Below are 113,034 nucleotides of genomic sequence, written 5' to 3' on the forward strand. Positions count from 1 at the left end.
CGGTCCATTGCAAGGTCGCCGTCGAAACGGTACTGCCGTCACCAAACTGAGCCGGATGAGCAATGAAGCTGGTCAGCTACAATATCCAATACGGGTTCGGCAGCGACGGCCTCTACGATCCGGCGCGCGCCGCGCGCATTGTTGCCGGCGCCGATGTCATCGCCTTGCAGGAGGTCGAGCGGCACTGGCAGCGCAGCAATTTCGACGACCAGCCAGAGCTGCTTTCGCGGCTGCTGCCGGACTATCACTGGGTCTACGGCCCGGCCTTCGACATGGACGCCAGCGAACAGCGCGACGGCCGCATCGTCAACCGGCGCCGGCAGTTCGGCACCATGGTGCTGTCGAAGCTGCCGATCGTCTGGTCGCGGCTGCATGCGCTGCCGATGCGCCGCACACTGCGGCCGCTCAACACCCGCAACGCGGCGCTCGAATGCATGATCCGCACGCCGGCGGGTCCGGTGCGGGTGCTTTCATTGCATCTCGCCCATGTCGCGGCTGAAGAACGGCTCGAGCAGATCGACTATCTGCTTGCCGAGCATCGCCGGGCGCCCTCCGATGGGGGGCCGTGGAGCGGCGCCGACGACGAGCCGGCGCGCAATTGGAGCAATGGCGAGCCAGAGCCGGAGAACCCGCTGGCGGCGATCTGGATGGGCGATTTCAACATGGAGCCGGGCAGCGCCGAATACCGCCGCATCGTCGGCGGCACGCCCTATCATCGCGGTGCCGCCTATCTGGATGGGTTCGTCGATGCCGCTGCCGTGGCGATTGAACCGGCGGATGACTTCCACACGCATGAGAAGATCATCGACGGCAGGCTGGCAAAGCGCCGGCTCGATCATTGCTTCGTCGGCGGCCTGTTTGCCGGTCGTGTGCGCTCGGTCAGCTCGGACATTGGCGAAGTGGCTTCCGATCATTTTCCGGTCAGGATCGACATCGATCTCGAAACGCCCGCCGGCCCCGGAGGCGGATGAGGCCCAAATGACGCTTTTCGTCTTCTTCGCGGTGCTTGCGGCGGCCGCCATGCACGCGATCTGGAATGCGCTGGTCAAGGTCCATCTCGACCGCTTCCTGTCGATCACCCTGATGACGCTTGGCATGGGATTTGCCGCGCTTTTCGCACTTCCCTTCGTCGAGGTGCCGAGGGCGGAAGTCTGGCTCTATATCATTGCCTCCGTCGTCTTCCACATGGGCTACCGGACCTTCCTGATCGGCGCTTACCAGGCCGGCGACTTCGCCCAGACCTATCCTCTGGCGCGCGGCACCGCGCCCTTGCTGGCGGCGCTTGGCGGTATGTTCGTGGTCGCCGAAGTGCCGGCGCCGCTCGCCATTCTGGGTATTCTTTTGCTGTCGGCCGGCACGCTGGTGATGTCGTTTCGCGGCGGCGCGCATCTGGAACGATTGAACCTGCGCGCGGTCGGCTTTGCGCTGGGGACCTCGATCTTCATCGCCAGCTACACACTGTCCGACGGCAGCGGGGCGCGGCTGGCGGCCACGGCGCAGAGCTATGCCGCCTGGCTGTTCGTGTGCGATGCGCTTGGAGCGCTGGTGCTGTGCCTGATCTTCCGTGGACCGCGGGCCTTGCCGGTGCTGGCGCGGGACTGGAAAGCGGGGCTGTTCACCGGCGTGCTGAGCGGCGCTGCCTACTGGATCGTCATGTGGGCGATGACCAAGGCGCCGATCGCCTCGGTGGCATCGCTGCGCGAGACCTCCATCCTGTTCGCCATGGTGATCTCGGTGTTCGCGCTCGGCGAGAAGATGACAGGCTGGCGCGGCGCCGCCGCGCTCAGCATCGTCGCCGGCGTCGTGGCGCTCAGACTCGGCTGACGTCGTGGTCCAGCACGGTCATCACCTGGCCGCGCCGTTCCGGACTGAAGCGGATGACGATGATGATGCAGACGGCGACCACGCCGGCGAATAGCGCCAACGCGTAGCCATAGCTGCCTCCGGGAGCCTCGGCTATGCCCGCCTGATAGGGACCGCCATAGGAGGCTGCGAGATTGCCGGCCTGGTAGATGAAGCCGGGCAGGGTCGCGCGCACCGCGCCGGGCGAGAGCTCGTTGAGGTGCACCGGAATGACGCCCCAGGCGCCCTGGACCGCGACCTGCATGACGAAGGCGCCGATGGCCAGCATGAAGGGCGTCGAGCTGTAGGCCCATAGCGGGATGGACGGCAAGGCAATCAGGCAGGCGAGCGTGATCGCATTGACGCGGCCGATCTTCTCGGACAGCGCGCCGAACGCCAGACCGCCGACGATGGCGCCAATGTTGGCGACGATGGTGATCCAGCTCACCGTGTGCGGGTCGAAACCATGCTGCTTCTTCAGGAATGTCGGGTAGAGATCCTGCGTGCCGTGGCTGAAGAAGTTGAAGAACATCATCAGCACGACCGCATAGAGGGCGACGCCCCAGTGCTTTTGCAGTGTCTCCAGCATGCCGGGCCTTGCGGTCTTCCGCGCCTCGACGAAGGCCGGCGATTCCGGAACATGTGAGCGGATGAAAAGGACGATCAGGGCCGGGATGAAACTGAGCAGGAACATGGCGCGCCAGCCGATCGTGTAGCCGCCGATCGTCTGGTGATAGAGCAGGCCATAGACGACCGCCGCTAGGAGGTAGCCGGCCGGATAGCCGCATTGCAGGATGCCCGAGACCATGCCGCGGGCGCTGGGCGGGATGGATTCCATGGCAAGCGAGGAGCCAAGTCCCCATTCGCCGCCCATGGCGATGCCGAACAGTGCGCGCAGCGCCAGGAATATGCCGAGATTGGGCGAGAAGGCGGCCAAAGCGCCGATCACGGAATAACTGACGATGTTGAGCATCAGGATGGGCTTGCGCCCGAATTTGTCTGCCAACGTGCCGAAGAAGAACGCGCCAATGAAGCGCGTCGCAAGGGTCAGGAAAAGCGCCTTTGACACCGCCGGGACGTCGGTCTGGAATTCAGACGCAATGTCGGTGAGCAGGAATGTCAGAAGGAAGAAATCGAAAGCGTCGAGCGTCCAGCCCAGGAATGAGGCAAGGACGGTTTTCTTCTGCTGCGAATTGAGCTTCAAGGCGTTCCTCCTGATGTCGAGGAACGTTATCGCGTCGAGGCGGACAATCGTCAGTCACTTTTCAGAGAACTTGGTCACGTTTGCGTAGGGGGTCACCGAGTCCACAGCCGCATTCATTGGACACCCGCCGGCCGAAGCCGACGGGCTATCAGCCCAGCAGGTGGTTCCAACTGACGCGAGGCACCTGGAGGCCAAGGTTGCGAGTCGAGACATCAGTGGCAATGCGGTCAGCAACCTTCCGTCGTCGTTTCCATCTGGCCAGGGCCGCGGACTTGGCGCTGGTATCCTGCTGACCGGGAGCTGACTCCTTGGCGCTGCCTGTCTGTTGGCCCGGTGCGCAATCCTTAGCGGAGTTGGTCGACTTGGTCGTGGTCGAGTCCGTGTTCTGATCCGTCGGCATCGTTGTCGTCGTGGAGGAGGAGCCGCTCGACGTCGTATTGGTCGATTGCGCCAGGGCAAGGCCGCCGGAAAGAATCATTACGGCGGAAGCGAGAAGAAGTCGTTTCATCATTCACTCCTGGTGAGTATCCCTTCGGCCGCATAACAAGGGAGTCGGCGAACGCTTCCGTGGAGTATCTGGCGCCGTCGCCGTGGCATCAGCGTGCCGGTTGTGGTGCGTCGATGACGACATACGGCCCGGCCCGGAACAAAGAAAAGCGCCGTTAGTTTCACCCGCAGGGCACTCAAACAGAAGGACGAGCATGATGAAAATGGCTTTGGTAATCGCGCTTGCGGTGTCGTTTTCTGCGGGCTCTGCAATCGCGGCATGTCCGGACAAGTCGGCTGCCAACACGGGCGCCGACACCCAACAGACTGCCGGTATTTCGAAAGATGGTACCCACGCGCCCTTGGAAACTCCGAAGGCCAAGGATAGTGCCGGCAAACCGGCCGCCAAGGATGGCAGCACAATGCCGTTGGCGGGGGCGGAAGGCGGCGGTGACAAGAATCTCGCAACATCGCAGCAGGATATCGAGGCGCAGCAGCATGGCGGCAAGACCGCGGCGGCAAAGGCCGACGACAGCTGCAATGACTGACGACGGAACAGGGCCGGAGCGGTTGTTGGCTCCGGCCTTTTCATCAAGTCTACAGAAGAGCCGGCCGGACGGAGCCAGCGGGGCCTCGACGGACCGCGAGTGTTTGCCTTCGGCAGGTAGAGCTATGCCTTGGACGAGGCGGCCTCAGAGTTCCGCGTCGTTCGATGGCCGAAGGGGAAGAGGGAGCCAAACGAAGAGCACTCCTCCGCGGCCAGGGCTATGATCATTTCATCGATTCTCTCAACCGTTTCTCTGCTCACGTGATCATCGCCATGAAGGCACTGACGCGCGCGCTTCAGGTGTCGTCGTGCGGCCTCGAAATCGCTGCCCATCCGTTCCTCCCGCTTAGAGAGACTCCAGATTTGAACAGTTCACTCCTTTAAGAAAGTCACCCGAAAGAGCGATTCGGTCGGCAATTGGAGGTAGATGCCCAAAACGCAGAAACCCCGCCCCGCGAGCGCAAACGGGGCTATTGAGCCGACGGAGGGCGGAGGGAAGCGTGCCGGCTAACTTCTCACGGCGCTGGTTGTTCCGTTCGGCTTTTTTCTTGACCCCGCCATATCGGGCGTAACACACAAGCTGTCACGGATCGGCCGCATCGGAATACTCAAGGGCACCATTCAGGAGCTCAGTGGGCGTTTTGTGCCGTTCTGTGCCAATCGGCACAAGAGACTAAGTCTTTGAAAGGATGGTGGGCGTGACAGGGATTGAACCTGTGACCCCTGCAATGTCAATGCAGTGCTCTCCCGCTGAGCTACACGCCCATCCGAAGCCGCGCATACACCATTTTTGATCCGGCGCGTCAATAGCAGGAAAGGGGAAAGAAGGCTCCGTTTTGCCGCACCGGCCGATAGTCGCCGATGCCTTGGGCAAAAACGGCTCAGGCCGCCTGCAGCATCTTCTCGACCTCGTTGACGAGGTCGCGCAGATGGAACGGCTTCGACAGCACCTTGGCGTCTTTCGGCGCCTTGGAATCCGGGTTCAGCGCAACGGCGGCGAAACCGGTGATGAACATGACCTTGAGGTCGGGATCGATCTCGGTGGCGCGGCGGGCCAGCTCGATGCCGTCCATCTCCGGCATGACGATATCGGTCAAAAGCAGCGAGAACGGTTCCTCGCGCAGCCGCTCATAGGCACTGGCGCCGTTGTCGAAGTCGCTGACCTGGTAACCGGCGCGCTCCAGCGCCTTGACGAGGAAGCGACGCATATCGTCGTCGTCTTCCGCCAGAAGAATGCGTGCCATGATATCCCGTCCGAATCACCCGCCCGAACTCTGCCGAAAAGCAGGGCCGTTAACCATCCTGTATATGAGGAGGCGAGGGTAAACATCAAGTGAACGAGGCGCAGCATAATCCGCATTCGGAAAGGCGGTGCCGGCGCTGAAATGCTGGACATGCGGCCCTCAAGGTGGCACTTTCATCCTATGATGCATTGGTGTTTTCGGGTTCGTTCAAATTGAAGACGGCAGCCGAGGATTTTTCGGTCGTTCCCCCCTTCGAAATCCGGTCGGGCGCCGAGCAGCGCGTCCCCTTCCTCTTCAACTCACCCCACAGCGGGCGACATTATCCGGAGCGCTTCCTCGCCATGGCGAGGCTGGACCGCAACGCCATTCGCCGGTCCGAGGACTGCTATGTCGACGAGCTGTTCGGCGGCGCGGTGGCGCTTGGCGCGCCGATGCTCGCGGCAAATTTCCCGCGTGCCTATCTCGACGTCAACCGCGAGCCGTGGGAACTCGATCCGCGCATGTTCGCCGAGCCGGTGCCGTCCTTCTGCAACATCCGTTCCGCGCGCGTGGCCGGCGGGCTCGGCACCGTTCCGAAGCTGGTCGGTGAAGGCCTCGACATCTACTCCGGCCGCCTTCCGCTGGCCGAAGCGGTCGCCCGCATCGAGGCGGTCTACAAACCCTATCATGAGACGCTGAAACGGCTGTTGACGCGAACCCACGCGCGTTTCGGCTTTGCCGTGCTGATCGACTGTCACTCGATGCCGGCGAGCATCCGCGTCGGCGACAACGGCCTGCGGCCCGATTTCATCATCGGTGACCGCTTCGGCATCTCGGCCACCGCGGCATTGACCGAGACCGCAATCGGCCTGCTCAACGCCATGGGCTATACCGTCGCCCACAACAAGCCCTATGCCGGCGGCTTCATCACCGAACACTACGGTCGCCCGGCGCGCCATCTCCATGCGCTGCAGATCGAGGTCAATCGCGGGCTCTATATGAATGAGCGGACATTCGAGAAAGCGGCGGGCTTCGATGCGCTGGCCGACGACCTGGCGCGATTTTCGGCCGACCTGATGGCCATGCCCGACCACCATTTCATGGATCTGCCGCTGGCCGCGGAGTGAACAGAGCCCGGTTTCATTGATGGCGCCATCCACAACCGCCGCATAGTTCTGGGCGACATGGATCGGGATTGGCGGGGATTGGAACTGGCGGCGAAAAAAAGACCGCATCGTTCGCACGATACGGTCGAAGTCTAGGGAGGAAACGCCCAAGGAGGGCATGGACAGGAAACCCTGTCCGAGATCAAGGGTATGGTGCGCTGCACAAATGTCAAGCGACCTACCGGCTTTTTTAATTCAGAGTGATGTGGAAATTGCGCTTCGGTGGCGCCGGCGTGTTATTCTGGCAACAGTCGGCGCGGCGAAAAATCCTGGAACACCCTTGTCTTGGCGCGGAACTGGCGGCACACGTGGGCTCGGCCATGCTGCAATGCGGGAGAATCAGTTGGACATCAGCATCGATTTCATGCGCCGCATCGCGCAAGCGGCGGCGGCGGAAACCTTGCCGCGCTTCCGCAGCCAGGGCGCGGTCGCCAACAAGGAAAAGGGCAGCTTCGATCCGGTCACCGAAGCCGATCGCGAAGCCGAGCGCGCCATCCGGGCGCTGATATCGGCGCAATATCCGGACCATGGCATTCTCGGCGAGGAACACGGAAGCGAGAATATTTCCAGCAGGCATGTCTGGGTAATCGATCCGATCGACGGCACGCGCGCTTTCATCTCCGGCCTGCCGGTGTGGGGGACGCTGGTCGGATTGACGGTGGAGGGCGATGCCGTTGCCGGATTGATGTCGCAGCCCTTCACCGGCGAGCTCTTCTACGCCAACGCCTCCGGCTCCCATTATGAGGGGCCGGGCGGGCCGCGCAAACTGGTCACACGCAAGACGACGAGCCTTGCTGAAGCAACGCTGTTCACCACGACGCCGGCGCTGTTCCAGGGCGAGGCACGCCTGCGCTACGACCAGTTCGAGAAGCAGGTACAACTCGCTCGCTATGGCACCGACTGCTACGCCTTCGCCATGGTCGCCGCGGGAAGCGTCGACATCGTCGCCGATCCCGGACTGAAGCCCTATGACATCGTGGCGCTGATCCCCATCATCGAGAAGGCGGGCGGCGTGGTCACTACCTTCGACGGCGGGCCGGCCGAGAATGGCGGCGACATATTGGCGGCGGCGACGCCCGAACTCCATGCGGCGGCGATGGCGGCCCTGCGCGGCTGAGCATCCGTTTCGCCGCGATGCGCTTTAGGCGTCCGAGAGACGCAGGCCCCATAGAATGAGCGCGAAAGCGATGAGGCCGGTCGGCGCGGACGAATAGGCGATGGCTTTGATCGCGTACTCCTGAAAGGCGCTTCCATGCGCGGCTCCTGCCGCCAGCGGCATCGTCTCGTTGCCGGCTCCCCAGAGGCTGGCCATCACATAGGCTGCCAGGATGGCCAAGGCTGAATAGATCAGGAACCAGAACGCAATCCGCGACATCGCGACGCCGAGATTGAGCCTGGACCAGACGAGACCCAAAACCAGCAGCAGGACGCCTTGCAAGGCACCGAGCGTGTGAACCGACAATCCGAGCCGCGGTGCGGCGAGGTATGGGATGGCGAACCCTTCGACTGACGAAAACAGCAGGAGGGCGATGCCGAGCTGCAGCAGGCGATGCCCCTGGCGTGGCAGCGTGTCCGATGCGTTCATGGCCGCTCCTCCCGATCCGTCGACTGACCTCTGCGGACGGTAACTAGCGCTCGGGCCCCGAACGGGAACTGGCGTCAAGTTGCCTCCGGTTGAGCAGGAGGCAGGCGTAGCCGTTAGAATTGCCGAGGCGTCGGCGCGATCATCGTCCGACATTGATCGCGCAAGACGCGGGCGCTGGGAACGGGCGTTGTCAGCGGATAGCGAGCGACCTGGGGACCAACCGGATCATGGAGTTTTCGCCAAGCATGAGCCGGAACCGGCGCCGGCTCGGCAATACGCGCCCTCAGGCCGTCGGGTCGTCGCTGCCGGGAATGAAAGCGTCGAAGGCGGCGAGGAATTGCTCGCGGTAGATGTCGGCCTCCTGCAGGATCTCGTGACGCGCGCCGTCGATCATGAGCAGCGAGCCGAGGCGCAGACGCCTGGCATAGGCTTCCACGGCCTTGGTCGAGACGACCTGGTCGGCACCGGCGGCGATGACCAGCAGGGGGACCCGGATGCGGGCCATGAATTCGGGATCGCTTACCACTTCCGCGGCTTCGGCAGCCGCTCTCAGCCAGCGGATCGTCGGGCCGCCAAGCGCCAGTTGCGGGTGATCCTCGTAGATCCTGGTGTTGCGCCGGTAACGTTCCGGATCCGTCGTTACCTTGTTGGTGTCGAAGGGAGCGGTAACCTTCGGCCGTGGGCCCCAGGCGGCGTAAAGCCGGCCAAGGCCCAGGGCACAAAACAGCGAACAGACGCGGCGGACCGTCCGGATCGAGACGGGCAGGTCGGGCAAGGTGAAGAACGGCGCGATCAGCACCATGCGCCGCACGCGGTTGACCATGGAGGGCGAAGCAAGCAGCGTGATCACGGCGCCGGCCGAATGGGCAAGGATGTAGTACGGCCCGCGGCAGTCCGGCAGCACGATCTCCTCGAAGAACTGTTCAAGGTCGGCCGTGTGGTCGCGGAAGGACCTGATATAGCCGCGCTGGCGATCACGGATCAGCCGGTCGGAGCCGCCTTGGCCGCGCCAGTCCAGCGTGGCGACGCCAAAACCGCGCGCCGCAAGGTCGCGGATGGTTTCGAAATATTTCTCGATGCACTCGTTGCGGCCGGACAGCAGCACCACGGTGCCCTTCATCGGGCGGGCGACCGCGGCGAACAGGCCATAGCGTATCTTCTTGCCGTCGCGTGCCGTAAAAAAGCCGCCGGTGGCGTTTTCCGGTCGCGGGTTGCCCTCAGTTTCATGAAAAAGGGGAGTTTCGTGAAAAGGGAGATCCGTCATTCGGCGCTTCGTGCTCGGCGTCTCGCATGCCTGCCTGTCGTGGCCGGCCTCGCCAAGGTTGATAGCCGTCCATGGGCCAAAAGCAAAGGAATTCCGGGAGCGTCGGATCGGCAACAGGGAAGGCCGGAAGCCGCTATGAGCGCGCTTCCGGCCCCTGTCGATCCGGGAGGAAGGGACGTTGCACCCGGTTCGGCCTCGTCGCGGCGCCCGGTCCATCCAAATCCGGCGCCGCTTGTCCTTGATGTCGAAAGCAGTCTAGCGGCGGCTGTCTGAACGCGCGCAAAAGCGCCGGTTCATCTGCCGTTCATCCTCGATTTTTGCCGGGAGGCAAAATCTTGAAATGGCTTTGCCCGCTCCCCAAATGTGGGTTGCGGCCGCCAATGTCGGGGCCGCTGGTCAAACCGGAACGCCGCTCACGGGTTTCGCACCGGCCAAACGCAAGCCTTGTTGCTCAACAGGAGAACACACCATGCGTCACGTTGATTTTTCCCCGCTCTATCGCTCGACCGTCGGCTTCGACCGTCTCTTCACCATGCTTGATTCCCTTGCGCAGCCCGATGGCGCGCAGACCTATCCGCCCTACAACATCGAGCGCACCGGTGAGGATGCCTACCGCATCTCGATGGCTGTCGCCGGCTTCTCGGACGAGGAGATCTCGATCGAGGCCCACCGCAATGTGCTGACCGTGAAAGGCGAGCGCAAGGATGAGGGCACCGGCGAGGGTTCCGAACTGCTCTATCGCGGCATTGCCTCCAGGGCCTTCGAGCGCCGCTTCCAGCTTGCCGACCACGTCGAGGTCGTGGGCGCCACGCTGAAGAACGGCCTGCTCTTTGTCGACCTGAAGCGCAACATCCCCGAGGAACTGAAGCCGCGCAAGATCGCGATCACTTCGGCTCCGGCCAAGGCCAAGCAGATCGAGGCCAAGACCGCTGCGTAATCCCTAAGTCTCCTCCCGAGACGGAAGCGGCGCCGAAAGGCGCCGCTTCTTTTTTATTTGCCGGGAACAGCAATTACCCGGCGATCAACTGGCCAAAGCGGTCGACTTCCTCTGACGTCGTCGCAAAACTGGTGACGAAGCGATAGAGCAATTCGTCCTCGCCGATATGGCCTTCGAAGCCATGCGGCTTGTGCCAGTCGTAGAAAACAGCACCCGCCGCCTGCAGCCTGTCCGCTTCAGCCTTTTTCATCACCGCGAAAACCTCGTTCGCTTGCGGCAGCCAAGCCAGTTTCGCCGTCTGGGAATCCTCGATCGCCGCGGCAAGGCGGGCAGCCATGGCATTGGCGTGCCTGGCGGTGTCGAGCCACAGGCCGTCGCGGAAATAAGCCTCGAACTGTGCCGCGATAAAGCGCGATTTGGAAAACAGCTGGGCGGCGCGCTTGCGCAGGAAGGCCAATTCCCGGGCACGCTCGAGATCGAACAGCACGATCGCCTCGGCGCACCAGCAGCCGTTCTTGGTGCCGCCGAAAGACAGTATGTCGACGCCACTTTTCCAGGTCATTTCGGCGGGCGTCGTGTCGAGCGCGACCAGTGCATTGGCAAAGCGGGCGCCGTCCATATGCAATGGCACGGAATGTTGCCGCGCGATGGCCGAGATCGCGGCGATGTCATGCAGGCCGTAGACCGTGCCGACCTCCGTCGACTGGGTGATCGAGACCGCCATCGGCCGGCCCCAATGGACCACCTCGCCGGCGAAACGGCCGATCGCCGTTTCCAGATTGTGCGGATCGATCCGGCCCAGCGCGCCATCGACGGCATGCAGCCGCGAGCCGCCGGAGAAATATTCCGGTGCGCCGCACTCATCTTCGATGACATGCGATTCGCGATGAGCGAAGGAAATGCCGCCGGGCTTGTTGTAGGCGGTCAGCGCCAGCGAATTGGCGGCGGTGCCGGTGGCCACGAAGAACACCGCAACCTCGCGTTCGAAGATTTCGCTGAAGCGCTGGCAGACGGCCTGGTCGAGCGCGCCATCGCCATAGGCAGTGGAAAAGCCGCCGGCGTGGGCCGAGAGGCCGGAGGCGATGTTGGGGTGGGCGCCTGCCCAATTGTCGGAAGCGAAGAACATGCATCTGCCTGTGCTGGGAAAATCGCTGCAACCTTGACCGGTTTCATGGCTGGCTCGCAAGGGCCAGACGCCAGAAAACGGGTAAAGCCAGCGAGCTGCCGAAAACCGGCAGGGACGGAAGCTTGCGTTTAGCGGGTATTTCACGAAGCTTTGTGTCGCGGAACGCCGAAGTTTTTTGTGAATCGGTCTTGTATGCGCCCGGCTTTTCTGCCATAAAAATTTAGGACAGTAGTGCTGTCTTATTTTGTCGCGCAAAACAGGCTGGATTGGCGTATTCTAAGCCTCTCCGGCTTTTGCCGCGAGCGACAGGTGGACGGCCGTGCTCTGGCCTGTACGATACCGGATGCGAACCGCGCGGCGAGCCGCATGGTTCGGCAAGGATTTCGCAAGACGTGCCGTAAGGATGAAGGGGAAGCAATGCGCTTCCCGAGGCAAACCAGCGCCCGCAAGGACGCGGAATGGAGGACAGGACGATGACGGAATTGACGCACGCTGCGACGAACGGCAAGGCCGCGCAGACGAAAGCGGCAGCCGTCAAAACCCTGGCCAATACCCGCCGCACCGGTTTGACCGCCCAGGGCCTTTACGATCCGCGCAACGAGCACGATGCCTGCGGTGTCGGCTTCATCGTCAACATGAAGGGCGCGAAGTCGCACACGATCGTCGAGGACGGGCTTTCCATGCTCGAAAACCTGACGCATCGCGGCGCCGTCGGCGCCGATCCGCTGATGGGCGACGGCGCGGGCGTGCTGGTGCAGATTCCCGACGGCTTCTTCCGCGAGGAGATGGCCGCGCAGGGCGTCGAGCTGCCGCCGGCGGGGCAGTATGGCGTCGGCCATTGGTTCATGCCGCAGGATGCCGCGCTGCGCGCCCATGTCGAGGACATCATTGCCGAATCGGCGCAGTCCGAGGGGCTGCCGCTGCTCGGCTTCCGTGACGTGCCGGTCGACAATTCGTCGCTCTCCAAGGCCCCGGATATCGTGGCATCCGAGCCGTTCCACCGGCAGGTCTTCATCGGACGCACGGCCGACATTCCCGACGACGAGGAGTACGAGGCCAGGCTCTATCTGCTGCGCAAGGTCATATCGGGCCGCATCTACGCCGAGAACGACAACAAGGACATCGGCGCCTACTGCGTGTCGCTGTCGGCGCGCACCATCGTCTACAAGGGCATGTTCCTGGCCTATCAGGTCGGAGCCTATTACAAGGACCTGTCCGATCCGCGCTTCGAAACGGCGCTGATCCTGGTCCACCAGCGCTTCTCCACCAACACCTTCCCCTCGTGGAAGCTGGCGCATCCCTATCGCATGGTCGCGCACAATGGCGAGATCAACACCGTGCGCGGCAACAACAACTGGATGGCGGCGCGCCAGGCGTCGGTGGATTCGGAGCTGTTCGGCAACAACATCTCCAAGCTCTGGCCGATCTCCTATGAGGGCCAGTCCGACACCGCATGTTTCGACAATGCGCTCGAGTTCCTGTTCCAGGGCGGATACAGCCTCAGCCACGCCATGATGATGCTGATCCCGGAAGCCTGGGCCGGCAACAAGCTCATGGACGCCGACCGCAAGGCCTTCTACGAATACCACGCGGCGCTGATGGAGCCGTGGGACGGGCCCGCCGCGGTCGCCTTCACCGACGGGCGCCAGATCGGCGCCACGCTCGACCGCAACGGCTTGCGGCCAGCGCGCTACATCGTCACCGACGACGACCGGGTCATCATGGCGTCGGAGGCCGGCGCGCTGCCTGTGCCGGAGGAAAAGATCGTCCAGAAGTGGCGGCTGCAGCCCGGCCGCATGCTCTTGATCGATCTTGCCAAGGGCCGCATCGTTTCCGACGAGGAGATCAAGTCGGAGATCGCCACCAGGCATCCCTACAAGACCTGGCTCGCCAATACGCAGCTCATCCTGGAGGACCTGAAGCCGGTCGAGCCGCGCGCGCTGCGCAAGGATGTCAGCCTGCTCGACCGCCAGCAGGCGTTCGGCTACACCCAGGAAGACACCAAGCTCTTGATGTCGCCGATGGCCACCACAGGCCAGGAAGCCGTCGGTTCGATGGGCACCGACACGCCGATCTCGGCAATGTCGGACAGATCGAAGCTGCTCTACACCTATTTTAAGCAGAACTTCGCCCAGGTCACCAATCCGCCGATCGATCCGATCCGCGAGGAACTGGTGATGAGCCTGGTGTCCTTCATCGGCCCGCGGCCCAACATTTTCGACCTGGTCGGCAGTTCGCGCCGCAAGCGGCTGGAAGTGCGCCAGCCGATCCTGACCAATGGCGATCTCGAAAAGATCCGCTCCATCGGCCACACCGAGGATCGGTTCGACACCAAGACGATCGACATCACCTATGCCTCGATCGAGGGCGCGGCCGGCATGCAGGGCGCCATCGATCGGCTGTGCGAGCGGGCGGAAGCGGCGGTCGCCGGCGGCTACAACATCATCATCCTGTCCGACCGCCAGCTCGGGCCGGACCGCATCGCCATTCCCGCGCTTCTGGCCACGGCCGCGGTGCATCATCATCTGATCCGCAAGGGGCTGCGTACTTCGGTCGGGCTCGTCGTGGAATCCGGCGAGCCGCGCGAAGTGCATCATTTCTGCTGCCTCGCCGGTTACGGCGCCGAAGCGATCAATCCCTATCTCGCCTTCGACACGCTGCTCGACATGCACAAGCGCGGCGAATTGCCGGAAGAGGTCGACGCCTACGAAGTCGTGTCGCGCTACATCAAGTCGATCGGCAAGGGCATCCTCAAGGTGATGTCGAAGATGGGCATCTCGACCTACCAGTCCTATTGCGGCGCGCAGATCTTCGACGCGATCGGGCTGAAGACCGATTTCGTGGAGAAGTATTTCACCGGCACCGCCACGCTGATCGAAGGCGTCGGGCTGGACGAGATCGCTGAGGAGACGTTCAGGCGTCATACGGATGGTTTCGGCAACGATCCGGTGCTGCGCAACAGCCTGGATGTCGGCGGCGAATACCTGTTCCGCATGCGCGGCGAGGCGCATATGTGGTCGCCCGACGCGGTCGCCACCTTGCAGCATGCCGTGCGTCAGGGGTCTTGGGAGACCTTCAAGGAGTATTCCGCGCAGATCGACAGCGAGACGGCGCGCGCGCAGACCATTCGTGGCCTGTTCAAGATCAGGCTGGCGGAAGATACCGGCCGCAAGAAGGTCCGTCTCGACGACGTCATGCCGGCGGCCGAGATCGTCAAGCGTTTCTCGACCGGCGCGATGTCGTTCGGCTCGATCTCCAGGGAAGCGCATACGACGCTGGCGCGCGCCATGAACGCCATCGGCGGCAAGTCGAACACTGGCGAGGGCGGCGAAGAGGCAGACCGCTATCTGCCGCTGCCCGGCGGCGGCAAGAACCCCGAACGTTCGGCGATCAAGCAGATCGCTTCCGGACGGTTCGGCGTGACGGCCGAATATCTCGTCAACTCCGACGTCATGCAGATCAAGGTGGCGCAAGGCGCCAAGCCCGGCGAGGGCGGCCAGTTGCCCGGCCACAAGGTCGACGCCACCATCGCCAAGGTCCGGCACTCGACGCCCGGCGTCGGCCTGATCTCGCCGCCGCCGCATCACGACATCTATTCGATCGAGGATCTGGCGCAGCTGATCTACGATCTGAAGAACGTCAACCCGGCGGCCGACATTTCGGTCAAGCTGGTGTCGGAGGTCGGGGTCGGCACGGTCGCGGCGGGCGTCGCCAAGGCGCGCGCCGACCACATCACCATCTCGGGCTACGATGGCGGCACGGGTGCCTCGCCGCTGACGTCGCTCAAGCATGCCGGCAGCCCGTGGGAGATGGGCCTTGCCGAGACGCACCAGACCCTGGTGCTCAACGGTCTCAGGTCGCGCGTGGCGCTGCAGGTCGATGGCGGATTGCGCACAGGCCGCGACGTCATCATTGGCGCGCTGCTCGGCGCCGACGAGTTCGGCTTCTCGACCGCGCCGCTGATCGCGGCCGGCTGCATCATGATGCGCAAATGCCATCTCAACACCTGCCCGGTCGGCGTGGCGACGCAGGATCCGGTGCTGCGCAAGCGCTTCAAGGGCACGCCCGAGCACGTCATCAACTTCTTCTTCTATGTCGCTGAAGAGGTGCGCGGGCTGCTTGCCGAAATGGGCTTCACCCATATCGACCAGATCATCGGCGACGCCGATCTCCTGGAAAAGCGCGACGTGATCCAGCATTGGAAGGCGCGCGGGCTCGACTTCTCGAAGATGTTCTACAAGCCCGATGCGCCACATGAGGCGGTGCACTGGACCGAGCGGCAGAAGCACCCGATCGACGACGTGCTCGACCGCAAGCTGATCGAGCTGGCCAAGCCGGCGCTGGAGGCCAAGCAGCCGGTCAAGATCGAGGTCGACATCCGCAATGTCGATCGTTCGGCGGGCGCCATGCTGTCGGGCGAGGTGGCCAAGCGCTTCAAGCACAAGGGCCTGCGCGAGGATACGATCCAGGTGAAGCTGACCGGGACCGCCGGCCAGTCCTTCGGCGCCTTCCTGGCGCGCGGCATCTCCTTCGAGCTGGTCGGCGCCGGCAACGACTATGTCGGCAAGGGCCTGTCGGGCGGCCGCATCATCATCCGGCCGCCGGATGAAGCCAAGATCGTCGCGGCCGAGTCCATCATCGTCGGCAACACGGTGCTCTATGGCGCTACCGAAGGCGAGGCCTATTTTGCCGGTGTCGCCGGCGAGCGCTTCGCGGTGCGCAACTCGGGCGTCGTCACCGTCGTCGAGGGCGTCGGCGACCATGGCTGCGAATACATGACCGGCGGCATCGTCGTCGTCATCGGCAAGACCGGCCGCAACTTCGCCGCCGGCATGTCGGGCGGCGTTGCCTATGTGCTGGACGAGGCGGGCGATTTCGCCGAGCGCTGCAACATGGCCATGGTCGAGCTGGAGCCGGTGCCGGAAGAAGACGACCTGATGGAAAAGCTGCTGCATCATGGCGGCGACCTCGACCACAAGGGCCGCGTCGACGTCTCGGGTGACATGACCAGCCATGACGAGGAGCGGCTCTATCAGCTGATCTCGAACCACGTGCACTATACGGGTTCGGTGCGCGGCCGCGAGATCCTCGACAATTGGGCGGCGTTCCGGCCGAAATTCCGCAAGATCATGCCGGTCGAATACCGCCGCGCGCTGATCGAGATGGAACGCATGCGCATGAGCGTGGCGGCCGAATAGATCTTCGCAAAGGCCGGGAAGCCCAGGCTTCCCGGCTCCATGTCACTGATAATTTGACCTCTCGCGGAAGGTTGCCACGGCTGCCTGAAGAGGTTAACGGGTGCGGCGAAAACCGCACCATCTGGACAGCAGGAACTGGACTATGGGCAAGGTAACAGGCTTTCTCGAGATCGACCGGCAGGTGCACAAGTACCAGCCGGCCTCCGACCGCATCCGGCATTTCCGCGAGTTTACGCTGCCGATGTCGGACAAGGAGGTCGAGAAACAGGCCGCGCGCTGCATGGACTGCGGCATCCCGTTCTGTCACGGGCCGACCGGCTGCCCGATCCACAACCAGATCCCGGACTGGAACGACCTCGTCTATAACAGGGACTGGGACAATGCGATCCGCAACCTGCATTCGACCAACAATTTCCCCGAATTCACCGGCCGCATCTGCCCCGCGCCTTGCGAGGAAGCCTGCACGCTGAACCTCGAGGACATTCCGGTGGCCATCAAGACGGTCGAGCAGGCGATCGCCGACAAGGCCTACGAGAACGGCCATATCAGGCCCTATCCGCCGGAGAGGAAGACGGGCAAGCGCGTCGCCGTCATCGGCTCCGGCCCGGCCGGCATGGCCGCCGCCCAGCAGCTCGGCCGCGCCGGCCATGATGTCCATGTCTACGAGCGCGAAAGCCGGCCAGGCGGGCTGATGCGCTACGGCATTCCGGACTTCAAGATCGAGAAGCACTATATCGATCGTCGCATCGAGCAGATGCAGGGCGAAGGCGTGACCTTCCATTGCGGCGTCAATGTCGGCATCGACAAGCCCGTGGCCGAACTGCTCGCCGAGCATGACGCGGTGCTCTATTGCGGCGGATCCGAGACCCCGCGCGCGGCCAATATCCCCGGCGACGATCTCGGCGGCGTCTATGACGCGATGCCCTATCTCGTGCAGCAGAACCGGCGTGTCGGCGGCGAGCCGATCCAGTCGGTGGCGTGGCCGTCGCACCCGATCATCGCCAGCGGCCAGCATGTCGTCGTCGTCGGCGGCGGCGATACCGCTTCCGACTGCATCGGCACCGCCTTCCGCCAAGGCGCCGTGCGCGTCACGCAGCTCGACATCCGTCCGCAGCCGCCGGAGAAGGAAGACAAGCTCGCCGTCTGGCCCTACTGGGCGACCAAGATGCGCACCTCCTCCTCGCAGGCCGAGGGCGCCGAGCGCGAATTCCAGGTGGCGACACTCGAATTCATCGGCGAGGAAGGCCAGCTGACCGGTGTCAAATGCTGCGAGGTCGACGACAAGCGCCGACCGATCGTCGGCACCGAGTTCGTCATCCGCGCCGATCTCGCCTTCATCGCCATCGGCTTTGCCGGGCCGGCCATGGCCGGCGTGGTGTCTGAACTGGAAGGTGAGATGAAGATCGTCACCGACAGCCGGCGCTCCCGCAATGTCGAGGCCAATGACCGCGACTACCGGACCAGCGTCGACAGGCTCTATGCCGCGGGTGACGTGCGTCGGGGCCAGTCGCTGGTGGTCTGGGCGATCCGCGAGGGTCGGCAGGCGGCGCGTTCGATCGACGAGGCATTGATGGGTTCGAGCGTCCTGCCCCGCTGAGCCCGTTTGGAAACTCTACTGCTGCGGCCATAAGGCGTTTTCTGCGCTTCCGGTGCTCCCGTACCCAAAAAGTACGCTCGCTCCGGTTCTTGAAAACGCCATCCTATGGCTCGCAGCAGCGGGTTCCGAAAACCGGTTTCGGCCCTCCGCGCTGCTAAGGAGTGATGGCCGTCGTCGTGCCAGCCGCGGCGGCCGCGGCTGCCGGATTTGTCTTCGGCGGCCAGGCGAAATCGTCGGCGCGGCCGGGCGAAGCCACCGGCGCCTTGCCCTCGACCACCAGTTTTTCGCCGGGCAGGCCCGGGTTGGCCTTCGCGGGCGGTCCGGCGCCGAGCAGTTCCGTGCCGCCGTCGAGCGCCGGATCGCTGAGCAGCATCGGCGCGGTGCGGTCAATGACGATGGGAGCGGCGGCCGGCGCCGGCGCCTCGACCGGCGCGCCGGCAGGAGCAGCGGTCGGGGCGACGCTTCCCGGCGCGGCCAGGCCCAGGACCTTCATCAACGGCTTTTCGGTATAGAAGGCGAGCTTGCGCTTGCCGGCCTTCGACATGTTGATGCCGTCATCGGAGCGCAGCCGCACGGGCTGGCCGTTGATGTCGGGGCCACTGGTGACGAAGGCGCCGTTCTCGTCGACGAATCCATCCCAGATATCGACGAATTCGCCGCCATGGCTTTCGGCCGCCTGACGGTAGATGTCGTTGAAGGCGAGCATGTCGGATGTCATCTTCGAAACCCTGAACGCCGGCATGCCGACCCACAGGAAAGGCACCTTAGCCGTGGCGATGGCCTTGCCGAACGCTTCGGTGCGACGTTCGTATTCCTTGGTCCAGGTCTCGGAACGGGGCTGCTCGCGCACATCCCCCACCTTCATCGGCTGGCGGTCGTTGGAACCCAGCATCACGACCACGGCGGCGGGCTTTTCGGTCTCTATCAACGATTTGATCTGTTCCGGCCAATTGTAGAAATCATCGCGCACGAAGCCCGACGAGCCATTGGAGCGAACGACGATCCTGACGCCGGTATTCTCGGCAAAGGCGGTATCTAGACCTTCGGCGAGCCCGGCCGCCATGAAATCGCCGACCACCAGGACGACCCGGGCGTCCGGCGCCTTCTCGGCGATCGGGATTTCCGGTTCCGCGGGCGGACGCGGCGCGCGCGGCTTTTTTGCCTTGGGCCTGGGCCTTGGTTTCTGGATGTCCAGCGGCGGCTCGATCCGCTCGCTGCGGCGCGGGAACAGAAGGTCACGCAATGACCAGCCGCGGCCTTGCTGCTCCTGCGCCATGGCGGGCGCATGGAAGGCGCCTGCCATGGCGACGGCGAGCACGGCGACGGCCAGGAACAGCACCAGCATGCGGGGAATGAAGGTCCCGATGCGCGCAGCCCAAGCCAATCGCTCCTCCTCAGTTCATGACAGGCCCTATTTTTGCCTGAGCCATTTTAGCACTTCCATGCTCGGATAGCCGTCCTGGGTCAAGCCGACCTTTGCCTGATAGGCCATGATGGCCGACTTCGACCCGTCGCCGATCTTGCCGTCGAATTTGCCGTCATAAAGGCCGTGCTGGGAGAGCCGCTTCTGCAATTCCTGCCTTTCCTCGAACGTCAGCTTGGTGAAAGGCCGTTTCCAGTCCTGTACGAGGCCGCTGGAACCGGCGATCTCGTCCGCAAGAAGGCCAACGGCGAGCGCGTATTTGTCGGCATTGTTGTAGGCCTTGATGACCGAGAAATTCCTGATCATCAGGAAAGCGGGGCCGCCGCGGCCATCCGGTACTTTCAACGTCGCCTTGTCGCTGAGGTTCCTGAACGGCTTGCCGCTCGCCCTGACCACGCCGAGCGCCTGCCATTGCGCCAGCGTCCTGGAGCCTGCGGGCAGCTTGCCGGCCGGCAAGGCCACCTCGTAGCCCCAGGTCTTGCCGGCCTGCCAGCCATTCTTCTTGAGCAGATTGGCTGATGTCGCCAGCGCATCGGGAATGGAATTCCAGATGTCGCGCTTGCCGTTGCCGTCCATGTCCACGGCATAGTGCTGGTAGCTGGTCGGGATGAACTGGGTCTGGCCCATGGCGCCCGCCCAGGAACCCATGAGGTGGCTCTCGTCGATGTCGCCGGTCTGGAGGATCTTAAGTGCGGCGACCAGTTGCGTGCGGGCATATTTCGACCGCTTCTGATCGCCATAGGCCAGGGTCGCCAGCGAGCGGACGACATTGCGCATGATGTCGTCGCGCTTGAGGATCTCGCCATAGTTGGATTCCATCGACCAGATGGCCAGCAGGACGTTGCGGTCAACGCCGAACCTCGCCTCGATCCTGTCCAGCCACGGCTTCCATTTCCTGGCCATCTGCTGGCCGACCGCGACCGACTGGTCGTGGACGCGGTTGTCGAAATAATCCCAGGCGGGCGCGGTGAATTCCGGCTGGGTTCGGGCTTTTTCCAGCACCACCGGATCGGGTTCGTCGATGCCCCTGAAGGCGCGGTCATAGACGGCGCCGGAAACGCCCCCCTGCACCGCGGTGGCGCGGAAGCCGGCGACCCATTGCCGGAAGCCGGCATCGGCGAAGGCCGGCCCGGCAGGCATCAGCATGGCGAGCGAGAGGCTGGCGGCCGTCATGACGCTGGTGAAACGCTTTGCGGCATTGTGAACGGACATCTTTTCCTCCTTCTCCGTCTTGGGAAAGACCATTCATCGCCGAACCAGGTTAGGAATTGGTTTACCATAGGCCGCCCCTGGAACGAAAAGGCGCCTCGATGCTTCTACCGGTGCAAGTTTCCCTTCATCCGCCCGATAATCCTCAATTCCGGCGTGAAAATGTCGCGGGGCGGGATTGCGGAGCCGGCCTGCAAACGGATAATTGAAGGCATGAAGAGAGTTCGCAAGGCAGTTTTCCCGGTCGCAGGTCTCGGCACGCGGTTTCTCCCGGCCACCAAGGCCGTCCCCAAGGAAATGCTTACCGTCGTCGACCGGCCCGTCATCCAATACGTGGTGGACGAGGCGCGCGAGGCAGGCATCGAGCATTTCATCTTCGTCACCGGGCGCAACAAGGCGGTCATCGAGGATCATTTCGATATCCAGTTCGAGCTCTATGACACGCTCGCCCAGCGTGGCAAGGACGACCAGCTCGCCAGGCTGCAGCGGCTGCAGCCCGGGCCGGGACAGACCAGCTTCACTCGCCAGCAGGTGCCGCTCGGACTTGGCCATGCCGTCTGGTGCGCGCGCGAACTGGTCGGCGACGAGCCGTTCGCGCTGTTGTTGCCCGACATGATCATGCAGTCGGAAAAGAGCTGTATGAGGGACATGGTCGACCTCTATGCCGAGACCGGCAACAACATCATCGCGGTTCAGGAATGCGATCCCGCCGAAACCCATAAATACGGCATCGTCGGCCGGGGCGAAGCCACCCATCATGGCTTCCGCATCACCGAGATGGTGGAAAAGCCGAAGACCGGCACCGCGCCCTCCAATCTCTACATCAATGGCCGCTACATATTGCAGCCCGAGATTTTCAAAATCCTCGAAGGCCAGGAGAAGGGCGCCGGAAACGAGATCCAGCTCACGGACGCAATGCTGAAGCTGGAGAAGCAGCAGCCCTTCTACGGCTACCACTTTCAGGGCCGCACCTTCGATTGCGGATCGCCGGAAGGGTTCGTCGAGGCCAATGTGGCCTTCGCGCTCTGGCGCAACGACATGAACCAGAGCATGGCCGGCGTTATCCGCAGGCTTCTCGACGAGATGGCGCCTTCGGAGGACGTTGTGGCGGCGCTTTAAGGGAGGCGCTGTCTGGCCGATGTCTCGGATGCGGCACGCAGCTTAGCGGCCCGCGCTTACCGCTGCACCTTCAAGCCGAGATAGATGCTGTTGGCGGTGTAGTCGCGGCCAGGCAGGTTGCTGGTGAGCTTCTCGGTCCTGGCGCGGGTGGTGAGGCCGGCATAGCGGTTCAGCCACCATGTCAGCCCGGCTTCGGCGCTCAGCACCCTGTCATGGCCGTCTATGCCGATATAATCGCGCCAGTCCAGGCCCAGCGCGGCATTGCCGGTCAGGTTGGCGCGGATCTGGCGTTCGGCCGTGAGGCGGCCGGAATAGAGGATGTCGCCGCTTTCACCTGCGGTGGTCGTGGGCTCGACCGTGGTCCGCCCGGTCAGGCCGATCGTGGTGCCGCGTTCGGGCGACCATTTCAGGTCGGCGTCCACGGTGGCACCCGCGATCGCCCCCAGGCGGTCGTCGTCGATCGCTTCCCGCAGCCAGCCGGCCGAGAACTCGCCGGCGAGCTTCTCGCCCATGTCGAGCTCGAGGCCGGCGCGGGCACCAAGCCGCGTTGATGAACGCTCGAAACCTTCATTGTCGAAGCGTTGATCATAGGCCCTGCGCCCGAGCTCGATTTCGGTGAAAGGCGTAAGGGCAGGGGAGATTTCGTAGCCGGTGCGCAAGGTCGCCGTATAAAGCGTGGAGTTACGATCCTTCTGCGACAGCGAGGTGTCGTCAGAAAGCTTGGCATCGCCATAGAAGTCGTGCGAGACCGCGCCGGTCAAAGTGTATTGCGCCTTGCCGACGTCCTTTTCGATGCCGAGGCTGCCGTCGATGGTCTGGCGCAGCGGTTGCTTGCTGACGCCTGCAATGGCGTCGGGCGACGAGGCCGATTCCGGCACGGCCTCGTAACCGAGCTTGGCGACGGCGCGTTGCTCGTTGTCGAGGTCGACATTGAGCTGGCCTTCGATGCGGCCTTGCTCATTGTGAACCGGGTAGCCCGAGACGGTCTCGCGGAAGAGGCCATAACCATCAATGGTCGCGGAGTTCTCGCGCCAGTCGGAGGCGGCGGAAAAGCGCAGTGCCGTCTCGGACAGCAGCGCCGCTTTGCCGGCACTGCTGGAATCGCCGTTCGAGGTGGCGGTCAGGCCCTGCTCCAGCGTCGGCCTTATGACGAAGGAGCCCCATTTGATGCCTGGAGCGGCGAACGGATCGTCCTCGATTTTCTTCTTCTGCCCTTCGATGGAAGCGGTGCGTTCGGCGCCCGGATCGAGCTGCTGCCGGTCGACGCTGTCGATCGTGACGGCGCGGCGGTTGGCGGTCTCCTGGTCGGTGCCGGTGCCGGTGCCGGTGACGGTGGCGTCGGCATCGTCGGCCGTGCTGGCGGTCGTGGTCGCGTCGGTCGTCGCGGTGGTGTTCTTTTTCTTTGTCTTCGCCCTGTCGGCGGCCTTGTCCGCATTGGCCTGCCCGGTGGCCGATGGCCGGCGTGGTTTGGGCGGAGGCGGATTGTCGGCGGTCACGTCGTCACCGGCCGCCGGCGGGTCGAAGATGCTGCCAGTGGGCGAGGCGGCACCGCTATCGTCAGGAGCAGCGCCGGCGCTGGCGGGCAGATAGGTGCGCGACGGCGTGTCGTCCTGACCGGCGGCATTCGCTGGCTGCTGTTGACCCTGACCGGCTATGGCGGCCAGTCTCGCTTTGCGCTGCTGGTCGGACAGGATCGCCGATTCCGAGACCTCGCCGCGCAGCTCCGTTTCCTGGGCGAAGGACAGCGTCGGTCGCGGCAGGCCGAAGATGCTGGTCGCCAGCAGCAAGGCGCAGGCAGCCTTGCTCTTTCGCCTTCTCGTCTTTTCTGACTGGGCCCCGGACATCGCCACCACTGCTTGCGCGGCGCGAGCGCGCGCCATACTTACCGAACCGTAAATGGGGATGGTTAACGGAGGGTTGAGGCGGGGGGCGATTGCTTTTCCAAGCGCTCATTGTTCCAGGCCTCGACATTCGTGACCTTGCGCTTCGTTCATTCGAACCGCTCTCCTAGACGGTCGGGGGAGGCATTTCCGTTGGACAGGCGCGGCACAAAGCGCTAATCGCATCGGCCATGGATGCGCGATCCCTCGACAAGAAGCCGTTGGACAGACAGGCCTCGATCGCTTCGGCGCTAAGAACGGTGGCGACCGAACAGGCGGGAGTGGCAGCGCTGGCCGAGGCGCTCGAAAACGGGCTGGCGAAGCCCTTTGCCGAAGCGGTCGACATGATCTCGAGGATCGAAGGCCGGGTCATCGTCACCGGCGTCGGCAAAAGCGGCCATATCGGCTCGAAGATCGCCGCGACCCTGGCCTCGACCGGAACGCCGGCCTTTTTCGTCCACCCCGCTGAAGCCAATCACGGCGATCTCGGCATGATCGCCAGGGACGATGCCATCATCGCCATGTCATGGTCGGGCGAAAGCAAGGAGATGATGGGCATCGTCGCCTATTCCAGGCGCTTCTCCATCCCGCTCATTGCAATCACGTCCGGTGAGACATCGGCGCTGGCGCGCGCCGCCGATGTCGTGCTTTTGCTGCCGCGTGCGCCGGAAGCCTGCCCGCATGGCCTGGCGCCGACGACATCGGCACTGCTGCAACTGGTGATGGGCGACGCACTGGCGATCGCCCTGCTCGAGGCGCGGGGTTTCACGCCCGATCATTTCCGCACCTTCCATCCCGGCGGCCAGCTCGGCGCCAACCTGATGCAGATCCGCGAGATCATGCATGTCGGCGAGAGATTGCCGCTGGTCGTTTCGGGCACCGGCATGCAGGACGCGATCCTGGAGTTGTCGCGCAAGGGCTTCGGCTGCGTGGCGGTCACCGCCGCCGACGGCGCGCTGATCGGCATCGTCACCGATGGCGACATCAGGCGTCACATAGGCAGCAACCTGACAGCGATGACCGTCGATCAGGTGATGACGAGATCTCCCAAGACCGCGGCGCCGGACACGCTGGTGGCGACCGCACTGCAGACGATCAACAATTCAGCCATCACCAGCCTGATGGTGGTGGAGGGCAACAAGCCCGTCGGGCTCGTCCACCTGCACGATCTTTTGCGCATCGGCGCTGCGTAGGGCAGTTCACCGTTTCACGGAAACGGCGAACTGCTCTATCTCTTTGTTTCTGCACAATTCCGGACGGAAAACCGTACACACTTTTCCTGGAATTGCGCTAGCGCGGAGCCGGTTTCACACTCGCTCGACGGTCAGTTCGAGATCGGTGTCGGCGGCTCCGGTGACGCGCACCTGGGTGCCGGCCGGCAGGTCAGGGCCAGAGACGCGCCACAGCGTGTCGCCGAGCTTGATGCGGCCGCGGCCGTCGCGGATCGGCTCGGCCAGCGTCGCCATCCTGCCGATCATCTGCGCCCCACGGCGGTTGAGCAGCGGCTGGTCGGTCGGCTCGTCGCGTCCGCCGATGAGTTTCTTGCCGACCAATGCCGAGACCAGCGACAGCGCGAGGAAGACGAGCACTTGGACCTGCCAGGTCCAGCTGGCCGCATCCCAGACCAGCAGCGATACCGCGCCCACGATCAGCGCGGCGATGCCGGTCCACAACATGAAGATGCCCGGTGCGATGATTTCCATCGCCAAAAGCACGAAGCCCAGAACCATCCAGTTCCACGGGCCGAGTTCGGAAACGATGCGGTCGATCATGGTTTTGATCCACTCACAAAGGCATTAGTTGTCGCTCGGCCTGACGACCGGAGGTCGTGAGACCTGCCGCTGCGTGCCGGACGGCCCGTCGCCCTTGAACACTTCCCTGGCGATCTCGCCGATGCCGCCCAGCGAGCCGATCAGCGACGACGCTTCGAAAGGCATCAGCACGATCTTGCTGTTGGTGGCCGAACCGATCTTGCCCAGCGCTTCGGTGTATTTCTGGGCGACGAAGTAGTTGAGCGCCTGCACATCTCCCTTGGAGATCGCTTCCGACACCACTTGCGTGGCGCGGGCTTCCGCTTCGGCGGAGCGTTCGCGTGCCTCGGCATCGCGGAAGGCGGCTTCCTTGCGGCCTTCGGCCTCGAGGATCTGCGACTGCTTGAGGCCCTCGGCGGCAAGGATCTGCGCGCGTTTGTTGCGTTCGGCCGTCATCTGCCGGCCCATCGATTCGATCAGGTTGGCGGGCGGATTGATGTCCTTGATCTCGACGCGGGTGATCTTGATGCCCCAGGGATGGGCCGCTTCGTCGACCACGCGCAGCAGGCGCTCGTTGATCGCGTCGCGGTTCGACAGCAGCTCGTCGAGGTCCATCGAGCCCATCACGGTGCGGATGTTGGTCATGGTCAGGTTGAGGATGGCGTTCTGCAGGCCGGAAACCTGGTAGGCCGCCTGCGCCGCGTTGAGGATCTGGAAAAAGGCGATGCCGTCGACGCCGACGATGGCGTTGTCGCGGGTGATGATCTCCTGGCTCGGGACATCGAGCACCTGCTCCATCATGTTCAACTTGGCGCCGATGCGATCGATGAACGGCACGATGAGGTTGAGGCCTGGCGACAGCGTTTTCGTGTAACGGCCAAAGCGTTCGACCGTATAATTGTAGCCTTGCGGGATTGTCTTTATGCCTTTGAACAGCACCAGCACGACAAGAGCGACCAGAACAATAATCGCGATATCGAAACCACTGAAATCCATTTGGCTCTCCCTCAAGAGGCAAGCCATGGGAGCCATTCTCCCGCAGCCGGCTTCAGCAAACACTTAAGTGTGTTTCAACAACGTTACAATCAGGTGATGAGGGATTGTTTGTGTCGCTGCTGCCGGTGGCTGAAGGCGAACAGGCTTGCGTCCGTATCTTCCGATCCGGCGATGGCGGCAGAAACGATTTCGGATGCGATTTGCGAGAAGGCGATGCCGTTGCCGCCATAGCCCATCACGGCCTGGATGCGCGGATGCCCAGGGATGGCGCCGATATAGGGCAGGCCGGTGGTTGTGGTGCCGAAGGAGCCGGTCCAGGCAAAATCGGGCCTGGTGTCCAGATCCGGGAACAGGCGGCCGAGCTTCCTGGCCAGTCTCAGGCTCTTGCCGGCGATCAACGCGTCACGCCGTTCCTTGTCGATAAAATCCTCGTCTTCGCCGCCGCAGATCACCCTGCCGTCGGCTGTCGCCCTTGCATAAAGATAGGGGTCCGACGCTTCCCAGATGAGGGCCGCGTCCGGCCAGATCTTTCGCGGCTGCGAGCGTGTGGCGATGGCCCATGTCGAGATGACGCGGTGGGCGGCTGCCGGCACGATGTCGGTCAACTCGTAGCCGGTCGCGAGCAGGACGTGCTGCGCGGTGATTGTGGGGCCGCCCCTGGTGGCGACGACGACCTCCTTGGCGCTGTCTTCGATCGTGGTCGCCTCGACCGGGGCGTAGAGGCGCGCCTTGCGCTCCAGCGCTTTCAGCAGCAATCCGGCGGTCAGTTTGCGCGGATCGAGCGCGATGTTGCCATGGCTGAGGATGGCGCCGTCGCGCTCGATGCCGAATCGCGCAGCCAGCGGCGCAGGGGCGAGATAGGTCGCGGCGATGCCCGCCTGTCGCCGCGCCTCGGTCTCGTCACGCAACTGCGATGGGCCGAGCACGGTACCGGCCAGATAGAGGGAGGGGGCGCGGCTCAGGCGGCAGTTGATGGAGAGCTCGGCTATGCGGCCGGCAAGGTTGGAAACGGCCAGACGCGAGCGCCGCCAGGCCTGTTCCGCCGAGGCCTTGCCGATCATCCTGCCGAGTGCCGTCAGCGGCTGGTCGATCTCGAACTGCACCAGGGCGGTGGTCGCCGACGTCGACCCTCTCAGCGGGCCGCGCCGGTCGATGCAGACCACCGAATGGCCGTCCGCCGTCAGCGCTTCTGCGATCATGGCGCCGCTGATGCCCATGCCTATCACCAGCACATCGGCCTTGGCGTCACGGGTCAGAGCGCTTGTCGGGACAGCGGGTGCCCGATAGGCGGACCAGACTGGCCGGCCGCTTCTGAGGTCGAGCTTGCGGGGCATCGATGGTCTCCGGAGGGCGCGCCTCAACGCCCCGGAACGTCCATTGTTCCCGGTTTCAGATCCAGCCGGACAGTTCGCGCCGCACCATCGCCTCGATCACCGCCATGCCTTCGGGACTGTCGTTGAGGCAGGGGATGTGCGCGAATCTTCCGCCGCCGGCATGATGGAAGGTTTCCGCCGCCTCGCGGCCGATCTCGTCCAACGTTTCGATGCAGTCGACGGAAAAGCCGGGGTTGACGATGGCAATCGATTTCACGCCGTCCTTGGCCAGTTTCTCCACCGTCTTGTCGGTGTAGGGCTGCAGCCATTCCTGTGCGCCGAAACGCGACTGGAAGGTGGTGATCAGCTTCTTCTCGTCCCAGCCGAGCCTCTCGCGCAGCAGCCGTGTCGTCTCGAGGCAATGCTCGCGGTAAGGATCGCCTCTGTCGGAATAGGGTTTCGGGATGCCGTGATAGGAGGTGATGACCACCTCCGGTTCGAAATCGAGGCTGGCCAGATGCCGTTCGATCGAATGGGCGAGCGCCTCGATATAGACCGGTTCGGCATAGTAGGGCGGCACGCTGCGGACGGCAGGCGCCGCACGCATCTTCATCAGCGCCCGGAACAACTGGTCATTGGCAGTCGCCGTGGTGGTGGCCGAATATTGCGGATAGAGCGGAAAGGTCAGGATGCGGTCGCAGCCCTGCGCGACCAGGCTTTCGGCGACGCTCGCGGTCGAGGGATTGCCGTAGCGCATCGCCCAGCCGACGACCACGTCGGGCAGGTCGCGCAATGCCACGGTCAGCTTCTCGGCCTGGGCGCGGGTATAGGTGCGCAGCGGCGACTCGTTGTTCTCGCGATTCCAGATCCTGGCATAGTTGGCGCCCGACTTCTTCGGTCGCGTGGTCAGCACGAGGCCATAGAGGATCGGATACCAGATCGCCTTGTTGAGTTCGATGACGCGCGGGTCGGACAGGAATTCGCGGAGATAGCGCCACATCGGCCTGAAATCGGTGCCGTCCGGCGTGCCGAGATTGACCAGCATGACGCCGACCTTGCCCGCCTTGGCCGGCGAATGTCCGGCCGGTCTCGGTCCCACGGTCCTCGCGGGCTTGGCGTCGACAGGGATGGAAGGCGGCATTGCGGGTCTCCGAACACGGCGCGAAAGTAGCGACGCCGCGCTGCTTTTCAATGCAGCGTCTGGCCGCACCTTACCAAAAACAGGACGCCCGCCCTGTTTCGGCGGGTGTCCCTGCGCGCAAAGGCGAAGGCGGTTACCTCGGCGGTATGGTCAAGGTGGCGCCGACCGGAAGCCGGCGCGGCTCGTAGCCCTTGTTGGCTTCGGAAATGACTTTCCACCTGGTGCCGTCGCCATAGGCCTTCTTTGCCAGGTCCCAATAGGTATCGCCGGCGACGATGACATGGCTGGTTTCGGCCGGTGCGGCCTCGGCGGGCTTTGCCGGCTCAGCCGGCGCGGGTGTTGCCGGGGCAGGGGCGGCTTCGGCAGGCTTTGCCGGTTCCGCAGGTGCTGGCGTTGCCGGAGCGGCAGGCGTTGCCGGTGCGGGCGCAGGCGCGGCCTCGGTCGACACGGCCGGCGGCGTGTTGGCGATATCGCCGGAGTTGGCAGGCAGATCGGGCATTGCTTCGGCTGGCTTGGCGGGCTCCGCCGCAGGCGCGGCCGCTGTCGTCGCGGCGATCTCGGTGATGCGGCCGTCGAGCTTGGGCGTGTAGGGCCGGTGCGCGCCGAGATAGTCGGCGACCACCTGTTCGAGGCCGGGGCCGTAATCATAGGCGTTCTTGGCCTTTTCGGCGAAAACCTTGTAGCCGTCGCCGCCCTGGCGGACATAGTTGTTGGTGGCGACCAGATAGTCCTTGTCGGGATTGAGCGGCGTCCAGGCGCCGTTCTCCATCACCTCGACAGACTTGACGCGGCCGGCATTGGCCGGGGCGGATTTGTCGAAGGCGTATTTCAGGCCGGCCACCTGCGGGAAGCGGCCGGCGCCGTCCTCGACCTGGCTGAGACCGCTTTCGAGCCCGGCAACGAGGTCCTTGCCCGAGATCTGGAAGGTCGCCAGCGTGTTCTGGAAGGGCAGCACGGTCAGCACCTCGCCCATGGTGACGGTGCCCTTGTCGATCGAGGCGCGCAGGCCGCCGCCATTGGAGATGACGATCTCGACGCCCTGTTCCTTGACGCGGTCGAGGATGGCGTCGGAGACGAGATTGCCCATCGCGCATTCGCGGGCGCGGCAGCTCTCGCGGCTGCCGTCGATGACGTCAGTCGTCTCGGCCACTTCCTTGTTCTTCAGCGCTTCGATCGGCGCGCCGAGCTCCTTTATGCGGGCGAGCACGGCGGGATCGGGCGTGATCGACTTGTCGAGGAGGATCGGGTCGCCGCTCGCCGACTTGACGACGCCATTGTCGTCGAACACGACCTTGAACTCGCCGAGATATTTCGAATAGGACGCCGCCTGCACGACCGGCACCTTGTAGCCGTCCGGATTGTCGACCATGGTCGGATAGGGGCCTGCCGCCTTCGGATCGGTGTTGGACAAAAGCGTATGGCTGTGGCCGCCGACGACCACGTCGACGCCCGGGATCTTCGCTATGACATCGCGCTCCCTGTTGTAGCCGATATGGGTCACGGCAATGATCTTGTTGACGCCCTCTCCCTTCAGCTTCTCGACCTCGGCCGTGATCGACTTGACGTCGTCCTCGATGGCGATGTTGGGGCCGGGAGTGGCGAGTTCGGGCGTATCGTTGGTGACGGCGCCGATGATGCCGATCTTCTGGCCGCCGACCTCGACGACGATGGACGGCTTGACGCGGTCACCGAGCTTGGACTGCGCGTTGGCTTTCACATTGGCGCCGAGCACGGGGAACTTGATCATGTCGAGGAACGGCGCCAATGCCGTTTCGCCGTCGTCGAATTCATGATTGCCGAGCGCCATGGCATCGAACTTCATGTCGTTGAGGAACTCGCCTTCGGCCTTGCCCTTGTAAGTCGTGTAGAACAGCGAACCCTGAAAATTGTCGCCGGCGCTGAGCAACAGCACGTTCTGGCCTTCCAGCTTCTTGCGCTCCTGCGCGATCGCCGTGACCAGCCGGCCGGCTCCGCCGACGCATTCGCCCTTTGTCTCCTCGTCCGCCGAGCAGGTGGATTCGTATTTGTTGTTGCTTTCGATGCGGCTGTGCCAATCATTGATGTGCAGGATATTCAGCGTGTAGTCGGCAAAAGATGCGCCGGCCGACAGGCCCAGCGTCGACGCGGAAAGGGCGGCAATGGCGGCAAGCTTTTTCATCTTCGTCTCCCGGATAGGCTGATCAGAGCCGTTTAGCGCTCTTGCTTGACCGGTCTCTAACAGCCGGCTTTTTCAGCCATGTTCCCATCGCGTTCCGGAGCATGCAAGGGGAAATCGGGGCAAAATCCCGTTGATCCCTGCTGGGCACAAAAAAGGACGGCGGCCATTGGCCGCCGTCCTTTGCAGGTCTGAATGCCTGGTGGTTCAGGCGCGCCGGGTCAGCACGAAATTCTGGCCGGAGCCGCTGGTGCAGTTGAGCTGGCTGGTGGACACCAGCAGGCAATTGAAGCTCACCGGCGTCTGCCGGATCAGCGAGGTACCGTGGATCTCGACCGAAGTGGCGCCGGTCATCGTATAGGTGCCGTCGGACAGCTTCTGGCCGGTATCGGTCGCTACCGTGGTGAAGGTTCCGCCGGCAAAGGTCGAAAGACCGGTGCCCTTGGCGTCGATCCAGGAGCCTTCGACGCCCTTCGGCGCGGCCCCTATCGACGGCTCGTCGGGACCGCTGGTTGCACAAGCGGCCAGCCCCACCATCGTGGCCGCCGCAACACTCATCGAAAGAATCTTGCGCGCAATGGTCATGTAAAAATCCTCTCCTCGCCCGTCGGCCCGAAATCGGAAAACGACTTTCGGAAAGCACGGTGCATGCATCCAAGTTTCAAGAGCGCAGTTCATGCGTCCAGATGGACGCGGCTTGCTCCCGTCCGCATCCTTCAATCGCCCGATTTCCGGGCGATTGCAAGGCAGTGAGGCATGCTTGGCGCGACGCTATCGCACCAGGATGTTGCGGAATTGCCACGGGTCGTTCCGGTCGAGGTCCTCCGGAAACAGGCCGGGCCGATTATCGAGCGGCGTCCAGTCGGTATAATAGCCCTTCACCGGTCCGAGATATTGCGACTGCACGTCCAGACAGCGCTTGTAGTTCATCTCGTCGGCCTCGACGATGCCGGCTTCGGGGTTCTCCAGCGCCCAGACCATGCCGGCCAGAACCGCCGAGGTGACCTGCATGCCGGTGGCGTTCTGGTAAGGCGCCAGCTTGCGCGCTTCGGCGAGCGACAGTTGCGAGCCGTACCAGTAGGCGTTCTTGTCATGGCCGTAGAGCAGCACGCCGAGCTCGTCTACGCCGTCGACCAGTTCGTTTTCGTCCAGCACATGGTGTACCGGTTGCGCCTTGCCGGCAGCGCCGAACATTTCATGCAGCGACAGCACCGCGTCGTTGCAGGGATGATAGGCGTAGTGGCAGGTCGGGCGGTACTGAACCTTGCCCTTTTTGGACCGCACGGTGAAGAAGTCGGCGATCGAGATCGCCTCGTTGTGGGTCACCAGGAAGCCGTATTGGGCACCTGGCGTCGGGCACCACGAGCGCACGCGCGTGTTGGCGCCGGGCTGCTCCAGATAGATTGCGGCCTTGGAACCATGTTTGTGTTTCTTGCCGTTCTTGGGCATCCATTTCTCATGCGTGCCCCAGCCGAGTTCGGCGGGCTGCAGGCCCTCGGAGATGAAGCCCTCGACCGACCAGGTGTTCCAGAACACCTCCATCGGCTTCGGCTTCTTGGTGCGCTGGGTGTCGCGCTCAGCGATGTGGATGCCCTTGACGCCGGCCTTCCTCATGAGCTTCGCCCAGCCCTCGCGGTCTTCCTGCGCGGGTTCCGAAAACTCGAGGCCGAGATCGGTGGCCAGGTTGACCAATGCCTGCTTGACGAACCACGAGACCATGCCCGGATTGGCGCCGCAGGTGGAGACCGCGGTCGCGCCGCCGGGCTTGTCGTGCTTTTCCTTGAGCAGCGACTCGCGCAACGCATAGTTGGTGCGGCTGGCATTGTCGGCCTCGGCATCGAAATAGAAACCGAGCCATGGCTCGACGACCGTGTCGATGTAGAGCACGCCGAGCTTGCGGCAGAGCCGCATCAGATCCACCGAGCCGGTGTCGACCGACAGGTTGACGCAAAAACCCTGGCCGCCCCCATTGGTCAGAAGCGGGGTCAGGAGCTTCTTGTAATTCTTCTCGGTCACCGCATCCTGCATGAAGGTGATGCCGCGCTCGTCGAGCAGCGCGCGGTCGGTGCCGAGCGGGTCGATGACCGTCATGCGCGATTTGTCGAACTTGAAATGGCGCTCGATCAGCGGCAGCGTGCCCCGTCCGATCGAGCCGAAGCCGATCATCACCACAGGGCCGGTGATCTCACCGTAAACGGGCCAGTTTTCATTCGCCATTTTATCGAGCACTCCTTCAGACAGGTGCAAACCCGGGCATTCTCGCCCAACGGGCATGCGCTACATCACAGATCATTGTCATAAACCAGTGAAAAGCGCCAACCGCCGGTCAGGCGGCGTTCGCCATTTGGTTAAGGACGCCGACCAGCCGGTCGCGGTCTGATGTCAAGCCCTTGTAATCGAGCTGGGCGATGTCGAGCGCTTCGAGCTGGGCAGCGAAAGCCGGAGCCAGCGTTGCCCGGTCGGGGTGATGCGCCAACGCCGCCAGCGGGTCGAGATGAATGCGGATGGTGAACAGGATGTCGCCCGAGACGGGCAATTTTCGAAGCGTCTGCCGCTCGACGCGGATGAAGGCGTGGGCATTGGCGTCGCCATCGGCAAATCGCGACGGGCGGCTGGCGGCGCGCTCGATTCGCTCGACATTGGATAGCGGATGGTAGAGCGCATCGCCCGATTGAATCGACCAGTTGTAGCGCTCCACGGCCTGGCCCTGGAGGCCGTCGAACATGCGGTTGATCAGCTCGGCCGGCCGCGTGCCAGGGCCAAAACCCGGCACGGGCGCATGTATCTGCTGCAACGGCTTGCCGAATTTTTCGAGCAGCGACCAGGACGAGGGAAAGCAGAGCGAGCCGGCGGCGAGCCGCCAGCCGTCTTCGCCGCGGCGCATCAGGATCAGGTCTTCCTGGACGAGCAGCGAGGCCGCGACAAGCGGCGCCTTGGCGAAGTCGCCCTCGGGATTGCCGGCGGCGCCGATCACCTCGACCCCGCCACTGGCACGCCGATGGGTCTCGGGAAATGCCCGCGGCAAGTGCGCTTCGAGCAGGTCGAGCACTTCGCGCTGGGCATCGCGCGTGCCGTCTTCCTCGACGAACACCCGGCCGGGCATTTCGGCATAGAGGCGGCGCTTCTCGGCGAGGAACGGCAGGAGATGTTCGTCGACTTCGATCCAGTCGGCCAGGGCAAGCGGCTTCAGCCCGATGGTGAACAGCTTGGACGAGCCATCATAGGGCGTGTGGGTGGGCAGGGATGTCATGCTTCAGATCAGCTTTGCCGGGATCAAGCCGCGCAGTGAATTGCCGACATAGAGCGCCCTGGCGGATTTCAAGTCGTCAAAGCTGTAGATCGCTTCGCGGGCGCGGCCTTCATCCAGAAGCGCGCCGCGCAATACGCCAGGCAGCAGCCCGCAATCGAGGCGGGGCGTCAAAAGCATGCCGTCGCCGAAATCGGCGAAGACATTGGTGATGGTGCCTTCGCACATCTCACCAAGTTCGTTGGCCAACAGCACTTCGTCAGCCTGGGTGATGAGATATTCAGCGCGGGCATGCGTGTAGACCTGCCGGCGGCTGGTCTTGTGGCGCAGCAGCATGTCGTTCGAATCGAGCCTCGTGCGCGCCAGCCGCAGCGTCCAGACCTTATCGGCGGCGAGCGGCTCATAGGGCTGGACCGAGGCGGCCGCGTCGCCACTGCGCGCCAAAGCCAGGCGCGTGCGCAAGGCGTTGCGCGCGCCGTCGACAGCCTTGCCCAACACGTCGCCGATCCTTTGCGGGTCGCAGGCAAAACCGAGTTCGGCCGCCGAACCATAGAGGCGCGCCAGATGCCGCTCCAAGCGCAGGAAGCCCATGGGCGGCTCCCAGCGCATGGTCTCGATCAATTCGAAACCGGCGGCGTTCCCGTCGCGAAGCGGGCTTTCAAGAGACACTCCTGATACTCCTCCTGCGCGGTTGAATCGAAGACGATGCCGCCGCCGACATTGTAGACGGCCTCGCCGCCGGGAAAGAGCGAGATGGTGCGGATCGCCACGGAAAAGCGCATCGTGCCGCCGGGCGCGATCCAGCCGATGGCGCCGCAATAGACATCGCGGGGCGTGCCTTCAAGGTCATGCAGGATCTCCATGGCGCGGATTTTCGGCGCGCCGGTGATGGAGCCGCAGGGAAACAGCGCTGCAAAAATCTGGCGGATCGTGAGGCCTGGCAGCAGCTTCGCCCTGACGTCGCTCACCATCTGGTGGACGGTCGGATAGGTCTCGATGCGGAACAGCTCTGGCACTTCCAGCGTGCCGACTTCGCTGATCAGCGAGATGTCGTTGCGGAGCAGGTCGACGATCATCCGGTTCTCGGCCTGGTTCTTCTCGTCATTGCGCAGGAAGGTTTTCTGGCGCTCGTCGTCGGCTTCCGTCGCACCACGCGGCGCCGTGCCCTTCATCGGATGCGTCTCGACCATGCCCTGGGCGTCGATCTCGAAGAACAGTTCGGGTGAGCGCGACAGCACGACCGGATCGCCAAGCGAAACCAGGGCACCATATTTCACCGGCTGGCGTTCGGTCAGCGCGTCGAAGGCGGCGAGCGGATCGCCCGACCATTGCGCATGCACCGGGAAGGTCAGGTTGCCCTGGTAGCAGTCGCCTTGCCTGATGTGCCGGTGCAGCCGCGAGAACCGCTTCTCGTAATCCTCGAACGACCATGTCGCCCTTGCATCGAAGATCGGGCCGTTGGTCGCCGCCGCCTTGCGGGGCGGCACCGGCTCTTGCACCGGCGCGTCAAAGACGCCCAGGCAGACCAGCGGGGCACGGCGCCCGGCCGGCAGCAACGGAACCAGCTTCGGCTCCAGCAGGTAGCCCGCCTCGTATGAGAAATAGCCGGCAAGCCATTTGCCGGCGTCATGCGCGGCCTGGGCCGCCTGCAGCGTGGCCGAGAAATCCCGGGCCTCGTGCGCCGTGATGATGTCGTCCGGTCGGTCGAAAACGAGCTGGCGCGCGCTTTCGTCATTGCGGAAAATTGCGGCGGGCAGGGGCATGGAACTCGGCGCGTGGATCGATGAAGCCAATGATGGCTCTATATGGGGGGCCAGCCGCGCGCAATCGAGGGAGCGGCACCTTGCCACTTAAAGCCGACCTCTGGCCCAACCTCTGGCCCGATCCGTGCGCAGACCTTGCGGCCAAAAGCAAACCGGCGGCGCTTCGTTCGCGCCGCCGGCCGCAATCGTCGGATCTGCCCTGTCGCTCAGGTGTTGCTGGCGGTTCCAGCCGACGGAAACTGCCTGGCGAATTCCGCCTCGTTGCCGGCGGCGAGCAGCTTGGCCTGCTCGATCCAGCGCTCGCGCGCGATACGGCCGTCGAAATTCATGACGTCCTCGATCCGCTTGATATCAGCGGCTGTCCAGGCGGCGATCTGGGCAAAGCTGGTGACGCCTTGTGCCCTGAGCAGCTTCTCGTTGACCGGGCCGATACCGATCAGCCGGCGCAGATTGTCGGGTTTGCCGGAAGCCACCTTGGCCGGCGCGGCCTTCGCCGGTGCCGCCTTCCTGGGCGCCGCGCTGGCCTTGGGAGAGGCTTTGGCGGCAGCGGCCTTCGGCGCGCCGGTCTTCGCGGCGCTGGAAGCGGCCTTGGCCGCAGCCGGCTTCCTGGGCGCCGGCTTGGCCGCCGGAGCGGATTTGGCAGGGGTGGGCGTCGACATCAAGGCGGCCGGCGCCGGCGCCGCCGCCTTTGCCGGGCCGGAGCCGGTCGAGGCCTCGCGCAGCCGGCGCTCGAGGTCGGCGCGGGTGCGCCCACAGGCATCCAACTCGCCGGTCAGGCGATCGCTGTCGGCCCGCAGCCGGTCGCGCTCGCTGCGTGTGCGGTCGAGATCGCCGCGCAAGCTGTCGAGTTCACCGCGCAAGCGTCCCCAGATGAACCAGCCAACCAGCACACCCACAAGGAACGCCAGGAGCATGTAGAAAAAAGTGCCCATTGTCTCTCTCCAGTCAGATCCGTCTGCCGCGGCATTGGACTTAATGACCTTCGGCGAAGGACTACTCGATGATGGTTCCGCCGCCTGCGGAACAGCCGGCCTCAGTCGAGCCGTCGGCATCGGCTTTGCAAGCCATGGCCAATGGCCGTCGTCGCGTGCACCGGAACGCCGCGGTCGGCTGAGACTTCCCCGCCCGACCCGCATGCTCCGGCTGAGCTTGGCGGCGAGGCTATCATAGAGCTTACGGAAAGCTATGGGAAAACTACGAAAGAGAGTTATTCAAGAACAGATATTTAGACCAAGAATAGTGTGGGCCCAATATGCATTCCGGCTAAACTGTTCTGAGCAGGTGGGGACGACGCACAGAAGACGCCTCAGTTGTCGAGCGCTTCCAGCTCGTCGATCAGGCCGCTGATCACGCCAAGCCCGATCTGCCAGAAGGCGGGATCGGTGGCATCGAGGCCGAAAGGCGCCAGAAGCTGCGAATGATGCTTGGTGCCGCCGGCGCGCAGCATCTCGAAATATTTGTCCTGGAAGCCGCGCTCTGCGTTCTGGTAGACCGCGTAGAGCGAGTTCACCAGACAGTCGCCGAACGCATAGGCGTAGACGTAGAAGGGCGAATGGATGAAGTGCGGGATGTAGGTCCAGAACACTTCGTAGCCGTCGCGCAACTTTATCGCCGGGCCCAGACTTTCCGCCTGCACCTCCAGCCAGAATTGACCGAGCCTGTCGGATGTCAGTTCGCCGTTGCGGCGCTCCGCATGCACCTTGCGCTCGAACTCGTAGAAGGCGATCTGGCGCACGACCGTGTTGATCATGTCCTCGACCTTCTGGGCGAGCATGGCCTTGCGCTCGCGCCTGTCGGTGGTCTGCTCGAGCAACGAGCGGAAGGTCAGCATCTCGCCGAAAACGGACGCCGTCTCGGCCAGCGTTAGCGGCGTCGAGGCCATCAGCGCGCCCTGGCCGCCGGCCAGCACCTGGTGCACGCCATGGCCAAGCTCATGCGCCAGCGTCATCACATCGCGCGGCTTGCCCATGTAGTTGAGCAGCACGTAGGGGTGCGCCGAAGGCACGGTCGGATGGGCGAAGGCGCCGGGGGATTTGCCTGGGCGCACCGGCGCGTCGATCCAGTTGCGGTCGAAGAAAGTCCGCGCGATCTCGGCCATCTCGGGCGAGAAGCGCTGATAGGCGGACAGCACCGTGTTCCTGGCCTCGTCCCAGCCAATCACCGCCTGCGGTGTCTCCGGCAACGGCGCGTTGCGGTCCCAGTGGTTCATCACCTCCATGCCCAGCCAGCGCGCCTTCATCCGGTAATAGCGGTGTGACAGGCGCGGATAGGCCTCGCGCACCGCCGAAGCCAGCGCATCGACCACACCGCGCTCGACGCGGTTGGCGAGATGGCGTGAATCGGCGATGTCCTCGAAACCGCGCCAGCGGTCCGAGATTTCCTTGTCCTTGGCCAGCGTGTTGGTGACCAGCGTGAAGGTGCGCAAATTCCTCCGGAAGGTCTGGGCGAGCGCCTCGGAGGCGCGGCGTCGCACCTCGCCGTCGGCATCCTGCAATCGGTTCAGGGCCGGTTCCAGCGTCAGCTCCTCGCCGTCGACGTCGAAGCGCAGGTCCGTCATCGTCTCGTCGAACAGCCGGTTCCAGGCGCCGCGCCCGGTGATCGACTTCTCGTGGAACAGCTGCTCGACGCGATCCTCGAGCTGATAGGGCTTGTCCAGGCGCAGATCGAGCACCCAGGGCCGGTAATGACCGAAGGCGGGGTCGGCGGCGAGCGCGCCCTCGATGGCCGCGTCGTCGATCAGGTTCAGTTCGAGCGCGAAGAACAGAAGATGCGCGCTGGCGTCGGTCATCTTCTCCTGGATGTCGCCATAGAGCTTGGCGCGCTGCGGATCGGCGGTGTTGCCGGCGTAGATGAGGCCGGCATAGGAGACGATGCGGCCGATCAGCTCTTCCAGAGCCTCATAGGCGACAAGCGCCTCGCCCAGCCTGCCTGCGCTGCCGCGCTCGGCCTCGGCGGACAGCGTGCCCTTCCAGCGGCTCTCGAAGGCGACCGTATCGGCGGCGGCTTTCGCGATGTCGCGCTTCAGCTCCGGCGCCTCCATGCCCGCATAGAGGTCGGCAAGATTCCATTCCGGCAGATCGCCAAGCTCGGCGGCGCCCTGACCGGAAGCTGGCGCCGCAAGCCGCCGATCAAACATCACGCGCATCGACAATACCTTCTTTGAATCGAGTGGCCGGGCCCAGGGCCAGAATCAGGAGAACGGAGAAGCCGGTCAAATCCTAAGGAATTCGTTCACCGGGTTTTTTGAAACCTTATTTAGAACCCTGTGCCAAGATGGTCCATGGGGATATCAGGCGGGCGGCTCAAGACAGTCATGACAGGTTCCATACTCATAGTCGATGACGATCCCGTGCAGCGCCGGCTGCTCGAGGCGGCGGTGACGCGGTTCGGCCACACCGCAATCGTCGTCGACGGGGGCGCTGCCGGCCTCGACGCCCTCGACGGACCCGGCGCCCGCGACGTGTCGGTGGTCATCCTCGATCTGGTCATGCCTGATCTCGATGGCATCGGCGTGCTCAAGGCGATGCGCGAGCGCGGCATCACCATCCCGGTCATCGTGCAGACCGCCCAGGGCGGCATCGAGACCGTGGTTTCGGCGATGCGCCACGGCGCCTTCGACTTCGTCGTCAAGCCGGCCTCTCCCGACAGGCTGCAGGCCTCGATCGCCAACGCGCTCAAGGTTGAGGCTGTCGAAGGCGAGGTCAAGCGCACGTCGCGCCGGCGCGGCGGGCTGCTGACCTTCAGGGACATGATCACGCACAGTCCCGCCATGGACAAGGTGATCCGCCTCGGCCAGAAAGCGGCGGCATCCAACATCCCGATCCTGATCGAGGGCGAATCCGGCGTCGGCAAGGAACTGGTGGCGCGCGCCATACAAGGCAGCGGCGACCGCCGCTCGAAACCTTTCGTCACCGTCAATTGCGGCGCCATTCCCGACAATCTGGTCGAATCGATCCTGTTCGGCCATGAGAAGGGCTCGTTCACCGGAGCCACGGAGAAGCACACCGGCAAATTCGTCGAAGCGCATTCGGGCACGCTGTTTCTGGACGAGATAGGCGACCTGCCGCTCGACGTGCAGGTCAAGCTGCTGCGCGCCGTCCAGGATGGCGAGGTCGATCCGGTCGGCGGCCGCGCCACGGTCCGGGTCGACATCAGGCTGATTTCGGCGACGCACCGCAATCTCCTGCAGCAGGTCAAGGACGGCAAGTTCCGCGAGGACCTGTTCTACCGGCTCAACGTCTATCCGATCTATGTGCCGCCCTTGCGCGACCGCCGCGACGACATTCCCGATCTGGTCGCACATTTCATGGAGAAGGTGGCTCCGGCAGACCCGCGCCATCGCCTGCGGGGCATTTCGGCGGCGGCGCTCGCCGTGCTCCAGGCCTATGACTGGCCCGGCAATATCCGGCAGCTGGAAAATGCCGTCTTCCGCGCCTCGGTGCTGTGCGAAGGCGATGTGCTCGGCGTCGAGGATTTCCCGCAAATCCGCGCCCAGGTGGAGGGCACGGTCCGCCTCGATGTGGACATCGCGCCGGCCGGCCCGGCTTTGGCCGTAGAACCGCGCGATGAGCCGGCGCTGGCCGGCGAGGGCGTTTCGGCTGCCGAACCCGAATCGCCGACGCGGCTTCAGCCACGCTTCGGCACGCTGCGCGCGCTCGACGAGCGCGGCAATGTGCGCGCGCTGGCGGATGTCGAACTGGAGATGATCAAGCTCGCCATCGATCACTACAACGGCCAGATGAGCGAAGTCGCCCGCCGCCTCGGCATCGGCCGCTCGACGCTTTACCGCAAGCTCAAGGAATACGGCATCGATCCGGAAACCGGCAGGCTCGACCGGCTCGCTTCCTGAGGGCGCTATCGCGCACAGCCGCCCGATGTCCGGCCTGAGAGCGGTCGGCCCGAGTGCGGTCACGCAAGGCCGGGACCAGCTTGCGCTGCCATCATGTCGCCGGTGCATTGACTGGACCGGAGTGTGGCGCGCCGATGGCGACGTCCCCGACGGTCCCGTTCACGCATTAAGGCTAACGGTAACAGATCGTGTTTCGGCCAAACGAGGAATCATGATCTAAACCAGCGGTTTACCAAGAAACCTTGTGGACAATTTTTGGCGGGATATCGCCACGGTCTTACCGCATTTCGGCTTCAATAAGCGATGATTAACCATTAGGATCGATATTCGGATGTGACAACGACACGTCCGTTTGGGCAAATCCGGGGACAAACGGCAGCCTGCAAGGCCTTTTGATTTGAACAGAATCGAACGACACACAAACGGGCGGCACTATCATTTGAGCGTCTGGCCGAAGTGGCTGGCGGCCATGATTGTCGCATTTGGTTTTCTTGCCGCTGCCGCAACCGGCGCCAGGGCCGAAGTGCGTTCGCTGAAGCTCTACCACCTCCACACGCACGAGAAGGCGGAGATCGTCTACAAGCGCAACGGCCGTTACGATCAGGCCGGGCTGAGGAAGATCAACATCATCCTGCGCGACTGGCGCCGCAACGAGCCGACCAAGATGGACCCGCGCCTGCTGGACCTGGTCTGGGAAGCCTATCGGGAAAGCGGCGCCACCGACTATATCCAGGTGGTTTGCGGCTATCGCTCGCCGTCGACGAACTCGATGCTGCGCAGTCGCAGCAAGGGTGTCGCCGAGAAGAGCCAGCACATGCTCGGCAAGGCGATGGACTTCTACATTCCGGGCGTGCCGCTGAAGAAGCTGCGCAATATCGGGCTCAAGATGCAGGGCGGCGGCGTCGGCTACTATCCGAGATCCGGTTCGCCGTTCGTCCACATGGATGTCGGCAATGTGCGCCATTGGCCCGGCATCAGCCGACAGGAACTGGTGAGCCTGTTCCCGAACGGCAAGACGCTGCACGTGCCGAGCGACGGCCGGCCGCTGCCTGGCTTTGAGCAGGCGCTTGCCTCATACAAGGCACGCAAGGGCTCCGGCGGCGCCGCCATCGAGCTGGCCAGCGCCGGCGGTGGTTCCAAAAGGTCCGGCGGACTCCTGGCTGCCTTCTTCGGCGGCGGCGACGACGAGGCCGACGACAGCGCCGATGTCGCATCGGCAGAGCCGGCGCCGAAGCCGAGAAGCGTGAAGCCGGTACCGGCGAGCACCGCCAAGAGCGGCACCCTGCCGGGGATCGCGATCGTGGCGCCCGAGAACGCCAAGCGCGCCGAGATCCCGCAGGTCGCCGAGGAGCAGGCCCCGGAGCCGGAAAAGGATACGCCCGAGACGATCATCGCGGCGTTGCCGGCACGCAGCATCCCGCTGCCCGATTTCGCGCCGCGGCCGAAAGTCGATGTCGGCGCGCAGCCGCCTGAAAATGTTCCCTTCGGCATGGCGGATGCGACGGCCAGCACCGAACAGACCGTGGCAACCGTGCAGACGCCGGCGAATATGCCTTTCGGCAAGGCTGATCCCTCGGCGGTCGCCGCCGATGCAGCGCAGGTTGCCGCCAACAACATACCTTTGCCGACATGGCGCCCCGAACACACGTTGCCGGCGGTGCTGGCGCCTGCGCCCAGCAAGGATGTGCTGATGGCGCTGGCCGAGACGGCCGAGCGTGGCAAGACCGCGACCGATGCCTTCTCGGTGCTGCCGAGCGCGCGGCCGGATATGACCAATATCGATGCGGCCAAGCCCGATGCGGTCAAGCCCGATGCGGTCAAGGCCGATGCGGTCAAGGCCGTGCTCGACGAGGCCGAGGCGCTTCCCGTGCAGGCTGACTATTATCGGGTTGCGTCGTTGTCCGAGCCTCGTTCGGCTTTCAACGACCCGTCCGGCGTCGATGCCGCATCGCCGCGCGAGGCCGTCGTCGCCCGCGCTGCCGGTTCCGATCCGGTCGCCGCGATCGGCGCCGGCGTGAAGACGACCCGCAAGGAGGCCAGAGCCACCGCCCGCGACCTGAAACCCGGTCCCAAGGCCATCGTGGTTGCCGCCGCACCGCAGGCCGCCCGCTGGGCGCTGACCAGCGGCGAGAATGTCGCGACGGTTTCGAGCGCCACGACGGCGCCGGGCTACGCCTACAACGTGGTCCACACGCCGCCGAGCGAGGTCTACACGGCCGGCTTCCAGCAGGGCGACCAGATGGCGGATGCCAACCGTTTCACCGGCAATGCCGTAAAATTCCTGTCCGTCGCGCGCTTCCAGACGAAGTAAAGACCGGGCATTCCGAAAGCCGCGCCGGGCAACCGGCGCGGCTTTTCGTTGTCAGCCGGCTGTGTGCGGGCACAACCGGCATGCATGAAGCCGGCCCCGGCCCCGCGGGATCACGGGTGCCTGAACTTCTCGTGAAAAGGTAAAAGCTGCCTGTTTCCCGGCTAGAATGGCTGCGTTCCAACCCCGGGGATATTCATGAAGAAGATCCTGTTGGCATCCGTCCTGGCGCTGGTGGCGGCATCGGCGGCTTTTGCTCCCTCGCAAGCCGAAACCGTGATCATCAAAAATGGCAAGCATCACTGCCGGACCAAGATGGTCACGCATTGGAAGCATCGCCACAAGGCGGTCGAGAAGGTCAGGGTCTGCAACTGACCGCCAAGACACCACTGACTATCATGGCACCAGACTAGCCCGATCGGCGCAAGCCGGCCGGGCTTTTTCGTGCCGCCCGGGATGGTTCAGTCGATGTCCAGCGCGGCCGCTTCGCCCCGCGCCAGAAGCCGCGCGGCATCGCGTGCAGGCGGCAACCCGAACTGACGCGCATACTCCCGGCTGAACTGCGAAGCGCTTTCATAGCCCACGGTAAAGGCAACCCGCGCGGCGTTTCCCGGCTGGGCCAGCAGCAGGTGGCGGGCCTCCAGCAGGCGGACCTGCTTCTGGTACTGGATCGGGCTCATCGCCGTCGCCGCCTTGAAGTGGCGATGAAACGCAGCGCTGCTCATATTGGCGAGCTCGGCCAACCGCCGCACCTCGATAGGCTCGTCATAGTGAGCCCGGATCCAGGCGGTCGCCCGGCGGATCTGTGACAAGCGGCTGTCGGCGCCGGCGAGCTGGCGCAACTTCGCGCCTTGCGGGCCTTGCAACAGGCGAAACAATATCTCGCGCTCGAGCAGGGGAGCGAGCACGGGAATCTCGGCGGGCCTGTCGAGCAGCCGCAGCATCCGGCGCCACGCGTCGAGCAGGTCGTCATTGGCCAGGTAGGTCATGAAATCGTCGCCACCGACGGCCGGCTCGTGCTCGATGAGCAGGGCTGCGATCGCCTTGACATCGAGGGCGAAGCCGATGGCCACATAGGGATGCGCGGTGCTCGCCTCGATCAGCTGGCTGGTGGCGGGTGTCTCGACTGCGTAGACGAAATAGCTGCCGGCTTGATAACGAAGCGTACGCTCGCCGATCAGCACCGATTTCGTGCCTTGCAGCACGAACAGCGCCGTCGGCTGACAAAGCTCGGGCATAGGCGGCGTCGGGACCTCGCTGCGGCCGATCGTAACGCGAGGGATCGCCGTCCTTGTCCGCCGTCCATGCGCATGGCGGGCGGCGATGGCGATCAATTCCAGCAGCGCCTCTCTCATCGTTCCAGCATTGCCGATCCGCGTGGGCCGCGCAACCAGGTGAGAGGATCGGGCAAGAGCAAGAGAGTTTTCGGCGCGCGAGGCGGGCGGCAATCCGCCATCTCTAAGGCGCGTCGCGTTTGGCGGCGTGTTTTGGGCCTTTGTTTTATGCAATGTCGTTTTCCCGGACCGGGCCACTTCCAGGCGACAGGCATCAGGCCTCCACAAAGGAGATTTGGATATGACGACATCGAAGCGCGCACTGGTGACCGGCGCCAACAAGGGCATCGGCCTGGAGACCGCACGGCGCCTGGCGGCGACAGGATTCAAGGTCTGGCTCGGCGCCCGCGACGCCGAACGCGGCGCCGCGGCGGCGCAGGCGCTGCGCAACGAAGGGCTCGACGTCGAGTGGCTCGAACTCGACGTCGTCGATGACGAAAGCGCGGCGGTCGCCGCCAGGACCGTCGCGGCGCGGGTAGCCAGCCTCGACGTGCTGGTCAACAATGCCGGCATTGCTCCTGGATATGTCGACGCGCTCGGCCCCGACGAGCGCTATGAGCTGCCGCCGAGCCGGGAGAACATCGCCGACATCAAGGCCACCTATGATGTCAACGTCTTCGGCCCGATCCGGGTCACCCAGGCATTCCTGCCGCTCTTGCTGGCATCGCCCGCCGGCCGCATCGTCATGGTGAGCAGCTATATCGGCTCGATCGCACGCGCGCAGGACGCAACAGGCGAAAACCAGTCGCCCAACATCATGGGCTATGGCAGCTCCAAGACGGCGCTCAACGCGATTACGGTGGCGTTCGCCAGGGAGCTCGCGCCGCGCGGCATCAAGGTGAATGCCGCTGCTCCCGGCTACACCGCGACCGATCTCAACGGGCACAGGGGCGGTCGCACGGTGCAGCAGGCAGCCGAGATCATCGTGCGCCTGGCGACGCTCGATGCCGATGGTCCGACTGCCGGCTATTTCGACGAGAATGGCCCGCTGCGCTGGTGAACGCGAAAGCGCTTATCCGGCGAGCTTGCTCGCGGCGCGTGCGAGAGCTTCGATTTCGTCCCACCTGCCGGCCTTGACCATGTCGTCGGGGGCGACCCAGGAGCCGCCGACGCAGATGACATTGGGCAGGCTGAGATAGTCGGCCGCGTTCTTGCCGGTGATACCGCCGGTCGGGCAGAATTTCACGTCGGCGAGCGGCGAGGCGAATGCCTTCAGCGAGGCGATGCCGCCGGACTGCTCGGCCGGGAAGAACTTCAGGAAGCGCAGCCCGGCTTCGCGCGCGGCCATGATCTCGCCGGGGGTGATGGCGCCGGGCAGCAGCGGAACCTCGCTGTCGGCGGCGCCTGCCAGAAGCTCGCGGGTTATGCCCGGGCTGACGATGAATTGCGAGCCGGCGGCGGCCGCCTCATCGAACTGGCGGGCATCCAGAATGGTGCCGGCACCGACGATGGCTTCCTCGACCTCGCCGGCCACGCGTCGGATCGCTTCCAGCGCATCCGCGGTCCTGAGCGTGATCTCGATCGCCGGCAGGCCGCCGCGTGCCAAAGCGCGGGCCAAGGGCACGGCATTGGCAACTTCAGCGATCTTCAGCACCGGGATGACCGGCTGGCCATTGAGCAGCGACAGGAGTTTTTCGGTCTTGCTAGGCATCTTCTTCTCCATATCGTTGTCAATTCAACCGATTAGCAGACTGATATTTTCCTGTCCACGCAACCGGGCGTGTCGTGATGTCACGCACGCCGGGTAGCTTACGGGCTCTTCCGGAACAGGACCATGACAGGCCGTCAAACCCGTTTCACCTTGAAACGGCTTTTACGAGCGTCTAGTTGCTCTGGCAATGACACCGTCCGCGCCATCCCAGCCTGTCCGCGTCGCCGCGCTCTACAAATTTGCCCGGCTCGACGCCTTCCAGGCGCTGCGGGCGCCACTGGCTGCCTTCTGCTGTGGGCGCGGCATCAGGGGTACGCTGCTTCTGGCGCATGAAGGCATCAACGGCACGGTCGCCGGCAGCGATGCGGCGATTGCCGAACTGATCGAACATCTCGAAACCATCGACGGGCTGTCCGGCCTCGAGGTGAAATACAGCAGCGCCGCGCAAATGCCCTTCCACCGCATGAAGGTGCGGCTGAAACGCGAGATCGTCACCATGGGTGTCGAAGACATTGACCCGGCGAAGAGTGCCGGCACCTATGTCGCGCCGGCCGACTGGAACGCGCTGATTTCCCAACCCGACACGATCGTCATCGACACGCGCAACGCCTACGAAGTGTCGATCGGCACCTTCAAGGGCGCCATCGATCCGGCGACCGCGAGCTTTCGCGAATTCCCGGCCTGGGTGGAAGAGCACCGCGCGGAACTGGAAGGCCGCAAGGTCGCCATGTTCTGCACTGGCGGCATACGCTGCGAGAAGGCGACGGCCTATGTCAGGTCGCTTGGTCTCGAGGAGGTGTTCCATCTCAAGGGCGGCATCCTGAAATACCTCGAAGAGGTGCCGGCCGAAGACAGCCTGTGGCAAGGCGAATGCTTCGTCTTCGACGAACGGGTTTCGGTGTCGCACGGCCTCGCCGAGGGCGACGCCGAGCTGTGCCGCGCCTGCCGGCATCCACTGACCTTGGACGAGCTGACATCGCCGAAATTTGCCGCCGGCGTCTCCTGCCCGCATTGTTTCGACGCTCGGTCGGACGACGACCGCCAGCGCTATGCCGAGCGCCAGCGGCAGGTCGAGCTGGCGCAGGCGCGGGGCAGGGGACCGCATATCGGGTCCTGATCAAGGCGCCTGGGCCGGGGCAAAGCGGCCGCCCGTCATTGCAATGTCAGGTTTCGGGACCTACGTCTTCGGCGTTCGAAACCTGCCCGTTCGGCCGGGCAATCCTGGAGGCATTGATGTTCGATCCCAAGAAGCTTCTCGACGATCTGCTCGGCTCGCAAATTCCCGGCACCGGCGGCACGGTCCGCGACAAGGCCGGACAGGCGGTGCAGATGGCCAAGGACAATCCTCTTGCGGCGGGCGCGCTGGCCGCGGTGCTGCTTGGAACCGGCGCCGGGCGCCAGGTCACCGGTGCCGCCGTCAAGCTCGGCGGGTTGGCAGCGATCGGTGGCCTCGCCTACAAGGCCTACCAGAACTACAAGGCCGGCAATGCACCCGAGCAGGCGCCGGCGGCCGGCGAACCGGAATTGCTGCCGCCGCCGAAGGACACTGCGTTCCACCCGTCGCAAGCGCCGCAGGGCGAGGACGAATTCACGCTGACCCTGGTGCGGGCGATGATCTCGGCGGCCAAGGCCGACGGCCATGTCGACGATGAGGAGCGCAAGAAGATCGCCGGCAAGCTGAGCCTCGCGGGGATCGGTTCCGATGCGGAAAAATTCCTGATGGCGGAGCTGGAGAACCCGCTCGACCTCGACACGCTGGTGGCCGGCGCCAAGACCGACGCGCAGAAGCTTGAGCTCTACACCGCGTCGCGCCTTACAATCGATCCCGACACACGCGCCGAGCGCGGCTATCTCGATCTGCTCGCGGGCCGGCTCGGCCTGCCGGATGCGCTGATCGACCATGTCGAGGCAACGGTTTCGGCGGTCAAAGTGCCGGCTGCCAAGGCCGGGACCTCACCCAATCCACGCTGGTAGGCCAAAACGGAACAGGCGGGCCTTCGTGGCGTTAACCTCTCGTTAACCCAGGAAGCGCATGATTCTAGACAGTCGGATCGGCTTTCCTCCTCCCAAGTCCGGTCCAGATCAGGGCGGTCGCCAATGACCGCCCTTTTTGTCGGCCCTCCGTGCTTCTCCCAAAAACGAATTGCGCTTTTCGGTACCCGGCCAGGCTCCGAACCCTTGATAGGAATTTTTTCCTTGACGGGGTGACGGCAACTATGGTAGATATTTGGTTATGGTGCTGAGTTGCGCCAGGGACTCGCCGCAGGCGGGTTTTCCGTTCAATGCTCCCTCGACAGCGCGCGGTCGAAGGCCGGACGAAACCTGTCAGCTTGGATTCGTTGCCCTGGACACCAGCGTCCCGCTTGCCATCGCCGCCGTCATTTGCGATGCCTTTTGCCCCTGGACCACCTGAAAATCAGTCGAGCCAAATGCGGCGCAGCCGGAGGATATCTGCCATGACCGAAAAAACCGCCATCGTCACCGGCGCCGGCACGGGCATCGGCAAGAGCGTCGCCACCGCGCTGCTCAAAGCCGGCTGGAACACCGTGTTCTGCGGACGCCGGAAGGCGCTGCTGGACGAGGCGATCGCCGCGGCCGAGCAGACGGATGCCAAGGCACTGGCTGTCGCCTGCGACATCAGCAAGCCCGGCGAGGTCGATGATTTGTTCGAGACGGTGGCGGAGGCGTTCGGCCGCGTCGACCTGCTCTTCAACAATGCCGGCATGGGCTACAAGTCGGCGCCGATCGACGAGATCCCGGTCGAGGTGTGGAACGATATTGTGGGCGTAAACCTCACCGGTTCGTTCCTGTGCGCCCGCGCGGCCTTCCGCGCCATGCGCAAGCAGAAACCGATGGGCGGCCGCATCATCAACAACGGCTCCATCTCGGCCTACGCGCCGCGCCCGGGATCGGTGCCCTATACCGCGACCAAGCATGCCATCACTGGGCTGACCAAGACGCTGGCGCTCGACGGCCGCCCCTACGACATTGCCTGCGGCCAGATCGACATCGGCAATGCGCTGACCGACATGGCGCAACCGATGACGGTCGGCGTGCCACAGGCCAACGGCTCCATTGCCGCCGAAGCGGTGATGGACGTCCAGCACGTGGCCGACGCCGTCGTCCACATGGCCAGCCTGCCGCTCGAGGCCAATGTGCTGTTCATGACCGTGATGGCGACCAAGATGCCGTTCGTGGGCAGAGGCTGACGAAGCCTTTATTTTTGCGCAATTCCCAAGGGAAAGCGCTACGCGCTTTTCCCGGGAAAACCTCTACGCACTTTTTCTGGAGTTGCCTTAGGCCCCCGCCAGCGCCACGCCCGGCAGATAGAGCGCGATCGGGCGGATCTCGTAGACGGCGGTCGGGTTGACGCGGCGCAGATCGCGCGCGATGGCGATCGCGTCATCGCGCTTGGCGCAATCGACGACATAGAGGCCGAGAAGCTGTTCCTTGGTCTCGGCGAAGGGGCCGTCGATGACGATCCCGTCGCCGGGTCCGCGCAAGGTGCAGGCCGACTGGGTCGCTCCAAGCCGCGCCGAGGGGCCGAGGCTGCCGTTCGCATAGAGCCCGTCGTGGATCTTGAGCAGGTCGGTCATCAGTGCCGCATCTTCCTGCGGCGTCAGTGCCTTGATCGCGTCTTCCACGTGATAGGCAAGAATTGCATAAAACATCGAGGCACCCCATTTCGATCCTGATCCAACGATCGTAGCGGCTCCCCGCACGCAGGCACAGTCTTTGGCCTTGCGCCTCCCGACGCATCATGACATTGCCATGCCGCCAGCGGCAATCGATGCGGACTCGCGGCGAACGCCGGAGGCCTCACTTGGCCAGGAACGCTCCGATCCTGTCCAGCGCGCGCAAAATGTTCTCCTCGGAATTGGCGTAGGAGAGCCTGACATAGCCCTCGCCGAGAATGCCGAAATCGGGGCCGCCGATCAGTGCCACGCCGGCGTCGTCGAGCAGGGCGGAGGCCAGTTGCTTCGCCTTCCAGCCGGTCTTCGACACGTTGGGGAAGGCATAGAAGGCGCCCTTGGGCGTGATGCAGGATATGTTTGGCAGGGCGTTCAGTCCCTCGACCACGATCTTCCTGCGGCGATCGAAGGCGCGCATCATCTTTTCGACGTCGTCCTGCGGGCCGTCTATGGCGGCGATGCCGGCGAATTGGCTGGGCGCGTTAACGCAGGACCAGCAATTGACCGCCAGCTTGCGCACCTTGTCGTAGAGATGGGCGCCCTTGTCGCCGTTCGGCCAGATCGACCAGCCCATGCGCCAGCCGGTCATCGCCCAGGTCTTCGACCAGCCGTTGAGCACGATCAGCCGGTCGCGGATTTCGGGAAACTCGAGCAGCGAGCAGTGTTTTTCGCCATCATAGGTCATCACGTCATAGATTTCGTCGGAGAGGATGGCCACTTGCGGATGTGCCTCCAGTCCCTTGACCAGCTTCTCGATCTCGGCCCGCGGCGTGACGCCGCCGGTCGGGTTGGCCGGCGAATTGAGGATCAGGAGCCGCGTCTTCGAGGTGATCAGCGCCAGCGTCTCATCGGCCGAGAAGGCAAAGCCGTTCTCCTCGCGCATCGGCACGGGGATGGGTGCCGCACCGGTGAACTCGATCATCGAGCGGTAGATGGGAAAACCGGGATCGGGATAGAGGATCTCGGCGCCAGGTTCGCCGAACATCAGGATGGCGGCGAACATGGTCGGCTTGCCGCCGGGCAGGATCATCACCGCCTCGGGCGATACCTCGACCCCGGTCGTGGTCAGCGTGCGGCGCACCACCGCCTCGCGCGTCGCCAACAGGCCGTTCGCCGGCGTGTAGCCGTGGTGGCCGTCGCGCAGCGCCTTGATCGCCGCCTCGACAATGTGCTGCGGCGTCTTGAAGTCGGGCTGGCCGATGCCGAGATTGACGATGTCGCGGCCTTGTTGGGCGAGTGCCGTGGCCCTCGCGAGCACGGCGAAGGCGTTTTCCTCGCCGAGACGATCGAAGGCCGAAATCGTGTGGAGCATTTTTCCCGTCCGTGTGGTTCTTGCTATGCGGTTGCGTTTTTGTGAGCTTCGGCCCGCAAAAGTCAAACGGATTGGAGCTTTCGGTGTCGGAAAATCTCAAGGACTGGCAACCGCGTCCGCGCCCGGAGCGCAAGGTGCTGGAGGGCCGCTATGTCAGGCTTGAGCCGCTGAGCGCCGCGAAGCATGGCGATGGCCTCTATGAAGCGTCTTCCGTGGCCGACGTCGATGGCCGCTTCGCCTGGCTGCCCGACTATCCGCCGGAAACCCGCGCCGCCTTCCAGCCTTGGCTGGACAAGGTGGAGGCGAGCGAGGATCCGCTGTTCTTCGCCGTCATCGACAAACCGAGCGGCAAGGTCGCCGGGCGCCAGACGTTGATGCGCATCGATCCGGCCTATGGCGTCATCGAGATCGGCAACATCTATTGGGGGCCGCTCATCGCGCGCAAGCCGGCGGCGACCGAGGCGCAATTCCTGTTCATGAAATACATTTTCGACGAGCTCGGCTATCGCCGCTACGAATGGAAATGCAACAACCGCAACGAGCCGTCGAAGCGCGCAGCGGAACGGTTCGGCTTCAAGTTCGAGGGCATTTTCCGCCAGCACCTGATCGTCAAGGGTGAAAACCGCGACACCGCATGGTATTCGATCATCGACAAGGAATGGCCGGCCTTGCGCAAAGCCTACGAGGCGTGGCTCGATCCGGCCAATTTCGACGGTGCCGGCCAGCAGAAACGACGGCTCGAGGATTTTCGCGCGGAATTCGGCGCTTGAGCTGAATCCGGGCATGGGAGTTTGCCATTGGCGCACAGTGACGACGACAGCCGGCACGACGGCAGCCGGCACGACCACAGCGGGCACGGCTACAGCGGGCACGGCCACAGCGCGCATAGTCATGGCTCGACCGACAAGAAGCGCGTTTTGATCGCGGCCTGCCTGACGGCGGGCTTCATGGTGGCGGAGGCGCTTGGCGGTCTTTTCACCGGCTCGCTGGCGCTGCTGGCCGATGCCGGCCACATGCTTGCCGACGCCATTGCGCTCGGCCTTGCCTGGTACGCGTTTCATCTTGCGGACCGGCCGGCGACCGTCCGCCTGACCTATGGCTTCGGCCGGGTCAAGACGCTGGTGGCCTACACCAACGGCATCGCCATCTTCGTCATCGCGCTGTGGATCGTCTACGAGGCGTGGGAGCGCCTGCAGACGCCGGCGCCGGTGCTGGGCGGGCCGATGCTGGTGGTGGCGATCCTCGGCCTGCTGGTCAACATCGGCTCCTTCCTGGTGCTGCATGGCGGCGACCGTGAGAGCCTCAACATGCGCGGCGCCATACTGCATGTGCTCGGCGACCTGCTCGGCTCGGCCGCGGCAATCGTGGCGGCGATCGTCATTCTGGCGACCGGCTGGACCCCGATCGATCCGATCCTGTCGGTGCTGGTCTCGCTGCTGATCCTGTCCACGGCATGGTCGCTGATGCGCGCGGCCGCCCACGTCCTGCTCGAAGGGGTGCCGCCGAGCCTCGACCGGGACCTGATCGCCAGCGACATCGCGACGACGGTCCAGGGGGTGCGCGAGGTGCACCACATGCATATCTGGTCGATCGACGGCACCAGCAGCATGGCGACGCTGCATGCCTGCCTCAACGAGGGCGTGGACGCGCACAAGGCGGTCAGCGCGATCAAGAAGCGGCTTGCGTCGGAGCATGGCATCAGCCATGCCACGGTGGAACCTGAATTCGGCCAGTGCGCCGACGACGGCGACGAGCACGACCATGGTCATGACCATGATCACCACCAGGGGCATGACGCGGCTTTGCATCATGGCCACCATCACTGACGCAGGGAACCCAAGCGCCTTGAATCCGAGCTCGACGACCCCTGGCCACGCCGGGACAGCATAATGGATCGCGATACCAAGAACGCCGCCATCGCCGCGCTGTCGATCATGCTGCTGTTCGGCATTGCCGTTTATTTCCTGCCAAACATCATGCTGGCCCTCGGCGGCCTTTCGACCGTGCTCGCCGGCATCTTCGGCACCGCGTTCGTGCTGGCGTTTTTCTTGGTGTTCTGGCTGCGCGCGCGCAGCCAACGCAAAAATCAGAGCAAATAAGGGAAGTTCGACATGCGCATTCTGATCACGGGCGCCGCCGGCATGGTCGGCCGCAAGCTCATTGCACGGCTGGCAAAGGACGGCAGGCTGCGCGGCCAGAAGATCTCCGCGCTCGACCTGCACGACATCGTACCGCCACAGGCGCCGGCCATCGATGGCGTCAGCATCCACAGCCATACCGGCGATCTCGCCGAGGCGGGCGCCGCCGAGAGGCTGGTCGCGTCGCGGCCCGACGTCGTGTTCCATCTCGCCGGCATCGTATCGGGCGAGGCGGAAGCCAATTTCGATCTCGGCTACCGCGTCAATCTCGACGGCACGCGCGCCTTGTTCGATGCCGTCCGCCTGGCTGGGTTTGCGCCGCGCGTCGTGTTCACCTCGTCGATCGCGGTGTTCGGCGCGCCGTTCCCGGACGTCATTCCCGATGAATTCCACACTACGCCGCTGACCTCCTACGGCACGCAGAAGCAGATGAGCGAGGCGCTGCTGGCCGACTATTCCAGGCGCGGCTTCTTCGACGGCATCGGCATCCGGCTGCCGACCATCTGCGTGCGGCCGGGCAAGCCGAACAAGGCGGCCTCCGGCTTCTTCTCCGGCATCATCCGCGAGCCGCTGAACGGTCAGGAGGCGATCCTGCCGGTGCCGCGCACCGTCGTCCATACCCACGCCAGCCCACGCTCGGCGGTGAATTTCCTGATCCATGCGGCCGGGATCGACGGCGCCGCCGTCGGGCCGCGCCGCAACCTGACGATGCCAGGCGTCGCCGTCACTGTCGGCGAGCAGATCGAGGCGCTGGAACGCATCGCCGGGCCGAAGGCGGTGAGCCTGATCCGCGAGGAGCCGGACGAGACGATCTGGGCGATCGTCAAGGGCTGGCCGACGCGGTTCGAGGCGCGGCGGTCAAGGGAATTAGGTTTCAGCGCCGAGAAGAGTTTTGACGAGATTATCCGCGCTCATATCGAGGATGAACTGGGCGGCAAGGTGTATTGATATTCAGGTGATGCCGGCCTGCGAACGGCTGATACCTGCGCTTCCGGTGCTCACGTACTTTAAGTACGCTCCGCTCCGGTTCTCGATATCAACCGTTCTCGGCGCGGCCTGACCTGAATCTCAACACACCTTCGGGCGCTACTTCCGGGTCAAACGCCGCCCGTCAGGCTCGCCGACAGCAGCAGCAGTCCGAACAGGAACACGAAGGCGGCGCCGCCGATCTCGACGATCGAATGGATGCGGTTGCCCATGCGGCCGTCGCCGGCGAAATACACCGCCCAGTTCTTTGCGGTCACCGCGATCGTGGCCAGCGCCGAGACGGTTATGGCGGTGCCGATCGACATCGCCAGCACCGACAGCAGGCCGCCGAGCCACAGGCCATTGAGCAGGGCGAAGCTGAGCACGATCAGCGCGCCGGAGCAGGGGCGGATACCGACCGCGGCCACCGCCGTCCAGGCGGTGCGCCAGTCGAAGCGGTCGCCCGACAGCAGCGCCGGATCTGGCGCATGCGAGTGGCCGCAGGTCTCGCAGACCTCGCCCGCCGCGTGCGCGTGATCGTGCGCGCCATGATCGTGGTGATGGTCATGCGCGCCGTGGTCATGATGATCGTGCGAATGGTCATGCCCGTGGTCATCATGATCATGCTGATGCAGCGCGTGCGCCGAATGGCTGTGAGCGGCATGCGAATGGCTCGCGTGAGAATGCCCGGCGTGAGCCGCCGACAGGCTGTAAGCGGGACCTCTGCCGAACAGGCGCAGGATGGAAGGGCCGAGCTTGCGCCACAGCAGCCAGGCGCCGAACAGGGTGACGAAGACGAAGCTCATGATCTCCATGAACCAGGCCGCATCGGTCATCGAGACGGCGGTACCGCGCAGGACGAAATAGGCGACTGCCATGACCGCGACCGCGGTCAGGCCCTGCAGCAGGGCCGAGACAAACGACAACAGGATGCCACGCCGCAGCGCCACTTCGTTGGCGACCATGTAGGACGAGATCACCGCCTTGCCGTGGCCGGGGCCGGCGGCGTGGAAAATGCCGTAGGCGAAGGACAGGCCGATGAGCACCCAGAGCTTGCTGTTGTCCTGGCGCATCGCCTTCATCGCCGTGGCGAGCGCGCGATAGAACTCCTGCTGCCGCAGATTGATCCACATCAGGATGTGGGCGAACGGGCCGGTGGTCGGCGCCATGCCATCGTTGACGCCGATGCCGAGCGAGCTCTGGGCATGAGCCGAGCCGGCGAAATGCACCATCGCGAAGCTGATGGCCAACAGGCCGAATGCCAAACGCAGGGACGGTCTCATCACCGGGTTCATCCTTCTGGCTGACAGGTCAGTTCGAGCTTGGTGGCAAAGATCTTGCTCATGTCGGTGCCTGTCGGGTCGTTGAAGAAGGCGTCCGTCAGGGTCTTCTGGTTTTCCTTGATGGCCTCATCCGGGTCGGGGCGGACCACCTTGTCGGTGCAGTTCGGGGGCAGGCCCTCGACCGTGATGTTGGCGTCCTCGGTGAAATCGATCGCCGTGTAGAAGGTCGGATCGTAGACGCCGATATCGATCTTGCCGGCGAGCTTGATCGGCGCCTTCGGTTCGGACTCGAACAGGATGATCAGCTGGTCGTTGTCGAAATTGGCCATCAGATGCGGCGGCGGCGTCATCGGCACGTCTTTGCCGTCCTGGGTGACGAGTTGGAAGTAGTTGAATTCGGCCAGCGAGGCGTGGACCGTGTCGGCGACCTCCTTCAACTCCTTGTCGTCAAGCTTCAGGTCGGAATTCTTGTCGAACTCCATCATGACAGTACTGGAAAACAGATCGTCGAAGCGCCAGAGATGGCGCAGCGCTTTCACGCTTTGGTGATCCGGGGAGAGGATCACGTCGAGGCGGGCCTCGGCGAAAACGTGCGGATGCACCTCGGCCGGTCCAACGGCGGCCAATGTCGCCGCCAGGGCCGAAGCCAGCATGATTGCGTGCCGTCTCAGATGCATTCGCGGTCGCGATTCCCTTGGCTTCGGAGAGAAGTGGACAGTTACCAGAAAGGGGGCGAAAATGGGACCGCGCCGCAATTGAAGGCGGTCATGCGGTTTCGCGCGTCCTGAACCACTGGACCAGGAAATCGACGAAGACACGCACCTTGGCGGGCAAATAGCGCCGGTGCGGATAGACGGCGAAAATGCCGGCACCCGACAGGGTGCGGTCATCCAGCACCGTCACCAGCCGGCCGCTCGCAATATCCGGCACGGCGATGAAATCCGGCAGGATGGCAAATCCCAACCCCGACAGGGCAGCAGCCCGCGCCGCCATCGGGCTGTTGACTTCGATCGGCCCGGAGACCGAGACGCTCACCGTATCCTCGCCGTCTCCCTTGAATTGCCAGTTGTTCAAGCCGCGGCCATTGGTGTCGACGATGCAGGGCATGCGGCCGAGATCCTGCGCCCGTACCGGCATGCCATGTTTTGCGATGAGTTCGGGAGATGCGCACAGCCGTGTGGAAAACGGCGCCAGACGCCTGGCGATCAGCGACGAGTTCTCCAGGCGCGAGATGCGCACCGCGAGATCGAAGCCTTCCTCGACGAGGTCGACGAAGCGGTCGTCCAGCTGGATGTCGAGCACGATGTCGGGATATTGCTTGGCGAAGTCGATCAGCGACTGGCCGATCGGCGCGTCGGCGAAGGTGCGCGGCGCAGACAGCTTGATCCTGCCGCGCACGTCGCCGGAGGATTCGCGCACGGCATCGGCAAGACTGTCGACCTCGCGCACGATCTCGGAGGCGCGGCGATAATAGGTGTGGCCGGCCTCGGTCATCGAGAACTGGCGGGTGGTGCGGTTGAGCAGCAGCGCGCCGAGCTCGTCCTCCAGCTCGCGCACATATTTCGACAGCAGCGCCTTGGAGCGGCCGATCTTGCGCGCCGCCGCCGAAAAGCCCTCGGCCTCGACCACGTCGATGAAGGCGCGCATGCGGGTCAGTGTGTCCATGAATCAGGCCTTTCGTGCGGCGTCGAGATTTCGGCCGAGCCGTATCAGGGCAATGTCGCCGCCGGAAGGGCCAGCGACAGGCCGGCCCACCGGTATCTTGCGAGGGTGCAGAAGGGGGTCGAGAGGGTCGTGCGTGCCTGTCATCGTTCGATATCCGGATACGGTGAAACCAACATTGTTCGATGCCGGAATTTTTACAACCTGCGATACGATTTTTATTGATTGTGAATCTCTCTGCCCCTATATCGCGCTTGCCCAAAGTCGCACGTGCCTGTGGGTGTCCGCCGATCCTCTGAATGGTGAGGGAAATCGGTAAGGTAACTGGAGCCAACCCCTCCAGTCGGTTTAGCGGCCAACCGCCAGACCGAGGACACCTTGAAGCAACGACGGTGCGGGCCTTTCTGGTTCTCTGCCGGTTGTCCAAAGACCGGGGTTACTGAAGAGGCACACCATCATTGCCGGCAGTGCGGAACGGGGTTCTCCCAGTCCAAGCCAAGGCAGACAAAGCGAACCGAAGCCGGGCAAGGCCAAGGTTCATCGCCGCGAGACGGCGTTTCATGGTTCCGGGGTCTCCACCGGCTGGTTCCATGGATTTCCGTCCCGCCTTTGTCCACCGCGTGTTCGCGAGGCCGACAGCCCGCGTCCGCACCCTTGTGCGCGCCGAAAGGCGTGATGGAGAAACCCGATGGCCACGCAGCGCATCCTCGACTTCCTCGCCACCCGACGTCCGACCGGTCCTTGCCTCGTCGTCGACCTTGATGTCGTGCGCGACAATTTCCGCGCCTTCGAGAAGGCGCTGCCCGATTCCAGGATCTACTATGCGGTGAAAGCAAACCCGGCGCCGGAAATCCTGCGCCTCCTTGCTGCGATGGGCTCGTCCTTCGACACCGCTTCCGTTGCCGAAGTCGAGATGGCGATGGACGCCGGTGCGCCGGCGGACCGCATCTCCTTCGGCAACACCATCAAGAAGGAGCGCGACATCGCGCGCGCCTACCAGCTCGGTATCAAGCTGTTCGCCGTCGATTGCGTCGAGGAGGTCGAGAAGATCGCCCGCGCCGCTCCAGGCGCCCGCGTGTTCTGCCGCGTGCTGACCGATGGCGAGGGCGCCGAATGGCCGCTGTCGCGCAAGTTCGGCTGCGTGCCTGCGATGGCTGTCGACGTGCTGCGCCATGCCAAGGCGCTCGGGCTCGACGCCTATGGCGTGTCGTTCCATGTCGGCTCGCAGCAGACCGACCTGACGGCCTGGGATCGCGCGCTGGCCGACGCCAAGACCGTGTTTTCGACGCTCGCCGAGGAAGGCATCGTCTTGAAGATGGTCAATATGGGCGGCGGCTTCCCGACGCGCTACCTGCGCGACGTGCCGGCGGCCCAGGCTTACGGCCAGGCCATCTTCTCGGCGCTGCGCAAGCATTTCGGCAACGCCATTCCCGAGACCATCATCGAGCCGGGCCGCGGCATGGTCGGCAATGCCGGCGTCATCAAGTCGGAAGTCGTGCTGATCTCGAAGAAGGCGGACAACGACAATGTGCGCTGGGTGTTCCTCGATATCGGCAAATTCGGCGGCCTGGCCGAGACGATGGACGAGGCGATCCGCTATCCCCTAGTGACCGCGCATGACGGCACGGAAACCGCGCCTTGCGTGCTCGCCGGCCCGACCTGCGATTCGGCGGACGTGATGTATGAGAAGACGCCCTATCCGCTGCCTCTGTCGCTGACCATCGGCGACGAGGTGCTGATCGAAGGCACCGGGGCCTACACGACCACCTATTCGGCGGTCGCCTTCAACGGCTTCGAGCCTCTCCGATCCTACGTGATCTGACGGTTCGAAAGAACCGTCGGGTCATCCCAGGTGGGCGTCTGTCGCCCATCCGGGCTCGCCTGTGGAACAGTCTCCGCTCGTGAAGGATCGCGGAAATGGACATTGCAAATTTCGTTGTCGAAGGCGCTGCGCGCGACATCTCCCCCTCAGAGGTGGAGATGGTCACGAACTGGCCGGAGGGGTTTGTCTCAGCCGCCTCGACGTCTCTTGGACCGCATGGGGCTAGCGCTTCACGCGCGGCGAACCCCTCTGTCGCCTTCGGCGACATCTCCCCCTCGAGGGGGGAGAGTGCCCGTGCTTTCGCCATCGTTGCCGAAACGCCTGATGACATCGCGGCGCGCGAGGCGTTGCTCGATGCCGCCATGGGGCCGAAGCGCAAGACGAAGTCGTCGGAGAAGCTGCGGCGGGGCCGGCGGCCCTCGGAAGGCCTGGCTTTCGTCGCGCGCGACGCATCGGGCGCCGTGATGGGCACGGTGCGGCTCTGGGACGTCACGCTGGGCGAGGGCGGTCCGGCAGCACTGTTGCTTGGGCCCCTGGCGGTCGCTCCTTCGCTCAAGAGTGCCGGCATCGGCTCGGCGCTGATGCGCCATGCGGTCGCCGAAGCCGCGCGTCTCGGCCACGCGGCGATCCTGCTGGTCGGCGACGCGCCCTATTACGGCCGCTTCGGCTTCTCAGCCGCAAAGACCGGTTCGCTGGCCATGCCGGGCCCGTATGAGCGGCATCGGCTGCTCGCGGTGGAACTGGTGGAGGGCGCGCTCGACGGCGTCCATGGCACGCTGAAGGCCGCGGGGCGCAAGCTGAAGGCGCCGACGCTGGCGGCCTGAGGCGCTGAGCCCCAAACGAACGAAAAACGCCGCCCGAAACGGCGGCGTTTTCGTCCCGAGAACAGTCTCGGCGGTCTTCTGTCTCAGCCGATCAACTGGCTGAGCGCCATGGCGACAGACATGTCGCCTTCGACCTTTATCTTGCCGGTCATGAACGCCATGGTCGGGTTGAGATCGCCCGATATCAGCGAGTCCAGATCGTCGAGCGAGAGCTTGATGGTGCAGTCGGCGGGGCCATCGGTGGTCGAGACATCGGCGCCGTCGATGACGATGACGCCATCGCTGCCGGTGTCGAATTTCACGGAACGATCGAACCCGCTGCTGGCCACGCGCGACCTGATCTTGTCGGCAATCTCCTGAACGCTCACGCTGTTCTCCTGTCTGGTTGCATCTGCCTGTTCGGTTGCATCTGTCGCGCCCCGGCATGATCCGCCCGAGGGCCATGCATCTTCGCGGCCACGGTCGCTGCCGCATATAGCTTTGGATTGACGTTTACGTCAACGCGGATTGCAGGGCCTGGTTCCTATCGCCGCAGCCGGGCGAGGAGCCGATCACCGTCCCTGGCCAGTGGTATCCCGATGGCTCAATGCGACTTGAAGGCCTTGGTCATCTCGGACGCAGTGGCGCCGGCTTCCTGCCGGCGGCGCAACCAGTTGTCGCGTATCTCATCCTTGCTCAGGAAATTGACCTGATCGACCAGAACCTCATGCACCAGTGTGGCGCCGACGCGTGTGTTGACGGTATCGCGGATCGCGGCGCGGAAGGCGTCGAGGTCGATCGTCTCCTTCTTGGTGAAGTCGATCTGCGGATTGGAATACAGGTAGGAATAGACCTGGTCGGTGATCAGTGCCTCGGCCGGGATCGACAGTTTCTTGATCTGCTCGGGTTCGACCGTGTAGACCAACTTGGTCAGGAAATAACCGTCGATCCTGGCGTTGCGGATCAGCGGCACCGAGATGACCTCGGTCTTGACGTAGTCCAGCCCGCCCAGCATCGGCTTCGGCTTTTCGCCGACGCCGCGTTCGCCGGCGGCCTGGAACGAATAGAACACCGCGCCGAGGGTGGCGACGCAGATCCAGACCGCGATGGCGATGACCTTGACCATTCAGGCACCCGAGCCGGCGACCACCGCGCGCTAACCGCGCGCCCGGCCGAATTCGCCGGCGGAATAAGTGCCATCGGTTTCGGCGCGCTGGATGGCGGTGCGCAACAGGCCTGCGACCTCGTTGACGGCGCTCAGATGCGCCAGGATCGCCGCCTCGTTCTTCGCAAGCTTCTGGCGAAGCCGGACAAGGCCTTCGCGGTGCTGTTCGAGGAACTCGGCTTCGCTGCCGCCGCGCATGGCACGGGTCAGTTCATAGAGATAGCGGCTCTTGCGCGCGTTCGATGCCTTGAGGTCGTAGCCGGTGTCGCTGCGCAGCCCGGCCGTCTCTTGCTCGACGACTTCCTCGATGCGGCCGATGATGGCGGCAAGGTTTCCGGGCCGCGCGAGTGCGACCGGGGCTTCCGATGTGGCCGTGCGCGCCGGCAGGTTGGCGGTGAATTCCGAAAAGTCGGCCATGGCGTTTCCCAGTCTAGATCTTGATGTCTGTCTTTGTGGTCGTTTCATCGCCGGTCATGGACCTGGCGGCCTTGCGCTGCAGCTCCTGGACGAGCGAGGTGGACAGACGGCTCTGCCGGTCGATCTCGGTCTTTTCAGGCCCGCCGGAGACCGGGCCGATCGGCACCTTGCGCTTGCCTTCGAGATAATGGTCGGCGAGCAGCGACTTGGCGATGCCGATGCCACCACGCTCGGCCATGACGTCGGCGACGCGCTCGGCGAGCTGCGATTTCCACATGTCGCCGGCCAGGCCCTTGCCGTACACGCCCTCGGTGTCCTTGGGCATCATGTTCTGGATGAAGGTCTGGAGCACCATGGCTTCGAATTTCTTGAACTTCTTGGATGGATCGGCCGCCATGGCCTGGTCGGCGGTGGCGCGCGACAGCATCGTCCCGGCCGAAGCGGCCTCGACCGAAAAGCTGCCGGCAACGCCGCCCGCATGCCTGGTCAGTGCGGCGCGCGCGGCCGCGAGATCCGCCGGCTCGGCTGCTCGGACAACATCCATCACGATGTCGCTGGGGGGAGAGATCGCCAAGAAAGTCCGCCTTTTATCGGTTTTCCTTGGCCAGACCATGCCTCAACAAGCTTGTGGCAGGCTTGCGGGCGGAGGAAGGAAGGCCAGGGTTCTCTGTATCCAGCCGCGTAGCCAGATTTTCAACAACGCATGTCGCGTAAAAAGTGGCTTCCGGTTTTGGGAGAACGACCTGCAGAAAGCGTCTCGCCCGAATCCGTTCGAACGCGAGGGGCTTCAGGACGGGGGAAGACCGGCCCTCGACAGCATTTCAAGGAACCGGGAATGGTGATGATCCTTCACATAGCGCGGCACAAAGCCAGGGCAGACATTGCTCAGATTGAGATGCGGAAGTTGTGACAGGCAATGATGGATGGCCCGCGACGCTTCATCGCGATTGCCGGTTGCGGCCGCGGCTGCGGCCCAATAAAGCGCGCCACGAACGAAGCCCGGCTTTGTCCTGACCACCTTGCGCGCGACCTCGAGCGCCCGCTGATCGTCTCCGCCGGCAAACAGCGCCATAACGAGCCCGTGGTGACGCCAGTAGTCGATGACGTCATGGGTTCCCAGCCGGATCGCCTCGTTCGCCTCGCGCACGGCTTCGCTGACCTGCCCGCGCAGCGCGAAGAGCATCGCAATATCGCCGTGGCCGCTCGGATAATTTGGGTTGAGGCTGATCGCGTGCCGGCATTCGACGATCGCCTCGTCGATACGACCGCAACTTTCGAGAGCAAATGACAAGATGCACCGGGCAATTTCATCGTCCGGCACCGCCCGCACCGCGGCCTCGGCAAGCGCCAGCGTATACTCGATATTGCCCTGCTCGCGGGGCAGCGCGCCAAACGCGATGCCCATGGAAATCATGATCGAGAGCGTCCGCTTCGCACGGGCGTTGTCGGGCCCTGTCGAGAGCGCCTTCGTCGCAAGTTCCATCCCGACCAGCAGCGAGTCGTGGGTCATCTCAAAATATTTCATGAGCGCCTCGTTCACCAACCTGCGCACTTCAGGGGGACCAGGCGGACTCTTGTCGCGGACCTTCCAGTTGGTCAGTTGAAGTTCGAGGATCACCGCCAGAACGACGGACTGGGCGATCCTGTCCTGGAATTCGAGCGCATTCTCGGACTGGCCGTCGAACTTCTGGGCCCAGACATGATGACCGCCGACGGCATCGACAAGCTGGATATTCACCCTCAACCCATTGCCGGATCTCTGGATGCTGCCGCTGAGCACATATTGTGCCCGCAGCGCTCCCGGCGCGTTACCTTCTTGGCGCAGGCCGACCTTATCTGTCGGGGGAACCGCGGAGAGCACGACATAGTCGGCCACCTCGGAAAGGGCTGTCGTGATGTCCTGGACCAGTCCCTTGGAGAAAAAATTGTCGCCTTGTTTTCCGGTCAGATTGGTGAAGTCGGCAACGCCAATGGAGGGGTGTCCGAGGCGATGGCTGGCCGCAACACCACTTGCCGACGGTGCGTGTGACGCCGTGTCGGAAGCAAGCAGCAGGGACTGCCATAGTGCCCGCGTCTCAGGGCCGGCTTCGACGCCGAACTCCTTCTTCAGCATGCTTCTGCAAGCCTCGTATGTCCTGAGCGCCTTGTCGCGTTGACCACAAGCAAGGAGCAATTCCATCTTGAGCCGATAGGATTCTTCCCGCGCCGGATCCATAGCGAGGACGCGATCGGCCAGGACGAGGCCCGCTTCAGCGTCGACGAGGCGAGCCAGTTTCTCGAACGATTCAAGCGCACGACCGAGCAACCTGTCGCGTTCCGACGCGACCCAGTCGTCGAAGCCATTGCTTCCCACATGGAGACCGTCGAGGAACGGGCCGGTGTAGTTCGCCAGAGCCTTTTCGAGTTCCTGCGCGGAGCGGGCCGATAAACCCGTCTCGAACTCCTCCACATCGACCCGGAACGCCTCTGGCCTGAGGTGGATCAACTCTCCGGTGGAATGGATAAGATCGACACCCGAGAGATCGCGGCGCAGGACGCTGAGGGTTTGGCGAAGACTGTTGCGCGAATGTTCGCCATCGCTGTCGCCCCATAGCAGGTCAGCCAGTTTCTCCCGCGTTGCTGCCATGCCCGGACATCGGGCCAGATAAGCAACGATTGCCGGGCCGCGTTTCCCGACCAGTCGAAGCGGGCCAGTTGTTTCAATACGGAAGCCGCCGAAGAGTGAGATTCTATTTGCAGCGCCGCCGTCGTCACTTTGCATCTGCTGCCTCAGCCTGACGAAATTCTAACGCAAATCTAACGTTCCGCAATCGTCCGTCACCGCGCTTCAAGCGCTCCCGTGACGGCAGGTCATTTAGACTTCGCTAAATTAGGCGGCCAAGTCAACGCAATGCTTGGTTCAAGGGGGGCGCGTGTCCAGAACAAGAGCCAATTTGCTGCTGCTCCTTGCAGCCGCATTGTGGGGCTTCGGCAACGTCTCGCAAAAGACGGTGCTGGTCCATCTCGACGCCATGAGCGCGGTAAGTCTGCGTTGCCTGATCGGCGGGCTGCTGGTGCTGCCCTTTGTCTTGACCGAAAGGCGAGTGGCGATCGGGGCGGGCTATTTTCCGAGCCTGGCCAGGGTGGGCGCGCTGTTCGCCATCTCCATCACGCTTCAGCAGCTTTGCTATGTCGGAGCCTCGGTCACCAATGCAAGCTTTCTGGTGAGCACGGCAACCGTAATGACACCATTGGCCGCCTGGTTGCTCGTCGGCGAGCGTCCGACAGCGGGCCTCACGATCGCTGCCGGGCTGACCCTGGTCGGAGCCCTGCTTTTGTCGGATGGGATCGGCGGCCTCGGCAGCGGGGATCTCACCGCCATCCTGTCGGCTGCCTGCTATGCGCTCTGGGCGGTCGAGCTCGGCCGGCACATGCAGGCCCATGCGCGGCCGTTCACCGCCGCCGCCGCACAATTCCTCGGCGCCGCAGTCTTCGCCCTGCCGCTCGGGGCAATGCAAGGCAACCTGTCGCTGGCCGCCGCATTCGCAGCCGGTCCGGAATTGGCGATACTCGGCGTCTTCTCCACCGCGATAGCCTTCGGCATACAGACGGTTGCCCTCCGCTTCACGCCGGCCAGCCACGCCGCCGTGATCGTCAGTGCCGAAAGCGTTTTCGGGGCGCTGGGCGCGGCGATCTTTCTGGGCGAGCGGAGTTCGTGGCCGGGCGCCTTGGGAGCCGCGATCATTCTCGGTGCGATCCTTTCCGTGGCACGATCGAACCGAACGCCGCAGGCACGTGAGTCCTTGCGGACCGCTTCGAACCAACTCTTCGACATTGCCCCTGCCTTTGTAACAGCGCCGGCAAGCGGGGCAGGCGAACGCCGCGTCAACAGTTCAGGTCCGGTGGAGGAATGCGATGACCACTGCCGCTGATGCGAACGTCGCCGTGTCGAGCGCGGCCGGACAGGCCGCGGGGGCGCTGCGATGAACGCGTGGACAGTCCTTCTTCCGCTCGCACATTTGAGATCGGCCCTTGGTGCCCGCATGAACGGACCCGGCGGCTATTACAACAGTGGCAACGCGCTTGGCCTCATCGTAGGTCTTGCAACCCAAATTGCGGCCGCGCCAGTCGGCCCGCATGAGGAAAGCGCTGTCATCGCGGCGGTGATGGACTATTTCGCGGGCAGCCATGGCACTGTTGCGCTCACCTTGGCTACCCTCGTCTTTTTCTGCGGCGGCGAAGCCTACCACCGGGCTTGGGCAAAGCCGGATGTCCCCGATCCCACCCTCAATCGTCTGGGCGACTTCCTCTCGGGATTAGGCGCAATCGGGCTCGGCATCGCGCTCTTGCTGCTCGGCGACCCGCTGCTTGCGGCGACCTCCGGCCTGCTGCATGCGCTCGGCAAGTTCGGCAGCACCTTTCACAGGCCGGGCAGGCCGGTTCCGGTGTGGCCGACCGCCTGGCCCGATCCGTTCCGCAGTGCGGTGCTCGCCAGCAGGTTGCCGGCAGTGGTGGCGACAACCGTCGCCCTCGGCCAGGCTTTGCCGGTGGTCTGGTCGGGCGAGTCCTTCGCGGCACTCATCATGCCGCTGACGTTACTCGGCTGTTATCTTTTGTGGACCAAGGCCGATCTGCTGCTGTTCGGCGTTGGGTCCAAGGTCCCTCGTCAAATTTCCACATGTTGAAAATGGGCGGCTTTGACAACGATCGGTTGTCGAGATGGAGAATGGCATGTTTACAGATATGTATCAGGACGCCGGTCCTTCTTCTGGAGCGGCCTCCTTTCGCGGGCGGGTGCAGTGGATAGGCGGGGCCAATCTTTTTTCGCCCACAAAGCCATCGGGAAGGGGGCTGGCAAAGCGCGCCAATTCACTCCTGAGACTGGCGGGGATACTTGCAGCTTCTGCGTTCTGGAATCTCCCGGCGCATGCAGCGAATGTCGACGTCGCCATCGTGTTCGCGGTCGACTTCTCGGCATCGATTGATCCAAAGATCGCCGATCTGCAACGCGAGGGACATGCCGCGGCACTCACTTCGCCCGAGATCATCGCCGCCATCGGCCGGAATTACGTCGGCTGCATCGGCGTGGCCTACTTTGAATGGTCGAGCCCCGGACACGCACGCACCATACTGCCGTGGACAAGCATTTGCGGACTGGAAGACGCAAGAGCGGCGGCGGCGGAGATCAGCAGGAAAGGGGATACCGGCGTCATCCGTCGAGGGCGATCCGGAACATCGGTTTCCTCGGCTATCGACATTGGCAGTCTTCTGTTGGACCAGTTTCCTGGAAATGCCGCCAAGAAGGTCATCGATATCTCCTCCAATGGTGAGAACAACGACGGACTTCCTGTTCAGCCGAGCAGGCTGAACGCCATTGCCAAGGGATATACGATCAACGCCATCGCCATTCCCGCCGAAGACGACGATCCCGGCAATCCGCTGGCATCTTATTTTGCCAAATCGGTCATTGGCGGTTCCCAGGCCTTCGTCATGACGCCGAAAGGGCCAAACGACTACAGCACGGCGCTTCGCCGCAAGCTGGTCACGGAAGTAAGCATGAACAACGAAGGGAAATTCCCGCAACCGGCGGACGGGCGCTCTTCTCAACCGTAATTCCGGACAGTGGCGCATTGCTGCACGTCCGCGTGAGGGCCGAGAGCAGACGGCGGCTCCTGGCATCGATCCACGGCCCCTCGTCGATCTTGATCTCGGCCCGGTCGATCGGGGCACCCCATGGCGGCTCCGACGATCCGACAATCGCTGCCGATATGAGGCACCCGAGCCGGCGCCGATTTGAGGCTGGCTCAGCCGCGGCGACCCTCATGCCACCGCGGCGGTGGGACGCGGCTCATCCGATCGAGCGGAGCACACCACCGTCGACGCGCAGCGCGGCGCCGGTGGTCGCCGAGGCCTGCTCGGAGCAGGTGTAGACGACCATGTTCGCGACTTCCTCGGTTGTCGCGAACCGGTTGATGAGCGTGGTCGGACGCAGCGATTTCAGGAAATTATGCTCGGCGTCCGTTTGCGTGATGCCCTGCTCCTTCGCGGTGGCCTTCATCCAGCCGCCGAGAATCTCGGAGTCGGTCGGCCCCGGCAGGACAGCGTTGACCGTGACGCCGGTGCCACCGACAAGTTCGGCCAGCCCGCGCGACACGGCCAGCAACGCGGTCTTAGTCATGCCGTAGTCGATCATCTCCTTGGGGATAGCGAGCGCGGACTCGCTGCTGATGAAGACGACCCGTCCCCACCCGCGCTCGACCATACCCGGCATATAGTGGCGCGCGGCGCGCACGCCGCTCATCACGTTGAGCTGGAAGAGGTCGAGCCATGCGGCGTCGTCCTGCTCGAAGAAGCCATTGGGACGTGCAGTGCCAACATTGTTGACGAGGATGTCGGCATCCGGCGCCTGCGCCGCGAGCGCCGCCGAGCCCTCGGCTGTCGCGAGATCGGCGGCAATGCCGGTGAGGTCGGCGTCAGGCAGCAGCGCGCGCAGTTCCCGGAGCGTCGCGGCGACCCGCTCTTCCGTACGTCCATTGACGACGACGGCGGAGCCTGCGCGCGCCAGCCCTTCGGCGATCGCGCGACCGATGCCGGCGGTCGATCCGGTGACGATGGCCTTTCGGCCCTTGAGTTCGATGTTCATGCCCTTGATCTCCGATTATAGGTGGCCAGACGACCGGACGGATGGCCCGGAGGTCAGCTGATGCCGCTCAGCTAGATAAGCCGCGCGAGCGCACGCAGGCGTTCCGATGCTAGTGCCGAAGGATGCCGAGCCCGGTGCTTGCCTAGCGGCCGAACATACGGGCCAATGCCTGGCCAACAGCCCCAAATCTCATGGTGGAATAGCTCATCGCGCTTCTCCTTCGGGCGGACGCATCGCCGCTGCCCCACGCCAAGAGGTAGGCATGCCCAGGCGCGCCATGCAGTCGGAAGACACGCACTACGGTGGTGCGAAATCGCACCGGAGGCTTCACGTGACGACGCGAACTTCTCCATGATCGACTGGGACGGTATCCGTTACTTCTTCGCAGTCGCGCGCGACGGTTCGGTCCGAGCGGCGAGCAATGGATCAGGCGCCGCTGCCCGCATCATTCAGATGGCGACTGTCTCGCGAACCTGATCGGCCGCCGCATCCAGAAAAGCCTGCGCGAGGTCCGGGTCGTTGACCACCCGCGAGAGCATGACCGCGCCGACCATTGTCGAGAGAACGGCCATTGCCTTGTTGCCGCCCTTTTCGCCGTCGTCCTCGCCAACCCAACTGCCGAGCATCTCGAGATACTCCCTGATGCCGGCCTCGAATGAGGCCTTTACCTCGGCGCCTTGCCTGGCCGCATCCGAGCCGAGCGCGACGACCGGGCAGCCGTCCATCTTTTCCGCGCGATGATCCATACTGAGGTAGAATGAGATCACCCCGTCGAGCGGTTTCCCAGGGTTTGCCGCTGTCGCGGCCGACCACTTGTCGGTGGCGCTTTCCATCGCGCGCCTGGATGCCTGCGCCGCCAGGTCGTCCTTTGACTCGAACTGCTTGTAAAAGGCGCCCTGGGTCAGCCCGGCGCCCTTCATCAGATCCTTGAGGCCAATGCCGTCAAAGCCTCGCTCCCGAAAAAGGCGGCTTGCCACATTGATCACGGTTTCGCGGTTTTCCGCGGCCTGAGTGCGACTTACGCGCATCGCCATCTCCTTTTTAGATTGCATTCGTAATCTATACATTATATAGAGGTCGAACGCAATCCAAAAAAGGAGATATGAGATGATCCGCAAAACCCTGAGTGCGTCCGTTCTGGCCGCGATGTTTCTTGCGAAACCGGCTTTTGCCGAGGAAGCGACCATCGGACGCCCGATCGAAGCTGCCAGCCTGCACGAGGGACAGCTCGACATGGTGGTCTACTACGTCCCGGTCAACGGCGACCTGCTGGAGGTCACCGCCACCTTCGCGCCGAAGATCGGAGGTGATCCGCTGCGCTTCGTCATGGGCCTTGCTGACGGCGACTCCGTGGCCTTTTCCATGCCGGGCCATCAGGATTCGCTTTATGCGTTCTCAAGGTCGGGCGAGGAGGTCACGATCTCGACCGAGACCGACACATACCTGCGAGCCGACGCGACAATGCGCTGACGCGCAGACCCTGCATGGTGTCGGCTGCGTCCGAACAGCTTGCCTTCGATCGCGCTACCGAATGAGTTGGAGGAGAGTGATATGCTATATAGTTATTTTGTCGAGAAATCGATCCGAAAGAGCTTCGATGACGTCAACAATCATCGCTGGGATGCGGCGGTGAAAGCACTCGCGCCGCATGTCCATCATCGGGTTGGCGGCGCCCACGCGCTTGGTGGAGAGCGCCACGACAAGGAAGCCCTGCGCCGCTGGTTTGAACGCCTCGGCCGTGTTCTGCCCACCCTCCGTCTCACGGTCAATCACATCTGGGTGGAGGGCTGGCCATGGCATACCACTGTGTTTGCCCAGTGGGATGGCACCGCGACCCTGCTCAACGGCGACACGTCGTACATCAACCGAGGTCTCCACGTGTTTACCCTGCGGTGGGGCAGGGTCCATGCGCTGGAGGAATTTTACGATTCACAGGCAGCGGCTCGCGGTCTTGCCCTCCAAGCGGCAGCGGGCCTCGAAGAAGCTGCCGCCGAACAGATAACAAGCTAGCTGAAACGTCGCCTTTTTACGATCCTCCGCAATGCGGAGGCTCGGCACATTCTTCGACAGGCTGTACGGGCGGCTTCTGGGTAGACGCGAAATTGCATCCATAGCCCGTACGAGGCGCAAAGCGGTCAGTCAGGATTCCGCTGCGAAGGCTTGCTTTGCGTCCAGACCTCCTCCTCTACTCCTGTCCCCGCTTCTGCGCGATCAGATCGAGGCGTTCGCGGTCGGAGCGTTCGCGTTCGTCGCGGTTGCGCACGTCCTTGTAGGCGCGCTCGACCATGTTGGTGCGCGCGGTTGCCGACGCGACGAGGCCGGCCTCCTTCCTGGCGCTTTCGAGGTTCGCCTCCTGGCGCACGACGGCCTGGGCGATGCGGCGGTGGTAGAGATCGGGGAAAAGGCCGGAGAGGGAATTGTCCTTGTCGAAATGCTCGACCAGTTCCTTGGCCTCGGCTTCGGCGGCATTTGCGGCGGCGAGGAGGGTGGCGTGGCGCGTCTCGTGCAGCGCCTTCAACTGTTCCTGAACCTTGACCAGCTTCTTCAGGCGGTCCTTGCGCGTGCTCATGTCACCTCGCCAGCGTCAGGTCGACAAAGCCGTCGACGAACAGCGACAGCATGGAGCCGACGGCGAAATAGAAGATGAGCATGCCGCCGGCGATGACGAAGGGCTGAGAGATGAAATAGATCGGGATCTGCGGCGTCAGCTTGTTGACGAAGCCGATCGTCAGGTTGACGAGAATGGCATAGGCGACGAAAGGGCTGCCGAGGCGGATGACCAGGAAGAAGGTGTCCGACACCGTGTCGGCGACATCGACCAGTGCCGCCTGCGGGTTGAAGAAGACGTTGACCGGCGCGACCGTATAGGACGTCACCAGCGCGCGTATGATCTCATGGTCGAAGTCGAAGACGAACAGCAGCAGCAGTGCCGAGAACGAGATCATGGCGGCGAGCGCCGCCTGCGGTTCGGGCTCCTCGATCGCTGGCCCGCCCGAGCCGCCATAGCCGATCAGCATGGCGATGGCCGACCCCATGAAGCGCAGGGCTTCCATGTAGAGCCTGGTCATGGCGCCGATCAGGCCGCCGACCAGGAGTTCGGAAACGATCATCGGCACCAGGATCTGCGGACGCGGATCGACGAAGGGAAAGATCTTGTCCCACAGGAAGGCGAGCAGGCCGCCGGTGGCGGCGACCGCAACGAACAGCCTGACCTGCACCGGGATGCGGGCGCTGGACAGGCCGGGCATCAGCATGAAGCAGGCGCCGATGCGGCAGAAGGCGAGGAACGCCGCGATGACGACCGCTTGCGAGAGAACGCTCACGATATGGTCCCGAGCACCCTGATCTCGACGCCCTTGGCGATTTCGACATGCGAGAGCACCGGCAGCGTGGTGAACAGCCGCTCGATGATCATGCGCACATAGGGGCGCGCGTCGGGCGCGGTGACGAGGACGAAACGCTCGCCGGCTTCGAGGAATTTCTTGATCGCCTTGGTGGCGTCCTGGCCGAATTCCTCGAGCTGGCGCGGATCGATGTCGAACTCGCGCACCTCGCCCTTGGCGTCGCGCTTGAGGCTCTGGTGGAAGGCGAGGTCCCAGCGGTTGCCGAGACGCAACACCTTGAGCACGCCGCCCTCCGAAAGATCGCCGCAGATCTGCTGCGCCATGCGGATGCGGACATGCTCGACGATCTGCTCGGTGCGGCGCACATGCGGCGCGATCTCGGCGATGGCCTCGATGATCAGGTGCAGGTTGCGGATCGAGACACGCTCGGCCAGCAGCAGCTTCAGCACTGCCTGCAGGCCGGGATAGGAGATGTGCGTGGTGCAGATCTCGTCGGCGAGCTTGCGGTATTCCTGATCCTGGCGCTCGAGCAGCGCCTTCATGTCCTTGTAGGACAGAAGCTGCGGCAGGTTGTTGCGGATGACCTCGGAGAGATGGGTGAGCAGCACCGACATGTTGTCGGCAAAGGTGTAGTTCTCGCGCTTCAGATCCTCGGCGAATGTTTCCATGACGGAATAGGCACGCATGCCGAAGGCCGGTTCGCGGATCTCCTCGCCCGGAATTTCGGGAACGTCGCGGTTGCCGAGCAGCACCATGATCTCCCCGACGCGCATCGAATATTCGGCGACCACCGTTCCGTGCACCTTGATCTGATAGCTTTTCGGCGGGATGGCGAAATCGTCGGCGACGCGCACTTCGGGCACGACGAAGCCATATTGCTGGGCGAACTTCTTGCGCATCTTGGCCATGCGGAAGACCAGCTCCTGATGCGAGACCAGCAGCCGGGTCGAAAGCTGCTTGCCGATCAGAAGCTCGATCTCGGCGGTGGCGAGCGAGGCCTTGACCGAGTTCTTCTCTTCCTCGGCCTTGGTCGCCTTCTCCTGGTTCTTCAGCGCCTCGGCCTCGGCCATGGCCCGGTTGTGGCGCATCGGAATGACATAGCCGAGGCCGGCCATGCCGCCGGCGAGCGCGAAGAAGGGGAAGAAGGGCAGGCCTGGCATCAGCCCGAGCAGCACCAGCAGCGCCGCCGCCACATAGAGCGCGCGCGGATGCGCGCCGAGCTGCCCGAACACGGCCTGGTTCGTCGAACCGCGCGTACCGCCCTTGGAAACCAGCAGGCCGGCGGCGAGCGAGACGATGAGCGCCGGGATCTGGGTGACCAGACCGTCGCCGACCGACAGCTTGATGAACACGTCGGCGGCCTCGCCCATGCCCATGCCGTGCCTGATATAGCCGATGGCGATGCCGCCGACGATGTTGATGGCGGTGATGATGAGGCCGGCGATGGCGTCGCCGCGGACGAATTTCGAGGCGCCGTCCATCGAGCCGAAGAAGGAGGATTCCTCTTCCAGCTCGCGGCGGCGCAACTGCGCTGTCTTGTCGTCGATCATGCCGGCGGAGAGGTCGGCGTCGATCGACATCTGCTTGCCGGGGATGGCATCGAGGGTGAAACGGGCGCCGACCTCGGCGATACGGGTGGCGCCCTTGGTGATGACGATGAAGTTCACCACGATCAGGATCATGAAGACGATCAGGCCGATGACGAAATCGCTGGCCATGACCAGTTTGGAGAAGCCGGCGATGACGTAGCCGGCTGCATGCGTGCCTTCATTGCCGTGCGACAGGATCATGCGCGTGGTGGCGATGTTAAGCGATAGCCGCAGCATGGTAGCGATGAGCAGTACGGTCGGAAACGAGGAGAAGTCGAGCGGCCGCTGGATCCACAGTGCCACCATCAGGATCAGCACCGAAAGGGCGATCGAGAAGGCAAGGCCGACGTCGATGAGAAAGGCCGGGATCGGCAGGAACAGCACGGCCAGGATGATGACGATGCCCAGCGCGAAGAAGACGTCGCGACCGTTCTTGGCCACGGCGCCGGGCTGGATGCTTTCGCTTATCGCCATTCTAGTCCTCGAAAACCGTGGGCTGCCGAGCATGCGACAGCCCGGCGAGGGTAGCTGGCCAAGCTTGCGCGAGGGTGGGAGAGTGGCCTGCCCAACCATCGAAAGGAAATCTCATGCTGCTGGTCATCGGCACGGTTCGTCTGCCACCCGACAAGCTCGAACAGGCAAGGCCAGCGATGGAACGCATGGTTGTCGCCAGCCGTGCCGAGCCCGGTTGCCTCGCATACTCCTATGCGCAGGATGTCCTCGATGCCGGGTTGATCCGGGTCACGGAAGTCTGGAGTGACAGGGCGGCGCTCGACGCACATTTCGCCGCGCCACACCTTGTGGACTGGCGCGCAAGCTGGCCGGCGCTCGGCATCGGCGAGCGCAATCTCGTGCTCTACGAGGCCGGCGACCCGAAGCCGACCTGACCATCGGCGGCCGGACGGGCTCCCTCCCAAAGGGCGCGCGGGCGCCGTCATTGTGGTTGCCATGCGGTGCCGCTCGGCGTATCAGCACGGCAGTGTTTTCAATGCCTTGCTGATGTCGGCGAGCCGCTCCGGTGCTTACCAAAAACCAATCGCCCAGGAATCAACCGCAAGTCTACGCTCGCCGGCTGCGCGCGGTGCTCATCAATTCGATCCCGCTGCTCGAAGCGCGAGGCATAGCGGTTGTCGTCCTTGCCGGCATCGTCGGCGTGATGGCGGGCATACTGGTCACCGCGATGAGCCAGATCGTGCAGGACCTGCACGGGCTGTTGTTCGGCGTGCAGGCCGGCGGCCGGCTTTCGGGCATGTTCTCCCTCGCCCACCCCATGCAGGCCCTGATCCCGGCGATCGGCGGCATCCTGCTCGGGCTGACGGTGATCTGGCTGAGAAAGCGGAGATTCCGCACGCCTGTCGACCCGATCGAGGCCAACGCGCTCTATGGCGGTCGCATGTCGCTGACCGATACGTTCATCATCGCCGGCCAGACCATGCTCTCCAGCGGTTTCGGCGCCTCCGTCGGGCTGGAGGCCGGCTACACGCAGGTCGGTTCCGGCCTGGCTTCGCGGCTGGCGCGGCTGTTCAAGCTGCGCCGCAACGATGTCCGCATCCTGGTCGGCTGCGGCGCCGCCGGCGCCATCGCGGCGGCTTTCGACGCGCCGCTGACCGGCGCTTTCTATGGTTTCGAACTGGTCATCGGCATCTATTCGGTCGCCAATGTGGTGCCTGTCATGACCGCGGCGATCTCCGCCTCGCTCACCGCCGAGATGTTCGGCGGCGTGCCGTTCCCGCTGGAGCTTGCGGGCCTGCCGGCACTCACGGCCAGCCAGTACGTGCCCTTCCTGCTGCTTGGGCTGCTTGGCGGGGCCGCCTCGATCGCCATCATGCATCTGGTGACGCTGGTCGAACGCGCCTTTGCCAAGCTGTCGGTCGATGCCTCGCTGCGTCCCGTCATCGGCGGCGTCATCGTCGGCCTGCTCGGGCTGGTCACGCCGCAGGTGCTGTCGAGCGGCCACGGCGCGCTGCATCGCGAATTCGCCATGAACTATGGGCTGAGCGTGGTGGCCAGCGTCTTCGTGCTGAAGCTGGCGGCTTCCGCGATCTCGCTGGGTTCGGGGTTTCGCGGCGGACTGTTCTTCGCTTCGCTGTTTCTTGGCGCCCTGCTCGGCAAGGCATTCGCCGATGTGATGGCTTTCATCTCACCGTCGACCGGCATCGATTCCGCCGTCGCTGCCGTCGTCGGCATGACATCGCTGGCGGTCGGCGTCGTCGGCGGGCCGCTGACGATGACGTTCCTGGCGCTGGAATCGACCCGCGACCTGACGCTAACCGGCGTCGTCCTGGCGGCCTCGATCATGGCGGCGATCCTGGTGCGCGAGACCTTCGGCTACTCCTTCTCGACGTGGCGCTTTCATCTGCGCGGCGAGACGATCCGCAGTGCCCATGACGTCGGCTGGATGCGCAGCCTGACCGTCGGCTCGATGATGCGCAAGGACATCAAGACCATCAATGCCGACACGACGCTTGCGGCCTTCCGCAAGCAGGTGCCGCTGGGTTCGGCCCAGCGCGTCATTGCCGTCGACGCCGGCGATCAGTATGTCGGCGTGCTGATCGTTGCCGAACTGCATAGCGACCTGTCCGACGGCGAGACGGCGGTGCGCGATCTGGCGCAATACAAGGATGCCGTCCTGGTGCCGAGCATGAACGTGCAGTCGGCCGCCGAGACCTTCCAGCGGGCCGGCGCCGAGGAGCTGGCCGTGGTCGAGGATTTCACCGACCACATCGTGCTCGGACTGCTGACCGAGGGTCATCTGATGCGGCGCTATGCCGAGGAGCTGGAAAAAGCGCGCCGGGACCTGTCGGGCGAAGGGTAGGTCGGGCGAAGGTAGGCTGCCGAGCCGGCCCGGCTGAGCTCGTGCAAGGCGAAGCTGCCGTGGCCAAGCTTGTTCTCCGCCCTACTTCAGCAAATCATGGCCGACCGCGCACCATATCCGCCGCTCAACACGTTAAAGCTGGTTTCGAAGGACATCTGGATCGTGGATGGCCCGGTCATCCGCTTCGGCATGCCTTGGCCGAAAATGCGGTTTCCGACGCGGATGACCGTCATCCGCGTCAACGACGGCGATTTGTTCGTCCATTCACCCACCTTGCTGACAGAGAGCCTCGAGGCCGAGATCGCTGGATTGGGCAAGGTCCGCTACATCATCGGGCCGAACCGGATCCACTATTGGTGGATTCCGATGTGGCGCAGGGCCTTTGCGGATGCGGGTATCTGGCTGGCACCGGGCATTCGCGAGCAGGCGGGCGACAGGATCGATTTCGAGGCGAACGAGCTTGGTGCCGAGAGGGGCTACCCGTGGGACGATGACCTCAAGTCGCTGCCGGTGGAAGGCAGCTTCATGACAGAGATGGTGTTCTTCCATTCCGTCAGCCGAACATTGATCCTGACAGACCTGATCGAGAACTTCGAACCGCGGAAGCTTGGCTGGCCGTGGCGCTGGCTTGCCAGGGCGGCTGGTGTCGTTGATCCGGATGGCAAGACGCCGCGCGATTTGCGATTGACCTTCCCCAGGGGGCAACTCAAGGCGGCAGTCGAAAAGATGCTAGAATGGAATCCGGAACGCGTGATCATGGCGCACGGCCGTTGGTACGAACGCGATGGCGTCGCCGAACTGAAGCGCGCGTTCCGCTGGCTGGGTCCGCTCTAACGCTTTGTGTTGATGCAAGCCCGGACGAAAACGTCTTCGCGCTATCCTGCACTCCTAATGCTCGATCGGGCCCTTTGCCATGACCAGCGCCGTGCCCGCGGTTGTCGGGCGCTCGATCACGCGGCGCACCCGCGGCGGCTCGTCGCCGCTGTGCAGCGCCCGCAGGCGCTCGCCGACCATGGCGTCGGCTTGGGTGATGCGGCCGTTGTGCCTGACATATTCGAGCCAGGTCGGCGTGTGGTAGTGCTCGATCCAGATCGCCGGATTTTCGAGATCGCGCGCCAGCGTCCAGTTGCGGGCACCGTCGCGGCGGCGGATGCGGCCGCGCTCGGCCATGGTGGCCAGGAACTCCGGCACGTCCTCGTCGCGGATGATGTATTCGATCATGATGGCGATGGGGCCGCTGCGTGGCTTCAGGTCGAGCGCGAGATGCGGCTCCTTGAAGCGGTTGAGCGGATCGAGGTTCAGCACCTGCTGCTGCGGCAGCGGCAGCACGAGGCCGATGGCGCCGCCAGCCAGCATGGCGATGGCCGCCGCGATCAGCGCTGTCCCGGCGCCATGCGCGTCGGCGACGATGCCCCAGATCCAGCTGCCGAGCGCGATGCCGCCGAAGGTCGCGGTCTGATAGACCGACAGCACCCGGCCGACGACCCAGCGCGGCGTCGCCATCTGCACGGTGACGTTGAAATGCGAAAGCGCGATCACCCAGCACGCGCCGCCGACCAGCAGGCCGAGCGATGTCTGCCAGGCGTTGTGGCTGACGGCGGCATTGAAGGCGCAGACGGCGAAGCCGGCGAAGGCCGAGCGCACCATGGTCTCGCTGGACAAAAGCTGGCGCAGCCGCACGCTGATCAGCGCGCCGCCGACCGCGCCGATGCCGAAGGCGCCCAGCATGATGCCATAGGTCAAGGCATCGCCCTTGACGACGTCGCGCGCCACCAGCGGCAGGAGCGCCAGCACCGCGCCGGCGCTGAAGCCGAAGGCGGAGCCCCTGACCAGCACCTTGCCGATGTTGGGCGACATGGCGACATAGCGCAGGCCTGCGCCCATGGCCGCGCCAAGCGATTCGCGCGGCAGCGTCGATGGCTGAACCTGCGGCTTCCAGCGCGCCAGCACGACGATGAGACCGATATAGCTCACCGCGTTGGCCGCGAAGGCGGCCGCCGCCCCGGCTGCGGCGACGATGATGCCGCCGATCGCCGGACCGACGCTGCGGGTCAGGTTGAAGCCCATCGAGTTCAACGCGACGGCGGCCGGCACCTTGTTGCGGGGCACGATGTCGCCGACGGAGGCTTGCCAGGACGGGCTGTTCAGGGCCGTGCCGCTGTCGATCAGGAAGGTGAAGGCAAGCAGCGTCCACGGCGTCATCAAGCCGGAATAGGTGAACAGGGTCAGAAGCACCGAGACGACCAGCATGAAGGTCTGGGCGACCAGCATAACCTTGCGCCGGTCGAAGCTGTCGGCGATGGCGCCGGCGACGAGCGCGAACAGCATGATCGGCAAGGTGGTCGAGGCCTGCACCAGCGCGACCTGATAGGGCGAGGTGGCGATCGTGGTCATCATCCAGGCGGCGCCGACGCCCTGGATGAGGCCGCCGAAATTCGACACGAGGCTGGCCGACCACACGGCGCGGAAGATGCCGTGCCGGAACGGCGCCAGCGCCGAAACGCTCTCGCTCTCCGGCTTTTCGTCAATCATAGGAAAGGCCCTGTCATGGCTTGCCGATCGTTGCGGTGATCCGTTTCCCCGGATGGTTTGCCGAAACTATGGCATCGTGCCGCAAAGAGCGAACGTCCTGAAAAAAAGATCATGGTCCAACAAGAGGATAGAGGAGGACCACGCAGCCGTGCGGCGTTGCTTCGACGCCGCGCCGCGGATGCAGCCCTATGCCGTACACGGTCCGCATCGGCGACAGCAGGCTGCTGCCGGTAAGTCGTCGGGACAGAACGGGCCGGCTCGCCGCAAGCAGCTAGAACCCGTTTTCAATGCGCTCGAAGACGACGTTGGTGAAGGCCGATATCTGGCTGCCGATGAAGGGACCGGTCAGCGCCGCCACGAGCATGATGGCGACGATCTTCGGCACGAAGGTCAAGGTGATCTCCTGGACCTGCGTCAGGGCCTGGATCAAGGCGATGCCGATACCCACCGCCATGGCGACCAGCACCACCGGGGCGGATGCGGTCAGCACCGTCCACACCGCGTACTGGACGATGTCGAGTGCGTCGGCCTCGTTCATGGGATCGGCCCGCCGGAGCCGTCAGCTTGCCGCCTTGACCGAGACGCCGGGGCCGACCGCGATCTCGGTGCCGTTGCCCAGCACGGCGATAAGGCCGCTGCTGGCAAGGCGCACGGACGCGACGGTGCCCGTCGTGTTGCCGTCGGCGGACGTTATCGAGCGCCCGATCAGCGCATCGGCCTGCGACAGCGCCGAGGACTGCATGATCTGGTCCAGCTTGGTATTGGTCTGCACAGACTGCTCGACCTGCGAGAAGGTGGCGAGCTGGGCGACGTACTGTGTCGAATCCATCGGCTTGGTCGGATCCTGGTTCTTCATCTCGGCGATCAGAAGCTTCAGGAAGGACTGGTAGTCGACAGCGGTCTTGGAGGTCTGCTGGCTGGCCTGATTGGTGCCAACCGGTATCGTCGTCGTCATGTCCACGGTCATCAGCGTGCTCCCACAGCCAGCGGACGCGAGGCGCCCGGAACGTCGTCATTGCCGCCCAGCGCGCGGCGTTCGAGCGGATAGAGCGACCGGATCGCCTTTAGCGCCTCGTAGATGTGGTCCTCGCCGACCATGCGGTCGATCTGTTTCAGCGCACTGCCGATCTCGGCGTCCTCGAAACTTGCAAGCAGCAGCGGCAGGGAGCGGCGGAACATTTCGCGCGCCTCGCCGGCGCCGGCCGGATTCATGAGCATCACCTGGAGGATGAAATACAGCTGCTTGAGCGGCGTCGAGGCGTCATCGGCCTGGATCACATGGCTTTCGAGCAGGAACTGCACGTCGTTCATCAGTTCGACGGTGACCTTGCGGTCGACGCGGATGACGGCACCGTTGATGTAGATCTTCTCGTTCGGCTTCAGCGATATCTTCAGCGTGTTGGTCATTGAATGCCGTCGCGGATGATCTGGGATACCTCGATCAGTCCCTCGAAATTCTGGGTGCGGCCCTGGCGGATGTCTTCCGCCTCGCGCAGCAGCCAAAGGCCGATCGAAATCAGGTTGGCGCGCAGTTCCTTGGGAAGCGCGTTGTCGTTGGAGCCGAGATCCTCGACAAAGGCGGTCCAGACGCGGTTGGTGAAATGCAGCGCCTCCACTGCCTCCATCGAAGCGGGGCCAAGGGCGGCGGCCGCCGCCAGCATGTCGATCGAGCGGGTCAACAGCTCCCGTTCACGGTCCTTCGCATCGGCGACAGAGGTGCTCTGGATGTCGGCGTAGGAGAATTGGTACATCGTTGGCTCTACCGTTCCGGTTCAGAGTTGTCAGGTCAGGTAATTCAACAGGCTGAGCTGCTGGAGCCGCGCCGTCAATGCGAAGGAGGTCTCGATGTGCTGCGTCAGGTCGGCGACGCGGGTCGCGGCTTCGGCCGGGTCGACCGCTTCAAGATCGAGAATGTGGCGCTCGAACAGGTCGACCTGCGTCTTCATGCGGTCGACAGCGTCGGACACGCGCTTCTGGACGATGCCGGTTTCGGACTGAACCTGGCCGATGCCGCTCAGCGCTTCGCCGACCAGCGACTGCGAGCGGCCGACGGTGGTGTCCTTCGCCGCCTGGCTGATGTTGGTCGACATCAGGCTGGAGACCATGGCCGCCGCCATGGCGAGCTTCTTGATGCCGTCGCTGTTGGCGCTGGTCGAGGTCGCGGTGGTTTCGTTGAGCGCGATGCGGCTGACGATCTGCTGGTCGGTGGCGTTCGACCAGTTGGCCTGCCAGCCCGAACCGAAGAACTGCGGCTCGACGTCGTTGGTGATGAAATCGTCCATCTGGGCCGCGGTGATGTTTGCCGCGGCGGGGTCATCCGGCGTGAAACCGAAATTGGCGACAAAGGAGGCGTCGAAGGCAGCCTTGGCGGGTGATCCGGCCGCTGTGAAATCGTTGATCGGCTTGACGTCGGTGTTGGTGCCGGCAAACAGATACTCGCCGTTGACGCTGGTGTTGAGGATCGAGGCGAGCTGCTGGACGGCCGTCTTGCCGGCCGACTGGGTGAGGTTGGCGGAAGAATCGCCCGACGTTGAGGTGGTCAGGCTCGACAGCAAGGTCTGCGCGACGCTGGAGAGCTGGCCGAGCGAGGTCTGCGTCGAGGAGAGCCGGGCGGCCACCAGGCCGTTGGAATCGATAATGACATTGAGCCGGTCGAGATCGCGCGAGAAGGTGACGGACTGGGCGGTGCGTCCGCCCAGCGCCAGGCCGACATCGGCGACCCTGCCGGTCGAGGACTCCTTCGTGGCTTTGACGAGCTCGGCCTGCATGCGCATCTGCTGATAGCGCATGGCGTTCGAGAGAGCGGCCGAAGAGACTGAGGTCATGGATTATCCCACCGCGCTGAGCAGAGCCGCCAACATGTCGTCGACGGTTTTCATCATTCGGGCCGATGCCTGATAGGTATGTTCGAGATCGAGAAGCAGCGACATTTCCTGGTCGACATTGACGCCGGTGGCGTTGGACAGCGCCTCGGCGCTGCGCGATGCCAAAGCTTGCTTGGCGTCGGCTGCGGTCGACGCCTGCTGGCGCACGCCCTGGAGCCACCCGATCGAATTGGCGGCATAATCGGCAACGCTCGACGTCGCCGAAATCCCGGCGGCGGGGTCGAATGTCATCGGCTGATCGAGCCGGTCGCCATAGGCGACCAGAAGGCTGGAATAGGAGGCGCCGCCGGTGTTGACGACATAGGCCGCGCCGTTGGCGCCGCCGTCGCGCAGCAGTGCCGGATTGCCGCCGACACTTGGATCCATGGCGGCATTGACGCTGATCGTGCCGGCAAGGCCATTGACCAGCGTGCCAGCGGCCGGCACCGCCGGCGCGCCAGACCAGGTGAACAGCCCGGCGGCGTTGGGCATTGACGGCGCGGTCTCGGCGAAGGCCGTGATCAGGCCGCGCGCGGTCTCGTCGAGCTGGCTCTGCATGGTCGAGGCCACGCCATCGCGCAATTGCAGCAAACCGGCAAGCTTGCCGCTGGCGCTGGTGTTGCCGCCGGTTCCCGCCGAGATCGGCACGTTATCGATGTAGAGTGCGTTGCCGACGGTACCGGCGCTGTAGCCGGAGGATGGGGCGAAGCTGACCGTTCGCGGGATGGTTTCGAACAGCGTCGTGCCGTCACCCGTGGTGATGACCATGTCATTGTCGCCGCGCGTGAAGGTCGAGACCGGAACATAGTCCGAGATCTTCTTCAAAAGCGCGTCGCGCTGGTCCAGCGCATCGGACACGTCGGTGCCGGAGCGCGTGCCTGATATGACAGCCTGGTTGGCATCCTGGAACTGGCTGAGCAGCGAGTTAAGATCGTCTACCGCGGTGGCGATCTGGCCGTCGGTCTGGGTGCGAAAGTCCTGAATGGCCCTGGAGCCTTCGTTCAGGGAACGCACGACCTGCTTGGCTGCGTCGATGACGCTGGAGCCGAGATTCTGGTTCGAGGGCGAGGTGGCATAGAGCTGCAGCGCCTGCTGCAAATTGCCGATCGCGGTCGAGGGAGAGGACGCATTGTCAACGCCATTGACCGAAACATCCAGCTGATCCAGGCCGCTATAGAGCGCGTTTTGGCCGCTGTACGCCGACAGGGCGCTGAGATTCTGGCGGAAGAGCAGGTCGTTGGCTACGCGCTGGATATCAACCGAGCGCGCGCCCGGCGCCGTGCTGGTGACGACGGCGATGCGGCGCGTATAGTCCGGATTGGAAGCGTCGGCGACGTTGCGCGAGACAACGCTGGTCTGCCGAGCGGTGTTCATAAGCGCCGATTGGGCGATGCTCAATGCGGTGGAAAGCGACATGCGGGTCTTTCACGGGCGTTGCCCGGTTTTATCTCTTCAGGTTGACAAGGACGTCCATCAGGTCGGAACCGGTCTGGAAGACTTTCGAATTGGCGGTGTAGCTGCGTTGCGCCGCGATCATGTTGGTCAGTTCCTCGGCGATATCGACGTTCGAATTCTCGAGCGCGCCGGAGATGATGGAGCCGAGCTTGCCTTCATTGGCAAAGCCGACGCGGACCGCGCCGGATTCGGTGCCCTGCGAGTACACATTGCCGGGCAGCGCGGTGAGCTGGTCGGGACTCTGCACATCGGCCAGCGGGATCTTGTAGAGCGGCTTGGTGGAGCCGTCCTTGTACTGGGCGTAGATGGTGCCGTCCTTGCTGATCTGCACCTTGTCGATGGTGCTCGGCGCGTTGCCGTTGACCTGAGCGTCCGAAACCGTGAAGCCGGTGCCGAGCTGGGTCAATGCCGACAGATCCAGTGAAAAGGTGCTGCCGTTGGGCACGGTGAGCGAGACGCTGTCGACGGCGCCGGTGAGCTTGCCCGTGGTCGTGTCGAAGGTCAGGTTGGCCGAGCCAAGCGCGCCGCCGGTGTAGGGGAATGACGTTCCGGCGGTCGCCTTCGACTGGTCGAAGACCGACACCTGCCAGGTGCCGGCGCCGGTGTTGGTGAAATAGACGTCGAGCAGCTTCTTGTTGCCGAGATTGTCATAGGCGACCATCGAGGATTTCGAGGTGTACTGCGCGCCTGCGGCGTTGGTGGTGGGCAGGTTGCCGGCCGCGACCGGCGTCGCGCCTGCGGGCAAGTTGCCGCTGTAGAGACCCTCGGTGCTCGGGGTCGCGGTCATTCCCTGGTCGGAGATGACGACCGGGACCAGTCCTTCAAAACCGTTCACCGTCGCCGCCGGCACGCCATTTTCGTAGCTGTAGGCCATCAGCTGGAAGCCGGCCGAGTTGACCAGCCTGCCCTGTCCATCGGGAACGAAGGCACCGGCGCGGGTCAGGAAAGGCGTACCGCTCGGGTCCTGGACGACAAAGAAGCCGTCGCCGCTGACGGCAAGATCGGAGACAGAGGTGGTGTATTGGAGCACGCCGGGATCGCTGACCGCCTGCCGGATCGTGGTGGTGATGCCGCCGGAATTATAGGCGCCGCCCGTCGATGGCATGACCAGTGTTGAGAATTCGGCGGATGACCGCTTGTAGCCGGTGGTATCGGAATTGGCGATGTTGTCGGCTGTCGTCGACAGACGGTTGGCCTGCGCGTTCATGCCGGAAACGCCGGTCCGCATCATCCCGTAGAGGCTCATCGAAATGTCTCCGCAATGTCCATGCCACTGGCAGCGAGGCTACGCGTCCTGTCTTGCGCGAGGCTGGCGCGGCGGTGCATCAGAACACCAGCCGGTAGCCGAGGAAGCGCTTGGAATCGATCGGATCGGTGCCCAGCTTCTCGCGCAGCTTCTTGCGCAGCTTGCTGATGTGGCTTTCCACCACGTTCTCCTCGACCTCTTCGTCGAAGATGCCGTAGATGGCGTTGAATACTTGGGTCTTGGTGACGCGGCGGCCGCGATTGCTTGCCAGATATTCGAGAATGCGGCGCTCACGGCGCGGCAAGGGAAGCGGCTGGCCATTGATTTCAGGGTCGCGGCCATCCATGAAGATGCGCATGGCGCCGATCTCGGTAAAGGCGGCATCTTCGTTGGCGCGGCGGCGGATGGCTGTTATGCGAGCCAGGATCTCGCGGATATGGACCGGCTTGCGGATGACGTCATCGACACCGCTCTCGAACAGCCGCAACGTGTTCTCCAGCGAATGCTGCTCGCTGAGAGCAATCACCGGGGCTCCGGTGCGGTCGCGGATCTGGCGCGGAGAGATCGCGCCTTCGCGGCAGTCGCCGATGAGGAAGGCCCGGACCGAGCGCAGATCGGCATCGGCCGCCGAGTTCACCCACTCGCCGAATTCGCCGGAAGCGAAGCCCGCGCAGGCGATGCCCTCGCGGTCAAAAAGTGAATTGTATCCGTCTGTCACGAGCTCTCGCTCGTCAACGATAACGATCATCGGCCCCGCCTCCGAATCAGCTCATCTGCCCCGTGGGGAAAGCCGTATCCGCTGGCAGGAATCCTGAACAACCGTCATTTCTTGTAACTAGTTTCTTGGGAGTCCGGAATCGCATCGGTTGCATTAGCATGGGGTGAGATATGCTTGGTGCTCCAAGTCCCGGCCAAGTCGAAGCGCAACGCCGAGACTTTGCGACCGATTGCATGAGATGCAACAATACACTCATGGATTGCAGAACGTGCGAGCGTTGCCGGTCCATTTGCCGAAGCCTGTGGCCACCATGTTTGATATCACGCGGCAGACATAGACCTTCTGCGCCGGGTCGTTGTCGGGCCCCGCGTGATAGCGGGCGACAGCCATCGACCAGGTCACGTGACGGGCATGAAGGCTGGCCAGGAAACGCGCCGCATAGTCGACATTCTGACGCGGATCTAGCATGTCCTCGACGCTGCGAAAATGCGCGCCGTGGTAGTGGTGATTGATTTGCATGCAGCCGAGATCAATCAGCGTCTTGCCTTCGCGTCGGGCATTGGCGAAGGTGGCAAGAGCTTCCGCGCGGCTTGTCGGGAAGACCGCTTTTCCTTCTATATTCAATGCGTTGGGCTGCAAGCTGCCCTTCTTGCCGGTCTCGGTCAAGCCGACGGCATAGAGGATGCCAGCCGGCACGCCGTAGCGGTCGGCGGCGCGCAGGATCTCCGGTTCGCAAGCATTGGCGGCGGCAGCGGCGGCGCTCGCAAGACTAGATAAAGATATCGCCGCCAGCACGCTCGCGAGAAGGCGAAGCGGGGCGGCCGTGTGCTTGCGCGTCATCATTGTGTCTTCCGGCGGATTGCTGGCCCGGTTGCTGGCCGCCGGCGCCGCTGTTGCCGCCGCCGGAATTCCCGGGTTGAAAGGACGACTGGTCGCGGCCCGCCGCCGTCTGCAAGGATGCGGTCGCATCAGTGCGGGTCGTTGCGGGGACCGCTACCGAAGGTTGTAGTATCGTGACCTTGTCAACCTCGAAGCCGAGTCCGCGCAGGGACTTGACGATGGCATCGCTATCAGAGGACAGCCGGTGGTAGGCGTCATGTGTTTGAGGCTTTAACTCAATCGAAAGTTGTTCTCCGGAGAGGCGAAGATTGGCGGTGACCATGCCAAGCTCGGCCGGATGAAGTTCGATCTTCAACACATGTGTCGCGGCGGCAACAGGGCCTGTCAGTTGCGCAGTTGCGGAGTGTGTCGAAAGCGTCGTTTTCGGGCCGCCATCGGCTGTTATGGCGCCGATCACGTTGAGGGCGGCCTGGCTCATCGGCGCCTGCGGCGGGGCAGGGAAGCTGCGCTCGGAAACCACGTCGATGCGCCCTGCCGCCGACAGTTGTTTTCCGGGCTCGTGCCGCAACGAGGACTGAACATCGGCCATGGATTTCAGCTGCGGTGCCGCCTGCTTCGGATCCAGGTCCGGCACTTCGGCCGGCGCTGTCTGGGGCAGTGGCCCGGCCGCGATCGCATTGTCGCGTTTTGGCCTGCCGGCGGCGTCGTGGACGGTCTGGCCATCGAGCTTGGTCAGCGACCCATCCACGAGCGATGTCCGCTCGGGCTTCGAGATCGGTTCGAGATCGTCATGCCCGGCGGCGGATTTCGGCCGGTAGGCCTTCGGCAGGAGCTGCCCGTCGAGCGCCGGTTCCTGTCCGGTTTCGCTCGTATCGGCCGGTCTGGCCGATGTCGAGAAATGGCGCAGGTCATGGAACGCGATCAGCAACGGCAGATGGTCCTCGAGCGGCGTCGTACCTGTCTCGGCCGCTGCGCCATCGGCGTCCTTGTCCGGCTCGGCGGTCGTGTCGTCCCTGGCTGTTTTCGCGGCCGGCATTCCGCTGGATGGGATCCTTGCCTTGCCAGCCGGCAGTGGCTCGTCCTTCTGCCCGGCAGGACCGGCGGCAAACCTGCTCCAGCGCTCATCGCGCGATTCGGCCCCGGCTGCCGGATACTTGTCCGGGTGGGCCGGCCCGGCCTTGTCGTCCAGCATCTTGCCGAAACCCGTGTCGTCATTTTTTCCGGTCGCCGGCTGTTCCGCCGTCGTGCGCGCGGTGGTGATTCCCGGCAGCGCCGGACCGAGGCTGGGGGTCATTTCGGAGCGGCTCCAAGCATCTGGTCGATCAGGTCGAGCTGTCGACGGGTTTTGACCATGGCGGCATCGGTTGGGTCTGACGTGTCGGTGCTGGCCGCGGCCACCGGCGCCGATGCCGGCAGGACAGTTGCCGCATCGCCCGGAGCCGGCGGGTTCGGCGCAGCTGCCACTGTGTCGCCGGATGGCGCGACGGCCGGCTGTTCGGAGACAGCACCCTCGACGGGCGGCAATCCGGCGGCGTCGGTGGACTGCGCGGCGGCAGGCTCGGGCTCGTGCGATGGCATGACTTCGGCAGGTGCCGGGCTGGCGGTCGGAAGGGAAGCGGGCGGCGCCACCACTTCGCCGGCGATGGCCTCGGCGGCGTCGAGCAGCGCGCGGTCGCCGTCCGACAGCCGGCTGCGGTCGATCTTGCCCAGCTTGGCGCGCACGTCCTCGATGGTACCCGATGTCACGGTGGACAGGCTTGAGTAGAGCAGGGCGCGCGGATCGCCCTGATTGGTGTTGCCGTCGCGGCCTTGCTCGGCCCGCGCCGAGGCGAAGGCGGACAGTTCGTTCAGGCCGTCGATCGCGGCGCGGCGGGCGATGCGCAGATAAATGACCTTCTCGCGCTCGGGATCCATCATTGAGGTGATATCGGCCAATTTGTCCTGGCTGATCGACATGTGCAGCTCAATCACGCCCGAGACGAAGGAGTCGGCGAACTGGCTGGCATAGGGCGAATAGAGATAGCGCTCGACATATTGTGTGGAGGCAAGCGCAAAGCGCGCCGCGTCGCGCTGCGCGACCGCAATGCCGACCGAGCGGCGCAATGCCGCCTCCTCGACCAGTGTCCCGGGGCCGAGCAATTTCGCCTCGTCGAGCAGCACCAGCGCCGCGGCCGGCTGGTCGCTGGCGAGCAGCGAACCCTTGACCAGGGCAAGGAAGGCGGCGAGGTCGCTGGGCTCCGCCATCGGATCGACCGGCTTCAAGGCTTCGATGGCCTCGCCGGGGCGGCCGTTCAGGTAATCGATGACGCCCCTGGCAAGGGCTAGGTCCCGCGCATCGGCGGTGGCGCGCGACACGGCCGCCTCGACGGTCACCGGGTTGCCGCCGCTCATGCCGTAGACCAGCAGCGCGCGAAAATTCTTCGGATCCCTGAAATCGTCCTTGTCCGCCTCGCGCAAGCGCGTATCGATCATCTCCAGCAGCTTGGACTGCATCGGCAGCGCGGCGTGGTCGCCGACGGCGATACGGTCTTGAATAAGCTGCAGCGAGCGCACCAGCTGATAGGGCTGCAACGAATCCTGGGCGAGGGCGGCCGTAGGCTGGCCGGCCAACAGCAAAAGGCCCATCAAGCGGCTGGTGAAGACCGCCCGCTTCATCCGCCGGTCGCCATCAGTATCTCGATGCGGCGGTTCACCGCCGACAGCGGATCGGCGGGGTCCTTCGGCTGGCGGTCGGCGAAGCCGGCGACTTCGGTGATGCGGCGCTCGTCGACGCCGCCGCGCACCAGCATGTAGTACGCCGAATGCGCGCGCGCCGTCGACAGCCGCCAATTGTCGTAGCCGGCGCTGCGGAACGGCCGCGCGTCGGTGTGGCCGTTGATGCTGATCGTGCCCTTCTGGCTGTTGACGATGCGGCCGATCTTTTCCATCGCGAGCACCAGCTCACGGCGCGGCATCGCGGAGCCGACCTCGAACATGCCGAAGTCAAGCTGGTCGGTGATCGAGATGAGGACGCCTTTGTCGGTGGCTTCGACCGAGACGCCGTCGTGCAACTTGTCGCCAGGTTTGAAGGCCTCGGCCAGCTGCTGCCTGACATCGGCCGCAGCCTTAAGCGCGGCCGCGCCCGGCTTCTTTTCGCCGGCATCGGGCTTGGCCGCCTCCTGGGCGGCGGCAACCTTGGCGTCCGCAGGCCCGGCGGCGCCGGCTTTCGCATCACCCGCCTCGGCGATTGCCGTTGTGGCCTTGCCGTCCTTTGCCAGAGGTTCAAGCGGCGCCGCGATGACCGGCGGCGCAGGCGGCACGGCCTTGACCTTGGCGACCTGCGCCTCGGCGGCCTTGTCGCCGGGCTTCACCGGATCACCTTCGATCCTGGCGCGCTGCGCGCTGGCCTCGGCGCCCGGCGAGGCCACCTGCTGAGACCAGAAATCAGGCTCGAACGGATCGCGATAGGAGGCGCCGCCGGAAGCGCCCGTTGCCGGGCCGGCACTCTGCGCGCCGCCATCGCCCTTCTGGCTGACGTTCTGCATGATGCCGGTGTTGGTGGCGATTTCCGAAAGCACCGCGTAGGGATCGGCGAACAGGTGTTCGTCGGACTGCTCGGACTGCTGCGGCTCCTGCTTTTCCTTTTTGGGATCGGATGAACCCGCGCCGCCGGCTCCATCCTGTCCGGCCTTGGTGGCCGCCTCTTCCGGATTGTCGGCGGTCAGCCCGATGGCGCGCGGACCGTCGCCGAGATCCTCCAGGCCCTTGCGGCTCGACGTGCGGTCGACCAGCTTGACCGGATTGAAATAGCTGGCGACCGCCGCCTTGGTCTGTTCGTTGGCGGCGTTGATCAGCCACATGACCAGGAAGAAGCACATCATGGCCGTCATGAAGTCGGCGAAGGCGATCTTCCAGACGCCACCGTGATGGCCCTCCTCGTGGTCGTCATGGCCGCGACGCACGATGATGATCTCGTGCCTGGCCTGATCGGCATCGGCGACGCTCATGCCAACACCTGGGAGAGCGTTGCCGACCATTCGGCCATGCGCGTCTCGAACACCGCTTCGTCGATGGAGACCGTGAGATCGAAGCCGGGAGCTTCGATGAAGTCGAGATTGGCGGCGCGCGCTCCGAGCGATGCCTTCAGCGCTTCGAAAAGGGAAAGCGGGCCGCGAACGACTATGCGCACCGCTTCGCCATCGCCGACCGCCTCGCGGACCGCACCGGCAAGCGCTTCAAGCGAGCGCTTTTGCAGGTCGTCACTGACGATGCCGCCGATGATGCGGGCGACCGTGGCGGCGACGAGGTCCGTCACGCGCGCCTCCATGGCATCGATGCGCAGCGAGACCGCCTCGCCGACATCGCCGCCGAAGCTCTCGAGAAAGGCCTTCGCTTCCTCGGCATTCGCCCGGCGTTCAGCGTCCATCGCTGCTTCGTGGGCAGCCGCAAGCCGCTCGCCAAGCGCCGCCTCCGCCTGGGCGACCGCTTCGGCGATCAGCGTGCCGATATCGGCTTGCGGCGCGGCTGCTTCCGGCTCGTGCTCGGCGGCGGCCCTCGGCTGGCTGACACGTTGCGGGCGCGGGCCGAAATCCGGCAGGAGATCGAAAAGGGCTAGGGAAGGCATGGACTACACCGCGACTTCCTGGGCCGCCCATTTGCGCAGGATCTGCGCTGTGCGCTCCTCGTTGAGGTCGACCATGCGGGCAAGCCGCTCCTGCGGCGCGGGCCTGATCTTCTGGCGCAGGTCGTCGAGCGGCGTGGAACCGGCGCGCACGCCCGGCAACGCGCCGACGGCCGAGCCGGCTTCGGCGGAAGCCGTGCCCTCCGGCGTCGGCAGCGAGCGCTGGACCTCGTCGAAATTGGGACCCGCTATGGCCGGCGTCGCCTTTGCTGTCAGGGCCGCCGCCATCGGGCGCAGGCCGAAGAAGGCCACCAGGAACACCACGACGATGAAGGCGCCGGCATTGATCAGCGTGCCGGCATGCTGGCCGACGGAATCGAGCATTCCGGCTTGCGGGACCGCCTCGCCGTCGAGCCCGTCGATGAACTCGACCGCCGAGACGTCGATGACATCGCCGCGCTTGTCGTCGAAGCCGGTGGCAGAGGTCACCATCTTCTGGATGTCGGCGACGCGCTTGGCAATCTGTTCGGGCGTGGCGTCCTTGCCCAGGATCGCCTTCAGCCGATCCTGGTTGACGACCACGGCGATAGACATCTTGGTGACGCTGTAGCCGTTGGAGACGGTGGCGATCTTCTTGGAGTTGATCTCGTAGTTGGTGATCTCTTCCCTGCGGTCGTTCTGCGAGGAGGATTGCGGACCCTCGGTGGCGGTCGTCTGCGTCTCGGGCAGGTTCTGCTCGACGCTGGCCGGGGTGGAGGCCTGCTTCTGGTTGTTGTTCTCGTTGGCGCGCACCGACTGCACCGAACGCTCGACGCGCGACTCCGGATCGAAGATCGTCTCCTCGGTCTGGCGGGTATCGGTGTTGACGTCGGCCTTGACGCTGGCGCGGAAATTGTCCGGGCCAAGATACGGGGTGAGGGCGCGCCGGATGTTGTCACCGATCTGCGCCTCGACGGTCTGCTCGACGCCGAGCGTGCGGGCGGCACTTGTGTTGGAGGGATCGTCTCCCGCCGCCAGCAGATTGCCGTTGGAATCGAGCACCGTCACCTTGTCGGCCGACAGGCCAGGAACGGCGGCGGCGACGAGATGGCGGATCGACATGGCGCTTTTCTCGGCGTCGATGCCGGCGTAGCGGATGACGACCGACGCGGAGGGCTGCTGCTCGTCGCGGCGGAAATTGGCACGCTCGGACATAACGATATGGACGCGCGCAGCCTTGACGCCCGCGATCGACTGGATGGTGCGCGATATTTCGCCCTCCAGCGCGCGCACACGCGTGATCTGCTGCATGAAGGAGGTCAGGCCGAGCGAGCCGACATTGTCGAACAGTTCATAGCCGGCATTGGCGCTGGTCGGCAGGCCCTTTTCGGCAAGCAGCATGCGGGCCTGCGCGGTGGTGCCGGCCGGGACCAGGACCGAGGTTCCGTCGGAGCCGACGTCGAAGCCGATGCCGGCCTCGCCCAGCACGAGGCCGATCTGGTTCACGTCGGCGCGGTCGAGCCCGACATAGAGCGTGTCGTAGGCCGGACGGTTGAGATAGACGGAAGCGACACCGATGACGCTCATCACCAATGCGGCGATGCCCGCCAGCATGGCCAGGCGCTTCACGCCAAACCCGCGGAGATTCGCGATGATGCTCTGGATCTGTTCCGGCACGGTCGACTACTCCCAGCATGACTGTCCGCTGGAACACTAGCCCTCGAAGCTTGTGCGAAAATGAAATCGGGCCGCGCTCGGCGCGCGGCCCGTCAACCTTGAGGTGAAGACGTCGAGTGGGCGGTCAGCTCTTGAACAGCGACAGGATCGACTGCGAGGAACTGTTGGCGATCGACAGCGACTGGATGCCGAGCTGCTGCTGCACCTGGAGCGCCTGAAGGCGGGTCGATTCCTTGTTCATGTCGGCATCGACGAGCTGGCCGACACCGCGGTCGATGGAGTCCATCAGGCTCTGCGTGAAGGTCTTCTGCAGGTCGATGCTGCTCTTGGCCGAACCGAGGATGGTGGCGGAATCGGTCAGCTGGCTCATGACGTTGTCGATCTTGGTGATCATCTGGGTGATGATGTCGTCGGTCACGCCCGCCGCCGTGATGTCGAGATTGTAGGCGGAAATATTGTCGACCTTGGCAACCGCCCCCGCCGCGGTCTGGCCGGCGGTGTTGGCTGCGATATCCGTTGATCCACCCGCGATCGATGCCGCATAGGCGGTGTCATACAGGGTCTGCGCGGCCGCGGTCGAATAGACCGATGTCTTGCGGTCGAGAATGCCCTGGTTCTTGACCTCGCCGGCGAGACCGGAATCGAAAAGCTTGGTGCTCTCGACATCGATGTCAATCGTCCCGAGTTGGACGGCGCCGGACGAGGTGCGGTTGAACGAGGACACGATCTTGGAGTCGGGCTGGACGCCGTCATTGGCGGCCGACACCTGCTTGGAGATCACCGACAGGAAATTCGAACCGGAGAAGGTGGCGGCGTCGGCAAAGGATTTCATCTGCGCCTGAAGCGCCGTGATTTCGGTCTGCGTCTTTGCCTTGGCGGCATCCGTCTGGCCGACGGTCGAAAGCAGCTTGGTTTTGATCTTGCCGATCGTGTCCAGCACATTGTTCATGCCTGTATAGGCGGTGTCGACCTTCGAGGCGCCGAGGCCGAGCGCATCCTGCACGGTCGAGAGCGCCTGGTTGTCGGAGCGCATGGTGGTGGCGATCGACCAGTAGGCGGCGTTGTCGGAGGCTTCGGAGACGCGATAGCCCGTCGAGACGCGGGCCTGTGTCTGCTCGAGCGACTTGTTGGTGGCGTTGAGGCTTTGAAGTGCAGTCAACGCCGCAGCGTTCGTCATGATGCTCGCCAAGAAACTCGCTCCTTCTCTAAGCCGGCATGCCCACAGGCCTGGTCGGCCTGCCCATCGGCTGCGATCGTGCCGGTCGGGCCGATTCGACAACCTGTCGTAAGCTATTGGTTAACCATAGCTAGCGCGATATGGTTAACGCCCTGTTAAAGTCAGCTTTCGACAGTTAAGGAACGAGGATTGCGCGGGGCTGGAGCAAACGCAATCGGGCCGCGCTTTTGGCGCGGCCCGATATCTTGGTGCTGTTCGTGGATGGTGAAGGCGATCAGCCGCGGAAGAGCGACAGGATCGACTGCGACGAACCGTTGGCGATCGACAGCGCCTGGATGCCGAGCTGCTGCTGAACCTGCAGGGCCTGGAGGCGGGTCGATTCCTTGTTCATGTCGGCATCGACGAGCTGGCCAACGCCGCGGTCGATGGAGTCCATCAGGCTCTGCGTGAACGTCTTCTGCAGGTCGATGCTGCTCTTGGCGGCGCCGAGCGTGGTGGCGGCGTTCGTCATGTCCTTGAGCGCGGCGTCGACGACGTTCATCATCCCCGAGATCTGGTCGTCGCTGAAGCCCTTGCCCGTTGCGGAGTCGAAGATCTTCAGGCTGGCGACCGAATAGGTGTCGCCGGCCGCAACGGTAGCACCAGCAGCCGGAGTAGCCGCCGTGGCGGTGACGCTGCCGTCGGTGCCCAGACGCGCGGCGTCGAGGATGCCCTTCGCGGTGCCGGCCGTGGTACCCGCCTCGTACAGCTTGGTGCTTTCCACGTTGACGTCGATCGTCGAGATCGATACCGCGCCGGAAGCGTCACGGTTGAAGGCCGAAACGATCTTGATGTCCGCCACGGACGTGCCCGTGCCGCTGTCCACGGACAGCATGTTGGTGCCGGAGAAGCTGGCGCCGTCGGCATAGGCCTTCAGCTGCTTCTGAAGGGCGGCGATTTCGGTCTGGGTCTTTTCCTTGTCGGCATCCGTCTGGCCGTAAGAGGCGGTCAGCTTGGTCTTGATCTGGTTGATGGTGTCGATCGCGCTGTTCATGCCGGTGTAAGCGGTATCGACCTTCGAGGCGCCGAGGCCGAGCGCGTCCGAAACGGTCGACATCTGCTGGTTGTCGGAACGCATCGTGGTGGCGATCGACCAGTAAGCGGCGTTGTCCGAAGCCTGGGAAACGCGATAGCCCGTCGAGATGCGGGCCTGGGTGGTTTCGAGGTTCTTGTTGGTGGCGTTCAAGCTCTGCAGCGCGGTCAGCGCCGAGGCATTGGTCATGATACTGGCCATGTCTACTCGTACCTTACTTTTTACAGGTGTTTTTTGACATACCGGATTGGCCGGTATGACGGAGCGGCATCATGCCAATGATCTGTCTGAGACCCGATCACCCGCCATCTGCGGGGAATATGGCGGCAAGTCCCTACCAAAGGACTAAACCGGACGGTTAATCGAAAAATATTGTCGAAAAAAACGGGAGGGCGCGGTTCGGCGCCGGGCGCGATCAGTTGAAGGAGCGCACCAGGCTGCCGACAAGCAGGTTCCAGCCGTCGATCAGCACGAAGAACAGGATCTTGAACGGCAGCGACACCACCGTCGGCGGCAGCATCATCATGCCCATCGCCATGGTGATGGTGGCGACGATCAGGTCGATGACCAGGAACGGCAGCACGATCAGGAAGCCGATCTCGAAGCCGCGCCTGATCTCGGAGATCATGAAGGCGGGCACCAGGATGCGCAGGTCGACGGTTTCCTTCGCAACGGTCTGGCCGCGTTCGCGCGCGAGGTCGGCGAACAGGTCGAAGTCCTTGTCGCGCACATTGTGCAGCATGAAGGTGCGGAAGGGATCGGAAATCTTCTCGAAAGCGTCGGTTTGGCTGATCTGGTTGTCCATCAGCGGCTTGACGCCGGTATTCCAGGCCTGGTCGAAGGTCGGCGCCATGACATAGAAGGTCATGAACAGCGACAGCGAAATGAGGATAAGGTTCGCCGGCGTCGACTGCAGGCCGATGCCGGCGCGCAGGATCGAGAAGGCGATGACGAAACGGGTGAAGCTTGTCACCATGATCAGCAGGCCCGGCGCCACCGAAAGCACGGTGAGCAGGCCGAACATCTGGATGATGTAGCCAACGGTGGTGCCGTCGGCCTTGCCGATGCCGCCGAGGTCCAGTTGCTGGGCCGTCGCGATCGATGTGGCGGCGCCGAGCAGCGCCGCGGCAAGAAGAAATTTCTTCATTCGAGCAGCAACGTCCTGATGAGTACCTGCTTGGCATGCCCCTGGCTGCGGATCGAGGCGCGCTCCTCGATATCGGCCTTCAGGTGCTGATAGCCGCTGGCGCCTTCTATCTGGTGCATCTTCAGGGTGCGCACGAAGGCCAGAAGATCCTGATGGATCTCATCCGACATTGCCGGCGGCTGCGGCGCGTCGTAGACCACCGACACTTCCATCCTGATCCAGGTCTCGGCGGGCGAGGCGATGTTGGTGGTGATCGGCGCCAGCGCGACGAGTGACGGTCCCGTGCCGGGCTCTTGCGCGTCGGCGGGCTTGGGTACCTTGCCCTCGTTTTCCGGCGCGACGGGTACCGATGCCGGTGCCCCCACACCCTTGAGATAGCCGCCGGACAGCCAGCCCATGCCGATGGCGGCGGCCGTCACCAGGAGCAGCATGGCGCCCTGGACGGCAAGGGAAGGACCCTTGCGAGACGGAACCTGTTCGACGCTGGCCACGGTGCTGCGGTCTCCAATGCCCTAGAACGGAAGAACCTGGTCGAGGATCTGCTGGCCGTAGGCCGGCTGCTGGACCTCGCTGACGCGGCCGCGGCCGCCATAGGAGATGCGCGCCTCGGCGATGCGTTCGTAGGAGATGGTGTTCTCCGCGCCGATATCCGACGGGCGCACCATGCCGGCGATGGTGAGCACCCTGAGCTCATAATTGACACGCACTTCCTGCGAGCCCCTGATCATCAAATTGCCATTGGGCAGGACTTCGGTGACGACGGCAGCAACGTTGAGCTCCAGGTTCTCCGAGCGCTTGATCTCGCCGTCCGCATTGGTTTCGGTGCTGGAGCTCAGGCCGGCGTCGCCCTTGCCGCTCGTGCTCTTGTCTTCCCATCCGAGCGTGACGTCGTAACCCAGCTTGCGCGAGGCGGTGCGGCTCCTGTCGTTCTGGTTCTTGAAGTTGGCCTTGTCGTTGAGCTTGATCCTGACGGTGAGAATGTCGCCTTCGCGCAACGCCCTGGGATCGGTGAACAGCCGGCTCTGGCGATCGTCCCACAGCGAGAATTTCTTGACCGGCGCCGCAGGCGGCTCGGGATAGCTGTAGGGCGAAGCTCCTTCATTGCCGATGCCGGAACCGACCGGCGACAGGGAAGGCTCCCTGCCGATCTCCTTGAGATTGGTGCCGCAGCCGGACAAAGCTGCGACCGCGCACAGGATAAGCGTTCTGCGGATCATGACGGATCTACCCTTCGGGCTGCGCTGGCCATGATGCCGGTGAGCGTCGCCGCCGCCTTCTGGTCCATTTCGTTGAGGATGACGCCGGCCTTGCGCGAATCCAGCTTCATCAGGATGGCCGCGGCTAGATCGGCATTGACAATGGCCAGGCGCTCGGCCGCCGCGTCGGGCTTCATGCCGGCATAGATCTTGACGACGCTGTCCTCGGCCCGGGCCAGGAACACCTCGCGCCGCTTCAGCCAGGTCTCGTATTCGGTCCGCTTTTCGTCCAGTGCCTTCATGCGTTGGTCGATGCCGGCCTGGAGCTGTTTCAACTCCTCCGCCTGCAACACGTAGCGGCGGTCGCGGGCGGCGTCGGCTATGTTGGAGCAGAAGCGCTCGATCTCGCTTTGGTCGGGAGCCTTCTCCCGGGCCAACAGCTGCGGCGCGGGTGCGGGCGGCGCCCCCGGCAGGACCTGGCGGACGGCTTCCTCGGCATGCACGCCGCTGGAAAAGGCCGCCAGAGCGCAGGCCGCGAACAGGATCGCGGCGGGGCGGCGTCCTTGATGGAATGAGAGGGAGGAGATCATCGGCATCGCCTATTGGAGAACCAGGTCGGCCTGCAGGGCGCCGGCCGACTTGATGCCTTGCAGGATGGCAATGATGCCGTCGGGCTTCACGCCGAGGCGGTTGAGACCGGAAACAAGGGTTTGCAGGTCGGGGCCGTCGAGCACGGCGACGCGTGCGTCGGGCCGGCTGGCGTCGATGGCGGTAAACGGCTCGACGGCGGTTTCGCCCTTGGAGAAGGGTTCGGGCTGCACGACGCGTGGTGCTTCGGTGATGCGCACCGTCAGCGTGCCGTGGCTGATGGCCACGCGCGAGATCTTGACGTCGTTGCCGATGACTATGGTGCCGGTGCGCTCATCGATGACGACGCGGGCCGGCGTATCGGATTCGACCACCAGGTTCTCGATCTCGGCGTAGAAGCGGGCCGCCGAGACGCTTTTCGGCCGTCTGATTTGCACGGTGCGGGAATCGCGCTCGGCCGCCACGCGCATGCCGAAGCGCTGGCTGGTGTAGTCATTGATCGCGTCGGCGATGCGAATGGCGGTCGAGAAATCGGGATTGCGCAACTGCAGCGTCAGTATCGGCTGGTCATCGAACTCGGCCTTCACGGCACGCTCGATGATGGCGCCGTTCGGCACGCGGCCCGCGGTCGGGACGCCTTGCGTCAACTGCTCGGCCTGACCCTGGGCGGTGAAGCCCGAAACGATGACCGCGCCCTGGCCGACGGCATAGATCTCACCGTCCGCCGCCTTCAGCGGCGTCATGATCAGCGTGCCGCCGGCGAGCGAGGTGGCGTCGCCCATCGAAGAAACGTCGATGTCGATGCGCGCGCCCGACTGCACGTAGGGCGGCATGTTGGCGGTGACGATGACGGCGGCGACGTTCTTGGCGCGCGCTCTGCCGCCTTCGGTGGCGATGCCGAGATTCTCCAGCATGGCGCGAATCGACTGTTCGGTGAACGGCGAGTTGCGCAGGCTGTCGCCCGATCCGGCGAGGCCGATGACCAGGCCGTAGCCGACGAGCTGGTTGTCGCGCGAACTTTGCAGCTGCGCGATGTCCTTGATGCGCGAGGCGACCTGGCCCGGCGGCAGCGAGCTTGGCCCGGGCGAGACGCGGAACATGCGCGTGGTGGTGGCCGGATCATATTCAGGATCGTCATAGACGCCGCCATTCCTGGCGGCGAGTTCGCGCTTGGCCTTGGGCGTGAGGCCGTCGGCCAAGGCAGGCTGCAGGCCGAGCGCGGCCGCAAGCAGAAGAGCAAGCGGACGCATCATGAAGCGCTGACCTGGATGGTTCCGTCAGCCATCACCGTGCCGGAGAGAATTTTCCCGCTGTCGCTGTTGCGAACCTTGATGAGATCGCCGGCCGAGCCTGGCTGCAAGGTCACGGCGGTGGCCGATATCGTCAATCCGCCGGCGATGAAGAAGACCTGCACGGCTGCGCCCTGCTCGACCAGCCAGGCGTCGCGAATGGCGGCGGCGGGGATGTAGCGGCCGGGCAGCAGCGTGCGCTTGGCGATCTTGCCCTGGAGTTCCTCGGCAAGGGTGGCCACCGCGTCGGGCTTGTGCTTGCCGGGGATGAGGGTCACCTGCTTGAGGGCCGCGAGCTCGATGGTCTCGCCGGGATAAATGACCCGGTTTGGGATCAGCACGACCTCGCCGGCAGGCTGGCTGCTGGCGATCTGCGTTGCCGACCGGTTGGCCGCGTCCTGCGCGAAAGCCGGCATGCCGCCGGTCACCAGCGCAAGGACGAGCGCGGTGCGGCGGAACGCGGAGCAGGAGACCGGACCGGCCATTGTCGTTACCTGATGTTCTTGGAGACGACCGAGGCCATGTCGTCGGCGGCCTGGATGACCTTGGAATTCATCTCATAAGCGCGCTGCGCCGAGATCAGTTCGGTAATTTCCTTGACCGGGTCGACGTTGGAGGCCTCGAGATAGCCTTGCTGGATGGTGGCGAAGCCGGGATCGCCGGGCACGCCGGCATTGGCCGGGCCAGAGGCGGTCGTTTCCTGGAACAGATTGTCGCCGAGCGGCGCCAGTCCCGCTTCGTTGGCGAAGTTGACGATCTGGAGCTGGCCGAGATTCTGCAGGTCGGTCTGGCCATCGATGCGGGCGAAGACCTGGCCCGTCTTGTTGACGATGACCTCGACGGCGTCGACCGGGACGTTGATCGCTGGAATGACGCTGGCGCCGTCCACCGTCACCAGCTGGCCTGTGGCGTTGGTGTTGAAGGCGCCGGCGCGGGTGTAGAGCGTGCCGCCGTCGGCGCCTTCGATCTGGAACCAGCCCCTGCCGGTGAGCGCCATGTCGAAACTGTTGCCGGTGCTGGTCAGTTCGCCCTGGGTGTGGACGTTGCGCACGGCGGTGGTCTTGACGCCGAGGCCGATCGAGACGCCTTCCGGCACCAGCGAAGCGTTGGAGCGGTTGGGCACGCCTTGCGTGCGGTCGACCTGGTAGAGCAGGTCGGAGAATTCGGCCCGCGCCCGCTTGTAGCCGGTGGTGTTGATGTTGGCGATATTGTTGGCGATGACTTCCAGATTGGTCTGCTGGGCGTTCATGCCGGTGGCGGCGATGGCGAGTGCTTTCATGGCCGAACTCCTCAGATGCCCATGCGGCTGACTTCGAGATAGGCCGAAACGACCTTGTCGCGGATGGCGACGGCGGTCTGCAGCGCCTGCTGGGCGCTCATCACGGCATCGACGACCTGGCGGGTGTCGGCGTCGCCCTTGAGCGCCTGGACCGAGACCTGCTCGGCGTTCTGCAGCGTGTTGACGGTCTTTGTGGCCGCCTGGCTCAGCGCCTCGGCGAAGGAGGTGCCGAGGTTGCCTGCGCTCGCGGGCGCAACGCCGCCCTGAAGCAGCTCAGTCGCCGTGTCGCCAAGTCCAGGCTTCAGGTTTAGCGCGCCGATGCCGTTCACGATCATTGGTTCCTCATCAGGTCGATGGTCATTGAAATGAGATCGCGCGCCTGCTTCACGACTTGCAGGTTAGCCTCGTAGGAGCGGTTGGCCTCGGTCATGTCGGCCATTTCGATCAGCACGTTGACGTTGGGCATCTTGACGTAGCCCTTGTCGTCGGCGGCCTCGTTGCCGGGCTGGAATTCCACGGGAAAATCGCTGGGATCGCGGTCGATCGAGTTCACTTCGACCGTTGAGCTGCCAGTGGTCCGGTCGAGCTCCGAGACGAAGCTGATGGTCTTGCGGCGATAGGGGTCGGAGCCGGGGGTGGTGCCGGTCGACTGGGCATTGGCGAGGTTTTCGGAAACCACGCGCAGCCGCTCCGACTGGGCGCCGAGGCCGGAGGCTGCTACTTTGAGGGCTGCTGTGAGCGCGTCCATGGTCAGCTCTTCACCGCCATCATCATCATCGAATGGAATGCCTTGACGATTGCCGTGTTGAGCTCGAAGGAGCGGCGCACCTCACCGGCCTTGAGAAGCTGGTCCTCGAGCACGACGGTGTTTTTGGACGGCATGACGACGCCGTCGTCTTCCTGTGGCTTGATCGCGAAACCGGCATTGGTCGCGGCGCTGCCGAGGTGTCCGGCCTGTGTCGTCTGCAACGACACCGCCGCGCGGTCGAGCACCTTTTCGAACGGCTCGACATCGTTTGCCGTATAGCCCGGCGTGTTGGTGTTGGCGATGTTGCCGGCGACCGCCGACTGACGCACGGCCAGCCATTGCGCCTGCTTGGCGGCGAGATCGAAAAGAGAAACGGGCTCCATGGGAATCTCCGGGCGTGTGCCCAAAGACTAGGCCGCCAGTCTTGCGCGGACCTTGCGGGCGGACGCAACCGGCAAGCGCGGCGAACTTATCTGGAAAGCTCGATCACCTGGTTGGCACTGGTGACCATCACCCATTTGCCGTTGCGTTGCTCGATCGACGACACCTTGTTGGAATCCGGCAGTATCGAGCCGCGCTGGACCATCCACAGCCCGGTGTCGTCCTCGATCATGGCGCGGCCATTGGCGACGTGGACCATGCGGAATTTGGTGACGTCGGCCGGAAAGGGCTGGTCATCTGGCGCCGGGGCGGCGCTGGGATAATCCTGCACGGTTCCGGTGGCAAGCAGGTCGATATTGGCATTCGGAACGTCCTTGGCCGTCAGCGTCGCGCTGCGCTCGGCAACCACGCCGCCGCCCTCGCGTCCAGAATTGGTGCCGGTGCCGCCGAACTTGATTGCCTGGACGCCGAACTGTTCCTGATTGAAGAAGATATACCAGGGGAACAGCGCGCAGATCAGGCCGAGCGTGATGCCGAGCGCGGCGATGACGAAATCGCTGCGCCGGCCGGCCTTCTTGCCCAGCCTGGGAAACGCGGTCTTGGGCGGCTGCGGCCATTGCGGCGCCGCGAAGAGCCCGTCGATGGCCGAGTTGCGGCTGGCTTCGATCTCTTCTTCGGCTTTCGCCTCAGCGATCATTTCGCGCAGGATACGCTCGGTATGCTGAAGCTCAGTCCCCTTGTTCGGCATTCTGCTTTCCCTTGAGATGGCGGGCGAGATCGGAGAACGGATCAGCGGACGGGCGGTCCTTCGGCGATTGCATCAGCGCCTCGTAGATCAGGGGTACCTGGCGCACCGCCATATCGAGTTCCACGTCGGCGCCGCCCTGGTAGGCGCCGAGCAGGCGGATGTCGCGCGTGTCCTCGAAGCGGGAGATCATCGACTTCAGCCGCGTCACCAGCGCGCGCTGCTCGACGCTCCAGGCCTTGCCGGCCAGGCGTGATATGGACGACAGCGGATTGACCGGCGGATAGCGGCCCTGTTCGGCAATCGCGCGGTCGAGCACGACATGGCCGTCAAGGATGCCGCGCACGGAATCGGCCACTGGATCGTTGTGGTCGTCGCCGTCGACCAGCACGGAAATGATCGCGGTGATCGATCCTTTCCCTTCCACTCCCGGCCCGGCGCGTTCGAGCAGCTTCGGCAGCTCGGTGAAAACCGAAGCGGGATAGCCGCGCGCGACCGGCGGCTCACCCGTTCCCGTCGCCACTTCGCGCAGGGCGTGGGCAAAGCGGGTGATCGAATCCAGCACCAGAAGCACGCGGTGGCCCTGGTCGCGAAAATGTTCGGCGACACGCATCGCGGTGTCCGGCGCGCGCCGGCGCATCATGGCGCTTTCGTCGCTGGTGGCGACGACGGCTACGGTCTTGGCCATGCTGTCGCCGATCGTGTCCTCGAGGAATTCGCGGACCTCGCGGCCGCGTTCGCCGATCAGCGCCACAACGACGGTGTCGAAGGCGTCTGCGCCGGCGAGCATGGCCAGCAGCGTCGACTTGCCGACACCGGAACCGGCAAAGACGCCCATGCGCTGGCCGAAACAGAGCGGCGTGAAAATGTCGATGATCTTGACCCCGGTCATGAAGGCGGTGCCGACGCGCTGGCGCGCCATGGCGCCCGGCGTTGCGGCGGCGGCCGACATGCCGTCGCCCCTGACCAATGGCGGACCGCCGTCGATCGCCCTTGTGAGCGCGTCGATCGTGCGGCCGCGCCACGAGGCATGCGGCGCCACCGCGAGCGGACCGCGACGGAAAACGGCGTCGCCTATGCCGGCATCGGCACTGCGTTCGAAGGGGGCCACGACAATCTCGTCGCGGCTGACCTTGACGATCTCGCCGCGGCGCGTGCCGGCATGGCCGCGCTGTTCGACAAGATCGCCCAGCCTGGCGAAATCCGAAAGGCCGCGCACCTTGTAATGCGTCGATGTGACTTCGGTGACGAGGCCGCCGCGTTTGAGCAGTCCCTCGGCATCGCTGAAGCGCCGCCATATCCGCTCCAGCGCGGCAAGCCGGTCTTCCGGCGTTGGCTGGGGCAGTCTTTCGGGTGCGCGCAGGGTTGGCTGGTCGAGCGACATGCTACTTCGAGCCGAGCGTCTTGATCGCCTCGTCGGTTGAGGAATCAGTCTGCCGCATCAGGGCGGCGGTGTTCTCGAAGGCGCGCTGGACCATGATCAGCCGCGTCATCTCCAGCACCGGATTGACGTTGGATTCCTCGACGAAGCCCTGGGCGACGCCGATATCGGCGCGATCGGTCACCGGCTCGGGCGTGCGCGCCGGCACGATGCCGGAATTGCCGTAGCGCACGAAATTCTCACCCGGATCGAAATTGTACAGGCCGATGGAGCCTACCAGCTGATCGTTCTGGCGCAACGATCCGTCGGCTCCGGCCTTGGGCGGGCCGTTGCGGGGGTCGAGCTGGATCGGTGCGCCGCCGGCGTCGAGCACGGGATGGCCCTCGACCGACATCAGCTCGCCATTCTCGTTCATCGAGAAGCGGCCATCGCGGGTCATGACGGTGCCGACCGGCGTCTCGATGGCGAACCAGGCGTCGCCCTGTATGGCGAAATCGAACGGATTGCCGGTCTCGGTCAGGGAGCCATGGGCGCCGGAAAGGTAGGTCTTGCCCGAGGAGGCGAAGGACACGGATTTCGGCCCGGTGCCGGACACCACGTCCTCGAACTTCACGCCGGTGGCGCGAAAGCCGACGGTCGAGGCGTTGGCGACATTGTCGGCGATCGTGTCGAGCCGACGCTCGAGCGCGATCTGCGAGGAAAGGGCGACGTAGAGACTGTCCCGCATGGTCAGAACTTCAACTTCTGCATGGCCATCATCAGGTCGGTGGAGATCCCCGCCGTGACCGGCTTGGCGAAGAGCACGCTGATCGACGACACGGCTGACGAGGTCGGGTGGTTGATCTCGTACATGGAGGTGAAGCGGGTCAGGAACTTGCCGAGCTTTTCGGGGTCGGAGAAATCGGAAATATCGAGCTTCTGCTCGAACAGCTGCGCCTGCTTGTCGACGTCGGCGGTGGCGAAGGAATCGGGCAGGCCGAGCACGGTGCGCACCACACTGGCAAGAGCGGTGTCGGCGAGCACATTATACCAGCTGGTGATATCGGGCGCCTTGCGCTGGAAATAGAGCGCCAGCCGTACGCCCTCGTTGGTTTGGCCGGCATCCTCCTCCAGCGTCTGGCGCATGTATTTGTCGACGGTCGGCTGCTGTGCCGGATTGGTCGTGGTGGCCGCTTCGCCGTATTGTTCGAAGTTGAAGGCGGAGGCGAGCCCGGCATAGGCTTTGTTGGTCATCTTGTTGGCGACGCTGTCGGGGTCGCGGACGCCACCGGCCAGGACGCTGCGGATGAGATCCTTGCTCTCTGTCGCCGGATCGAGCGCGTAGGCCGACAGGGCATAATTGTACAAGCGGCTGTTGGCCATCAGATCGTCGATGGATTTCACGTTCGTGATGTTCGCCAGGTAATATGCGGTCTCCGACTTGATGTAGTCCGCATTCGGCTTGATCAGGCCAAGCGCCGACTCTGTCGTGTAGATTTTCGGCGTATCTTTCAGCACTGCGTCGCGCGTGGTCGTCTGATCGCCATATTGGGCAAAATCGAAGGCCGTGACGAAGTTGGCGTATCGTTTATCGGTCAGCTTGTTTGCAGGGCTGTTAGGATCGCTCACGCCGCCCTCGAGCATGGCGCGGATCTGCCGCGGGGTTTCGGTTGACGCATCCAGTCCATAGGACGCCATGGCGAATGTAAGCAGGCGCTTGTCCGCCATGAGGTCGTCAATCGACTTCACCTTGGAAATGTTTGCCGCGTAGTAGTCGGCCTCGCCCTTGACGTACTGCGCGCTCGGCTTGACCAACGTCAGCCCGGCTCCGGCCATGTAGCCCTTAGGCACCGCCTGCTGGACGTTGTCGCGCGTGGTCGTCTGATCGCCATACTGGGCGAAGTCGAACGCCGAGACGAAGTTGGCGTAACTCTTGTCGGTCAGCTTGTTGGCGGGACTGTTGGGATCGCTGACGCCACCTTCGAGCATCGCCCTGACCGTTGCGGCCGGTTCGGTTTCGGCGTCGAGCCCGAATGCGGCCATCGCGTATGTCAGCAGACGGCTGTCGCCCATCAGGTCGTCGATCGACTTAACCTTGGAGATGTTGGTGACATAATAGGCGGTTTCGCTCTGATAATAAGAGAAGCCCGCCTGCGAGGCGCCGATCTGGACTTGCAGCGCATAGTTGCCGGTCACCAGCTGCTGCGACTTGTTGTAAACGGTGGTATTGGCGCCGTTGGCTGCGAAGTTGAAGGCGCTGACAAATTCGGCGTAGCGCTTGTCGGTCAGCTTGTTGGCGAAACTGTCGGGGTCGGAAACGCCTTCCTTGAGCGCCTTGACCATGAACGCCTTGGCGTAAGCCATGTCCTCCAGGCCGTAGGCCTTCATGGCATATTTGAACAAACGGTCATTGTTGACGAAATCGTCGATCGATTTCACCTTGGTGATGTTGTCCAGATAATATTTGGTGTCGCGATCGACCGCCGGCTGCTTTTCGATGCGGTCGATCGACTTGTCGATGTCCCTAGTGATCAACTGGTAGCTGGTATAGGTACTGAGCAAGGACGCGCCTCCGGCCGAAGCTATGCCAGCACAATAGACTCACTTCCTTGCGCGAAACTGAATCGCGCCGATCGGCTCGATGCCGCTCCGATTCAAGCCTCACACAAGGCACGGGGACTATCCCTTGCACCTGACTTGAAATGCGGAAGGACCTCTCGTGGGCATTCTGATTGGACTGGTGGTGACGCTCGGCTGCGTCCTTGGCGGCTTCATGGCCATGGGCGGGCATCTGCATGTGCTGATGCAGCCCTGGGAAGCGGTGGTCATCTGCGGCGCCGCACTCGGCACCTTCCTCGTCGCCAATCCGATGAAAACGGTCAAGGACACCGGCAGGGGCATCCTCGAAGCCTTCAAGCAGGCCGTGCCGAAGGAGCAGGATTATCTGGAAACGCTCGGCGTGCTGCACAGCCTGATGCGTGAACTGCGTTCGAAGTCGCGCAGCGAGGTCGAGGCGCATATCGACAATCCCGAGGAATCGGCGATCTTCCAGGCATTCCCCACCGTGCTGAAGAACCACGACCTGACGCATTTCATCTGCGACTATTGCCGGATCATCATCATCGGCAACGCCCGTTCGCACGAGATCGAGGCGCTGATGGATGAGGAAATCCAGACCATCAAGTCCGACAAGATGAAAGCCTACCACGCGCTGGTGGCGGTCGGCGACGGCCTGCCGGCGCTCGGGATCGTCGCCGCCGTGCTCGGCGTGGTCAAGGCGATGGGCGCGCTCGACCAGTCGCCGGAAATCCTTGGCGGCCTGATCGGCGCCGCCCTCGTCGGCACCTTCCTCGGCATCTTCCTGTCTTACGCGGTGGTCGGGCCCGTCGCCACCAAGATCAAGACGGTGCGCGAGAAGAAGAACCGGCTCTACATCATCGTCAAGCAGACGTTGCTCGCCTACATGAACGGCGCCCTGCCGCAGGTGGCGATCGAGTTCGGCCGCAAGACCATATCGTCCTATGAACGGCCGACCATCGACGCCGTCGAGCAGAGCACGATGAACACCGGCTCCGCCGAGAAAAGGGCCGCCTGAGCGATGCGCGACAGATCGGTGCCGACATTGTCATGACCAGTCCCGGCAGTCCCTCACAAGCGCGCTCCCTGATCATCGAGCGCCTGGTCGGCGACAGCGGCGAGGCCGCCCAGGTCATCGGCGCCGGCCGGGGCATGGCAGAGCGCGCTGCGCCGCTGCTGCAGAAGAGCCTGACCAGTGAGCTTGGAGTTCCGGTCACCGTCGATCTCAGGGGGGTCGAGGTCAGCCGCGTCGCGGAGGCCCGCTCCCGTGCCGGCGATACGTTTGCCATGACCATTGTTGCGTCAGCCACGTCCTCCGATGCCATGACCCTGGTGATCGATGCGCCGGCGATCGCGGTCACGCTTTGCACGCTGTTCGGCGGCGACCCGGAGATGCCGGCATCGCCGATAGAGCGTGATCTGTCGCAGATCGAGGTCGATGTTTCGACCATGATGTTCCAGCAGGTCGCGCAGGCACTGAACGGATCGGGACGACGGTCGCTCGACCTGCGCCTGCCAGTGCCGCGGGCGATGTCGGGCACCGAAGCCAAACGACACGTGTTCCGCGACGGCGCTGCAATCCGCATCGTCTTCGGCATCTCGACGCCGGCCGACAGCGGCACCGTCACGGTGACGATGCCGCAGCGTGTCGTGCTGGCCAGCCGAGACAGCGCTGCTGCCGGCGGCGAGAACGATCAGGGCGCCAGCTGGCGCGCGCGCTTTTCGGAAGAAGTGATGCGCTCCACGGTAGCGCTCGAGGCGACCATGCCGCTGGCCCGACTGACGCTCGGCGATCTTGCCGATTTCGAAATTGGCCAGATCATCGAATTCGAGGCAACGGCGCAATCGCAAGCGCGTCTCGGCGCGCGCGGCAAGACGCTGTTCGTATGCGAGTTCGGCAAGCTGGGACAGAATTACACCGTCCGGATCAAGCATCCCTATGATGCCGGACAGGATTTTATCGACGGGCTCATGCCGGCTGGTGCCGGGCACGCCTGAGCTTTTGGAGACGATGCATGGCCAAGACCAAGGCAGAAGCCGAAATCGACCAGCCGGACGAGCAGCTCGACCGCGCCATCGAGGAATTGCGCGGGGTTCTGCATGAAGAGGAACAGCGCCCCGATATTGCGTTCAAGGCCGCGTCCGCTGCCAATTCGAGCGTCATCATGAACATCCCAGTCGACGTCCAGATCATCCTCGGCAGCACCGAGATGCCGGTGTCCGACCTGATGGCGCTGCAGAAGGGCTCCACGGTGGCGCTCAACCGCCGCATCGGCGAACCGGTCGACGTGGTGGTCAACGGCCGCAGAATAGCGCGCGGCGAGATCACCGTGCTCGAAAGCGACCCGTCGCGCTTCGGCATCAGGCTGACCGAAATCATCGCCGGCACGAAGGGCGCGTGAAGATGCGTCGCGGGTCTTGCCGGCGGCAGCGGGAGCGAAAGGCATGACAACGTCCCTTTCCCTGACGCGTCCGCAGAAGGCGGCCGCCATACTGGTGGCGATGGGCAAGCCGTCGGCCAGCCGCCTCTTGAAATTCTTCAAGCAGGAAGAATTGAAGGCGCTCATCGAGGGCGCCCGGCTGCTCAGGACCATTCCGCAAGGCGATCTCGAGCGCATCGTCGCCGAGTTCGAGGCGGAGTTCACCGAAGGGGCGGGACTGCTCGATTCCGCCGACAGGATGGACACCATCCTCAATGAATCGCTGTCACCCGAAGAGATGAGCGCGATCATGGGTGACAAGAAATTCGAGGTTGCGCCGGAAGGTCCGCCGCCGATCTGGCCCGAGCTCGAGAAGCTCGAGCCGGTGCGGCTTGGTACTTTCCTGGCCGGTGAACATCCGCAGACTGCGGCCATGGTGCTGTCGAAGCTGGCGCCGCAGGCGGCGGCGAGCGTGCTGTTGACGTTGAGCAAGCCGACGCGCGGCGAGATCATCAAGCGCATGGTGACGATGGCCAATGTTCCCGACGCCGCCAGCAGGATCGTCGAAAATCGGCTGCGCACCAGCGTGCTGGCGGAAACCGCGACCAAGGATACATCGGCCGGACAGGCGCGCGTCGCCAGCGTTCTCAACGAATTGGACAAGCCGCTGCTCGAGGAGGTCATGCAGGACCTGGAGGCCGCCGGCACGCCCGATCTCGACGGCGTCCGGGCTCGGCTGTTCTCCTTCGACGATTTGCCGCTGCTTACCCAGAAAGCGCGCGTGCTTCTATTCGACGGGCTGTCGACCGAACTGGTCACGCTGGCGCTGCGCGGCACTTCGGCGATCCTTGCCGAAGCGGCGCTGTCGGCGATCGGCGCACGCTCGCGGCGCATGATCGAAGCCGAACTCGGACAAGGATCCGAAGGGGTTCCCCTCGCCGACATCATGGCGGCGCGCAAGACGATCGTGACGACGACAATCCGGCTGGCGCGCGAAGGCGCGTTCGAGCTTCCCGCGACCCAGAACGCCGCCGCCTAAGGCCGGATCATGGCAGAGGCGGTCGACAAGGATTCCAAAACCGAAGAAGCGACGGAAAAGAAGATCCGCGACACCATCGAACAGGGCAAGCTGCCCCATTCGAGGGAGACCGCGCTGCTGGCCTCCTTCGTCGCCATACTGGTGTTCACCGTCTTCTACGCCAAGGATGCCATTGTCGATCTCGGCATGTTCCTGTCGATGTTCCTGGAGAAGCCGGAAGCCTGGCCGATGGACACCGAGACCGACGTCATCGCGCTCTACAAGATCGTCATGCTGGAGGTGGGCCGTGCCATCCTCAGCCTGCTGGTGCTCCTGACCATCGCCGGCGTCGGTGCCTCGGTGTTCCAGAACATGCCGCAATTCGTCGGCGAACGCATCAGGCCGCAGCTGTCGCGCATCTCGATCGTCAAGGGCTGGAACAGGCTGTTCGGGGTGCAGGGCTGGGTCGAGTTCCTGAAGGCGCTCGGCAAGGTGGGCTTCGCCATCGTCGTGCTCGCCTTCACGCTGTCCGAGGATCACCGCAAGCTGCTCGCCGGCATGATCACCAATCCCGTCGCCTTCGGCCTCGTCATCCGCGGCATCGCGGTCGACATACTGGTGGCGATCGTCTTCGTCATGGGCCTGATCGCGGCGATCGACATCGTCTGGTCGCGCTTCCACTGGAAGCAGGACCTGCGCATGAGCAAGCAGGAGGTCAAGGACGAGTTCAAGCAGTCCGAGGGTGACCCGATCGTTAAGTCGCGGCTGCGCTCGCTGGCGCGCGACCGCGCTCGCAAGCGGATGATGACGGCGGTGCCGCGCGCGACGTTGATCATCGCCAACCCGACGCACTTCTCGATCGCGCTTAAATATGTGCGCGACGAGGATTCGGCACCGCTGGTGCTGGCCAAGGGGCAGGATCTGGTGGCGCTCAAGATCCGCGAAATCGCGCGCGAGCACAACATCCCGATCTTCGAGGACGTGGCGCTCGCCCGCTCCATGTACAAGCAAGTTTCGGTCGATAGTGTGATCCCGTCGCAATTCTACCAGGCCGTCGCCGAACTGGTGCGGATCGTCTACTCGAAAAAGGCTGAGCGCAGACAGATTTCATGAACCGCCAACCGCACGCCAATTCCCGCGAGATCATCGTCGCCAGCGCCATCGAGCAAGTCGTGGCGGAGCTCAGGCTGATCGATGTCGCCGATTATATCGCCTTCATCCGGCTGGAGCATTTCGCCTGCCTGTCGGACCTGGTCGATTCCGCGGCGGAACTGTTCTTCAAGCCGGGCACGCTGAGGCTCGGCCATGGCGGCGAGGCGCATGTCGACTGGAGCGGCAGCCCGCGCATCGTGCTCGATCTCGAGCTTCGGCCGCCCGGCGTCACGGTCTATTTCCAGCTGACGCTGAGCGAAAAAGGCGCCTCGGTCGCGGTCAACTACGTGTCGTTCGAAAAGCCCGGCGAGGACCCCGAGCACAACACCGCCCTGCTCGAGGCGGTGGTCGAACAGGCGCGTATCCGCAAGGTCGAGCCGCTGGCGTTCTAACTATTCGATCAGGCCGAGCCGCAGCGCCTTGGCGACCGCCTGGTTGCGGTTGACGGCGTTGAGCTTCTGGGTCGACTGGGTGAGATACTGGTTGGCGGTATGCACCGACAGTTTCAGCAGCCGCGCTATCTCCTCGCTGGTATTGCCGTTGGCGGTCAGCTTCAGGCATTCGAGCTCGCGCTTGGAGATCGCGCGCGTCTTGCCGACATCGCCCGGACGCATGCGGGCGACAGCGGCGAACAGCGAAAAGCAACGGGCGTGGATTTCATAGAGCGCGTCCTGCGGCAGGGCGATCTCCGAGCCGAGGAAGACGACGAGGCCGCACTGGCCGCGATCGGCGTGGACGGGAAAGGCGATGCCGCTGCTGCCGGGCGCCAGCGGCGCCATCTGCTCGGTCCAGGCAAGGCCGCCGAACATCTCGCTCATGGCCGCCACACCGTCATCCGTCCACCAGCGCGGTTCGGTCGAGATCCTGCTATGGCGCACGATCTCCTCGCCATTGGCGCCCGAGATGAACTTGGTCGCCACCGATATGCCGGGATAGTCGGAATCGAAGCACGGCACCAGCCGCGCCCGCTCGAGCGACGGGCTGACGAAGAACAGGCCGAAGGCCGAGGCATTGATGTCGACGGCGATCCAACGGCAGCGCCGCACAGCATCGGGAATGGTCACGGCGTGATGCGTTTCGGAGCCGAGCGAGAAGGCACCGAACGGATTGCGCTGGTCGTTGAAAAGGGCCTCGGCGGCCTGCTTGACGTCGGCCTGTTTCAAATGATGCCGCTCCTGATCGCCGTGGCGATGGCCATCGCGCGGTTGCTGGCCGCGAATTTCTGGATGGCGTGGGTGATGTAGCTGTTGACGGTGTTGGAGGACACGCCAAGGATGACGGCAACCTCGTCCGTGGTCTTGCCTTCCGAGACCCAGAACAGGCATTCGCGCTCGCGGTCCGACAGCGGATCCTGCATGGCGGCGGCGGCGATCAGTTGCGGAATATGCGAGAGCGCGTAGCAGCACTTCAGCTGCGCCTTCATCAGCGCTGGCTGGTCGATCCGGCCGGCGGTTGCCGCCGAGAACAGCGCGAACAGGCGTTGGCGGCCGACATTCAGCCTGAGCGAATAGATCTCGGCGTGGCCGAGCACGTCGAGCAGACGTGCCTCTTCGCCGGAGACCAGCCCCTCGGCCTGTGGTGCCTGCGCCGACACCAGCGGCCTTGGACGCATGCCCGGCGCAACGGTGAGCGCGCCCTGGGCAAGGCCAGCGATCAGCCGCTTGCCGATCAGTTCGATGGCGTCGAAAATCCAGTTGGACGAGACGATGCGCGCGTCGTTGCGGTCCTGATCGTGGACGATGGCGACCAGCATATAGCTGTCGGCACCGATCTCGGCGGTCAACTCCATGAAAAAGCTGGTGAGATCGCCGCGCGACGTCAGGCGCGAGCCCAATGTGTCGGATTGAAGAAGCGCGGCGGGACTGCTCATTGCTGTTTTTGGCCGGAATCGATGCTGATGTCCGGATGCTGGAGAGCCAGCCGCCGAACCTGAAAACGCGTTACATTTACGAGACACACACAAGCGCGGGGTCGCGCCCGACCAGACGGAATCCATTCAGGGAACGCGAAGCCGTCCGCGTCTGGCGCCAGAAAATTCCGGCACTTGAGACTTTGGGTGGTCGCCGCGCCCCCCGAGGACCGGCTGATTCGGGTCTAATCTACCCGTAGATGAATCTGACATCAAACGCGATTTGACAAAATCGAATCGAGTGGACTCAAGCTGCGACTCAGGCGCCGATTTTCGCGCGTTTCGGTGCGTGGAAATACCCGAGCCATGCAAGCCGGTCATCTCGGCCGGGCTGTTTCGGTCGCGCAAGCCAAGGTCCGAGAGGATGTCGCTGGAGGATGTCAAAGAGCGGCTGACGCCGCCCCTTTTCGTGTTTCCCTGAAAGCTGCCGCGCTGTGGGCAGCCGGTTTCACCGGTCCTCGAAGCCGGTCAGGACGCCGACGGCATTGATGCCGATTTCCTCGACGGCGTAGCCGCCTTCCATGACGAACAGCGTCGGCAGGCCGAGCCTGGCGATGCGGCGGCCGATCATGGGATAGTCCGACGACTTGAGCTTGAACTGGCTGATCGGATCCTTCTCGAACGTGTCGACGCCGAGCGAGACGATGACGACGTCTGGCGCGTAGGCGGCGAGCCTGGCGCAGGCGTCTTCCAGCGAGGCGCTCCAGGCGTCCCAGCCGGTGCCGAACGGCATGGGATAGTTGATGTTGAAACCTTCGCCCGCGCCGGCGCCACGCTCGTCGGCATGGCCGAGGAAGAACGGATATTCGACCATCGGGTCGCCGTGCAAATTGAGGACCTGCACGTCGGCGCGGTCGTAGAAGATCTCCTGTGTGCCGTTGCCGTGATGATAGTCGACATCGAGGATCGAGATGCGGCCGGCCCCCTGGTCGCGGAACCATTGCGCGGCAACGGCCGCGTTGTTGATGTAGCAATAGCCGCCCATGAAGCCGGCTCCGGCATGGTGGCCGGGCGGACGGCAGAGCGCGAAGGCGGAGGCTTCGCCGGCCTTGACCAGGCCGGCTGCCGTCAGCGCGACGTCGTAGGACGATTTGATCGCGGCCCATGTGCCTTCGACGAAG

109 protein-coding genes and 1 tRNA gene (1 of these 110 only partly in view) are annotated in these 113,034 nt (G+C 64.1%); 37 read left to right on the forward strand and 73 right to left on the reverse strand.

Annotation, left to right across the window (positions count from 1 at the left end):
* The first annotated feature begins 62 nt into the window (after positions 1–62).
* Together FJ942_RS04485 and FJ942_RS04490 are read left to right on the forward strand one after the other, a co-directional pair.
* Positions 63–971 (forward strand): endonuclease/exonuclease/phosphatase family protein, encoded by a 909-nt coding sequence (locus FJ942_RS04485; protein WP_140496298.1) that lies wholly within the window; start codon positions 63–65, stop codon positions 969–971.
* A 7-nt stretch (positions 972–978) separates the two neighbouring features.
* Complete coding sequence (locus tag FJ942_RS04490; RefSeq protein WP_140496297.1) at positions 979–1,824, forward strand: EamA family transporter; 846 nt, start codon at positions 979–981, stop codon at positions 1,822–1,824.
* On the opposite strand, the gene FJ942_RS04495 is transcribed toward FJ942_RS04490, so the two are convergent.
* On the reverse strand, positions 1,811–3,046 hold the full coding sequence (locus tag FJ942_RS04495) for an MFS transporter (RefSeq protein ID WP_140513694.1): 1,236 nt from the start codon (positions 3,044–3,046) through the stop codon (positions 1,811–1,813). The two genes, FJ942_RS04490 and FJ942_RS04495, sit on opposite strands and share 14 nt — an antisense overlap.
* 148 nt (positions 3,047–3,194) lie before the next feature.
* Positions 3,195–3,554: a hypothetical protein gene (locus FJ942_RS04500; RefSeq protein WP_140657337.1), complete on the reverse strand. Its 360-nt coding sequence runs from the start codon at positions 3,552–3,554 to the stop codon at positions 3,195–3,197.
* 202 nt (positions 3,555–3,756) lie between these two features.
* Between FJ942_RS04500 and FJ942_RS04505 the strand changes: the two genes are divergently transcribed.
* Positions 3,757–4,080: a hypothetical protein gene (locus tag FJ942_RS04505; protein WP_224656141.1), complete on the forward strand. Its 324-nt coding sequence runs from the start codon at positions 3,757–3,759 to the stop codon at positions 4,078–4,080.
* Between the two features lie 689 nt (positions 4,081–4,769).
* On the opposite strand, the gene FJ942_RS04515 is transcribed toward FJ942_RS04505, so the two are convergent.
* Both FJ942_RS04515 and FJ942_RS04520 read right to left on the reverse strand, forming a co-directional pair.
* Positions 4,770–4,844 (reverse strand) — tRNA-Val (locus FJ942_RS04515).
* Positions 4,845–4,960: 116 nt separating this feature from the next.
* Entirely contained in the window at positions 4,961–5,323 is a 363-nt protein-coding gene (locus FJ942_RS04520; protein ID WP_006199474.1) for a response regulator, read from the reverse strand.
* A gap of 164 nt (positions 5,324–5,487) precedes the next feature.
* On the opposite strand from FJ942_RS04520, the gene FJ942_RS04525 reads away from it, so the two are divergent.
* Entirely contained in the window at positions 5,488–6,429 is a 942-nt protein-coding gene (locus FJ942_RS04525) for an N-formylglutamate amidohydrolase (RefSeq protein WP_140556542.1), read from the forward strand.
* 382 nt (positions 6,430–6,811) lie between these two features.
* The gene (hisN, locus tag FJ942_RS04530) at positions 6,812–7,585 is read left to right on the forward strand and encodes a histidinol-phosphatase (protein WP_140496291.1); all 774 of its coding nucleotides are present in this window, start codon (positions 6,812–6,814) and stop codon (positions 7,583–7,585) included.
* Positions 7,586–7,609: 24 nt separating this feature from the next.
* On the opposite strand, the gene FJ942_RS04535 is transcribed toward hisN, so the two are convergent.
* Together FJ942_RS04535 and FJ942_RS04540 are read right to left on the reverse strand one after the other, a co-directional pair.
* Positions 7,610–8,053, reverse strand: a complete 444-nt coding sequence (locus tag FJ942_RS04535; RefSeq protein ID WP_140560301.1) for a hypothetical protein — start codon at positions 8,051–8,053, stop codon at positions 7,610–7,612.
* A 283-nt stretch (positions 8,054–8,336) separates the two neighbouring features.
* Positions 8,337–9,317: an alpha/beta hydrolase gene (locus tag FJ942_RS04540; protein WP_140897282.1), complete on the reverse strand. Its 981-nt coding sequence runs from the start codon at positions 9,315–9,317 to the stop codon at positions 8,337–8,339.
* Between the two features lie 469 nt (positions 9,318–9,786).
* Here FJ942_RS04540 and FJ942_RS04545 point away from each other — a divergent pair, with 469 nt between their 5' ends.
* Positions 9,787–10,254 (forward strand): Hsp20 family protein, encoded by a 468-nt coding sequence (locus FJ942_RS04545; RefSeq protein WP_140496288.1) that lies wholly within the window; start codon positions 9,787–9,789, stop codon positions 10,252–10,254.
* A 73-nt stretch (positions 10,255–10,327) separates the two neighbouring features.
* Here FJ942_RS04545 and FJ942_RS04550 read toward each other — a convergent pair whose 3' ends face one another.
* A complete protein-coding gene (locus tag FJ942_RS04550) occupies positions 10,328–11,380 on the reverse strand; it encodes a low specificity L-threonine aldolase (protein ID WP_140513688.1) in 1,053 nt (350 codons plus the stop codon).
* A gap of 473 nt (positions 11,381–11,853) precedes the next feature.
* Here FJ942_RS04550 and gltB point away from each other — a divergent pair, with 473 nt between their 5' ends.
* Together gltB and FJ942_RS04560 are read left to right on the forward strand one after the other, a co-directional pair.
* On the forward strand, positions 11,854–16,578 hold the full coding sequence (gene gltB / locus FJ942_RS04555; protein WP_140897283.1) for a glutamate synthase large subunit: 4,725 nt from the start codon (positions 11,854–11,856) through the stop codon (positions 16,576–16,578).
* A 142-nt stretch (positions 16,579–16,720) separates the two neighbouring features.
* Positions 16,721–18,175, forward strand: coding sequence for a glutamate synthase subunit beta (locus FJ942_RS04560; protein ID WP_140897284.1), 1,455 nt, complete (start codon positions 16,721–16,723; stop codon positions 18,173–18,175).
* Positions 18,176–18,329: 154 nt separating this feature from the next.
* Here the strand turns inward: FJ942_RS04560 and FJ942_RS04565 are convergent, their stop codons facing one another.
* Positions 18,330–19,559 carry a DUF459 domain-containing protein gene (locus FJ942_RS04565; protein ID WP_140897285.1) on the reverse strand — a complete coding sequence of 410 codons (1,230 nt, stop codon included), beginning with the start codon at positions 19,557–19,559 and terminating at the stop codon, positions 18,330–18,332.
* Positions 19,560–19,586: 27 nt separating this feature from the next.
* Positions 19,587–20,810 carry a lytic murein transglycosylase gene (locus FJ942_RS04570; RefSeq protein WP_140897286.1) on the reverse strand — a complete coding sequence of 408 codons (1,224 nt, stop codon included), beginning with the start codon at positions 20,808–20,810 and terminating at the stop codon, positions 19,587–19,589.
* A 201-nt stretch (positions 20,811–21,011) separates the two neighbouring features.
* On the opposite strand from FJ942_RS04570, the gene galU reads away from it, so the two are divergent.
* Complete coding sequence (gene galU / locus FJ942_RS04575; protein WP_181165245.1) at positions 21,012–21,926, forward strand: UTP--glucose-1-phosphate uridylyltransferase GalU; 915 nt, start codon at positions 21,012–21,014, stop codon at positions 21,924–21,926.
* A 56-nt stretch (positions 21,927–21,982) separates the two neighbouring features.
* Here the strand turns inward: galU and FJ942_RS04580 are convergent, their stop codons facing one another.
* Positions 21,983–23,770, reverse strand: coding sequence for an outer membrane beta-barrel protein (locus FJ942_RS04580; RefSeq protein WP_181167716.1), 1,788 nt, complete (start codon positions 23,768–23,770; stop codon positions 21,983–21,985).
* Positions 23,771–23,997: 227 nt separating this feature from the next.
* Between FJ942_RS04580 and FJ942_RS04585 the strand changes: the two genes are divergently transcribed.
* A complete protein-coding gene (locus FJ942_RS04585) occupies positions 23,998–24,999 on the forward strand; it encodes a KpsF/GutQ family sugar-phosphate isomerase (protein WP_140496281.1) in 1,002 nt (333 codons plus the stop codon).
* Positions 25,000–25,113: 114 nt separating this feature from the next.
* On the opposite strand, the gene FJ942_RS04590 is transcribed toward FJ942_RS04585, so the two are convergent.
* The 12 genes from FJ942_RS04590 to FJ942_RS04645 all read right to left on the reverse strand — a co-directional run bounded on the left by FJ942_RS04590 (position 25,114) and on the right by FJ942_RS04645 (position 39,317).
* Positions 25,114–25,578: an NfeD family protein gene (locus FJ942_RS04590; protein ID WP_140496280.1), complete on the reverse strand. Its 465-nt coding sequence runs from the start codon at positions 25,576–25,578 to the stop codon at positions 25,114–25,116.
* Positions 25,579–25,602: 24 nt separating this feature from the next.
* Positions 25,603–26,553 carry an SPFH domain-containing protein gene (locus tag FJ942_RS04595; protein WP_140513683.1) on the reverse strand — a complete coding sequence of 317 codons (951 nt, stop codon included), beginning with the start codon at positions 26,551–26,553 and terminating at the stop codon, positions 25,603–25,605.
* Positions 26,554–26,642: 89 nt separating this feature from the next.
* A complete protein-coding gene (locus FJ942_RS04600) occupies positions 26,643–27,887 on the reverse strand; it encodes an FAD-binding oxidoreductase (RefSeq protein WP_140513682.1) in 1,245 nt (414 codons plus the stop codon).
* A 55-nt stretch (positions 27,888–27,942) separates the two neighbouring features.
* Positions 27,943–29,007 carry a ferrochelatase gene (gene hemH, locus FJ942_RS04605; protein WP_140566191.1) on the reverse strand — a complete coding sequence of 355 codons (1,065 nt, stop codon included), beginning with the start codon at positions 29,005–29,007 and terminating at the stop codon, positions 27,943–27,945.
* A gap of 133 nt (positions 29,008–29,140) precedes the next feature.
* Entirely contained in the window at positions 29,141–31,165 is a 2,025-nt protein-coding gene (locus FJ942_RS04610; RefSeq protein WP_140816726.1) for a bifunctional metallophosphatase/5'-nucleotidase, read from the reverse strand.
* Between the two features lie 204 nt (positions 31,166–31,369).
* On the reverse strand, positions 31,370–31,747 hold the full coding sequence (locus FJ942_RS04615) for a hypothetical protein (RefSeq protein ID WP_140496275.1): 378 nt from the start codon (positions 31,745–31,747) through the stop codon (positions 31,370–31,372).
* A 186-nt stretch (positions 31,748–31,933) separates the two neighbouring features.
* Positions 31,934–33,379, reverse strand: a complete 1,446-nt coding sequence (locus FJ942_RS04620) for a homospermidine synthase (RefSeq protein WP_140496274.1) — start codon at positions 33,377–33,379, stop codon at positions 31,934–31,936.
* Between the two features lie 109 nt (positions 33,380–33,488).
* A complete protein-coding gene (locus FJ942_RS04625; RefSeq protein WP_140897287.1) occupies positions 33,489–34,412 on the reverse strand; it encodes a DUF3445 domain-containing protein in 924 nt (307 codons plus the stop codon).
* A 3-nt stretch (positions 34,413–34,415) separates the two neighbouring features.
* Positions 34,416–35,078 carry an aminotransferase class IV family protein gene (locus FJ942_RS04630; protein WP_140897288.1) on the reverse strand — a complete coding sequence of 221 codons (663 nt, stop codon included), beginning with the start codon at positions 35,076–35,078 and terminating at the stop codon, positions 34,416–34,418.
* Entirely contained in the window at positions 35,027–36,172 is a 1,146-nt protein-coding gene (locus FJ942_RS04635; RefSeq protein WP_140897289.1) for an aminodeoxychorismate synthase component I, read from the reverse strand. Before FJ942_RS04635 ends, FJ942_RS04630 begins: the two co-directional genes overlap by 52 nt.
* Before the next feature lie 206 nt (positions 36,173–36,378).
* Positions 36,379–37,104: a proton-conducting membrane transporter gene (locus FJ942_RS04640; protein WP_140584326.1), complete on the reverse strand. Its 726-nt coding sequence runs from the start codon at positions 37,102–37,104 to the stop codon at positions 36,379–36,381.
* 374 nt (positions 37,105–37,478) lie between these two features.
* Positions 37,479–39,317: a M3 family oligoendopeptidase gene (locus FJ942_RS04645; RefSeq protein ID WP_181169807.1), complete on the reverse strand. Its 1,839-nt coding sequence runs from the start codon at positions 39,315–39,317 to the stop codon at positions 37,479–37,481.
* 168 nt (positions 39,318–39,485) lie between these two features.
* On the opposite strand from FJ942_RS04645, the gene FJ942_RS04650 reads away from it, so the two are divergent.
* From FJ942_RS04650 to FJ942_RS28420, 3 genes are all read left to right on the forward strand, one after another.
* The gene (locus FJ942_RS04650; RefSeq protein WP_140729028.1) at positions 39,486–41,021 is read left to right on the forward strand and encodes a sigma-54 dependent transcriptional regulator; all 1,536 of its coding nucleotides are present in this window, start codon (positions 39,486–39,488) and stop codon (positions 41,019–41,021) included.
* 469 nt (positions 41,022–41,490) lie between these two features.
* Complete coding sequence (locus tag FJ942_RS04655; protein WP_181169809.1) at positions 41,491–43,332, forward strand: DUF882 domain-containing protein; 1,842 nt, start codon at positions 41,491–41,493, stop codon at positions 43,330–43,332.
* A 195-nt stretch (positions 43,333–43,527) separates the two neighbouring features.
* Complete coding sequence (locus FJ942_RS28420; protein WP_181165230.1) at positions 43,528–43,704, forward strand: hypothetical protein; 177 nt, start codon at positions 43,528–43,530, stop codon at positions 43,702–43,704.
* A gap of 86 nt (positions 43,705–43,790) precedes the next feature.
* Here FJ942_RS28420 and FJ942_RS04660 read toward each other — a convergent pair whose 3' ends face one another.
* A complete protein-coding gene (locus FJ942_RS04660; RefSeq protein WP_140522382.1) occupies positions 43,791–44,684 on the reverse strand; it encodes an AraC family transcriptional regulator in 894 nt (297 codons plus the stop codon).
* A gap of 220 nt (positions 44,685–44,904) precedes the next feature.
* On the opposite strand from FJ942_RS04660, the gene FJ942_RS04665 reads away from it, so the two are divergent.
* Positions 44,905–45,663: an SDR family oxidoreductase gene (locus tag FJ942_RS04665; RefSeq protein ID WP_140761395.1), complete on the forward strand. Its 759-nt coding sequence runs from the start codon at positions 44,905–44,907 to the stop codon at positions 45,661–45,663.
* Positions 45,664–45,675: 12 nt separating this feature from the next.
* Here the strand turns inward: FJ942_RS04665 and FJ942_RS04670 are convergent, their stop codons facing one another.
* Positions 45,676–46,314: a 2-dehydro-3-deoxy-phosphogluconate aldolase gene (locus FJ942_RS04670; protein ID WP_140496266.1), complete on the reverse strand. Its 639-nt coding sequence runs from the start codon at positions 46,312–46,314 to the stop codon at positions 45,676–45,678.
* 187 nt (positions 46,315–46,501) lie between these two features.
* Here FJ942_RS04670 and FJ942_RS04675 point away from each other — a divergent pair, with 187 nt between their 5' ends.
* From FJ942_RS04675 to FJ942_RS04685, 3 genes are all read left to right on the forward strand, one after another.
* Positions 46,502–47,431 (forward strand): rhodanese-related sulfurtransferase, encoded by a 930-nt coding sequence (locus FJ942_RS04675; RefSeq protein ID WP_140816724.1) that lies wholly within the window; start codon positions 46,502–46,504, stop codon positions 47,429–47,431.
* 116 nt (positions 47,432–47,547) lie between these two features.
* Positions 47,548–48,288: a tellurite resistance TerB family protein gene (locus FJ942_RS04680; protein ID WP_140513669.1), complete on the forward strand. Its 741-nt coding sequence runs from the start codon at positions 47,548–47,550 to the stop codon at positions 48,286–48,288.
* A gap of 482 nt (positions 48,289–48,770) precedes the next feature.
* Positions 48,771–49,523: an SDR family oxidoreductase gene (locus FJ942_RS04685; protein WP_140513668.1), complete on the forward strand. Its 753-nt coding sequence runs from the start codon at positions 48,771–48,773 to the stop codon at positions 49,521–49,523.
* Between the two features lie 87 nt (positions 49,524–49,610).
* Here the strand turns inward: FJ942_RS04685 and FJ942_RS04690 are convergent, their stop codons facing one another.
* Together FJ942_RS04690 and FJ942_RS04695 are read right to left on the reverse strand one after the other, a co-directional pair.
* Entirely contained in the window at positions 49,611–49,985 is a 375-nt protein-coding gene (locus FJ942_RS04690) for a YciI family protein (protein WP_140496262.1), read from the reverse strand.
* A 148-nt stretch (positions 49,986–50,133) separates the two neighbouring features.
* Positions 50,134–51,318, reverse strand: coding sequence for a pyridoxal phosphate-dependent aminotransferase (locus FJ942_RS04695; protein ID WP_140513667.1), 1,185 nt, complete (start codon positions 51,316–51,318; stop codon positions 50,134–50,136).
* An 83-nt stretch (positions 51,319–51,401) separates the two neighbouring features.
* Between FJ942_RS04695 and FJ942_RS04700 the strand changes: the two genes are divergently transcribed.
* Genes FJ942_RS04700 through denD form a run of 4 tightly spaced genes read left to right on the forward strand, consistent with a single transcriptional unit; the run spans position 51,402 to position 54,404 of the window.
* Complete coding sequence (locus tag FJ942_RS04700; protein WP_140513666.1) at positions 51,402–52,088, forward strand: GNAT family protein; 687 nt, start codon at positions 51,402–51,404, stop codon at positions 52,086–52,088.
* Positions 52,089–52,115: 27 nt separating this feature from the next.
* The gene (locus tag FJ942_RS04705) at positions 52,116–53,144 is read left to right on the forward strand and encodes a cation diffusion facilitator family transporter (protein ID WP_140556580.1); all 1,029 of its coding nucleotides are present in this window, start codon (positions 52,116–52,118) and stop codon (positions 53,142–53,144) included.
* A 60-nt stretch (positions 53,145–53,204) separates the two neighbouring features.
* Positions 53,205–53,417: a hypothetical protein gene (locus tag FJ942_RS04710; RefSeq protein ID WP_140513664.1), complete on the forward strand. Its 213-nt coding sequence runs from the start codon at positions 53,205–53,207 to the stop codon at positions 53,415–53,417.
* A 12-nt stretch (positions 53,418–53,429) separates the two neighbouring features.
* Positions 53,430–54,404 carry a D-erythronate dehydrogenase gene (gene denD / locus FJ942_RS04715; protein WP_140513663.1) on the forward strand — a complete coding sequence of 325 codons (975 nt, stop codon included), beginning with the start codon at positions 53,430–53,432 and terminating at the stop codon, positions 54,402–54,404.
* A gap of 149 nt (positions 54,405–54,553) precedes the next feature.
* Here the strand turns inward: denD and FJ942_RS04720 are convergent, their stop codons facing one another.
* The 3 genes from FJ942_RS04720 to FJ942_RS04730 form a co-directional block, all read right to left on the reverse strand.
* Positions 54,554–55,717 (reverse strand): nickel/cobalt transporter, encoded by a 1,164-nt coding sequence (locus FJ942_RS04720; protein WP_140522364.1) that lies wholly within the window; start codon positions 55,715–55,717, stop codon positions 54,554–54,556.
* Positions 55,714–56,382 (reverse strand): DUF1007 family protein, encoded by a 669-nt coding sequence (locus FJ942_RS04725; protein WP_140496255.1) that lies wholly within the window; start codon positions 56,380–56,382, stop codon positions 55,714–55,716. The genes FJ942_RS04720 and FJ942_RS04725 overlap by 4 nt, the downstream gene beginning before the upstream one ends.
* 88 nt (positions 56,383–56,470) lie before the next feature.
* Positions 56,471–57,370 (reverse strand): LysR family transcriptional regulator, encoded by a 900-nt coding sequence (locus tag FJ942_RS04730; protein ID WP_140496254.1) that lies wholly within the window; start codon positions 57,368–57,370, stop codon positions 56,471–56,473.
* Between the two features lie 685 nt (positions 57,371–58,055).
* On the opposite strand from FJ942_RS04730, the gene odc2 reads away from it, so the two are divergent.
* Together odc2 and FJ942_RS04740 are read left to right on the forward strand one after the other, a co-directional pair.
* Positions 58,056–59,189 (forward strand): ornithine/lysine decarboxylase, encoded by a 1,134-nt coding sequence (odc2, locus tag FJ942_RS04735; protein WP_140513661.1) that lies wholly within the window; start codon positions 58,056–58,058, stop codon positions 59,187–59,189.
* 266 nt (positions 59,190–59,455) lie between these two features.
* Positions 59,456–60,013, forward strand: coding sequence for an N-acetyltransferase (locus FJ942_RS04740; protein WP_226880593.1), 558 nt, complete (start codon positions 59,456–59,458; stop codon positions 60,011–60,013).
* Positions 60,014–60,096: 83 nt separating this feature from the next.
* Here the strand turns inward: FJ942_RS04740 and FJ942_RS04745 are convergent, their stop codons facing one another.
* The 5 genes from FJ942_RS04745 to FJ942_RS04765 form a co-directional block, all read right to left on the reverse strand.
* Positions 60,097–60,381 carry an SCP2 sterol-binding domain-containing protein gene (locus FJ942_RS04745; protein WP_140513660.1) on the reverse strand — a complete coding sequence of 95 codons (285 nt, stop codon included), beginning with the start codon at positions 60,379–60,381 and terminating at the stop codon, positions 60,097–60,099.
* 215 nt (positions 60,382–60,596) lie between these two features.
* Positions 60,597–61,118, reverse strand: a complete 522-nt coding sequence (locus FJ942_RS04750; RefSeq protein WP_140496251.1) for a hypothetical protein — start codon at positions 61,116–61,118, stop codon at positions 60,597–60,599.
* 30 nt (positions 61,119–61,148) lie between these two features.
* Complete coding sequence (locus FJ942_RS04755; protein WP_140496250.1) at positions 61,149–61,574, reverse strand: hypothetical protein; 426 nt, start codon at positions 61,572–61,574, stop codon at positions 61,149–61,151.
* A 13-nt stretch (positions 61,575–61,587) separates the two neighbouring features.
* Positions 61,588–62,187: a rod-binding protein gene (locus tag FJ942_RS04760; protein ID WP_181168318.1), complete on the reverse strand. Its 600-nt coding sequence runs from the start codon at positions 62,185–62,187 to the stop codon at positions 61,588–61,590.
* A gap of 174 nt (positions 62,188–62,361) precedes the next feature.
* Positions 62,362–64,335 carry a BTAD domain-containing putative transcriptional regulator gene (locus tag FJ942_RS04765; RefSeq protein WP_140513658.1) on the reverse strand — a complete coding sequence of 658 codons (1,974 nt, stop codon included), beginning with the start codon at positions 64,333–64,335 and terminating at the stop codon, positions 62,362–62,364.
* A 151-nt stretch (positions 64,336–64,486) separates the two neighbouring features.
* Here FJ942_RS04765 and FJ942_RS04770 point away from each other — a divergent pair, with 151 nt between their 5' ends.
* The 3 genes from FJ942_RS04770 to FJ942_RS04780 all read left to right on the forward strand — a co-directional run bounded on the left by FJ942_RS04770 (position 64,487) and on the right by FJ942_RS04780 (position 67,166).
* Positions 64,487–65,485 (forward strand): DMT family transporter, encoded by a 999-nt coding sequence (locus FJ942_RS04770; protein WP_140897291.1) that lies wholly within the window; start codon positions 64,487–64,489, stop codon positions 65,483–65,485.
* Between the two features lie 111 nt (positions 65,486–65,596).
* Positions 65,597–66,238, forward strand: coding sequence for a hypothetical protein (locus tag FJ942_RS04775; RefSeq protein ID WP_246679661.1), 642 nt, complete (start codon positions 65,597–65,599; stop codon positions 66,236–66,238).
* Between the two features lie 34 nt (positions 66,239–66,272).
* Positions 66,273–67,166 (forward strand): DUF1194 domain-containing protein, encoded by an 894-nt coding sequence (locus tag FJ942_RS04780; RefSeq protein ID WP_318013178.1) that lies wholly within the window; start codon positions 66,273–66,275, stop codon positions 67,164–67,166.
* Between the two features lie 235 nt (positions 67,167–67,401).
* Here the strand turns inward: FJ942_RS04780 and FJ942_RS04790 are convergent, their stop codons facing one another.
* Both FJ942_RS04790 and FJ942_RS04795 read right to left on the reverse strand, forming a co-directional pair.
* Positions 67,402–68,196: an SDR family oxidoreductase gene (locus tag FJ942_RS04790; protein ID WP_140496246.1), complete on the reverse strand. Its 795-nt coding sequence runs from the start codon at positions 68,194–68,196 to the stop codon at positions 67,402–67,404.
* Positions 68,197–68,645: 449 nt separating this feature from the next.
* Positions 68,646–69,224: a TetR/AcrR family transcriptional regulator gene (locus FJ942_RS04795; protein ID WP_140513927.1), complete on the reverse strand. Its 579-nt coding sequence runs from the start codon at positions 69,222–69,224 to the stop codon at positions 68,646–68,648.
* 79 nt (positions 69,225–69,303) lie between these two features.
* On the opposite strand from FJ942_RS04795, the gene FJ942_RS04800 reads away from it, so the two are divergent.
* Entirely contained in the window at positions 69,304–69,666 is a 363-nt protein-coding gene (locus FJ942_RS04800; RefSeq protein WP_140560320.1) for a hypothetical protein, read from the forward strand.
* Between the two features lie 81 nt (positions 69,667–69,747).
* Positions 69,748–70,206 carry a nuclear transport factor 2 family protein gene (locus tag FJ942_RS04805; protein ID WP_140560321.1) on the forward strand — a complete coding sequence of 153 codons (459 nt, stop codon included), beginning with the start codon at positions 69,748–69,750 and terminating at the stop codon, positions 70,204–70,206.
* 175 nt (positions 70,207–70,381) lie between these two features.
* On the opposite strand, the gene FJ942_RS04810 is transcribed toward FJ942_RS04805, so the two are convergent.
* Genes FJ942_RS04810 through flhA form a run of 3 tightly spaced genes read right to left on the reverse strand, consistent with a single transcriptional unit; the run spans position 70,382 to position 73,603 of the window.
* A complete protein-coding gene (locus tag FJ942_RS04810; RefSeq protein WP_140496242.1) occupies positions 70,382–70,765 on the reverse strand; it encodes a hypothetical protein in 384 nt (127 codons plus the stop codon).
* A 1-nt stretch (position 70,766) separates the two neighbouring features.
* Positions 70,767–71,519 carry a flagellar biosynthetic protein FliR gene (gene fliR, locus FJ942_RS04815; protein ID WP_140496241.1) on the reverse strand — a complete coding sequence of 251 codons (753 nt, stop codon included), beginning with the start codon at positions 71,517–71,519 and terminating at the stop codon, positions 70,767–70,769.
* Positions 71,516–73,603, reverse strand: coding sequence for a flagellar biosynthesis protein FlhA (flhA, locus tag FJ942_RS04820; RefSeq protein ID WP_140496240.1), 2,088 nt, complete (start codon positions 73,601–73,603; stop codon positions 71,516–71,518). The genes fliR and flhA overlap by 4 nt, the downstream gene beginning before the upstream one ends.
* A gap of 113 nt (positions 73,604–73,716) precedes the next feature.
* On the opposite strand from flhA, the gene FJ942_RS04825 reads away from it, so the two are divergent.
* From FJ942_RS04825 to FJ942_RS04835, 3 genes are all read left to right on the forward strand, one after another.
* Positions 73,717–74,016 (forward strand): putative quinol monooxygenase, encoded by a 300-nt coding sequence (locus tag FJ942_RS04825; RefSeq protein WP_140556597.1) that lies wholly within the window; start codon positions 73,717–73,719, stop codon positions 74,014–74,016.
* Between the two features lie 131 nt (positions 74,017–74,147).
* Positions 74,148–75,944: a chloride channel protein gene (locus FJ942_RS04830; protein WP_140513652.1), complete on the forward strand. Its 1,797-nt coding sequence runs from the start codon at positions 74,148–74,150 to the stop codon at positions 75,942–75,944.
* 96 nt (positions 75,945–76,040) lie between these two features.
* Positions 76,041–76,778, forward strand: a complete 738-nt coding sequence (locus FJ942_RS04835) for a DUF4336 domain-containing protein (RefSeq protein WP_140761409.1) — start codon at positions 76,041–76,043, stop codon at positions 76,776–76,778.
* 54 nt (positions 76,779–76,832) lie between these two features.
* On the opposite strand, the gene FJ942_RS04840 is transcribed toward FJ942_RS04835, so the two are convergent.
* The 31 genes from FJ942_RS04840 to FJ942_RS04990 all read right to left on the reverse strand — a co-directional run bounded on the left by FJ942_RS04840 (position 76,833) and on the right by FJ942_RS04990 (position 105,399).
* On the reverse strand, positions 76,833–78,476 hold the full coding sequence (locus FJ942_RS04840) for an MFS transporter (protein ID WP_140522340.1): 1,644 nt from the start codon (positions 78,474–78,476) through the stop codon (positions 76,833–76,835).
* Positions 78,477–78,747: 271 nt separating this feature from the next.
* On the reverse strand, positions 78,748–79,014 hold the full coding sequence (gene fliQ, locus FJ942_RS04845; protein ID WP_140496235.1) for a flagellar biosynthesis protein FliQ: 267 nt from the start codon (positions 79,012–79,014) through the stop codon (positions 78,748–78,750).
* A gap of 21 nt (positions 79,015–79,035) precedes the next feature.
* Positions 79,036–79,443: a flagellar hook assembly protein FlgD gene (gene flgD, locus FJ942_RS04850; protein ID WP_140560323.1), complete on the reverse strand. Its 408-nt coding sequence runs from the start codon at positions 79,441–79,443 to the stop codon at positions 79,036–79,038.
* The gene (gene flbT, locus FJ942_RS04855) at positions 79,443–79,883 is read right to left on the reverse strand and encodes a flagellar biosynthesis repressor FlbT (protein ID WP_140496233.1); all 441 of its coding nucleotides are present in this window, start codon (positions 79,881–79,883) and stop codon (positions 79,443–79,445) included. The genes flgD and flbT overlap by 1 nt, the downstream gene beginning before the upstream one ends.
* Entirely contained in the window at positions 79,880–80,227 is a 348-nt protein-coding gene (gene flaF / locus FJ942_RS04860) for a flagellar biosynthesis regulator FlaF (protein ID WP_140496232.1), read from the reverse strand. The genes flbT and flaF overlap by 4 nt, the downstream gene beginning before the upstream one ends.
* Before the next feature lie 30 nt (positions 80,228–80,257).
* The gene (locus FJ942_RS04865) at positions 80,258–81,301 is read right to left on the reverse strand and encodes a flagellar hook-associated family protein (protein WP_140897293.1); all 1,044 of its coding nucleotides are present in this window, start codon (positions 81,299–81,301) and stop codon (positions 80,258–80,260) included.
* 3 nt (positions 81,302–81,304) lie between these two features.
* A complete protein-coding gene (gene flgK / locus FJ942_RS04870) occupies positions 81,305–82,756 on the reverse strand; it encodes a flagellar hook-associated protein FlgK (protein ID WP_140560324.1) in 1,452 nt (483 codons plus the stop codon).
* Between the two features lie 28 nt (positions 82,757–82,784).
* Positions 82,785–84,041 (reverse strand): flagellar hook protein FlgE, encoded by a 1,257-nt coding sequence (locus FJ942_RS04875; protein ID WP_140522332.1) that lies wholly within the window; start codon positions 84,039–84,041, stop codon positions 82,785–82,787.
* A 79-nt stretch (positions 84,042–84,120) separates the two neighbouring features.
* Positions 84,121–84,789 (reverse strand): response regulator transcription factor, encoded by a 669-nt coding sequence (locus FJ942_RS04880; RefSeq protein ID WP_140496228.1) that lies wholly within the window; start codon positions 84,787–84,789, stop codon positions 84,121–84,123.
* 222 nt (positions 84,790–85,011) lie between these two features.
* Entirely contained in the window at positions 85,012–85,599 is a 588-nt protein-coding gene (locus tag FJ942_RS04885) for a transglycosylase SLT domain-containing protein (protein WP_181169824.1), read from the reverse strand.
* Complete coding sequence (locus FJ942_RS04890) at positions 85,529–86,791, reverse strand: flagellar hook-length control protein FliK (protein WP_246679663.1); 1,263 nt, start codon at positions 86,789–86,791, stop codon at positions 85,529–85,531. The genes FJ942_RS04885 and FJ942_RS04890 overlap by 71 nt, the downstream gene beginning before the upstream one ends.
* 98 nt (positions 86,792–86,889) lie before the next feature.
* Positions 86,890–88,254: a chemotaxis protein MotC gene (locus FJ942_RS04895; protein WP_140496226.1), complete on the reverse strand. Its 1,365-nt coding sequence runs from the start codon at positions 88,252–88,254 to the stop codon at positions 86,890–86,892.
* Entirely contained in the window at positions 88,251–89,585 is a 1,335-nt protein-coding gene (locus FJ942_RS04900; protein WP_140522326.1) for a MotB family protein, read from the reverse strand. Before FJ942_RS04900 ends, FJ942_RS04895 begins: the two co-directional genes overlap by 4 nt.
* Complete coding sequence (locus tag FJ942_RS04905) at positions 89,582–90,202, reverse strand: hypothetical protein (protein ID WP_140496224.1); 621 nt, start codon at positions 90,200–90,202, stop codon at positions 89,582–89,584. The genes FJ942_RS04900 and FJ942_RS04905 overlap by 4 nt, the downstream gene beginning before the upstream one ends.
* A 3-nt stretch (positions 90,203–90,205) precedes the next feature.
* Positions 90,206–91,855 (reverse strand): flagellar basal-body MS-ring/collar protein FliF, encoded by a 1,650-nt coding sequence (gene fliF, locus FJ942_RS04910; protein WP_140496223.1) that lies wholly within the window; start codon positions 91,853–91,855, stop codon positions 90,206–90,208.
* Positions 91,856–91,979: 124 nt separating this feature from the next.
* Entirely contained in the window at positions 91,980–93,044 is a 1,065-nt protein-coding gene (locus FJ942_RS04915; protein ID WP_140496222.1) for a flagellin, read from the reverse strand.
* A gap of 262 nt (positions 93,045–93,306) precedes the next feature.
* A complete protein-coding gene (locus tag FJ942_RS04920) occupies positions 93,307–94,305 on the reverse strand; it encodes a flagellin (protein WP_140496221.1) in 999 nt (332 codons plus the stop codon).
* Between the two features lie 214 nt (positions 94,306–94,519).
* The gene (fliP, locus tag FJ942_RS04925) at positions 94,520–95,251 is read right to left on the reverse strand and encodes a flagellar type III secretion system pore protein FliP (protein ID WP_140496220.1); all 732 of its coding nucleotides are present in this window, start codon (positions 95,249–95,251) and stop codon (positions 94,520–94,522) included.
* Entirely contained in the window at positions 95,248–95,742 is a 495-nt protein-coding gene (locus FJ942_RS04930; RefSeq protein WP_140496219.1) for a flagellar basal body-associated FliL family protein, read from the reverse strand. The genes fliP and FJ942_RS04930 overlap by 4 nt, the downstream gene beginning before the upstream one ends.
* A gap of 21 nt (positions 95,743–95,763) precedes the next feature.
* On the reverse strand, positions 95,764–96,468 hold the full coding sequence (gene flgH / locus FJ942_RS04935; RefSeq protein WP_140496218.1) for a flagellar basal body L-ring protein FlgH: 705 nt from the start codon (positions 96,466–96,468) through the stop codon (positions 95,764–95,766).
* Positions 96,465–97,043 carry a MotE family protein gene (locus FJ942_RS04940; protein WP_181169811.1) on the reverse strand — a complete coding sequence of 193 codons (579 nt, stop codon included), beginning with the start codon at positions 97,041–97,043 and terminating at the stop codon, positions 96,465–96,467. Before FJ942_RS04940 ends, flgH begins: the two co-directional genes overlap by 4 nt.
* Before the next feature lie 3 nt (positions 97,044–97,046).
* Positions 97,047–98,288: a flagellar basal body P-ring protein FlgI gene (locus FJ942_RS04945; RefSeq protein WP_140522322.1), complete on the reverse strand. Its 1,242-nt coding sequence runs from the start codon at positions 98,286–98,288 to the stop codon at positions 97,047–97,049.
* On the reverse strand, positions 98,285–98,809 hold the full coding sequence (gene flgA / locus FJ942_RS04950; protein ID WP_140496215.1) for a flagellar basal body P-ring formation chaperone FlgA: 525 nt from the start codon (positions 98,807–98,809) through the stop codon (positions 98,285–98,287). The genes FJ942_RS04945 and flgA overlap by 4 nt, the downstream gene beginning before the upstream one ends.
* Before the next feature lie 5 nt (positions 98,810–98,814).
* Positions 98,815–99,603: a flagellar basal-body rod protein FlgG gene (gene flgG, locus FJ942_RS04955; protein ID WP_140513636.1), complete on the reverse strand. Its 789-nt coding sequence runs from the start codon at positions 99,601–99,603 to the stop codon at positions 98,815–98,817.
* Between the two features lie 11 nt (positions 99,604–99,614).
* Positions 99,615–99,938, reverse strand: a complete 324-nt coding sequence (locus FJ942_RS04960; RefSeq protein ID WP_181165227.1) for a flagellar hook-basal body complex protein FliE — start codon at positions 99,936–99,938, stop codon at positions 99,615–99,617.
* On the reverse strand, positions 99,935–100,351 hold the full coding sequence (gene flgC / locus FJ942_RS04965; RefSeq protein WP_140496213.1) for a flagellar basal body rod protein FlgC: 417 nt from the start codon (positions 100,349–100,351) through the stop codon (positions 99,935–99,937). The genes FJ942_RS04960 and flgC overlap by 4 nt, the downstream gene beginning before the upstream one ends.
* A gap of 2 nt (positions 100,352–100,353) precedes the next feature.
* Positions 100,354–100,734, reverse strand: a complete 381-nt coding sequence (gene flgB / locus FJ942_RS04970; protein ID WP_140897296.1) for a flagellar basal body rod protein FlgB — start codon at positions 100,732–100,734, stop codon at positions 100,354–100,356.
* A gap of 86 nt (positions 100,735–100,820) precedes the next feature.
* Positions 100,821–101,480 carry a hypothetical protein gene (locus FJ942_RS04975; protein ID WP_140897297.1) on the reverse strand — a complete coding sequence of 220 codons (660 nt, stop codon included), beginning with the start codon at positions 101,478–101,480 and terminating at the stop codon, positions 100,821–100,823.
* The gene (gene fliI, locus FJ942_RS04980) at positions 101,461–102,861 is read right to left on the reverse strand and encodes a flagellar protein export ATPase FliI (protein ID WP_140897298.1); all 1,401 of its coding nucleotides are present in this window, start codon (positions 102,859–102,861) and stop codon (positions 101,461–101,463) included. Before fliI ends, FJ942_RS04975 begins: the two co-directional genes overlap by 20 nt.
* A gap of 1 nt (position 102,862) precedes the next feature.
* On the reverse strand, positions 102,863–103,585 hold the full coding sequence (gene flgF / locus FJ942_RS04985) for a flagellar basal-body rod protein FlgF (RefSeq protein WP_140513633.1): 723 nt from the start codon (positions 103,583–103,585) through the stop codon (positions 102,863–102,865).
* Positions 103,586–103,587: 2 nt separating this feature from the next.
* A complete protein-coding gene (locus FJ942_RS04990) occupies positions 103,588–105,399 on the reverse strand; it encodes a DUF1217 domain-containing protein (protein ID WP_140657410.1) in 1,812 nt (603 codons plus the stop codon).
* Positions 105,400–105,556: 157 nt separating this feature from the next.
* On the opposite strand from FJ942_RS04990, the gene motA reads away from it, so the two are divergent.
* The 6 genes from motA to FJ942_RS05020 are packed head-to-tail and all read left to right on the forward strand — an operon-like array spanning position 105,557 to position 110,396.
* Entirely contained in the window at positions 105,557–106,432 is an 876-nt protein-coding gene (gene motA / locus FJ942_RS04995; RefSeq protein ID WP_140496207.1) for a flagellar motor stator protein MotA, read from the forward strand.
* 32 nt (positions 106,433–106,464) lie between these two features.
* Positions 106,465–107,412 carry a FliM/FliN family flagellar motor switch protein gene (locus FJ942_RS05000; protein ID WP_140566253.1) on the forward strand — a complete coding sequence of 316 codons (948 nt, stop codon included), beginning with the start codon at positions 106,465–106,467 and terminating at the stop codon, positions 107,410–107,412.
* Between the two features lie 17 nt (positions 107,413–107,429).
* Positions 107,430–107,816, forward strand: a complete 387-nt coding sequence (fliN, locus tag FJ942_RS05005) for a flagellar motor switch protein FliN (RefSeq protein ID WP_140496205.1) — start codon at positions 107,430–107,432, stop codon at positions 107,814–107,816.
* 43 nt (positions 107,817–107,859) lie between these two features.
* On the forward strand, positions 107,860–108,873 hold the full coding sequence (locus FJ942_RS05010) for a flagellar motor switch protein FliG (RefSeq protein ID WP_140513630.1): 1,014 nt from the start codon (positions 107,860–107,862) through the stop codon (positions 108,871–108,873).
* A gap of 9 nt (positions 108,874–108,882) precedes the next feature.
* A complete protein-coding gene (gene flhB, locus FJ942_RS05015; RefSeq protein WP_140496203.1) occupies positions 108,883–109,965 on the forward strand; it encodes a flagellar biosynthesis protein FlhB in 1,083 nt (360 codons plus the stop codon).
* Complete coding sequence (locus FJ942_RS05020) at positions 109,962–110,396, forward strand: hypothetical protein (protein WP_140496202.1); 435 nt, start codon at positions 109,962–109,964, stop codon at positions 110,394–110,396. The genes flhB and FJ942_RS05020 overlap by 4 nt, the downstream gene beginning before the upstream one ends.
* On the opposite strand, the gene FJ942_RS05025 is transcribed toward FJ942_RS05020, so the two are convergent.
* From FJ942_RS05025 to FJ942_RS05035, 3 genes are all read right to left on the reverse strand, one after another.
* The gene (locus FJ942_RS05025) at positions 110,397–111,167 is read right to left on the reverse strand and encodes a helix-turn-helix transcriptional regulator (protein WP_140513628.1); all 771 of its coding nucleotides are present in this window, start codon (positions 111,165–111,167) and stop codon (positions 110,397–110,399) included.
* The gene (locus tag FJ942_RS05030) at positions 111,164–111,874 is read right to left on the reverse strand and encodes a helix-turn-helix transcriptional regulator (RefSeq protein ID WP_140897299.1); all 711 of its coding nucleotides are present in this window, start codon (positions 111,872–111,874) and stop codon (positions 111,164–111,166) included. Before FJ942_RS05030 ends, FJ942_RS05025 begins: the two co-directional genes overlap by 4 nt.
* A gap of 487 nt (positions 111,875–112,361) precedes the next feature.
* A protein-coding gene (locus FJ942_RS05035; protein WP_140897300.1) for a histone deacetylase family protein crosses the window boundary here: on the reverse strand, positions 112,362–113,034 show its 3' portion. Its footprint extends 359 nt past the window's final position; the window shows 673 of its 1,032 coding nt (coding positions 360–1,032); the start codon falls outside the window, past its right edge; it ends in the stop codon at positions 112,362–112,364.

The sequence above is a fragment of the Mesorhizobium sp. B2-4-2 genome (genome assembly GCF_006442845.1).
In the GTDB taxonomy this organism is placed as follows: Bacteria; Pseudomonadota; Alphaproteobacteria; order Rhizobiales; family Rhizobiaceae; genus Mesorhizobium.

Excerpts from the sequence above, each read along its gene's own strand:
- FJ942_RS04880 (WP_140496228.1), bottom strand. The coding sequence starts at position 84,789 with ATGATCGTTATCGTTGACGAGCGAGAGCTCGTGACAGACGGATACAAT.
- FJ942_RS04595 (WP_140513683.1), bottom strand. The coding sequence starts at position 26,553 with ATGGATTTCAGTGGTTTCGATATCGCGATTATTGTTCTGGTCGCTCTT.
- FJ942_RS04760 (WP_181168318.1), bottom strand. The coding sequence starts at position 62,187 with ATGGTCTGGCCAAGGAAAACCGATAAAAGGCGGACTTTCTTGGCGATC.
- flgD (WP_140560323.1), bottom strand. The coding sequence starts at position 79,443 with ATGACCGTGGACATGACGACGACGATACCGGTTGGCACCAATCAGGCC.
- FJ942_RS04840 (WP_140522340.1), bottom strand. The coding sequence starts at position 78,476 with ATGATTGACGAAAAGCCGGAGAGCGAGAGCGTTTCGGCGCTGGCGCCG.
- FJ942_RS04685 (WP_140513668.1), top strand. The coding sequence starts at position 48,771 with ATGACCGAAAAAACCGCCATCGTCACCGGCGCCGGCACGGGCATCGGC.
- FJ942_RS04960 (WP_181165227.1), bottom strand. The coding sequence starts at position 99,938 with ATGATCGTGAACGGCATCGGCGCGCTAAACCTGAAGCCTGGACTTGGC.
- FJ942_RS04780 (WP_318013178.1), top strand. The coding sequence starts at position 66,273 with ATGGAGAATGGCATGTTTACAGATATGTATCAGGACGCCGGTCCTTCT.
- FJ942_RS04765 (WP_140513658.1), bottom strand. The coding sequence starts at position 64,335 with ATGCAAAGTGACGACGGCGGCGCTGCAAATAGAATCTCACTCTTCGGC.
- FJ942_RS04505 (WP_224656141.1), top strand. The coding sequence starts at position 3,757 with ATGGCTTTGGTAATCGCGCTTGCGGTGTCGTTTTCTGCGGGCTCTGCA.
- FJ942_RS04660 (WP_140522382.1), bottom strand. The coding sequence starts at position 44,684 with ATGAGAGAGGCGCTGCTGGAATTGATCGCCATCGCCGCCCGCCATGCG.
- flhB (WP_140496203.1), top strand. The coding sequence starts at position 108,883 with ATGGCAGAGGCGGTCGACAAGGATTCCAAAACCGAAGAAGCGACGGAA.
- FJ942_RS04635 (WP_140897289.1), bottom strand. The coding sequence starts at position 36,172 with ATGCCCCTGCCCGCCGCAATTTTCCGCAATGACGAAAGCGCGCGCCAG.
- FJ942_RS04825 (WP_140556597.1), top strand. The coding sequence starts at position 73,717 with ATGCTGCTGGTCATCGGCACGGTTCGTCTGCCACCCGACAAGCTCGAA.
- FJ942_RS04695 (WP_140513667.1), bottom strand. The coding sequence starts at position 51,318 with ATGCTCCACACGATTTCGGCCTTCGATCGTCTCGGCGAGGAAAACGCC.
- FJ942_RS05020 (WP_140496202.1), top strand. The coding sequence starts at position 109,962 with ATGAACCGCCAACCGCACGCCAATTCCCGCGAGATCATCGTCGCCAGC.
- fliI (WP_140897298.1), bottom strand. The coding sequence starts at position 102,861 with ATGTCGCTCGACCAGCCAACCCTGCGCGCACCCGAAAGACTGCCCCAG.
- FJ942_RS04500 (WP_140657337.1), bottom strand. The coding sequence starts at position 3,554 with ATGAAACGACTTCTTCTCGCTTCCGCCGTAATGATTCTTTCCGGCGGC.
- flaF (WP_140496232.1), bottom strand. The coding sequence starts at position 80,227 with ATGTACCAATTCTCCTACGCCGACATCCAGAGCACCTCTGTCGCCGAT.
- FJ942_RS04650 (WP_140729028.1), top strand. The coding sequence starts at position 39,486 with ATGACAGGTTCCATACTCATAGTCGATGACGATCCCGTGCAGCGCCGG.
- FJ942_RS05030 (WP_140897299.1), bottom strand. The coding sequence starts at position 111,874 with ATGAGCAGTCCCGCCGCGCTTCTTCAATCCGACACATTGGGCTCGCGC.
- FJ942_RS04865 (WP_140897293.1), bottom strand. The coding sequence starts at position 81,301 with ATGACCTCAGTCTCTTCGGCCGCTCTCTCGAACGCCATGCGCTATCAG.
- FJ942_RS04805 (WP_140560321.1), top strand. The coding sequence starts at position 69,748 with ATGCTATATAGTTATTTTGTCGAGAAATCGATCCGAAAGAGCTTCGAT.
- FJ942_RS04550 (WP_140513688.1), bottom strand. The coding sequence starts at position 11,380 with ATGTTCTTCGCTTCCGACAATTGGGCAGGCGCCCACCCCAACATCGCC.
- FJ942_RS04545 (WP_140496288.1), top strand. The coding sequence starts at position 9,787 with ATGCGTCACGTTGATTTTTCCCCGCTCTATCGCTCGACCGTCGGCTTC.
- flgF (WP_140513633.1), bottom strand. The coding sequence starts at position 103,585 with ATGCGGGACAGTCTCTACGTCGCCCTTTCCTCGCAGATCGCGCTCGAG.
- FJ942_RS04940 (WP_181169811.1), bottom strand. The coding sequence starts at position 97,043 with ATGCCGATGATCTCCTCCCTCTCATTCCATCAAGGACGCCGCCCCGCC.
- FJ942_RS04875 (WP_140522332.1), bottom strand. The coding sequence starts at position 84,041 with ATGAGCCTCTACGGGATGATGCGGACCGGCGTTTCCGGCATGAACGCG.
- FJ942_RS04795 (WP_140513927.1), bottom strand. The coding sequence starts at position 69,224 with ATGCGCGTAAGTCGCACTCAGGCCGCGGAAAACCGCGAAACCGTGATC.
- FJ942_RS04490 (WP_140496297.1), top strand. The coding sequence starts at position 979 with ATGACGCTTTTCGTCTTCTTCGCGGTGCTTGCGGCGGCCGCCATGCAC.
- FJ942_RS04585 (WP_140496281.1), top strand. The coding sequence starts at position 23,998 with ATGGATGCGCGATCCCTCGACAAGAAGCCGTTGGACAGACAGGCCTCG.
- FJ942_RS04720 (WP_140522364.1), bottom strand. The coding sequence starts at position 55,717 with ATGAACCCGGTGATGAGACCGTCCCTGCGTTTGGCATTCGGCCTGTTG.
- FJ942_RS05010 (WP_140513630.1), top strand. The coding sequence starts at position 107,860 with ATGACAACGTCCCTTTCCCTGACGCGTCCGCAGAAGGCGGCCGCCATA.
- FJ942_RS04900 (WP_140522326.1), bottom strand. The coding sequence starts at position 89,585 with ATGAGCGTCGCCGATGCCGATCAGGCCAGGCACGAGATCATCATCGTG.
- flgK (WP_140560324.1), bottom strand. The coding sequence starts at position 82,756 with ATGTCGCTTTCCACCGCATTGAGCATCGCCCAATCGGCGCTTATGAAC.
- FJ942_RS04680 (WP_140513669.1), top strand. The coding sequence starts at position 47,548 with ATGTTCGATCCCAAGAAGCTTCTCGACGATCTGCTCGGCTCGCAAATT.
- flbT (WP_140496233.1), bottom strand. The coding sequence starts at position 79,883 with ATGACCAACACGCTGAAGATATCGCTGAAGCCGAACGAGAAGATCTAC.
- flgC (WP_140496213.1), bottom strand. The coding sequence starts at position 100,351 with ATGGACGCGCTCACAGCAGCCCTCAAAGTAGCAGCCTCCGGCCTCGGC.
- fliN (WP_140496205.1), top strand. The coding sequence starts at position 107,430 with ATGGCCAAGACCAAGGCAGAAGCCGAAATCGACCAGCCGGACGAGCAG.
- FJ942_RS04670 (WP_140496266.1), bottom strand. The coding sequence starts at position 46,314 with ATGCCTAGCAAGACCGAAAAACTCCTGTCGCTGCTCAATGGCCAGCCG.
- FJ942_RS04625 (WP_140897287.1), bottom strand. The coding sequence starts at position 34,412 with ATGACATCCCTGCCCACCCACACGCCCTATGATGGCTCGTCCAAGCTG.
- flhA (WP_140496240.1), bottom strand. The coding sequence starts at position 73,603 with ATGGCGATAAGCGAAAGCATCCAGCCCGGCGCCGTGGCCAAGAACGGT.
- flgA (WP_140496215.1), bottom strand. The coding sequence starts at position 98,809 with ATGGCCGGTCCGGTCTCCTGCTCCGCGTTCCGCCGCACCGCGCTCGTC.
- FJ942_RS04890 (WP_246679663.1), bottom strand. The coding sequence starts at position 86,791 with ATGCTGGACGACAAGGCCGGGCCGGCCCACCCGGACAAGTATCCGGCA.
- FJ942_RS04810 (WP_140496242.1), bottom strand. The coding sequence starts at position 70,765 with ATGAGCACGCGCAAGGACCGCCTGAAGAAGCTGGTCAAGGTTCAGGAA.
- FJ942_RS04590 (WP_140496280.1), bottom strand. The coding sequence starts at position 25,578 with ATGATCGACCGCATCGTTTCCGAACTCGGCCCGTGGAACTGGATGGTT.
- FJ942_RS04570 (WP_140897286.1), bottom strand. The coding sequence starts at position 20,810 with ATGTCCGTTCACAATGCCGCAAAGCGTTTCACCAGCGTCATGACGGCC.
- flgH (WP_140496218.1), bottom strand. The coding sequence starts at position 96,468 with ATGATCCGCAGAACGCTTATCCTGTGCGCGGTCGCAGCTTTGTCCGGC.
- FJ942_RS04540 (WP_140897282.1), bottom strand. The coding sequence starts at position 9,317 with ATGACGGATCTCCCTTTTCACGAAACTCCCCTTTTTCATGAAACTGAG.
- flgB (WP_140897296.1), bottom strand. The coding sequence starts at position 100,734 with ATGGAGCCCGTTTCTCTTTTCGATCTCGCCGCCAAGCAGGCGCAATGG.
- FJ942_RS04485 (WP_140496298.1), top strand. The coding sequence starts at position 63 with ATGAAGCTGGTCAGCTACAATATCCAATACGGGTTCGGCAGCGACGGC.
- FJ942_RS04640 (WP_140584326.1), bottom strand. The coding sequence starts at position 37,104 with ATGGGCACTTTTTTCTACATGCTCCTGGCGTTCCTTGTGGGTGTGCTG.
- FJ942_RS04560 (WP_140897284.1), top strand. The coding sequence starts at position 16,721 with ATGGGCAAGGTAACAGGCTTTCTCGAGATCGACCGGCAGGTGCACAAG.
- FJ942_RS04580 (WP_181167716.1), bottom strand. The coding sequence starts at position 23,770 with ATGTCCGGGGCCCAGTCAGAAAAGACGAGAAGGCGAAAGAGCAAGGCT.
- FJ942_RS04665 (WP_140761395.1), top strand. The coding sequence starts at position 44,905 with ATGACGACATCGAAGCGCGCACTGGTGACCGGCGCCAACAAGGGCATC.
- FJ942_RS04730 (WP_140496254.1), bottom strand. The coding sequence starts at position 57,370 with ATGGACACACTGACCCGCATGCGCGCCTTCATCGACGTGGTCGAGGCC.
- FJ942_RS04835 (WP_140761409.1), top strand. The coding sequence starts at position 76,041 with ATGGCCGACCGCGCACCATATCCGCCGCTCAACACGTTAAAGCTGGTT.
- FJ942_RS04755 (WP_140496250.1), bottom strand. The coding sequence starts at position 61,574 with ATGGCCGACTTTTCGGAATTCACCGCCAACCTGCCGGCGCGCACGGCC.
- flgG (WP_140513636.1), bottom strand. The coding sequence starts at position 99,603 with ATGAAAGCACTCGCCATCGCCGCCACCGGCATGAACGCCCAGCAGACC.
- odc2 (WP_140513661.1), top strand. The coding sequence starts at position 58,056 with ATGGCCACGCAGCGCATCCTCGACTTCCTCGCCACCCGACGTCCGACC.
- FJ942_RS04620 (WP_140496274.1), bottom strand. The coding sequence starts at position 33,379 with ATGGCGAATGAAAACTGGCCCGTTTACGGTGAGATCACCGGCCCTGTG.
- FJ942_RS04905 (WP_140496224.1), bottom strand. The coding sequence starts at position 90,202 with ATGCCTTCCCTAGCCCTTTTCGATCTCCTGCCGGATTTCGGCCCGCGC.
- FJ942_RS05000 (WP_140566253.1), top strand. The coding sequence starts at position 106,465 with ATGACCAGTCCCGGCAGTCCCTCACAAGCGCGCTCCCTGATCATCGAG.
- FJ942_RS04535 (WP_140560301.1), bottom strand. The coding sequence starts at position 8,053 with ATGAACGCATCGGACACGCTGCCACGCCAGGGGCATCGCCTGCTGCAG.
- FJ942_RS04920 (WP_140496221.1), bottom strand. The coding sequence starts at position 94,305 with ATGGCCAGTATCATGACCAATGCCTCGGCGCTGACCGCGCTGCAGAGC.
- FJ942_RS04775 (WP_246679661.1), top strand. The coding sequence starts at position 65,597 with ATGAACGGACCCGGCGGCTATTACAACAGTGGCAACGCGCTTGGCCTC.
- FJ942_RS04725 (WP_140496255.1), bottom strand. The coding sequence starts at position 56,382 with ATGCATCTGAGACGGCACGCAATCATGCTGGCTTCGGCCCTGGCGGCG.
- FJ942_RS28420 (WP_181165230.1), top strand. The coding sequence starts at position 43,528 with ATGAAGAAGATCCTGTTGGCATCCGTCCTGGCGCTGGTGGCGGCATCG.
- FJ942_RS04750 (WP_140496251.1), bottom strand. The coding sequence starts at position 61,118 with ATGGTCAAGGTCATCGCCATCGCGGTCTGGATCTGCGTCGCCACCCTC.
- FJ942_RS04975 (WP_140897297.1), bottom strand. The coding sequence starts at position 101,480 with ATGCCGAACAAGGGGACTGAGCTTCAGCATACCGAGCGTATCCTGCGC.
- FJ942_RS04675 (WP_140816724.1), top strand. The coding sequence starts at position 46,502 with ATGACACCGTCCGCGCCATCCCAGCCTGTCCGCGTCGCCGCGCTCTAC.
- FJ942_RS04520 (WP_006199474.1), bottom strand. The coding sequence starts at position 5,323 with ATGGCACGCATTCTTCTGGCGGAAGACGACGACGATATGCGTCGCTTC.
- gltB (WP_140897283.1), top strand. The coding sequence starts at position 11,854 with ATGACGGAATTGACGCACGCTGCGACGAACGGCAAGGCCGCGCAGACG.
- FJ942_RS04600 (WP_140513682.1), bottom strand. The coding sequence starts at position 27,887 with ATGCCCCGCAAGCTCGACCTCAGAAGCGGCCGGCCAGTCTGGTCCGCC.
- FJ942_RS04690 (WP_140496262.1), bottom strand. The coding sequence starts at position 49,985 with ATGTTTTATGCAATTCTTGCCTATCACGTGGAAGACGCGATCAAGGCA.
- FJ942_RS04610 (WP_140816726.1), bottom strand. The coding sequence starts at position 31,165 with ATGAAAAAGCTTGCCGCCATTGCCGCCCTTTCCGCGTCGACGCTGGGC.
- fliQ (WP_140496235.1), bottom strand. The coding sequence starts at position 79,014 with ATGAACGAGGCCGACGCACTCGACATCGTCCAGTACGCGGTGTGGACG.
- FJ942_RS04615 (WP_140496275.1), bottom strand. The coding sequence starts at position 31,747 with ATGACCATTGCGCGCAAGATTCTTTCGATGAGTGTTGCGGCGGCCACG.
- FJ942_RS04800 (WP_140560320.1), top strand. The coding sequence starts at position 69,304 with ATGATCCGCAAAACCCTGAGTGCGTCCGTTCTGGCCGCGATGTTTCTT.
- hemH (WP_140566191.1), bottom strand. The coding sequence starts at position 29,007 with ATGCCGCCTTCCATCCCTGTCGACGCCAAGCCCGCGAGGACCGTGGGA.
- FJ942_RS04895 (WP_140496226.1), bottom strand. The coding sequence starts at position 88,254 with ATGAAGCGGGCGGTCTTCACCAGCCGCTTGATGGGCCTTTTGCTGTTG.
- fliP (WP_140496220.1), bottom strand. The coding sequence starts at position 95,251 with ATGAAGAAATTTCTTCTTGCCGCGGCGCTGCTCGGCGCCGCCACATCG.
- denD (WP_140513663.1), top strand. The coding sequence starts at position 53,430 with ATGCGCATTCTGATCACGGGCGCCGCCGGCATGGTCGGCCGCAAGCTC.
- FJ942_RS04885 (WP_181169824.1), bottom strand. The coding sequence starts at position 85,599 with ATGACGCGCAAGCACACGGCCGCCCCGCTTCGCCTTCTCGCGAGCGTG.
- FJ942_RS04945 (WP_140522322.1), bottom strand. The coding sequence starts at position 98,288 with ATGATGCGTCCGCTTGCTCTTCTGCTTGCGGCCGCGCTCGGCCTGCAG.
- FJ942_RS04655 (WP_181169809.1), top strand. The coding sequence starts at position 41,491 with ATGATTGTCGCATTTGGTTTTCTTGCCGCTGCCGCAACCGGCGCCAGG.
- FJ942_RS04645 (WP_181169807.1), bottom strand. The coding sequence starts at position 39,317 with ATGCGCGTGATGTTTGATCGGCGGCTTGCGGCGCCAGCTTCCGGTCAG.
- FJ942_RS04790 (WP_140496246.1), bottom strand. The coding sequence starts at position 68,196 with ATGAACATCGAACTCAAGGGCCGAAAGGCCATCGTCACCGGATCGACC.